The organism is Janthinobacterium sp. PSPC3-1 (assembly GCF_049896105.1).
Classification (GTDB): Bacteria; Pseudomonadota; Gammaproteobacteria; order Burkholderiales; family Burkholderiaceae_D; genus Janthinobacterium.
Genome location: NZ_JAFCTQ010000005.1, coordinates 167,174 through 251,106, shown reverse-complemented (window position 1 = coordinate 251,106; position 83,933 = coordinate 167,174). Strand labels below are relative to the sequence as shown.

76 protein-coding genes (1 of these 76 cut by a window edge) are annotated in these 83,933 nt (G+C 65.2%); 51 read left to right on the top strand and 25 right to left on the bottom strand.

The window, feature by feature from the left end; genetic code table 11:
- Window positions 1-73: 73 nt before the first annotated feature.
- The 7 genes from ACP7B7_RS08595 to ACP7B7_RS08565 form a co-directional block, all read right to left on the bottom strand.
- The gene (locus tag ACP7B7_RS08595; protein WP_426076387.1) at window positions 74-298 is read right to left on the bottom strand and encodes a hypothetical protein; all 225 of its coding nucleotides are present in this window, start codon (window positions 296-298) and stop codon (window positions 74-76) included.
- A gap of 302 nt (window positions 299-600) precedes the next feature.
- Entirely contained in the window at window positions 601-1,035 is a 435-nt protein-coding gene (locus tag ACP7B7_RS08590) for a helix-turn-helix domain-containing protein (protein WP_426076386.1), read from the bottom strand.
- A gap of 130 nt (window positions 1,036-1,165) precedes the next feature.
- Window positions 1,166-1,528: a type II toxin-antitoxin system HicB family antitoxin gene (locus tag ACP7B7_RS08585; RefSeq protein ID WP_426076385.1), complete on the bottom strand. Its 363-nt coding sequence runs from the start codon at window positions 1,526-1,528 to the stop codon at window positions 1,166-1,168.
- Window positions 1,525-1,701 (bottom strand): type II toxin-antitoxin system HicA family toxin, encoded by a 177-nt coding sequence (locus ACP7B7_RS08580; protein ID WP_426076384.1) that lies wholly within the window; start codon window positions 1,699-1,701, stop codon window positions 1,525-1,527. Before ACP7B7_RS08580 ends, ACP7B7_RS08585 begins: the two co-directional genes overlap by 4 nt.
- 144 nt (window positions 1,702-1,845) lie before the next feature.
- Window positions 1,846-2,784, bottom strand: coding sequence for a transglutaminase family protein (locus ACP7B7_RS08575; protein ID WP_426076383.1), 939 nt, complete (start codon window positions 2,782-2,784; stop codon window positions 1,846-1,848).
- Window positions 2,781-5,369, bottom strand: a complete 2,589-nt coding sequence (locus tag ACP7B7_RS08570; RefSeq protein ID WP_426076382.1) for a circularly permuted type 2 ATP-grasp protein — start codon at window positions 5,367-5,369, stop codon at window positions 2,781-2,783. Before ACP7B7_RS08570 ends, ACP7B7_RS08575 begins: the two co-directional genes overlap by 4 nt.
- Window positions 5,370-5,420: 51 nt before the next feature.
- Window positions 5,421-8,765: a DUF2126 domain-containing protein gene (locus ACP7B7_RS08565; protein ID WP_426076381.1), complete on the bottom strand. Its 3,345-nt coding sequence runs from the start codon at window positions 8,763-8,765 to the stop codon at window positions 5,421-5,423.
- Window positions 8,766-8,770: 5 nt separating this feature from the next.
- Here ACP7B7_RS08565 and ACP7B7_RS08560 point away from each other — a divergent pair, with 5 nt between their 5' ends.
- Together ACP7B7_RS08560 and ACP7B7_RS08555 are read left to right on the top strand one after the other, a co-directional pair.
- Window positions 8,771-9,058 (top strand): hypothetical protein, encoded by a 288-nt coding sequence (locus ACP7B7_RS08560; protein ID WP_308920660.1) that lies wholly within the window; start codon window positions 8,771-8,773, stop codon window positions 9,056-9,058.
- A complete protein-coding gene (locus tag ACP7B7_RS08555; protein ID WP_426076380.1) occupies window positions 9,018-9,812 on the top strand; it encodes a transglutaminase-like domain-containing protein in 795 nt (264 codons plus the stop codon). Before ACP7B7_RS08560 ends, ACP7B7_RS08555 begins: the two co-directional genes overlap by 41 nt.
- Here the strand turns inward: ACP7B7_RS08555 and ACP7B7_RS08550 are convergent.
- On the bottom strand, window positions 9,739-10,878 hold the full coding sequence (locus ACP7B7_RS08550) for a zinc-binding metallopeptidase family protein (RefSeq protein WP_426076379.1): 1,140 nt from the start codon (window positions 10,876-10,878) through the stop codon (window positions 9,739-9,741). The genes ACP7B7_RS08555 and ACP7B7_RS08550 overlap by 74 nt on opposite strands.
- A gap of 284 nt (window positions 10,879-11,162) precedes the next feature.
- Between ACP7B7_RS08550 and ACP7B7_RS08545 the strand changes: the two genes are divergently transcribed.
- The 8 genes from ACP7B7_RS08545 to ACP7B7_RS08510 are packed head-to-tail and all read left to right on the top strand — an operon-like array spanning window position 11,163 to window position 19,992.
- The gene (locus ACP7B7_RS08545; RefSeq protein WP_426076378.1) at window positions 11,163-12,410 is read left to right on the top strand and encodes an efflux RND transporter periplasmic adaptor subunit; all 1,248 of its coding nucleotides are present in this window, start codon (window positions 11,163-11,165) and stop codon (window positions 12,408-12,410) included.
- A gap of 22 nt (window positions 12,411-12,432) precedes the next feature.
- A complete protein-coding gene (locus ACP7B7_RS08540) occupies window positions 12,433-13,095 on the top strand; it encodes an ABC transporter ATP-binding protein (protein ID WP_308920664.1) in 663 nt (220 codons plus the stop codon).
- Between the two features lie 11 nt (window positions 13,096-13,106).
- Complete coding sequence (locus tag ACP7B7_RS08535; RefSeq protein ID WP_426076377.1) at window positions 13,107-14,345, top strand: ABC transporter permease; 1,239 nt, start codon at window positions 13,107-13,109, stop codon at window positions 14,343-14,345.
- A complete protein-coding gene (locus ACP7B7_RS08530; RefSeq protein ID WP_308920666.1) occupies window positions 14,345-15,541 on the top strand; it encodes an ABC transporter permease in 1,197 nt (398 codons plus the stop codon). Before ACP7B7_RS08535 ends, ACP7B7_RS08530 begins: the two co-directional genes overlap by 1 nt.
- Window positions 15,542-15,555: 14 nt before the next feature.
- Window positions 15,556-16,959 (top strand): sigma-54-dependent transcriptional regulator, encoded by a 1,404-nt coding sequence (locus ACP7B7_RS08525; RefSeq protein ID WP_426076376.1) that lies wholly within the window; start codon window positions 15,556-15,558, stop codon window positions 16,957-16,959.
- Window positions 16,956-18,299, top strand: a complete 1,344-nt coding sequence (locus ACP7B7_RS08520; RefSeq protein WP_426076375.1) for a sensor histidine kinase — start codon at window positions 16,956-16,958, stop codon at window positions 18,297-18,299. The genes ACP7B7_RS08525 and ACP7B7_RS08520 overlap by 4 nt, the downstream gene beginning before the upstream one ends.
- 32 nt (window positions 18,300-18,331) lie before the next feature.
- Window positions 18,332-19,459 carry a catalase family peroxidase gene (locus tag ACP7B7_RS08515; protein WP_426076374.1) on the top strand — a complete coding sequence of 376 codons (1,128 nt, stop codon included), beginning with the start codon at window positions 18,332-18,334 and terminating at the stop codon, window positions 19,457-19,459.
- On the top strand, window positions 19,456-19,992 hold the full coding sequence (locus ACP7B7_RS08510; RefSeq protein WP_426076373.1) for a cytochrome b: 537 nt from the start codon (window positions 19,456-19,458) through the stop codon (window positions 19,990-19,992). The genes ACP7B7_RS08515 and ACP7B7_RS08510 overlap by 4 nt, the downstream gene beginning before the upstream one ends.
- A 4-nt stretch (window positions 19,993-19,996) precedes the next feature.
- Here the strand turns inward: ACP7B7_RS08510 and ACP7B7_RS08505 are convergent, their stop codons facing one another.
- Window positions 19,997-20,599, bottom strand: coding sequence for a hypothetical protein (locus tag ACP7B7_RS08505; protein WP_426076372.1), 603 nt, complete (start codon window positions 20,597-20,599; stop codon window positions 19,997-19,999).
- 89 nt (window positions 20,600-20,688) lie between these two features.
- On the bottom strand, window positions 20,689-22,083 hold the full coding sequence (locus ACP7B7_RS08500; protein ID WP_426076371.1) for a PLP-dependent aminotransferase family protein: 1,395 nt from the start codon (window positions 22,081-22,083) through the stop codon (window positions 20,689-20,691).
- A 445-nt stretch (window positions 22,084-22,528) separates the two neighbouring features.
- On the opposite strand from ACP7B7_RS08500, the gene ACP7B7_RS08495 reads away from it, so the two are divergent.
- The 7 genes from ACP7B7_RS08495 to ACP7B7_RS08465 are packed head-to-tail and all read left to right on the top strand — an operon-like array spanning window position 22,529 to window position 28,243.
- On the top strand, window positions 22,529-23,011 hold the full coding sequence (locus ACP7B7_RS08495) for an MSMEG_0572/Sll0783 family nitrogen starvation response protein (protein WP_308920679.1): 483 nt from the start codon (window positions 22,529-22,531) through the stop codon (window positions 23,009-23,011).
- A 15-nt stretch (window positions 23,012-23,026) separates the two neighbouring features.
- Window positions 23,027-24,007: a Nit6803 family nitrilase gene (locus ACP7B7_RS08490; protein ID WP_426076370.1), complete on the top strand. Its 981-nt coding sequence runs from the start codon at window positions 23,027-23,029 to the stop codon at window positions 24,005-24,007.
- Window positions 24,004-25,122 carry an MSMEG_0568 family radical SAM protein gene (locus ACP7B7_RS08485; protein ID WP_426076369.1) on the top strand — a complete coding sequence of 373 codons (1,119 nt, stop codon included), beginning with the start codon at window positions 24,004-24,006 and terminating at the stop codon, window positions 25,120-25,122. Before ACP7B7_RS08490 ends, ACP7B7_RS08485 begins: the two co-directional genes overlap by 4 nt.
- On the top strand, window positions 25,119-25,646 hold the full coding sequence (locus tag ACP7B7_RS08480) for an MSMEG_0567/Sll0786 family nitrogen starvation N-acetyltransferase (RefSeq protein WP_426076368.1): 528 nt from the start codon (window positions 25,119-25,121) through the stop codon (window positions 25,644-25,646). The genes ACP7B7_RS08485 and ACP7B7_RS08480 overlap by 4 nt, the downstream gene beginning before the upstream one ends.
- Window positions 25,643-26,671, top strand: coding sequence for a sll0787 family AIR synthase-like protein (locus ACP7B7_RS08475; RefSeq protein WP_426076367.1), 1,029 nt, complete (start codon window positions 25,643-25,645; stop codon window positions 26,669-26,671). Before ACP7B7_RS08480 ends, ACP7B7_RS08475 begins: the two co-directional genes overlap by 4 nt.
- The gene (locus ACP7B7_RS08470; RefSeq protein WP_426076366.1) at window positions 26,664-26,951 is read left to right on the top strand and encodes an MSMEG_0570 family nitrogen starvation response protein; all 288 of its coding nucleotides are present in this window, start codon (window positions 26,664-26,666) and stop codon (window positions 26,949-26,951) included. Before ACP7B7_RS08475 ends, ACP7B7_RS08470 begins: the two co-directional genes overlap by 8 nt.
- Before the next feature lie 20 nt (window positions 26,952-26,971).
- Window positions 26,972-28,243 carry an MSMEG_0569 family flavin-dependent oxidoreductase gene (locus ACP7B7_RS08465; protein ID WP_426076365.1) on the top strand — a complete coding sequence of 424 codons (1,272 nt, stop codon included), beginning with the start codon at window positions 26,972-26,974 and terminating at the stop codon, window positions 28,241-28,243.
- Window positions 28,244-28,279: 36 nt separating this feature from the next.
- On the opposite strand, the gene ACP7B7_RS08460 is transcribed toward ACP7B7_RS08465, so the two are convergent.
- Together ACP7B7_RS08460 and ACP7B7_RS08455 are read right to left on the bottom strand one after the other, a co-directional pair.
- Window positions 28,280-28,765 (bottom strand): hypothetical protein, encoded by a 486-nt coding sequence (locus ACP7B7_RS08460; protein ID WP_426076364.1) that lies wholly within the window; start codon window positions 28,763-28,765, stop codon window positions 28,280-28,282.
- A 108-nt stretch (window positions 28,766-28,873) separates the two neighbouring features.
- On the bottom strand, window positions 28,874-29,458 hold the full coding sequence (locus ACP7B7_RS08455) for a TetR/AcrR family transcriptional regulator (protein WP_426076363.1): 585 nt from the start codon (window positions 29,456-29,458) through the stop codon (window positions 28,874-28,876).
- Between the two features lie 409 nt (window positions 29,459-29,867).
- Between ACP7B7_RS08455 and ACP7B7_RS08450 the strand changes: the two genes are divergently transcribed.
- A complete protein-coding gene (locus ACP7B7_RS08450; protein WP_426076362.1) occupies window positions 29,868-30,857 on the top strand; it encodes a GlxA family transcriptional regulator in 990 nt (329 codons plus the stop codon).
- 13 nt (window positions 30,858-30,870) lie between these two features.
- Here the strand turns inward: ACP7B7_RS08450 and ACP7B7_RS08445 are convergent, their stop codons facing one another.
- The 3 genes from ACP7B7_RS08445 to ACP7B7_RS08435 form a co-directional block, all read right to left on the bottom strand.
- Window positions 30,871-31,623: an SDR family oxidoreductase gene (locus ACP7B7_RS08445; protein ID WP_426076361.1), complete on the bottom strand. Its 753-nt coding sequence runs from the start codon at window positions 31,621-31,623 to the stop codon at window positions 30,871-30,873.
- 47 nt (window positions 31,624-31,670) lie between these two features.
- Entirely contained in the window at window positions 31,671-32,150 is a 480-nt protein-coding gene (locus ACP7B7_RS08440) for a carboxymuconolactone decarboxylase family protein (protein ID WP_426076360.1), read from the bottom strand.
- A gap of 202 nt (window positions 32,151-32,352) precedes the next feature.
- Window positions 32,353-33,369, bottom strand: coding sequence for a LysR family transcriptional regulator (locus tag ACP7B7_RS08435; RefSeq protein WP_426076359.1), 1,017 nt, complete (start codon window positions 33,367-33,369; stop codon window positions 32,353-32,355).
- A 290-nt stretch (window positions 33,370-33,659) separates the two neighbouring features.
- On the opposite strand from ACP7B7_RS08435, the gene ACP7B7_RS08430 reads away from it, so the two are divergent.
- Window positions 33,660-34,082 carry a cupin domain-containing protein gene (locus ACP7B7_RS08430; RefSeq protein ID WP_308920692.1) on the top strand — a complete coding sequence of 141 codons (423 nt, stop codon included), beginning with the start codon at window positions 33,660-33,662 and terminating at the stop codon, window positions 34,080-34,082.
- A 78-nt stretch (window positions 34,083-34,160) separates the two neighbouring features.
- Here the strand turns inward: ACP7B7_RS08430 and ACP7B7_RS08425 are convergent, their stop codons facing one another.
- Both ACP7B7_RS08425 and ACP7B7_RS08420 read right to left on the bottom strand, forming a co-directional pair.
- A complete protein-coding gene (locus tag ACP7B7_RS08425; RefSeq protein ID WP_426076358.1) occupies window positions 34,161-35,525 on the bottom strand; it encodes a UDP-glucose dehydrogenase family protein in 1,365 nt (454 codons plus the stop codon).
- Between the two features lie 59 nt (window positions 35,526-35,584).
- On the bottom strand, window positions 35,585-36,139 hold the full coding sequence (locus tag ACP7B7_RS08420; protein ID WP_426076357.1) for a helix-turn-helix domain-containing protein: 555 nt from the start codon (window positions 36,137-36,139) through the stop codon (window positions 35,585-35,587).
- A 51-nt stretch (window positions 36,140-36,190) separates the two neighbouring features.
- Between ACP7B7_RS08420 and ACP7B7_RS08415 the strand changes: the two genes are divergently transcribed.
- From ACP7B7_RS08415 to ACP7B7_RS08405, 3 genes are all read left to right on the top strand, one after another.
- Window positions 36,191-37,102, top strand: coding sequence for a DMT family transporter (locus ACP7B7_RS08415; protein WP_308920695.1), 912 nt, complete (start codon window positions 36,191-36,193; stop codon window positions 37,100-37,102).
- Window positions 37,103-37,184: 82 nt separating this feature from the next.
- Complete coding sequence (locus ACP7B7_RS08410) at window positions 37,185-37,736, top strand: flavodoxin family protein (protein WP_308920696.1); 552 nt, start codon at window positions 37,185-37,187, stop codon at window positions 37,734-37,736.
- Between the two features lie 620 nt (window positions 37,737-38,356).
- Entirely contained in the window at window positions 38,357-38,818 is a 462-nt protein-coding gene (locus tag ACP7B7_RS08405; RefSeq protein ID WP_426076356.1) for a hypothetical protein, read from the top strand.
- A gap of 165 nt (window positions 38,819-38,983) precedes the next feature.
- Here ACP7B7_RS08405 and ACP7B7_RS08400 read toward each other — a convergent pair whose 3' ends face one another.
- Window positions 38,984-39,874 (bottom strand): LysR family transcriptional regulator, encoded by an 891-nt coding sequence (locus ACP7B7_RS08400; protein ID WP_426076355.1) that lies wholly within the window; start codon window positions 39,872-39,874, stop codon window positions 38,984-38,986.
- Between the two features lie 116 nt (window positions 39,875-39,990).
- Between ACP7B7_RS08400 and ACP7B7_RS08395 the strand changes: the two genes are divergently transcribed.
- Entirely contained in the window at window positions 39,991-40,437 is a 447-nt protein-coding gene (locus ACP7B7_RS08395; protein WP_426076354.1) for an ester cyclase, read from the top strand.
- 32 nt (window positions 40,438-40,469) lie between these two features.
- Here ACP7B7_RS08395 and ACP7B7_RS08390 read toward each other — a convergent pair whose 3' ends face one another.
- The 3 genes from ACP7B7_RS08390 to ACP7B7_RS08380 are packed head-to-tail and all read right to left on the bottom strand — an operon-like array spanning window position 40,470 to window position 43,640.
- Window positions 40,470-41,840: a Dyp-type peroxidase gene (locus ACP7B7_RS08390; RefSeq protein ID WP_426076353.1), complete on the bottom strand. Its 1,371-nt coding sequence runs from the start codon at window positions 41,838-41,840 to the stop codon at window positions 40,470-40,472.
- Window positions 41,840-42,538 carry a hypothetical protein gene (locus ACP7B7_RS08385; protein ID WP_308920702.1) on the bottom strand — a complete coding sequence of 233 codons (699 nt, stop codon included), beginning with the start codon at window positions 42,536-42,538 and terminating at the stop codon, window positions 41,840-41,842. Before ACP7B7_RS08385 ends, ACP7B7_RS08390 begins: the two co-directional genes overlap by 1 nt.
- Window positions 42,539-42,554: 16 nt before the next feature.
- Window positions 42,555-43,640, bottom strand: coding sequence for a catalase family protein (locus ACP7B7_RS08380; RefSeq protein WP_426076352.1), 1,086 nt, complete (start codon window positions 43,638-43,640; stop codon window positions 42,555-42,557).
- A gap of 291 nt (window positions 43,641-43,931) precedes the next feature.
- Here ACP7B7_RS08380 and ACP7B7_RS08375 point away from each other — a divergent pair, with 291 nt between their 5' ends.
- Window positions 43,932-45,803: an AI-2E family transporter gene (locus ACP7B7_RS08375; protein ID WP_426076351.1), complete on the top strand. Its 1,872-nt coding sequence runs from the start codon at window positions 43,932-43,934 to the stop codon at window positions 45,801-45,803.
- 12 nt (window positions 45,804-45,815) lie between these two features.
- Here the strand turns inward: ACP7B7_RS08375 and ACP7B7_RS08370 are convergent, their stop codons facing one another.
- Window positions 45,816-46,790 (bottom strand): LysR substrate-binding domain-containing protein, encoded by a 975-nt coding sequence (locus ACP7B7_RS08370; RefSeq protein ID WP_426076350.1) that lies wholly within the window; start codon window positions 46,788-46,790, stop codon window positions 45,816-45,818.
- Window positions 46,791-47,048: 258 nt separating this feature from the next.
- On the opposite strand from ACP7B7_RS08370, the gene ACP7B7_RS08365 reads away from it, so the two are divergent.
- The 6 genes from ACP7B7_RS08365 to ACP7B7_RS08340 all read left to right on the top strand — a co-directional run bounded on the left by ACP7B7_RS08365 (window position 47,049) and on the right by ACP7B7_RS08340 (window position 54,364).
- Window positions 47,049-48,368: an NAD(P)/FAD-dependent oxidoreductase gene (locus tag ACP7B7_RS08365; protein WP_426076349.1), complete on the top strand. Its 1,320-nt coding sequence runs from the start codon at window positions 47,049-47,051 to the stop codon at window positions 48,366-48,368.
- Between the two features lie 197 nt (window positions 48,369-48,565).
- Entirely contained in the window at window positions 48,566-49,840 is a 1,275-nt protein-coding gene (locus tag ACP7B7_RS08360) for an MFS transporter (protein ID WP_308920707.1), read from the top strand.
- 43 nt (window positions 49,841-49,883) lie between these two features.
- Window positions 49,884-50,792 (top strand): dihydrodipicolinate synthase family protein, encoded by a 909-nt coding sequence (locus ACP7B7_RS08355; protein ID WP_426076348.1) that lies wholly within the window; start codon window positions 49,884-49,886, stop codon window positions 50,790-50,792.
- The gene (locus tag ACP7B7_RS08350) at window positions 50,792-52,288 is read left to right on the top strand and encodes an aldehyde dehydrogenase (protein WP_426076347.1); all 1,497 of its coding nucleotides are present in this window, start codon (window positions 50,792-50,794) and stop codon (window positions 52,286-52,288) included. Before ACP7B7_RS08355 ends, ACP7B7_RS08350 begins: the two co-directional genes overlap by 1 nt.
- Before the next feature lie 64 nt (window positions 52,289-52,352).
- Window positions 52,353-53,264 carry an aromatic amino acid DMT transporter YddG gene (gene yddG / locus ACP7B7_RS08345; protein ID WP_426076346.1) on the top strand — a complete coding sequence of 304 codons (912 nt, stop codon included), beginning with the start codon at window positions 52,353-52,355 and terminating at the stop codon, window positions 53,262-53,264.
- Between the two features lie 113 nt (window positions 53,265-53,377).
- A complete protein-coding gene (locus tag ACP7B7_RS08340; protein WP_426076345.1) occupies window positions 53,378-54,364 on the top strand; it encodes a porin in 987 nt (328 codons plus the stop codon).
- A 15-nt stretch (window positions 54,365-54,379) separates the two neighbouring features.
- On the opposite strand, the gene ACP7B7_RS08335 is transcribed toward ACP7B7_RS08340, so the two are convergent.
- Window positions 54,380-57,001 carry a sugar-binding domain-containing protein gene (locus tag ACP7B7_RS08335; RefSeq protein WP_426076344.1) on the bottom strand — a complete coding sequence of 874 codons (2,622 nt, stop codon included), beginning with the start codon at window positions 56,999-57,001 and terminating at the stop codon, window positions 54,380-54,382.
- A gap of 228 nt (window positions 57,002-57,229) precedes the next feature.
- Here ACP7B7_RS08335 and ACP7B7_RS08330 point away from each other — a divergent pair, with 228 nt between their 5' ends.
- The 3 genes from ACP7B7_RS08330 (at window position 57,230) to ACP7B7_RS08320 (ending at window position 62,210) form a co-directional block, all read left to right on the top strand.
- Window positions 57,230-58,273, top strand: a complete 1,044-nt coding sequence (locus ACP7B7_RS08330) for a helix-turn-helix transcriptional regulator (protein ID WP_308920719.1) — start codon at window positions 57,230-57,232, stop codon at window positions 58,271-58,273.
- Between the two features lie 152 nt (window positions 58,274-58,425).
- Window positions 58,426-61,017, top strand: a complete 2,592-nt coding sequence (locus ACP7B7_RS08325) for a bifunctional aconitate hydratase 2/2-methylisocitrate dehydratase (RefSeq protein ID WP_308920720.1) — start codon at window positions 58,426-58,428, stop codon at window positions 61,015-61,017.
- A 128-nt stretch (window positions 61,018-61,145) separates the two neighbouring features.
- Window positions 61,146-62,210 (top strand): hypothetical protein, encoded by a 1,065-nt coding sequence (locus ACP7B7_RS08320; protein ID WP_426076343.1) that lies wholly within the window; start codon window positions 61,146-61,148, stop codon window positions 62,208-62,210.
- 17 nt (window positions 62,211-62,227) lie between these two features.
- Here the strand turns inward: ACP7B7_RS08320 and ACP7B7_RS08315 are convergent, their stop codons facing one another.
- Complete coding sequence (locus ACP7B7_RS08315) at window positions 62,228-63,760, bottom strand: CoA-transferase (protein ID WP_426076342.1); 1,533 nt, start codon at window positions 63,758-63,760, stop codon at window positions 62,228-62,230.
- A 135-nt stretch (window positions 63,761-63,895) separates the two neighbouring features.
- On the opposite strand from ACP7B7_RS08315, the gene ACP7B7_RS08310 reads away from it, so the two are divergent.
- The 17 genes from ACP7B7_RS08310 to ACP7B7_RS08230 all read left to right on the top strand — a co-directional run bounded on the left by ACP7B7_RS08310 (window position 63,896) and on the right by ACP7B7_RS08230 (window position 82,058).
- The gene (locus ACP7B7_RS08310; protein WP_426076341.1) at window positions 63,896-65,029 is read left to right on the top strand and encodes an acyl-CoA dehydrogenase family protein; all 1,134 of its coding nucleotides are present in this window, start codon (window positions 63,896-63,898) and stop codon (window positions 65,027-65,029) included.
- Between the two features lie 2 nt (window positions 65,030-65,031).
- Entirely contained in the window at window positions 65,032-65,802 is a 771-nt protein-coding gene (locus ACP7B7_RS08305) for a 3-ketoacyl-ACP reductase (protein WP_426076340.1), read from the top strand.
- A gap of 9 nt (window positions 65,803-65,811) precedes the next feature.
- Window positions 65,812-66,651: a sugar phosphate isomerase/epimerase family protein gene (locus ACP7B7_RS08300; RefSeq protein WP_426076339.1), complete on the top strand. Its 840-nt coding sequence runs from the start codon at window positions 65,812-65,814 to the stop codon at window positions 66,649-66,651.
- 97 nt (window positions 66,652-66,748) lie between these two features.
- The gene (locus tag ACP7B7_RS08295; protein WP_426076395.1) at window positions 66,749-67,903 is read left to right on the top strand and encodes a dihydrodipicolinate synthase family protein; all 1,155 of its coding nucleotides are present in this window, start codon (window positions 66,749-66,751) and stop codon (window positions 67,901-67,903) included.
- A gap of 7 nt (window positions 67,904-67,910) precedes the next feature.
- The gene (locus ACP7B7_RS08290; RefSeq protein ID WP_426076338.1) at window positions 67,911-68,666 is read left to right on the top strand and encodes an enoyl-CoA hydratase/isomerase family protein; all 756 of its coding nucleotides are present in this window, start codon (window positions 67,911-67,913) and stop codon (window positions 68,664-68,666) included.
- A 34-nt stretch (window positions 68,667-68,700) separates the two neighbouring features.
- Window positions 68,701-70,188: an aldehyde dehydrogenase family protein gene (locus ACP7B7_RS08285; protein ID WP_426076337.1), complete on the top strand. Its 1,488-nt coding sequence runs from the start codon at window positions 68,701-68,703 to the stop codon at window positions 70,186-70,188.
- Window positions 70,189-70,198: 10 nt separating this feature from the next.
- Window positions 70,199-71,824 carry a GMC family oxidoreductase gene (locus ACP7B7_RS08280; RefSeq protein WP_426076336.1) on the top strand — a complete coding sequence of 542 codons (1,626 nt, stop codon included), beginning with the start codon at window positions 70,199-70,201 and terminating at the stop codon, window positions 71,822-71,824.
- Window positions 71,821-72,906 (top strand): zinc-dependent alcohol dehydrogenase, encoded by a 1,086-nt coding sequence (locus tag ACP7B7_RS08275; protein ID WP_426076335.1) that lies wholly within the window; start codon window positions 71,821-71,823, stop codon window positions 72,904-72,906. The genes ACP7B7_RS08280 and ACP7B7_RS08275 overlap by 4 nt, the downstream gene beginning before the upstream one ends.
- On the top strand, window positions 72,903-73,721 hold the full coding sequence (locus tag ACP7B7_RS08270) for an aldo/keto reductase (protein ID WP_426076334.1): 819 nt from the start codon (window positions 72,903-72,905) through the stop codon (window positions 73,719-73,721). The genes ACP7B7_RS08275 and ACP7B7_RS08270 overlap by 4 nt, the downstream gene beginning before the upstream one ends.
- 25 nt (window positions 73,722-73,746) lie before the next feature.
- Window positions 73,747-74,763, top strand: a complete 1,017-nt coding sequence (locus tag ACP7B7_RS08265; RefSeq protein ID WP_426076333.1) for an aldo/keto reductase — start codon at window positions 73,747-73,749, stop codon at window positions 74,761-74,763.
- A gap of 180 nt (window positions 74,764-74,943) precedes the next feature.
- A complete protein-coding gene (locus tag ACP7B7_RS08260) occupies window positions 74,944-76,062 on the top strand; it encodes a sugar ABC transporter substrate-binding protein (protein WP_426076332.1) in 1,119 nt (372 codons plus the stop codon).
- 92 nt (window positions 76,063-76,154) lie between these two features.
- The gene (locus ACP7B7_RS08255; protein ID WP_426076331.1) at window positions 76,155-77,126 is read left to right on the top strand and encodes an ABC transporter permease; all 972 of its coding nucleotides are present in this window, start codon (window positions 76,155-76,157) and stop codon (window positions 77,124-77,126) included.
- Window positions 77,127-77,131: 5 nt separating this feature from the next.
- Window positions 77,132-78,634: a sugar ABC transporter ATP-binding protein gene (locus ACP7B7_RS08250; RefSeq protein ID WP_426076330.1), complete on the top strand. Its 1,503-nt coding sequence runs from the start codon at window positions 77,132-77,134 to the stop codon at window positions 78,632-78,634.
- Window positions 78,635-78,671: 37 nt separating this feature from the next.
- Window positions 78,672-79,613, top strand: coding sequence for an ABC transporter permease (locus ACP7B7_RS08245; RefSeq protein ID WP_426076329.1), 942 nt, complete (start codon window positions 78,672-78,674; stop codon window positions 79,611-79,613).
- A 29-nt stretch (window positions 79,614-79,642) separates the two neighbouring features.
- A complete protein-coding gene (locus tag ACP7B7_RS08240; protein ID WP_308920739.1) occupies window positions 79,643-80,401 on the top strand; it encodes an electron transfer flavoprotein subunit beta/FixA family protein in 759 nt (252 codons plus the stop codon).
- Window positions 80,401-81,333 (top strand): electron transfer flavoprotein subunit alpha/FixB family protein, encoded by a 933-nt coding sequence (locus ACP7B7_RS08235; protein WP_308920740.1) that lies wholly within the window; start codon window positions 80,401-80,403, stop codon window positions 81,331-81,333. Before ACP7B7_RS08240 ends, ACP7B7_RS08235 begins: the two co-directional genes overlap by 1 nt.
- Before the next feature lie 80 nt (window positions 81,334-81,413).
- Entirely contained in the window at window positions 81,414-82,058 is a 645-nt protein-coding gene (locus ACP7B7_RS08230; RefSeq protein ID WP_308920741.1) for a TetR/AcrR family transcriptional regulator, read from the top strand.
- On the opposite strand, the gene ACP7B7_RS08225 is transcribed toward ACP7B7_RS08230, so the two are convergent.
- Window positions 82,055-83,089 carry a LacI family DNA-binding transcriptional regulator gene (locus tag ACP7B7_RS08225; RefSeq protein WP_308920742.1) on the bottom strand — a complete coding sequence of 345 codons (1,035 nt, stop codon included), beginning with the start codon at window positions 83,087-83,089 and terminating at the stop codon, window positions 82,055-82,057. The two genes, ACP7B7_RS08230 and ACP7B7_RS08225, sit on opposite strands and share 4 nt — an antisense overlap.
- 120 nt (window positions 83,090-83,209) lie before the next feature.
- Between ACP7B7_RS08225 and ACP7B7_RS08220 the strand changes: the two genes are divergently transcribed.
- A protein-coding gene (locus tag ACP7B7_RS08220; RefSeq protein ID WP_426076328.1) for a Gfo/Idh/MocA family protein crosses the window boundary here: on the top strand, window positions 83,210-83,933 show its 5' portion. The gene runs 293 nt beyond the window's last position; only the first 724 of its 1,017 coding nucleotides appear in the window; its start codon is at window positions 83,210-83,212; its stop codon lies beyond the right edge, outside the window.

Sequence of the window (83,933 nt, the reverse complement as noted above, 5' to 3'; positions counted from 1 at the left end):
GCTCCCGTTCAAATTGAAACGGCAAGCATGCGGAAATCGGGATTACGCCACAAGGCTGTGGTTTATGGAGCGCTTACAGCACATCCCACTTGCGGCCCAGCAGTGCATCGGTCAGTTCGCCGGTCAGCTCATTGGCCCGGACGTACAGCCATGCCGAGCCGAGCGTGATGGCCAGCCACAGCGCCACCAGCAGCCAGGCACGCCAGCGCCGGCGCGTGCCCCAGTAAGGCGCGAACAGGTGCAGCAGGCCGGGCCGGCCGGCCGCGTCGATCGGGGAATGTCCAGGCGAGTCTCTCATGGCGGAGGTGCTTGAGAAGTGCGGCCCGCAGGTGGGCATAGCAAATGTAAAGGGGATGGCGGTGCCATGATATGCGCCTGTAAAAGTAATCTGGGTGCATGAATTATCGGCTGCTGCACTGCATCATAACGTCAATATGGAAATGTTTGCAAAGCAACAGTACAACCGTGCGCGGCGATAGAGTGCCCATGTGGCGTGAGCGTTCGCAACGCAACGATGCGGTAAAGCGATGCCACCGCAGTGCAGCATCAAGTTGCACCACCGCCAACCGTGAAGGTCTTTTCAGCAGGGCAGTGAGACGGCTATTTCTCGCTCTTGCTCACGCATTCGGCGCAAGCCGAGGCTTTTGTGGTGGCTTCGAGGCCCAGTTGCACAAGCTTCAGCAGCTCTGTTTCTATGGTGCTGCCATTTTGCAGCGACAGCAGCTTCACGGCGGAGGCCAGCGCGGGGGGAAGTTCCAGAAAATTCAGGATGAGCCCGCTTCCGGTTGGCACCGGCGGGGCGATTTGTGTCCCTCTGGCGATGGGCAACGTTCCATGAACAAGCCAGTCGGTGCTGACGTCGAGGGCCAAGGCAATCTTCTCTGCCACGTCCAGACGAAGATTGGCTTTGCCTGATTCGTAGCGATACAGTTGCGTGGGATTGATGCCCGCCAGTTCGGCCAGCTGCACTTGTGAGTGACCAAGGTTCTCGCGGCAGCTTTTAATCCGTTCAGAAACAGGGGTGTTGCCAGACATACATATTGCCTTTCAATCTACAGCGTTGGTGAATGACCGGCTGTGAGGCACCCGTCGCCGGGCTGGGAAGCACGTCCAGTCCGGCCAGCACATCGCGCGGCAAAGCCGCAAGGACGTCCGTCAAGCTTGATCAAGCTCCAAGCGCGCAAGAATTGTCACTAGCGGCCAGCGACATTTCAAGCATGTCGGCAGCCCATTGGTTCAAGCTCTTCCCGTTGGCTGCGGCAGCAAGCGCAGCTGCTTCATGGATTGCAGGATCGACACGAAGAACAAATTTCCCTGAGAAATTTTTTAGAGGTTCAATGCCTTTTTCTGCGCATGTTTTCAAAAAAACAGCTAATGAAATCGCCCCTTCACGCTGTAGACCAGCCACATCCGACGCATAGAAATCGGCGCCGCCATTGAGGCCTATGAACTCTCCCCGGAACAGTTCAATTTCAGGATCAAACGCAATGACAGCCTGATGTCCGTTGATTTTCATGACGTTGTTCATGGTGTTACTCCGTTTTCCTCAAGCCACTTGCGGATGGATGCCACCGCACCTTTGTCCATGTCTGGCGAAGGATGGGGGCGGTGCATTACCTTCACTTGTTCAAAAAGAGAGACCGTTACACGAGAGCCCTCGGCCTCGGTAATTTCCGCTCCCAGGGCTTCGAACAATGCCACTGCATCGAGCTACTTGACCCCGGCGGGCGTTGGCCTGGAAAAAATCAGTTGCAGGGTTTTTGCGTGCCTGGCTTTCATGTATTGATAGTACTAAATTTTAGTACTTCGCTCAACTATCACGTGTGGCTTTTTGTAACAAATACTTCAGCTATGCTGGTGCACAAGCGGCAGCACCGGCAACGGCGTCACCGTCACCTGCACATCGAGATCCTGGCGCCCGCCACCGAGCACGATGCCGCGCATCGGCGTGACGTCGCTGAAATCGCGGCCCCAGCCCAGGGTGATGTGTTCGTGCTGCACCAGGCAGCGGTTGGTCGGGTCGAAATCGACCCAGCCCAGGGCAGGGCAGTACACCGAGACCCAGGCGTGCGAGGCGTCGGCGCCGACCAGGCGCGGCTTGCCTTCGGGTGGGTGGGTCAGGATGTAGCCGCTGATGTAGCGCGCCGGCAGGCCGATGCTGCGCAGGCAGCCGATCATCAGCTGGGCGAAATCCTGGCACACGCCGCGCCGGCCGCGCAGCACCTGTTCCAGCGGCGTCGAAATCTCGGTGGCCTTGCTGTCGAATTCGAAGTCGTCGAAAATCCGCTGCGTCAGCTCGAGCGCCGCATCGAGCTGGGGCCGGCCCGGCGTATAGCTTTTGCGCGCGTAGGCTTCCAGTTCCGGGAACCAGTGAACGTGGGGCGACGCATACAGATAGCGGCAGGCTTCCAGGGTGGCGGCGCTTTTTTCCTTGCCCATCATGTCGCGCACGCTCTCCCATGGCAAGGTGGCGGCGATTTGCGCCAGGCTGGGGCGCGCATGCAGCAGCACCGTCGATTCGGCATGCACCAGCAGGCTGTCGTGCGGCACGGTGAGCGCCACGTGGCGGATGTGGTTGCCGAAGTAATCAAGGCCGTCCTTGCCTTCGCTGACGACCGGGTCGAGCCAGATCAGGTGCGATTCGGTCTGCTGCCAGGCAAACGAGCGCGGCGTCATGTGCAGGTATTGCTGCGACAGGGTGACCGTGCTCTGATACTGGTAGCGCGTTTCATGCACCACGCGGTAGCGGGCGCAGATGGCGGCGCCGCTCAAGCTATCGCTCATGATGTGCGCTTTCTTTGTTGGCCATTGTCGGTGTAGCTGAAAAATTGCACGCTGATGTGCTCGGACAGGGTGGCGCTGACCAGCTGGATACGGTTCAGCAGTTCGCTCAAGGTGGCGTTACCGTAGTTCAAATCGGTGCCCGGCGCCAGCGCGGTCAATTCCTCCTTCAGCGGCGCCAGCAGGTGCTCGCCGCAGGCGCCGTGGGTTTGCGCGATTTTCTCCAGCGTGCCCTGGATGCCGTCGATCTGGAACAGGATCGAGCGCGGATTGCTCTCGTCGCGCAGCAGCAGGTCCAGCACCGGCAGCCACTCGGGCTGTGCGCGGTAGCGGGCGCGGTAGGTGATGATGCTGTCGGACAGTTCGAGCAGCCATTCCAGGTTGCCGTTGCGGTCCATCGCCAGTGCGCGCTGCAGCACCTCGCACTGGAATTGCAGCCGTTCGAGGCGGCGGCCGATCGACATGAAGCGCCAGCCCAGGTCACGCGTCATGCCGTCGAGCGCAAAGCCGGCCAGCATCATCAGCGAGGCGGCGGCGTCGTCGAGGATGGTCATCGCCGCCGACTGCGACGGCCGCTCGCCGGGGTGGACCGCCGGCTGCACCATGCGGTTCAGGGCGCGCCAGTTATCGACCGAAAAACGTTCGTGCAACTGTCCCGCAACCTGGTGCAGCTGGCGCTGCTGCCGGGCCAGCCCCGGCACGGCCGGCGACACCACCGCCAGCAGCAGCGCCGATTCGATTTCGGCGTCGCTGAAGATGGCCGCCGGCGGCGCGCTGGTTTGCACCTGAGTCAGTCCGCCCATGCTCTGCGACTGGATTTGTACCGAAACCGGCGTCGGCTTCTTGGCGGCATCGAGCAGCTGGAAGTGGATGCACAAGGCTTCCACCGTGGGCCACTCGGCGCCGCGCTGGTCGAAGCGGACATTGAACAGGAAATGCAGGGCCACCCGCAGCAGGCGGCCGATATTGTCGCAGCGTTCGGCGTGGCGGCCGTACCACAGCAGGTTTTCCGCCACCCGGCTCGACAGGTTGGTGTCTTCGCGCACCAGGTTGTCGCTGGTGATGCTGCGGTGCTGCGGGCGGTGCACTTCCACCTTGGCGCGGGCCTGGACCCAGGTATCCTTGCTGGCGCCGCCCATTTGCATGGTCAGCACGCGCGCATCGGGCCCGGTGGCCACGCGGGTCAGGCCGCCCGGCATCACCACATAGCCATTCGGCGTGGCGCAGGCGAACACGCGCAGGCCGATGGCGCGCGCCTGCAAACCTGGCGTGGCGCCGCCCTTCCACACGGGCGCCTGCGACAGCCGCACCACTTCCTGGGCGATGAATTTGTCCGGACTGGCGCGCAGCCTGGCGACAAAGGCCGCGCGCGCCGCGCCGTCGAGGTCCTGGCCAAACACCGCCGATTGCGGGCGCTGTGAAAAACTGGGCTTGATCACCAGCCGGTCGAGTTTCTCGATCACGGCTTCGAGCGCCGCCGGTTCGCCGCACCACCAGGTGGCCACCGACGGCATCTTCAATGGTTCGCCCAGCAGGCGGCGCGACAGGGCCGGCAGGAAGCCGAGCAGGGCGCCCGATTCCAGCAGGCTGGAACCGAGGCTGTTGGCGACCAGCACATTGCCGCGCCTTGCCGCCTGCGTCAGGCCCGCCACGCCCAGCATCGAGCCATCCAGTTCGAGCGGATCGCAGGCTTCGTCGTCGACCCGGCGCATGATGACATGCACGCGCTGCAGGCCGGCCAGGGTTTTCAGGTAGACCACGCCGTCGCGCACGGTGAGGTCGCCGCCTTCGACCAGCGGCATGCCGAGATAGCGCGCCAGGTAGGCTTGTTCGTAATAGCTGGCGGTGCGCGGGCCGGCCGTCAGCAGCACGATCAGCGGCATGTCGCCGTCGCGCAGCGGCGCCGGCGCGTCGCCGCCGGCTGCGCACAGCCGTCCCCAGTGCACCAGGCTGTCGTGCATGGTGCGGAAGAACCGCGACAGCGGCTGCACCTTCAGCTCGCGCAGCAGGTCGGGGAAGGTGGGCGAGATGATGGCGCGGTTTTCCAGCGCATAGCCGGCGCCCGACGGCGCCTGGGTGCGGTCGGCCATCACCCACCACTTGCCATCGGGTGCGCGCGCCAGGTCCACCGCATAAAAATGCAGGGCCACGTCGTCGTGATGGGCGATATCGTGGCAAGGGCGCAGGAAGCCCGCGTGGCCGTGGATCAGCGCCGGCGGCAGCAGCCCTTCGCGCAGCATCCGCTGCTGGCCGTAGACGTCGCCGAGGATCTGGTTGAGCAGGGTGGCGCGCTGGATCACCGCCGCCTCGATGACGCTCCATTCCTCGGGCGGCAGGATCAGCGGCAGCGCGTTCAGGTCCCACGGCCGCTGGCGGCCGTCGCGGTCGGCCGGCACATTGTAGGTGACGCCGTTTTCGCGTACCTGGCGCTGCACCATCTCGTTGCGCTGGCGCATCATGCCCGGCGCTTCGAGCTCCAGGTTGGCCAGCATCGCGCGCCAGTGCGCGCGCGGCACCTTGGCCGCATCCAGCATTTCATCGTAGCTGTCGGGCGCGGCCAGGTAATGGGCAAGAAGAGAAGAGGGCATGGGCGCGCGTGATGAATGGAGGATGCGGGATTGCAGGAACGAGACAATAAGTTAATCTGCCTGCCAGCGCAAGTCCAGGGTCATCGGGAAGCTCGGATTGTGTGCCTCTTTGTGCACAGTCATCGGGCCCGGTGTGTGGCCGTGCGGCCAGAAGCGCGCAAACCGGCGTGCCTCGGCGGCGTTGGCGTTGACCGGCGAGCCCACTTCGCTGCGCCCGCCCGGATGCACCACGTGATAGGTGCAGCCACCGATCGCGCGTCCGCTCCAGGTGTCGACCAGGTCGAACGTCAGCGGTGCCTGCACGCGGATGCTCGGGTGCAGCGCCGACCATGGGCTCCACGCGCGGAAGCGCACGCCGGCCACGTATTCGCCGGGCACGCCGGTCGGATGCAGCGGCAGCATGCGGCCATTGCAGGCCACCACGTGGCGCCCGTCCGTCAGGCCGCGCACCAGCAGCTGCATGCGCTCCACCGACGAATCGACATAGCGCGCCGTGCCGCCGGCGGACACTTCCTCGCCCAGCACATTCCATGGCTCGATGGCCTGGCGCAGCTCCATTTCGACGCCCTCGTAGACGACGGTACCGAAGCGTGGGAAGCGGAACTCGATGAAGGGCTCGAACCAGTGGTCCTCGAACTGGTAGCCGGCTTCGCGCAGGTCGCGCGCGACGTCGCGGATATCCTGCGCAACAAAATGCGGCAGCATCCAGCGGTCGTGCAGCGCCGTGCCCCAGTGCACCAGCTTGGCCTGGAAGGGCTGGCGCCAGAAGCGGGCGACGAGGGCCCGCAACAGCAGCATTTGCAGCAGGCTCATGCGCTCGTGCGGCGGCATCTCGAAGGCGCGGAACTCCACCAGGCCCAGGCGGCCGGTGGGGCCGTCCGGCGAATACAGCTTGTCGATCGAGAATTCCGAACGGTGCGTATTGCCGGTCAAATCCACCAGCATATTACGCAGCAGGCGGTCGACCATCCACGGCTTGTCGCCCGGGTGCATGGTCGGCAGCACCTGGTCCATCTGCTGGAAGGCGATCGCCAGCTCGTACAGATTGTCGTCGCGCGCTTCATCGACGCGCGGCGCCTGGCTGGTCGGCCCGATAAAGGTGCCCGAGAACAGGTACGAGAGCGCCGGGTGCACCTGCCAGTAGGTGATCAGGCTTTTCAGCAGGTCGGGCCGGCGCAGCATCGGGCTGTCTTCGGCGGTAGCGCCGCCCAGGGTGGCGTGGTTGCCGCCTCCGGTGCCGGTATGGCGGCCGTCGAGCATGAATTTTTCGGTGCCCAGCCGGGTCAGGCGCGCCTCCTGGTAGAGGGTCGACATGTTGTACACCAGCTCATTCCAGCTGGCCGCCGGATGGATGTTCACTTCGATCACGCCAGGGTCGGGCGTGACGCTGAGCAGCTTGATGCGCGGATCGCGCGGCGGCGGATAGCCCTCGATCCACAGCTTCATTTTCAGCTTCGAGGCGGTGTTTTCCACCGCGGTGACCAGCGCCAGGTAATCCTCGATGCGCTTCAACGGCGGCATGAAGATATGCAGGCGGCCGGCGCGCACCTCGATGCACAGCGCGGTATGGATCACCTCGCGGGCGGCGGGGTCCCGTGGCGTGCGTGCCTTGGCGGTACTCTCGGACTTGCCTGCGGCCAGGCCCAGCACGGGACGCTTGTCTTTTTTTGCCGCCGGCAGCGCGCCGCGCGGGGCGAACGGGTCGACATCGAACTCCATGTCCGCCTCGCGTTCTTCCGGAAGCACCCAGGGCAGGGTGGCCAGCGGCAGGCGCAGGCCCATCGGCGAGTCGCCTTCGATCAGGTACAGATGCTCGCGGCGCAGCGGCCAGGCCGAGGTGCGCCAGTTGGTGCCCAGCATGATGGCCGGATCATGGTCGGCCGCCTTCAAGGGCAGCACGTAGCCGGCCACCTGGCCCAGGCCGCGTTCCAGCAGCCGCGCCAGGCGGCGCCGCTCTTCGGGCGCTTTCAGGTCGGCCTGCAAGGGGTCGAGGTTGCGCGGCAGCGCCTGTTCGCGCTGGGCCTGCAGCAGCACGTCCTCGTAGGCGGCGATGGCGCTGTTGGCGGGCAGCCGCAGCGTCTTGCTCAGTTCGGCGGCGAAGCTGGCCGCCTCGTCGCTGCCATAGCCGTCGTCGACGTGTTCATCGGAGAACAAGGTGGCGTCGAGCCACATCGGCTGACCGTCGACGCGCCAGAAGATATTGAGCGCCCAGCGCGGCAGCGGCTCGCCCGGATACCATTTGCCCTGGCCGTAGTGCAGCATGCCGCCCGGCGCAAAGTGGTTTTTCAGGCGGTGCATCAGGTTGCCGGCCAGCTCGCGCTTGTCGTCGCCGTGGGCCAGGGTGTTCCATTGCGCGCCATCCATGTCGTCGATCGACACAAACGTCGGCTCGCCGCCCTGGGTCAGGCGTACGTCCTGGCGTTTCAGGTCGGCGTCGACCTGCTGGCCCAGCTGGTCGATCTTTTGCCAGTCCGCTTCCGAATACGGTTTCGTCACGCGCGGGTCTTCGTGGATGCGAGTGACTGTCATCTCATGGTAGAACGTGACTTCGGCCTGGTCGGTATAGCCGCTGACCGGCGCCGCCGACGACGGCATGGCGGTGCAGGCGAGTGGAATATGGCCTTCGCTGGCCAGCATGCCGGAAGTGGGGTCCAGCCCGATCCAGCCGGCGCCGGGGATATACACTTCGGTCCAGGCATGCAGGTCGGTAAAATCCTCGGCCGCGCCGCTGGGGCCGTCCAGCGCCTCCTGGTCGGCGCGCAATTGAATCAGGTAGCCGGACACGAAACGCGCCGCCAGCCCCAGTTCGCGCAGGATCTGCACCAGCAGCCAGCCGGTGTCGCGGCACGAACCCGAGCGCTTTTCCAGCGTGTCTTCCGGCGCCTGCACGCCCGGCTCCATGCGCAGCAGATAGGCGATGTCCTGCTGCAGGCGCTGGTTGATGGCGACCAGGAAGTCGTTGGTCAGCATCGGCTGCGCCAGCAGGGCGGCGCGGGCCGCCGCCACCCATTCGGTCTGCAGCGGCCCCGCCGGCTCCGTGACCAGGTAGGGGCTCAGTTCCGCCGTCAGTTGCTCCGGGTAGGCAAACGGGAATTTTTCGGCATATTTTTCAACGAAGAAATCGAAGGGGTTGATGACCGTCATGTCGGCCACCAGGTCGACCGTGAAGTCGAGCACGTCGGTTTTTTCCTGGAACACGAAACGGCCGATGTAATTGCCGTATGGGTCTTGCTGCCAGTTGATGAAATGGTCCTGCGGCTGCACCGTCAGCGAGTACGACAGGATCGGTGTGCGCGCATGGGGGGCCGGGCGCAAACGTACTTCGTGCGGCGACAGGTTGACCAGACGGTCGTAGCGGTAACTGGTCTTGTGGTGCAGCGCGATACGGATAGCCATGCGGAGTGCCTTTCGATGTGGGCGCGGCCGAAGCCGGCGCGATACGCTGGAGTAAGCAGGATTCATACCTGATATTCCAGCGTAACACGCCGCACACCGCAGGCACGTTTCTTGATAAGTTTCTTGATAATACTGTCGGTGCTAAGATGCTTTGTCCTTTCGACACTCTTGCAACGCACCAAGCCGACCTGATGCATCCCGCACGGCGCACCATGATGGTGCAACCTGATCAAATAGTGAAAGCGATTCGCCATGTGGCTGCGTACTGCCTGCAAGCTGGAGTTCACCCTTGACGCTCCGACCCCGTTCATTCTGATGTTGCGTGCGCGCAGCGGCGCCCGGCAATGGGTGGCGCGCGAGGTCTACACGCTTGTGCCCAGCGTGCCGGTGGTGGAATTTACCGATATGTATGGCAATCTGTGCCAGCGCCTGGTGGCGCCGGCCGGCGAATTTGCCATCGAGACCTCGGCCGATGTGCTGACCGCCGAAGCCATCGATGTGGCGCCCGGCGCGCCGTTCGATGCCGTGCAACTGCTGCCCGACGCGGTGCTGGCCTTCCTGCTGCCCAGCCGGTATTGCGAATCAGAGCAGTTCGCCACCATGGCGGGCGAGATCGTCGCCGGCGTGGCGCCGGGATACGACCAGGTGGCCGCCATCTGCGACTGGATACGGCGCGAGGTGCGCTTCGACCCGGGCACCCTCTACGGCCATATGACGGCCACCGAGGTCAACTTGCGGCGCGAGGGCGTATGCCGCGACCTGGCCCACCTGGGCATCGCCCTGTGCCGCAGCCTGTGCATCCCGGCGCGCATGGTGGTGGGTTACCTGCATGAGCTGGCGCCGATGGACCTGCATGCCTGGTTCGAGGCCTGGGTGGGTGGCCGCTGGTATACCTTCGACCCGACGCAAGCGATTGCGCGCGGCGGCCGCGTCACGCTGGGCTTTGGACGCGACGCCGCCGACGTGGCGATCTTCAACCAGTTTGGACCGGCGTTGCCGCCGCACCGGATGCAGGTAACGGTGCAGCTGCTTGAGGACCCTGTTTGATGCCGGTCTTCTTGTACGACGTCACCACCTTGTGCACGAACGTCAACTTCTCCAGCACCGGCGTACTGAGCTTGAACGGATACGAGTCCGGCATGCCGATGCTGCGATTGAGACTGTTGAGCACGTAAGTCAGCGCGAACCAGTCGGACAGCGTATCGTCAAACGTGTCTATCTTCGTGGGCAGGGTCACGCCGTCCAGTGACGGCTCGTCGGCCTTGGCGGGCTTTAGCGACAGGCCGCAGGCGTGCGCCGTTTCCAGCGTGTCGAGCATGTGCAGGTAATGGGCCCAGGTTTCGGCCCAGTCTTCCCACGGGTGGGAACTGGCATAGCTGCTGACGAAATGCTCTTCCCAGTCGATGACCGGACCTTCGTTGTAGTGACGCTGCAGCGCTTCGCCGTAATCGGCGCGCTCGTCGCCAAACAGCGCGCGGAAGCCGTCGATCCACTGGCTGTCGACTACCAGCCGGTCGAAATAATAATGCCCGCTTTCGTGGCGGAAGTGTCCCAGCAGGGTACGGTAGCGCTCATGCATCTGTTCGCGCGTGCGTTCGCGCTCGGCCGGATCGGCTTCGGCGATATTGAGCGTGATCAGCCCGTCGTCATGGCCCGTCATCACGCACTGATCCGTCACGCCATCCTCCAGGAACTGGAAGGCCAGGCCGGTATCCGGCGCATCCTCTTTCGAGTCCGGCGTCAGGTTCAGCGCGGCCAGTGAAAACAGCAGCCGGCGCTTGGCCGTTTCCAGGCGCGACCACAGGACGAGGTTCTTCTCCGACGACAGCGCCGGAATCACCGTCGTGAACTGGCACGATTCGCACAGTTCATGCGGATCGTCGGCGGGGATCATCCAGTTGCACACATTGTGTTCCACATAATTGCTGCACTGCTTGTACAGCTTGCCCGCGTCCCGGGTGTTCAGGCTGCGCCACAGGCCATTCTCGGCCGGCTCGTAGCTGTTAATGGTGCGCAAAGCGGGCTCGTAGCCCAGCATGCTGTCGCAGTTGGAGCAGTGGGTATTTTCAAAAAAGACCTGTTGTGAACACTTGTCGCAATGAAACGTTTTCATGGGGCACCGGTTGAGAAGGGTTGAGGATGGCGTGGGCATGACAATCTAACAGCAAAGTCGTGGCTGCGATGGGTGTGTAGGACAATCGCCCGCAATCGTGCGCGGGGTGGTCTGCACACTGTCTGTTTCCGGACACCCGTGCCCGGAGCCGGGCAAATCAAGGCCCTTGAGCGGCTGCCGCTTGCGGCGCCAACTGGTTGATTTGATTGATTTTTCCCAGCGTCGCAAGCTATGGCATGAAGATTGCAAAAGAGCCTGCATACTCCACTCGCCCACGCCTCTACATGGATCTCGCCCTCGACCCCGGCATCATCAAACGCCGCCAGCGCCACAAGGCGCTGGCCATCGCCGCGCTGCTGGGCATGCTGTGCCTGGCCGCGTGGGGCATCAACCGGGTGGTCGGTCCCAGCGTGGATGTGGCTGGCCTGATGCTGGCGCAGGTGCGGGTCGGCGATATTGCCAATACCATCAATGCGTCCGGCATCGTGATTCCGGTGCACGAGGAACTGGTGTCGAGTCCGATCCAGACCCATGTGGCCAAGGTGCATGCCAAGCTGGGCCAGCAGGTGCGGGCCGGCGAGTTGCTGCTGGAGCTCGACGAGCGCGCCGTGGCGCTGGTCATCGACAGCATCCGGGAGCAGCTGGCGCAGCAGGAAAACCGCATCGCCGCGCTGACGCTGGAGCTGTCGCAGAAGCGCAAGCAGACGGCCAGCGCGATCGAACTGCTGCAGCTCGACCTGGAGGCGGCGCTCGTGCGGCTGGCCCGCTCGCAGACCCTGCGCAAGGCGGGCGGCGTGTCGGCCGAGGATTTGCTGACGGCCGAGCTGAACGTGCGGCGCATCGAGATCCTGCTGCGCCAGCAGCGCGAACAGATCGACGACAACCAGCGCGTCACCTCGATCAATATCGAAGGCGCGCGGCTGCAAAAGAACATCCTGCAAAAGCAGCTGGCGCAGCAGCAGCAGCTGTTCGAGCAGACCCGCGTGCGCGCGCCGTTTGCCGGCATGCTGACGCAGCTGATGGCCGAGGAGGGCGCCAGCGTCGGCAACGGCCAGCTGGTGGCCAAGGTGTCCGAATTGAACAATTACAAGGTCGAGGCCTCGCTGTCCGATTATCATGCGCGCGCGCTCGGCGCCGGCCAGGCGGTGCTGGTGGAGCAGGGCGGCGTCAAGCTGGCCGGCCGGGTGCAAACCATCTTGCCGGAGATCCAGAACGGCACCGTCAAGCTGCTGGTCACGCTGGCCGAGCCGAACCATCCCATGCTGCGCAACAAGCTGCGGGTCGAGGTCAACATCGTCACCGAGCAAAAGAGCCATGCCTTGCTGGCCGATGCCGGCCCGGCGTTCAATGGCCGTGGACCGCAAGACATCTTCGTGGTGCGCGACGGCGTGGCCCGCAAGACGACGCTCAATATCGGCGCCAGCGACGGCAAGAGCGTCGAGATACTGTCCGGCGCGCGCGCCGGCGAGCGTCTCATCATTTCAGATACCAGCCGCTACAAGGACCGCGACAGCGTCCGCGTGGCCGAATAACCGTTAAAAAGAAAGGTGTAACATGATCCGCCTGGAAAAAGTCAGCAAGACCTACCGGACCGACAAGGTCGAAACCCTGGCACTGAAAGACATCGACCTGCATGTGGCGAAAGCCGAGTTCGTCTGCATCATGGGGCCCAGCGGCTGTGGCAAGAGCACGCTGCTCAATCTGATCGGCCTGCTCGACCATCCGGGCAGCGGCGCGATCACGGTGGGCGGTGCGCCGGTGGCCTCGTACAAGGACAAATATGTGGCCAGGCTGCGCAACAACACCTTCGGCTTCATCTTCCAGAGCTTTCATCTGATTAATGATTTGCGCGTGATCGACAATGTCGAGCTGCCGCTGCTGTACCGTGACATGTCGGCCAAGAAGCGCCAGCGGCTGGCGCGCGAGGCGCTGGAAAAAGTCGGCCTGGGCGCGCGCATGGACCATTACCCGAACCAGTTGTCGGGTGGCCAGCAGCAGCGGGTGGCGATCGCCCGCGCCATCGTCGGTCAGCCGCAGGTCTTGCTGGCCGACGAACCGACCGGCAACCTCGACAGCAAGATGGGCCAGGAGGTGATGGACATCCTGCTCAAGCTGAACAGCGAGGGCACTACCGTCGTGATGGTCACCCACAACGAGCAGGAAGCGCGGCTGGCCGGGCGCGTGGTGCGCGTGTTCGACGGCCAACTGGTCGCCTGAGGAGAGACGGCATGTTCAGGAATTATATGCTGACGGCGTGGAAGGTTTTTCTGCGCCGCAAAATGTTCACCGCCATCAACCTGCTGTGCATCGTGCTCACGCTGGTGGTGCTGATGGTGGTCGCGGCGCTGCTGCAAAACACGTTTTGTCCGACCGGCGTGGAAGGCAAGAGCGCGCGTTTCGTACAGATGGTGATGGTGGAATCGAGCCATACCGACAAGGGCGCTCGCCGCCGCGGCACGCTGGGCTACAAGATGATCGCGCAATACCTGAAACCACTCAAGGGCGTCGAAGCCGTGTCGGTGTTCAGCTTTCCGCAAGCGGTGTCGGTGTACCAGGCCGATCGCGTCAGCGACCGCCAGATGCGCCTGACCGACGCCGAATACTGGAAGATCCTCGATTTCGCGCTGGTGTCGGGCCGCACCATCAATGCCGACGATGTCGAGCAGGGCCGCATGGTGGCGGTGATCAACCAATCGACGGCGCGCCAGCTGTTTCCGGGCCAGACCTGGCTGGGCCAGAAATTCAACGCCAACGGACAGATCTTCAGCGTGGTCGGCGTGGTGCGGGACGAGATGCACATCAACGCCTATTCCGACATCTGGGTGCCGCTGACCAGCGCGCCGTCGAGCGACTACAAGGACAAGCTGTTCGGCATGTTCAGCACCATGATCCTGGCCTACCGGGCCGAGGATCTGCCAGCCATCAAGCACCAGATCGTCGAGGTGGCAAAAACCGTGCAGTATCCCGACCCCAACCAGTTCAACACCACGCGCTTCTGGGGCGATTCCAAACTGCAGCTGTTCGCCCGTACCTTGCTCGCCGACCAGACCGAGGAGGGTGGCGCCGGCAAGCTGCTGGCCATCATCGTCACCCTGATGGTGCTGTTCATGATGCTGCCGGCGCTGAACCTGGTCAACCTGAACGTGGGCCGCATCATGGAGCGCAGCAGCGAAATCGGCGTGCGCAAGGCGTTTGGCGCCACCAGCGCCCAACTGGTGGCGCAACTGGTGCTGGAAAACGTGTTGCTGTGCCTGGTTGGCGGTGCCATCGGCCTGGTCTGCGCGGCCGGCGCGCTGTGGTGGCTGGAAAGCTCGGGCCTGATTCCGTATCTGAAAGTTCACCTGAACTTCGCCGTGTTTGGCTACGGCCTGTTGATCACGCTGGTGTTCGGCGTGCTGTCGGGCCTGATCCCGGCCTTGAAAATGGCCCGCCTCGACCCGGTCCACGCCCTGAAAGGAACTGCCTGATGTTGCGCCATCTGTTGAAGCTGATCTGGAAACGAAAATCCCGCAACCTGATGCTGAGCCTGGAAATCCTGCTGGCCTTTCTGGTGGTGTTCGCCATCGCCGCCTTCGGCCTGCGCCACTACCAGCTATACCAGTTGCCAACCGGGCACGAATGGCGCAATCAGTGGTCGGTGAGCATGCGCGCGGCCAAGGAGTTGCCGAATGACGCCGCCATCTTCGACAACCTCCGGCGCAGCCTGCTCGATTTGCCCGAGGTGGAGTCGGTCGCCTTCAGCTGGTTCGGCACGTACGAGATGTCGCGCTGGACCGAGGAGTACACGCTGCCGGATGGCAGCAGCCAGATCACGATCGATGGCCTGGGCGTGTCCGACGATTATTTCAGGACCATGGACATGAAGCTGGCCGCCGGGCGCTGGTTTTCCAGGGCGGACGACGGCGCCGACGCCACGCCGGTCGTCATCAACCAGCTTGTGGCCGACAAACTGTTTCCGGGCAAGAATCCGATTGGCCAGCTGTACATCACGAAACAGGAAGGCAAGGAAGCCCCGAAGCGCTACCGCGTGACCGGCGTGGTGGCGCAGTTCCGCCCCCAGGGCGAACTGCAGGAGCCGGTCTACCTGATGCTGCCGCGCTGGATACCGGGCGTGGGCAAGGACACGGTCAACAACATCATGCTCAAGCTGCGCCCGGGCACGCCGCGTACGTTTGAAACCCGGCTCAATGCGCGTCTGAAGCAGGTGCGCGGCGACTGGAACTATATCGTCACGCCGCTGCCCGATGGCCGCAAGTCGATGCTCGGCACGCAGATGATACCGTTGACGATACTGTCGGTGATCGCCGCCTTTCTGCTGGTGATGGTGGCCTTCGGCCTGTTCGGCGTGCTGTGGCAAAACACCACGCAGCGCATTCCGGAGATCGGCCTGCGCCGTGCGCTGGGCGCCAGTGCCGGCGATGTCTACCGCCAGATCATCGCCGAGCAGATGCTGCTCAGTTCGGGCGCGATGGCCGTGGCGCTGTTGCTGCTGGTGCAACTGCCGCTGACCGGCGTATTCGGCGAGAACCTCGACTGGACGGTATTTTTCATGGCCAGTGCGCTATCGGCAGGCGTGATCTATCTGCTATCCTTGCTCTGTTCGCTATACCCGGGCTGGCGCGCCGCGCGCCTGAGCCCGACCCAGGCGCTGCACTATGAATAAGGCGGTTTGAATCGATGGAACTATCGCGTAAGGAGCGTCCGCGCATCCTCGTCGTCGACGACGACACGGCGGTGCAGGTCTCGCTGGCGCTGCTGCTCAAGCAGTCCGGCTACGATGCCGTGTGCTGCGACGAGCCGGCCCAGGCGCTGGCGCTGGTGGCGCGGCAGGCGCCGGACCTGGTGTTGCAGGACATGAATTTTTCGCTGCACACCAGCGGCGAGGAGGGGCTGGCGCTGCTGACCGCCATCAAGCAGTGCCGGCCCGATCTGCCGGTGCTGCTGATGACGGCCTGGGGTTCGATCGCGCTGGCGGTGCGCGGCGTGCAGGCCGGCGCCGCCAATTTCTTCACCAAGCCGTGGGACAATACCCAGCTCGCCGAACTGATCCGCGCCACGCTGGAGACCAGCGGGCCGGCGCCCCTGGCCAACCCGTCGCGCCAGGCGCTCGACGCGCAGTGCGATTTCAGCGCTATCGTCGGCGAACATCCGCGCCTGCTCAAAGTGCTGGCCACCATCGCCCAGGTGGCCGCCACCAGGGCGCCGGTGCTGATCCTGGGCGAAAGCGGCAGCGGCAAGGAGCTGATCGCCGACGCCATCCACCGCAACAGCCCGCGCGCCGGCCAGCCCATCGTCAAGATCAACATGGGCGCCATCACGCCGTCGCTGTTCGAGAGCGAAATGTTCGGCCACGTGCGCGGCGCCTTCACCGACGCCAAAACCGACCGCAAGGGCCATGTCGCCAGCGCGCACGGCGGCACCTTGTTCCTCGACGAGATCGGCGAATTGCACCGCGCCGACCAGGTCAAGCTGCTGCGCGTGCTGCAGGACCAGACCTACCAGGCGGTCGGCGCCAGCCGCACCGAGCAGGCCGATATCCGCGTGGTGTCGGCCACCAACCGCGAGCTGGCCGAACTGGTGGCCGGCGGCGACTTCCGCGAAGACCTGTTTTATCGCCTGAACCTGATTACCATACGGCTGCCGCCGCTGCGCGAGCGGCGCAGCGACATCCCCTTGCTGGCACGCCATATCATCGCCGAGGTGGCGCGTGGCTACGGACTGGGCACGGCCACCATCGCGCCAGCCGCGCTCGACTGGCTGAGCGCGCAGCCATGGCCCGGCAATATCCGCCAGCTCAAGCAAACGCTGGAACGCACGCTGCTGCTGGTCGGACGCAGCGAACTGCGCCAGACCGATTTTGTCGACGCCGAGCAGCATGAGCATGGCGGCGCGTCCGGCAGGCGCCTGGGCGTCGACGGCATGACGCTGGAACAGGTCGAGCGCCACATGATCGGTCACGCGCTCGACCAGCACCAGGGCAATATCACGCGCGTGGCCAAGTCGCTGGGCTTGAGCCGCACGGCGCTGTACCGGCGCCTGGAACGCCATGGCCTCGGCGGCACCGACGGCGACGCCGCATGAGCTTGCGCTGGCGCCTGTACACCTATCTGTTCGCGGCGCACCTGCTGTTCGTGGCGCTGAGCGTGTTCCTGTTGCGCGCCACGCCGCTGCCGATGCTGGCCGTGGAGGCGCTGTTGCTGCTCAGCCTGGCACTGGGCGTGCGCCTGGTCGGCCGCGCGCTCGAACCGCTCGGCTACACGCGCCACTTCCACGACCTGCTGCAAGACCAGCATTACGCGGCGCGGCTGCAGGCCAGCGGCGATGGCGAGCTCAATGAACTGGTGCAGCTGTTCAACACCATGCTGGGCGCGCTATACCAGGAGCGCTTGCAGATCGGCGAACAGCAGGGTTTTCTCGACCGCCTGCTCGAAGCGACCCCCGGCGCGGTGGTGGTGTTCGACTTCGACGGCCGTATCAGCCTGCTGAACGCCAGCGCCCAGGCGTTGCTGGGACTGGGGCCGGAAGCGAAGGGGCGGGCGCTGACGGCTGGCGCGCGGCAGGGCAGGCATGCATTGCTGGCACAGCTCGACGCGCTGCCGCTCGGCGACAGCCAGTTGCTGAGCGACGCCGACGGGCGCCGCTACCGCAGCCAGCGCGGCCGGTTTTACGACCGTGGTTTCGCGCGGCACTTTTTGCTGGTCGAGGAACTGACCCAGGAACTGGAAAGTTCCGAGAAGGCCACGTACGACAAGCTGATCCGCGTGCTGGCGCACGAGGTCAACAACACCGTGGCGGCCACCGGCTCGGTGCTCGATTCGCTGCTGTATTACCGTGGCCAGCTCACCGAGCGCGACGGCGACGACTTCGGCACGGCGATTGCCGCCGTCAAGCGCCGCAATACCAGCCTGGGCGAATTCATCGAACGCTTCACGCGCGTGGTCAAGATGCCGGCACCGGAGCCCAGGCCGGTCGCGGTGCGCGAGATCATGGACGACATTCTGTACCTGTACCGCGAACCTTGCCGCAGCCGCGGCATCACGATCGGCTGGCGGCGTTGCGACGCGGTGCCAGCCATCGCACTGGACCGCCATCTGATGGAGCAGGCGCTGCTGAACGTCGTCAAGAACGCGATGGAGGCGGTCGAGCAGGCCGGCCCGGCGGCCGCTTTCATCTGGTTCGAGCTGGCGGCCGAGGCCCATGGGGTGCGCCTGTCGATCATCGACTCCGGCAACCTGCCGGGCGATTTGCCGGCGCGGCAGTTGTTCATGCCGTTTTTCACCACCAAGAAAGGCGGCCAGGGCATCGGCCTGCTGTTCGTGCGCGAGGTGCTGACGCGCCATGGCTTTGCGTATCGGCTGGCCGCCACCGGCCAGGGCACGACCAGTTTCGATATCTGGCTGCAGGGCGCCGGCAGGGTTTGACTGTCAAATCGCACGGTTTTGCCGGACGCGCTATGATCGCTGTCACCAGCCATCGAACCCACGAAAGCCAGACCGACATGCCCAACCCGACTTCACGCCGCGGCTCCCTGCTGCTGCTGTTACCGATCGCCCTGATCCTGCTGGCCCTCGCCGCGCTGTTCGCGTGGGTCGGCGGCTGGTTCGGCAACCACCGGCTGACGCCGCAAAAAATGATGGACTTGGCCCAGTCGTCTGGCCAGCAACAGCCGGGTTTCCGGCGTGCGCACAGCAAGGGCGTCTGCTTTGCCGGCACCTTTGCGCCGACGCCGGAAGCGGCGGGCCTGTCCAAGGCGCGCGCGTTCTCGCAGCCGTCGATTGCCGTCATCGGCCGCTTTTCCGCACCCTCGAATAATCCTTATGCGCCCGACAGCGCTTCGCCGGTGCGCGGCATGGCGATGCAGCTGAAGACCGACGACGGCCAGGAATGGCGCATCGCCATGAACAGTTTTCCCTTCTTTGCCGCCGCCACGCCGCAGGCATTCCAGGCGATGAACGAGGCCGGCAAGCCCGATCCGGCGACCGGCAAGCCCGACCCGGACAAGATGAAAGCCGTGCTGGCCGCGCATCCCGAGATCGCCGCGTTCCAGGCGTGGGCGAAAACCGCGCCCCGGTCCGACAGCCTGGGCAGCACCCGTTTCAATGGCGTCAACGCGTTTCGCCTGACGGACGCAAACGGTGTCGACCGCATGGTGCGCTGGTCAATGCGCCCGCGCACCGCCTTCGTGGCGATGAGCCCCGAGCAGCTGAAGGCGGCCGATGCGAATTTCCTGATAGCCGACCTGGACCAGCGCCTGGCCGCCGGCCCGCTGGTGTGGGACATGGTGGTGCAAATCGCCGAACCTGGCGATCCGGTCACCGATCCTTCGAAGGCCTGGCCCGACACGCGCAAGGAGGCCACCATCGGCACCTTGACGTTGGCGCATGCCGAGCCGCAGGCGAGCGGTCCTTGCCGCGACCTCAATTTCGACCCCTTGATACTGCCGGTGGGCATCGCCGGCAGCGACGATCCCATCCTGCAGGCCCGCTCGGCCGCGTACTCGGTGTCGTTCAACCGCCGCGAGCGCGAAATCAGTGCCGGCAAGTCCGCCTATCCTGCAGTCCAGAACGGGAGCGCCAAATGAATCGTCCACGCCACTTCAATCTGCTGGCCCGCGTGCTGCACTGGGCCATGGCGCTGGCCATTCTCGCCATGCTGTTTGTCGGCGCCGGCATGGTCGTCTCGCTGCAGTACCGCGCCCAGCTGCTGGACCTGCATCGTCCGCTCGGCATTGCGATCCTGCTGCTGGCCGTCGTGCGACTGGTCAACCGCCTGACCCGCCCGACGCCGGCGCTGCCGGCCGACCTGCCGGCGATCCAGAAATTCGCCGCGCACGCGTCGCACTGGCTGTTGTATGGCCTGATGCTGGCGATGCCGCTGATCGGCTGGGCCATGCTGTCGGCCGGCGGCTATCCGATCCCGCTGTTCGGCGGCGTCCACCTGCCGGCCATCGTGCCGCACAGCCCCGAGGTGTACGGCATGCTGCGCCCCCTGCATGGCGTGCTGGCGTATGTGCTGTTCGCCACCATTCTGGGTCACCTGGGCGCGGCGCTGTTTCACGCCTGGGTGCGGCGCGACGAGGTATTCGGCCAGATGGCCAGGGGCGAGCAAGAATAAATGTTCAGTCGTCGAAGCCGCCACCACCGTGGCACCATTCCGCCGGCAGCTTCTCGTTCGAGAGGGCGGCGCTGATGGCATCGATATGCTTGGCCACCACCTCGATATCGCCGTCCTTGAGCAGCTTTTCCGCCAGCTTCACCGCGAATGCCCCGGCCCGGTCGAGGAAGCTGGTATAGGATTTCAGGCGTGTGCAAACCACCCGCATCTCCTCGGCATCTTTTGACTTCGCGATATTTTCCTTGAGCTTGCAGAAGTCTTCCGCCGCCACCGCCTGCCCCGATTCGCCGGCCAGTTTGGCAATCGCCACGTAAGCCCATGCCCGCAGCGTGATATGCATGCGGATATCAAAGGCGACAAAGGCTTTCATGTCCTTGTAGCCGGCATCCTGCACCGCCTTTTCCAGGCGTGCCAGGCAAGGCCCGCACGTCAGCAGCGACATCGCCTGGTCGTCGCTCTTGAGCTTTTCCAGTTCCGGCGCCGCGGCGGCAAAATGATCGTAGGCCTTGATATAGCGCGCCACGTCTTCGTCGGTCAGGGCGCTGGAAAAAGCACCGCAGGCGGCCAGCAGCAGTGGCAGGCAAATCAGGAGGAGGAGTTTTTTCATTTCTTTATAATAACAAAGTGGCGGGCAGCTTGCGCAAATGCCATCCTGTCAGCCATATCGTCTCATGCCGATCTGTTTGAAGCGCCCGGCTACAGCACCGCCGGCTGCGCCAAGGGCGGGTGCTTCAACGCGTCGGCGATGCGCTGCAGCGCCTGGCCGATTTCCTGCTGGCTGGCGATGCCGCCGATGCACACCCGGATCGCCTGCGGCGCCGCGCCGTCCACGGCGAAGGCGTCGCTGGGCACCACGCCGATGCCGGTGGCCCGCAGATGCGCGGTCAGCGCCAGGCGGTCCCACTGCGGCGGCAAGTTGATCCACAGATGAAAACCCTCGGGGTGAGCCAGGTAGCTGCCTGGGGGCAGGATGCGCGCCGCCAGCCGTTGCCGGGCCATCGATTCCTTGCGGATCGCGTTGAGCGCGAGGTCGGCGATGCCGTCCCTGATCCAGCGCGTGGCCAGCGCCGCCGTGAATGGCGCGGCCATCACGGCGGTGGCGCGCAGGGCGGCGGCCACCCGCGCCGCGCTCACGTCGTCCGGCGCGGCCACGTACGCCAGGCGCAGGCCGGCGCCCACGCACTTGGCCAGCCCCGCCACATGATAGGTGATGTCAGGGCCGCTGGCGGCCAGCGGCGGCGGCCCGTTGCGCGGCAGGAAACCATAGGCGTCGTCCTCGATGATCGGCACGCCGTAATTGCGGGCCACCTGCACCAGCGCCTGGCGCCGCTGCGCCGACATGGTGGCCGTGGTCGGATTGAGCAGGGTGGGATTGCAATACAGCGCGCGCGGGGCATACTGCGCGCAGGCCGCCGCAAACGCCAGTGCATCGATGCCTTCGCCGTCCATCGGCAGGCCCACCAGCCGCAGGTTCATCAGGCCGGCCAGCGCGCGCAGGCCGGGGTAGGTGAGCGCCTCGCAGCACACCACCGAACCCGGCGGCGCGATGGTGCTCAGTATCGCCAGCAGCGCCGCCTGCGCGCCGGGCACCACCAGCAGGCGTTCCGGCGCGATCGCCAGGCCGCGCCGCCGCAGCCACAGCGCGCCGGCCTCGCGGTCCGCCACCGAGCCGCCAAAATCCTGGTAGCGCAGCAGGCCGGGCATGTCGGCGCCGATGTCGGCCAGGCTGGTGCGCATCAGCGCCAGCAGCTCCGGCGTAAACGGTTCCGGCGGCATGTTCATCGACAGGTCGACCTGCGGCCGCGCCGCCACCGCGCGCGGGATCGCCAGCGCGCGCTTGCCGCAGACAAACGTGCCGCGGCCGACGGTGGAGTCGACCAGCCCGCGCTTGTGCGCCTCGGCGTAGGCGCGCGCGACGGTGGTGAAGTCGATGCCCAGCGCCTCGGCCAGCGTGCGCTGGGCCGGCAGGCGCTGTTCCGCCACCAGGCGGCCGATGGCGATGTCGGCGCCGATGGCGTCGGCGATCAGCAGGTAGACGGGGCCTTGGCCCTTTTTCAGCTTGGGCAGCCAGGCGGCGGCGTTTTTCGGCACGATAAATCCAGTCAATATCCAGGTGGGGTAGACGATTGTATGCAGATTCCATGCCGGGTCCGGCCGCTCCACATACGGGCGCCAGCACTGGCAAACGCGGCTGCGCGCCCGTTCGCCGTGCCGCGCCGCGCACCAGCGTGAGGCGGCCGGCGCGCGGCACGCCCGCTTTTGATGCGCACCTGTTCTGCAGGGAGAAATCGGCCGCCGGCGATTGACTGCATGGTTTGAATGGAGCCGGTGTTTCGGCGTGAAAGAGGGCGCCGCGGCGGTGCCGGAACGGCCCTGTGGCGTGGCGCCGAAAATCCCCGATTGACTGGATTTCGATCCAGTCAAACAGCGGGTCAGCAGCCCCGCCATGGCATGGCGCATGCATGCAATCCGGGGGCAACGCGACGCCGCCGGCGCCGCGCCAGCGCCCCCTCAACCAACCAGAAGAGAGATCACCATGCCAGCCATCGACCACAAGCCACACGCCAAGGGCGACTATTTTGTTGACTACGAAGAGAAGGTCTTCGAAGACGTGAAAGCCCTGCCCGGAGAGAAGGCGCTGGTCACCTTCCACACCGTGGCCTTCGAAGGATCGATCGGTTTCGTCAATCTGCTGCAGGCCACGCGCCTGCTGCGCAAGGGCTACGAAACGTCGGTGCTGCTATACGGTCCCGGCGTCACGCTGGGCCTGCAGCGCGGCTTTCCCACCCTGGGCGACGAAGCGTTCCCCGGTCATATGAACCACAACAACCAGCTGGTGAAGTTCATGGCCGAAGGCGGCAAGGTGTATGCCTGCCGCTTCGCGCTGCAGGCGCTGTACGGCCATGGCGAGCCGTCGCTGATCGAGGGCATCCGCGCCATCGCGCCGCAGGACGTGCTGGACATCAAGCTGCTGCACCTGCGCGCCAACGCGGTCATCATCGACACCTGGACCGTGTAAGCGGAGCGGGCGGCCATGACGACGACCAAGAAGATGGTAAGGGCGGCGGCGGTGCAGATCGCGCCGGACCTCGAGAGCGCCGACGGCACGCTGGCCAAGGTGCTGCAGGCGATTGCCGACGCGGCGCGCCAAGGCGCCGAACTGGTGGTGTTCCCCGAGACGTTCGTGCCCTACTACCCGTACTTTTCGTTCGTGCGGCCGCCCTTCCAGGCCGGCGCCGAACACCTGCTGCTGTATGAGCGCGCGCCGACCGTGCCGGGGCCGGTCACCGACGCGGTGGCGGGGGCCGCGCGCGAACATGGCGTGGTGGTGGTGCTCGGCGTGAACGAGCGCGATCATGGCAGCCTGTATAACACCCAGCTGGTGTTCGACGCCAACGGCGAGCTGGTGCTCAAGCGCCGCAAGATCACGCCGACCTATCACGAGCGCATGATCTGGGGGCAGGGCGACGCCAGCGGCTTGAAGGTGGTCGATACCGCCGTCGGCCGGCTGGGGGCGCTGGCCTGCTGGGAGCACTACAACCCGCTGGCGCGCTACGCCTTGATGGCGCAGCACGAGCAGATCCACTGCGCGCAGTTCCCCGGTTCCATGGTCGGCCAGATTTTCGCCGACCAGATGGAGGTGACGATACGCCACCATGCGCTCGAATCGGCCTGCTTCGTGGTCAACGCCACCGGCTGGCTGACCGACCAGCAGATCGCGGCCATCACGCCGGAACCGGCCGTGCAAAAAGCGCTGCGCGGCGGCTGCTGCACCACCATCGTCTCGCCGGAAGGCGTGCTGCTGGCCGAACCGCTGCGTGCCGGCGAGGGCATCGTGATCGCCGACCTCGACATGGCGCTGATCACCAAGCGCAAGCGGATGATGGACTCGGTCGGCCATTACGCGCGTCCTGAATTACTGAGCCTGATGATGGACGGCCGCGCCGCCACTCCGGTGCATGCCGCCGCCGATCACGTCGTATATCCAACCACACCGAGGGAGCCATCCGCATGAATACCTTCAATGCCGATCTGCCGGCGCAGCAGCTGATCACCGAACTGCAGTCGCTGGGCATGCGCCTGGCGGACCCCGGCCAGGGCGCGCCCAGCCGGCGCGGCGGTGCCGGCCCGTCCGACCACAAGGCGGTGATCGTCGACGGCACCACCGTCATGATCCCGGTGCATACCGGCAGCGCCTTCAATTCGCCCTACCTGGCGGCCGCGCCCGGCGCCGACGGCCGCAGCGCCATCCTGCGCGATGGCCGCACGGTGGGCATCATCGCGTTTCCGCGCCAGCCGCGCTTTTACAAGATGCAGACGCTCGACGGCGTGCCGTATTCGCATATCGCCACGCTGCACGGCAAGGACGTGCTGGCCACCACGGTGCTGCAAAGCTGCATCCGCTACGAGAGCCGGCGCAAGTCGTGCCAGTTCTGCTCGATCGGGCAGTCGCTGGCGGCCGGCCGCACCATCCTGCGCAAGACGCCGGAGCAACTGGCCGAGGTGGCCCGCGCGGCCGTGCTGCTGGACAACGTGAAGCACATGGTGATGACCACCGGCACGCCCAACGCCACCGACCGTGGCGCCGCCATCCTGTGCGAGAGTGCGTTCGCCGTCAAGTCGGCGGTGGCCTTGCCGATCCAGGGCCAGTGCGAGCCACCGGACGACGACGCCTGGTTCGCGCGCATGCGCGACGCCGGCATCGACGCGCTGGGCATGCACCTGGAAGCGGTCACGCCGGCCGTGCGGGCCCGCATCATGCCGGGCAAGGCCAGCGTGCCGCTCGAGCGCTACTTCGACGCGTTCGCGCGCGCGGTGGAGGTGTTCGGCCGGGGCCAGGTCAGCACCTACATCCTGGCCGGCCTGGGCGACACGCCCGAGGCGATCCTGCGCTGCTGCGAGCGGCTGATCGCCGCCGGCGTGTACCCGTTCGTGGTGCCGTTCGTGCCGATCGCCGGCACGCCGCTGGAAGACCATCCCGCGCCGTCCGCCGCCATGATGCGCGCGCTGCTGGCGCCGCTGGGGGACATGCTGGGCGCGGCCGGCATGCATTCGGGCGAGATCAAGGCCGGTTGCGGGCGTTGCGGCGCGTGCTCGTCGCTGTCCACGTTTGAAAGGAAACCATCATGAGCACGTTCGCCTTGCCGGAAGCGCCAACGCTGGCGGCGCGCATCAAGCTGGCCACCCTGCCCGCCGAACAGGCGGCCGCGCGCGCCTTGCGGCGGCAGGTGTTCTGCCTTGAACAGGGGCTGTTCGACGGCGACGACACGGACGCCATCGACGGCACCGCCATCACGCTGGTGGCCGTGGATGCCGACCACGCGGTGATCGGCACGGTGCGCATCCACCATGCCGGCGACGGTGTGTGGTGGGGCTCGCGCCTGGCCGTGGCCAGGGTGGCGCGGCGCCAGGCGGCGGTCGGCAGCGGCTTGATCAGGCTGGCCGTGGGCGCCGCCCGGTCGTTCGGCTGCACCAGCTTCCTGGCTCACGTGCAGCAGCAGAACGTGGCCATGTTCCGCCAGCTGCACTGGCAGGAACTGGCCGACGTGGTGCTGCACGGCCGGGCGCACAGCCTGATGCGCGCCGGCCTGGCGGCATATCCGGCGATCCATGACGGCGAAACGGGCTTTATCTGCACGCGGGGTGGCGCATGAATGCCGAACTGGCAAGGCTGACGGCCCTGCTGCGGGCGGCGCCCGGCGTCAAGCACAAGCGCGATATCGCCCGCGTGGTGCGCACCCTGGCTGGTGGCGATGACACTGCAGTCGCCCGGGGCGGCGCCTGGGCGGCGCCGGTCGGCGACGACTGCGCCGCCATCCCCGACGGCGACGGCTACCTGCTGCTGGCGATCGAAGGCTTCGTCAACGAATTCGTCGCCAGGGAGCCCTGGTTCGCCGGCTACTGCGGCGTGATGGTGAACGTGAGCGACATCTATGCCATGGGTGGCCGGCCGCTGGCCATCGTCGACGCCCTGTGGAGCCGCGACGGCGACGCCGCCCAGCCGCTGCTCGACGGCCTGGCCTGCGCCGCCGCCGTGTACGACGTGCCTATCGTCGGTGGCCACAGCAACCGCCGCAGCGACCGCGAACAGTTGTCGGTGGCGATCACGGGCCGGGCCAGCCGCCTGCTGACCAGCTTTGACGCCCGCCCCGGCGAAAACCTGGTAGTGGCCTGTGACCTGCGCGGCCGCTACCAGGAACCCTGGGACTACTGGAACGCCAGCCTGGGCGCGCCGGCCGAACGGCTGCGCGCCGACCTCGAACTGCTGCCGATGATTGCGGAAGACGGCTTGTGCCGCGCCGCCAAGGACATCAGCATGGCCGGCGTGGTGGGCACCGCGCTGATGCTGCTCGAGTGTTCCGGCATCGGCGCCACCATCGACCTGGCGGCCATCCCGCGCCCTCCCGGCGTGGCGCTGGAGCGCTGGCTGGCCACCTTCCCCAGCTACGGTTTTATCCTCAGCGTGGCCGACGCCGACCTGGCGCCGGTGCTGGCGCGCTTTGCCTGCCGTGAGCTGGCGTGCGCCGTGATCGGCCGCACCGACAGCGGGCGACGCGTCCACCTGCGCCACGGCAGTGCGCCCGGCAGCGCGCTGCTGTGGGACTTTGCCGAAGAAGACCTGACCGGCTGCGCGCCGGCGGTGCTGCGGCCATCATCGAAGGAGCAGCAGCATGCCTGAAGTGCGCTTTACCGTGCGCTGGCCCGACGCCAGCGTCAGCGACTGCTATTCGCCATCGACCGTGATCCACGAATTTCTCGCCGCCGGCGCCAGCTACCCGGTGGCCGATTTCATGCAGCGCTGCCGTACCGCGCTGCAGCTGGCCAGCGACCGTGTGCGCCTGAAATACGGCTACGCCTGTTCCTCGGCGCTGGACCAGCTCGAGCGCCTGGAGGCGCGCGCCGCCGTCCTGCCACTTGATCCCACCGCCATCGTGACCATCGTCGCGATGCGGCCTTGACCCCCAACCGGAGCTTTGCCATGCCACGCGAACCACACCACCAACACGTCGAAGTGCTCATCATCGGCGGCGGCCAGGCCGGCCTGTCGCTGAGCTACCTGCTCAAGCAGCAGGGGCTGTCGCACCTGATCCTGGAAAAGAACCGGCTGGGCCACGCCTGGCGCAGCGAGCGCTGGGACAGCTTCTGCCTGGTCACGCCCAACTGGCAATGCACGCTGCCCGGCTTTCCCTACCAGGGCGACGATCCCGACTGCTTCATGGTCAAGGACCAGATCGTCGACTATATCGACGCCTATATCGCCGCGTTCGGGCCGCCGGCGCTTGAAGGCGTGGCGGTGACCGGCGTGCGCCGCGACGCCGCTGGCGGCTGGCTGGTGCAGACCGGCGCCGGCGCGTATCACGCGGCGCAGGTGGTGATCGCCGTCGGCGGCTATCACACGCCGATCGTGCCGGCCGATGCCGCGCGGCTGCCGGCCGGCGTACTGCAGCTGCATTCGTCCGACTACGTCAACCCCGAGCAACTGCCGCCGGGCGAGGTGCTGGTGGTGGGCACCGGCCAGTCGGGCTGCCAGATCGCCGAGGACCTGCACCTGGCCGGGCGCCGCGTGCACCTGTGCGTGGGCGACGCCCCGCGCGTGGCGCGCCGCTACCGGGGGCAGGACGTGGTCAAGTGGCTCGACGAGATGGCCTATTACGATTTGCCGGTGGACCAACACCCGCTGGGCGCCGGCGTGCGCGACAAGACCAACCATTATGTGACCGGGCGCGACGGCGGGCGCGACATCGACCTGCGCAAGTTCGCGCTGGAAGGCATGCAGCTGTATGGCCGCTACCTGTCGCTGGACGATGGCGTGGCCCGCTTCGGCGACGACCTGGTGCGCAACCTGGACGGCGCCGACGCCGTGTACCGCAAGATCAACGCCAGCATCGACCAGCATATCGCCGCCCACGCCATCGATGCCCCGCTCGAGGCACCGTATGCGCCGCTGTGGCAACCCGGGCGGGACGCGCCCGCCACGCTCGATATGGGCACCGTCAGCGCCGTGGTGTGGTGCATCGGTTTTCGCACCGACTTCAGCTGGGTCGACGCGCCGATCTTCGACCAGCGCGGCTATCCCGGCCATGACCGCGGCGTGACGGCCGAACCGGGACTGTATTTCCTCGGCCTGCCGTGGCAATACACCTGGGGCTCGGGCCGGTTCTCGGGCATTGCCCGCGACGCCGCGCATCTGCTCGAACATATCGTGCGCCACGCGCAGGCGTCGTCTCAGGTGGAGGCCGCATCGCGCTAGGCTAGCGCTCCGGCATGACCGGCAGGCGCATTTTTCTCAGTGGCCTGGTTTTCCCCGTCTGCGCAAGGCGATGAGTTGAACCGTCAGCCCGACCAGCAGCATGACAGCCAGGCTGGCCAGCGATCCGAGCAGGAGCGGAGACTTTGGGTCCGTGACAAACGGATGGCCGTCCGGCACCCGGCGCAGCGTTTCGCTGACGCTGGGCACCATCAGCAGGAACACGGTAAGACTCAGGCAGACCGTTTCGATATAGCTGCTCGCGCGCCCCGCGAAAGAGCGATACGCCATGGCGTAGCCAGTCAGCAATAGCAGGATGGTGGCGATAGCAATGCCATGGCTGGCGGCTTGGTGCGCGACAAGAAATACCGTGACCGCGCCGATCAGCATCGAGATAAAGTAAGCGATACCTGCGCCATTGCGCGGCGTGATGCGGCCATGCCGTACCAGCATGTACAGGGCCAGCGGGATGGCAGGCAGGCTGCCCAGGGTGTGTATCCAGCCCAGCGGTGAGATTCCAAACATGATGCTTCCTTTCGGTGAGTGCAGGCTCCCATTGCGCCCAAGGGCTGGCGGGAGCTGTTAAACAACCCTACTAGTTGGTAGGGAGTTGGATAAAAAAAACGCCGTCGATCAGCGTTTTGCCGCCATGCGTTCGAGTTGCGGCTGCATGATGGTGACAAACATCTGCGCGTCACCGTAGGCGCGGGCGGACAGCATCGCGCCATGCACCGTGGCCATGAAGGCCTCCGCTTCGACCTGCACGGTGTAGCGCAGGGAAATGACACCCTGCTGCAGGCCGCGTTCCAGTATCGACGCTATCTGGCCGGACAGGAAGCGGAAATGCGCCCGCACCGCCAGCGCCACTTCGCCCGGCAAGGCGGGCAGTTCGCTGGCCAGCAGGGCGCAAACACAGAAGGGCGCGCTCGCATCGCTCAGGCACGTGCTCCAATATTGTATGTAGGCACGCAACTGGTCGAGTGGATCGGCGATGGCCGATTGCAGGCCCTCGAAGCCGGCTTCGGCTTCCTGGCGATACCGCGCCAGCAATGCTGTCACCAGATCGACCTTGGTCGGAAAATGGTGATGGATGCTGGGCTTGCGTATGCCGACCACGCTGGCGATATCGGCATAGCTGAAGCCGTTATAGCCGCCGCCAACAATCAGTTTGCGCGTGCATGCCAGGATCAGGTCAGCAGTATCGGAAAGTTTGTTCATGTGTGGTAGCCTACCTTCTAGTAGGTCTGATGTCAAGCGCTTCTGACCGCCGTCTGATCATGAGCCTTTTCAATCTCGGCGCCATTGGTGCCGCGAAGCCACCATGCTGAAGCCCTGGGCGGGGCTACCGCCCGGCGTGCGCCTTGCCTGGACTGGGATCGAGCGGCGACTGTCGTCACCATCCACCCAGGGAGCGGGGCATGAGCACCGTCGTCGTCGGGTCCATGGTCGATAACGATGGAGACATGCAATGAAGCGTGCCCTAGGCTGCACCAGCAGCGGCTGCGCGCGGGCATGGCCATCTCCACCGTGCTGGCGTAAGGCGGGTATCGGGGGGCGGACGGCCCGCCTTGATATATACTGCGTGCCAAGTAACAATGTTGCATTCTTCCTGCCGGCGCCGCCACCCATGCCCACTTCCCGTTTGCCTCCGCTGGTCCTGTTCGTCGCTTTTTCGCGCATGGGGCTGCTTGACCTGACCGGGCCGCAGACCGTGTTCTGGGCCGCGGCCAAACGCATGCCCGAGCGCGGGCTGCTGGCGTACGAACGCCAGACCGTCAGCCTGCATGGCGGCCCCGTTGAAACGGTGGAGGGCGTGATCATCCACACGCTGCCATTTTCCGCTTTCGCCGGACGCGCCATCGATACCATCGTGGTGCCGGGCGCGCCCGAGATCGTGCTGGTGCTGGAGGAATCCGCCGAGACGGTGGCGTGGGTGCACCAGGCGTCCGCGCTGGCGCGCCGCACGGCCTCGGTGTGCACCGGCGCCTTCGTGCTGGCCCAGGCCGGCCTGCTGCAGGGGCGCCGCGTGGCCACGCACTGGGCCATGACCGACCTGCTGGAAACGCGCTATCCGGAACTCGATGTCGACCGGGAAGCGATCTTCGTGCGCCAGCCGCCGATCTGGACCTCGGCCGGCGTCACCGCCGGCATCGACCTGGCGCTGGCGCTGGTGGAAGAGGATTGCGGACGCCATGTCGCGATGGAGGTGGCGCGCGAACTGGTGGTGTTCATGAAGCGCCCGGCCGGCCAGGCGCAGCACAGCGAATTGCTGCAGGCGCAAAGCAAGGATGGCGCGGCGTTCGACGACCTGCATGCCTGGCTGTCGGACAATCTGCACGACAGCGACATCAGCGTCGACTCGCTGGCCGGACGGGCCAGCATGAGTCCGCGCAATTTCTCGCGGGTCTACAAGGAAAAGACCGGCCAAGCGCCGGCCAAGGCGGTGGAACTGTTCCGCGTCGAGGCGGCGCGGCGCCTGCTGGAACACTCCGAAAACAACCTGGACCAGGTTGCCCGGCAGTGCGGCTTCGGCGATGAAGCGCGCATGCGCGTCACCTTCATGCGCAACCTGGGCGTCACGCCTTCCGACTACCGCAAGCGGTTTATTGCGCCCTGACGGGCCGTCCTCCTTATCTGGCGGCCTGTGCCTGCAGCCAGGTGTCGACCTTGACCGTGCCCAGGCGGGCATCTGCGCCGGGGATCAGGGTGTCGTCCTGCAATTGCGCGCCGAAGTAGGGCGCCTGCCTGTCGGCGACGACCGTGCGCGTATCCTGCTTGAACGTCAGATAATGCTGGACCAGGTCCGACAGGCGCGTCTTTTCCGGGCCGGCGATTTCCACCACGCCGTTGACCGGCTGGCCCAGCGTGTAGTCGGCCATCGCCGCCGCCACGTCGTCCGATGAAATCGCCTGGATATACGCTGGCGACAGCGCGATCGTGTCGCCGGCGCCCGCCGAGGCCGCAATGCCGCCCAAAAATTCGAAGAACTGCGTCGAGTGCACGATGGTGTACGGCAGGCCCGACTCGCGGATCAGTTTTTCCTGCGCGATCTTGCCGCGGAAATAGCCGCTTTCGGCCAGGCGGTCGGTGCCGACCACCGACAGCGCCACATGATGCTTGACGCCGGCCCTGGCGGCGGCGCCCAGCAGCTTGTGCCCGGACGTGGTAAAGAAGTCGAGCACGGCGTCGTCGGCGAAGGACGGCGAATTGGCCACATCCACCACGATGTCGGTGCCGGCCAGCGCGGCGTCCAGGCCTTCGCCGGTCAGCGTGTTGACGCCCGAATTGGGCGAAGCGGCAATCGCTTCGTGGCCGCGCTCGCGCAGGATGTTGACCAGCTTGCTACCGATCAGGCCGGTGCCGCCGATAATGACTATTTTCATGATGTGCTTTCGTGTGGTGGATGGGGAGGCGGGTGGACCGGTGAAACTCAGGCCAGGTTGGCCTTGTCGAGGCCGAAGGCTTTGTCGTAGGAACCGGGCACCACCTTGAAGGCGATGTTGACGCGGTTCCACGCGTTGATCGTCATGATCTCGAACGTCAGGTCGGACACTTCTTTCTCCGACAGCTGGGTGCGGACACGTTCGTACAGCTCGTCCGGCACGCCCAGCGGCGCCAGCGTGGTCAGCGCCTCGGTCCAGGCCAGCGCCGCCCGTTCACGCGGGATGAACAGGGTCGATTCGCGCCAGGCGGCCAGGTGATGCAGGCGCAGCGGGCGCTCGCCGTGGATGGTGGCCTGCTTGATGTGCATGTCCACGCAGAAGCCGCAGCCGTTGATCTGCGAGGCGCGGATCGCCACCAGGTCGAGGATGCTGGCCTCGATCGCACCGTCATGGATCAGGCCATTGAATTCGACCAGTTTCTTGAACAGGGCAGGGGATTGTTGCATGTAGTCGAGGCGCATGGTCATGGTAATACTCCGTCAGTCGGGCGGGGCCCGTTCCCAGTACGGCTGGGTCCGATTGCGAATATCGCGTCACGCAAAACAGTGTAGGAGCTGGGCCTCGCTGGCGGTAGAGCTGCGCCGGGACGCAGCATGGTGCCTCACATGCACCAATCAGCGCGCCAGGCGCACCCCGGCCAGCACCAGGACAAGGCCGGCGCCAGCCTGTTCATGCGGCGCTCCGCAGTTGCGCGCCCGGCACGGCCGACAGGCAGTGCAGGTCGAGCTGGCGCACGTGCTGCGTCATGTAGTCGACAAACACGCGGATGCGCAGCGGCAGATGGTGGCGGCTCAGGTAGCAAAGGTAGTGGCCGCGGTCGTCCGGCGCGTAGTGCGCCAGGCACGGCACCAGGCGCCCGGCCCGCAGGTGCTCGCAGATCTGGTAGCCGGCCATTTGCGCGATGCCTTCGCCATCGAGCACCGACTGCAGCACCAGGTCGGCATCGTTGAAGCAGTGCGCGCCTTTAGGTTGCACCTTGCGGATGGCGCCATCGACCTTGAATTCCCACTTGAAAACGCGGCCCGAGGCGAAACGGAAATTGATGCAGGCATGTCCGGCCAGCGCGTCGATGCTGTCCGGCAGGCCGTGCGTACGCGCGTATTCGGGCGAGGCGCACAGCAGCATCTGCATCGGAATCAGCTGTTTGGCGACCACCTGGCTGTCGTCCATGCGGCCATTGCGAAATGCCACGTCGATGCGGTCGGAAATGAAATCGGTGGCGCGGTCGTCGAGCACCAGGTCGAGCCCGATGTCGGGAAATTGCGCGTGAAAGCCGCGCAGCAGCGGCGCGACCACCTTGCGGCCGAAGCCGACGGTGGCTGAAATGCGCAGCTGGCCGCGCGGCGTGCCGCTGCGCAGTTCGCGCATCTCTTCCACCGACTGCACGATGCGGTCGACGCCGGGCCGGCAGTTTTCATAAAACAGTTCGCCCTCGGCGGTCAGGGTGGTGCTGCGCGTGGTGCGCAGGAACAGCCGCGTATCGAGCTGGGTTTCAAGCTTTTGCACGCTGCGGCTGACGGCGGAGCGGCCGATGCCCAGCCGCTCCGCCGCCTTGGCAAAACTGCCTTCATGGACCACCGCGATAAAGGCCACCACGCCGGCGTAGGTGGTGGCAAAGCTCGATGCGAGGGCGTCGTTGCGGTCGCGGGCGAGGCTGGCCAGGCTCATGCTGCGGGCGTGGGACATACATTCCTTTCAGTGCAGAAGCAGACTGAATGGTAGTGATGCCCACGGCGTGCGGCAATGACAAATAAGCCGCTTTTTAGGCCAAGGCGCGGCCGGCCCGCCAGGTGAACCTGCGGGAGTGATCAGCGCCGGTACAGACCATGCCACGCCCGCGCGCCGGCGATTGGTGTTTTGACGGCAACAGCATGCGGCCCGCCGGGGGCATGGCGCCGGCGCCGGGCGCTGCCTAGACTGGGTGAGTTGCGCTTGCCGCGCTGTTTATCCCCAAATGTCCCCCGAAGGAGATTGCCATGTTCCGTCTTGCCCCACTATCCCGCGCCCTCGGCGTCCTCGTTGTTGCCGCCGGCTGCATGCAGGCGCCTGCCCACGCCGGCGCCACCGACCCGGTCGTCAAGGAATTGATGACCAAGGCCATGTCCGACCTGCCGGGCAAGGAAGTGCTGATGATCACGGTCGACTACCCGCCGGGCGGTTTTGACCCGGTCCATCGCCACGACGCGCACGGGTTCATCTATGTGCTCGAAGGGTCTATCGTGATGGGCGTGAAGGGCGGCAAGGAGCAAACGCTGCTGCCAGGCCAGACTTTTTATGAAGGCCCGCAAGACCTGCATACGGTCGGCCGCAACGCGAGCAAGACCAAACCCGCCAAGTTCCTGGTGTTCCTGGTCAAGGAGAAAAACAAGCCGGCCGTGATCCCGGTCGGGCAGCACTGAAGCGCCAGCCCGCCAGCTGGACCAGCGCGGTCGACTTCTTTTGCCGCAGCCCAGCGCAGCACGACGACCAGCTGGATATTAGCGGGTCAGCACCGAGCGGCCGATGCCGTGGTATTCGATGCCATACAGGGCCATGCTGTCCGGTTCGTAGAGGTTGCGGCCGTCAAAGATCACCGGCTGCTTCAAGCGCTTTTTGATCAGTTCGAAGTCGGGGCTGCGGAACGCTTTCCACTCGGTCACGATCACCAGTGCGTCGGCATCGACCAGGGCGTCGGACGGGCTGTCGGCATAGCGGACGTTCGCCAGTTGCGCCGGCGCCAGGTCCAGCGTCAGCACGCGCTGCGCCTCCGCCATCGCCACCGGGTCATACACGGCCACCGAGGCGCCGCGCGACAACAAATCGGCCAGCAGCACGCGTGCCGACGCTTCGCGCATGTCGTCCGTGTTCGGCTTGAAGGCCAGGCCCCAGATGGCGAAGTGGCGCCCGGCCAGGTCATTGCCGAAGCGTGTGATCACCTTGCCGCCCAGAATGTGTTTTTGCCTGTCGTTCACGGCTTCGACGGCGCGCAATATCAGCAGTTCCTGGCCGTGGCCGCGCGCCGTGCGTTCCAGCGCCTGCACGTCTTTCGGGAAGCACGAACCGCCATAGCCGCAGCCGGCGTACAAAAAGCTGTAGCCGATGCGCGGATCGGAACCGACGCCACGGCGCACCGCTTCGATATCGACGCCGACCTTGTCGGCCAGGTTGGCCAGTTCATTCATGAACGAAATGCGCGTGGCCAGCATGGCGTTGGCGGCGTATTTGGTGAACTCGGCCGAGCGCACGTCCATCCAGTAGGTACGTTCGCGGTTGCGGTTGAACGGCGCATACAGGCGGCGCAGCAGGTCGCGCGCGCGCTCGCCTTCCGGTGTCGTATCGACACCGATCACGATGCGGTCGGGCCGCATGAAGTCTTCGACGGCCGCGCCTTCTTTCAAAAATTCCGGGTTCGAGGCCACCGAGAAGGTGGCATAGGTGGCGCGCAGGTCCAGTTCGGCCTGGATGGCGGCGCGCACTTTTTCGGCCGTGCCGACCGGCACCGTCGACTTGTCGACGATGACCTTGTATTCGTTCATGTACTTGCCGATGCCGCGCGCGGCGGCCAGCACGTATTGCAGGTCGGCCGAGCCGTCCTCGTCGGGCGGTGTGCCGACGGCGATAAACTGCAGCACGCCGTGATGGGCGGCCGCTTCCACGTCGGTGGAAAAGGTCAGGCGGCCGGCGACGCGGTTGCGCGACACGACCTCTTCCAGGCCAGGTTCATGGATGGGGATGCCGCCGTTGTTGAGCAGTTCGACTTTTTTCGCGTCGAGATCGAGGCAAAAGACGTCATTGCCCAGCTCAGCCAGGCAGGCGCCCGTGACGAGGCCGACATAGCCGGTGCCGATAATGGTGATTTTCATAGTTATGCCACAAAAGTGTTTCGCTCATGCTAGCGAACAAAGATGAAGCAGGAATGAAGTCAGCTGATCACGTTGCGCACGAAGTGCAGCGGCTGCGTGCCCAGGTTGACATAGGCATAGGCCTGGGCGCTGCCGAATACCACGAAGTCGCCGGCGCCGATGGTGCGGGGGATTTCCGTCTCCAGCGTCAGTTCGCCGCTCACCACCCAGATCATTTCGCTGAAGCCGGACCCGTCGGGGAGGGCGTCGTAGCGCTCGCCCGGCGCCAGCGTCCAGCGCCACAGTTCCACCTGCCGGCTGGCCGGGGCCGCGCCCAGCAGTACCGCGCTGCTGGCGCCGCTGTCGCTGGTCCAGATCAGCGTCTGCAGGCGCTCGTCGGCTGACTGCGGCGGACGCACCAGATCGACAAAGGTGACGCCCAGCGCGGCCGCCACATGGTCGAGGTTGGACAGGCTGATATTGGTCTGGCCCGATTCGACGCCATTGATCATGCGGCGGCTGAGTCCGGCAAGCCGGGCCAGCGCCTCCTGGCTCAGGCCCGCCTGCCCGCGCAGGCGGCGCAGATTGAGGGCGACATGTTCGAGGACGTTGCCGGTGGCAGGTTGACTGTGCAATATATTGCGCATATGATGATGGGAAGTATTTTGCTCATAGCTTACCTTCTCATGTCCATGCACACAAGCTCCTTACCTGTTAGCGCGACTGGCCGCGGCTTTGGCCGTGCCGAACTGGCGCTGATCGCCGTCACCGTGATCTGGGGCGCCACCTTCCTGGTGGTGCACAATGCCGTGGCCGTCAGCGGCCCGTTCGCCTTTGTCGGCACGCGTTTCGCGATTGCCGCCCTGATCGGCGCCTGCCTGTGCCATCGCCAGCTGCGCGGCCTGACGCGCGCCGAATTGCTGGCCGGCGCCATCATCGGCGCCACCATCTATGCCGGCTACTCGCTGCAGACCTCCGGGCTGGTATATGTCAACAGCAGCAAGTCGGCCTTTATCACCGCCTTCTACGTGCCGCTGGTGCCGCTGTTCCAGTGGCTGTTCCTGCGCAAGCGCCAGCATCCGATGGCGTGGCTGGCGGTGGCGGTGGCGTTTCTCGGACTGCTCCTGCTGGCCGGTCCCGAAGGCGTGGCCGGCGGCGTGGGCAGGGGCGAGGTGCTGACGGCGCTCGGCGCGGTGGCGATTGCCGGCGAGATCATCGTCATCAGCCGCGTGGCGCCGCAGCTGAGCACGGCGCGCGTCACCATCGTGCAGCTGGCCGTGGCCTCGCTGTGCGCGCTGGCGACCATGCCGCTGGTGGGCGAGCACTGGCCGGCGTTTTCCTGGGTATTCGTGCTGAGCGCGCTGGCGATGGGCGCGGCCAGCACCTTGATCCAGTATGTGATGAACTGGGCGCAAAAGCGCATTTCCGCCACCAAGGCGACCCTGATCTACGCGGGCGAGCCGGTATGGGCGGGCCTGGTGGGCCGGCTGGCGGGCGAGCAGCTGCCCGTGCTGGCGCTGCTGGGCGCCGTGCTGATCGTGGCCGCCAGCATCCTCGGCGAATGGCGGCCGGGGCGCAAGGCGGCTGGAGCAGGGTGATGGGGTACTTACCTTTTGGTGCGTACTTATCAAGCGGCCTGGCATCCTCTACACTGGGGTTCCTCTTTACAGCGAGAATCTCATGACGAAAACCGTGGTTGTCTATCATTCCGGCTATGGCCATACCAAACGCGTTGCCGAATACGTCAGCGAAGGCGCGGCAGGCGAATTGCTGGCCATCGATGCGGAAGGCAATTTGCCCGAGGGTGGCTGGGAAAAACTCGAAGCAGCCGACGCCATCATCTTCGGCGCGCCGACCTACATGGGCAGCCCGAGCTGGCAGTTCAAGAAATTTGCCGACGCCACCTCCAAGGCCTGGTTCACCCGCGCCTGGCAGGACAAGGTGTTCGGCGGCTTTACCAATAGCGCCAGCTTCAATGGCGACAAGGCCGTTTCCCTGATTTCGATGCAGACCCTGGCGTCGCAGCATGGCGGCATCTGGGTCAGCCTGGGCCTGTCGCCATCGAACAGCAAGGCGGCGCAACGCACTGACCTGAACAACCTGGGCGGCTCGGTTGGCCTGCTGGTGCAATCGCCCTCGGACGCCAGCGTCGAAGAAATCCCGCAGGGCGACCTCGATACGGCCAAGTCCTACGGCCAGCGCGTGGCGCGGGTGGCGGCGCGGCTGGGGTAAGTTACGACTGTGCTGTCGCAAGCACTTTTCTCAGTGGACTGATTTTTCCCTTCTGCCGATACAGCCATGAAAATGGTGGCCAGCAGCAAGCTGTCACAGCAAAGTCGATGACGATAGTTTTTTGAGCGCCATGCGTTTCAACAGAAGTTATTGTAATTCGCGATCCGGATCAAACGCGGGCCGTGGATTGAGGTATCACGATGCTGTGTCGGCATGGCTGGCGGTAGAAATTTGGGCTGGTTGGCCGGGTTCGGCCAAGAGCGGACATTTTCTATAACAGTTTTTAAGGTGCAAATGAGTGCAAGGTATGCGGACGGAGTAGGGTATCTGGCGATGTACCCCGAGCTAAGGCGCTGGATAAATACGTGCGTCTGCTGCCAGTTTAGCGGCTACAAGCCTGAGATGCCGCCAAACGATGCCCCTCTTTTCAAAGGGCAGAATTTGAGACGTTACTTTTCGCCACTTCATGTCAGCTCTGAAGGCCTATGCACTCAATGTAGCGCAGCGCTAAGCCTATAGTTTTCTTTCCATGTGTGAACGTCTGCTTCGGGGCCAGAAGCCGGCATTCTTTCCAGCGGCAGCTGTTACGCCGAACACCCCAAATATGAAATTGCATTTATATGACTAAACACCTGTCGTCGGCGCTTGAAAAATTGCAGCGATACCCTACGCGAGCAGCCGAAAGGTATCTTTCCGAACGATTCGGGCTAAGTTGGGATGACACCATGCAGGATTGGGAAATAACTAGTGCTAATGCGGATTTGTTGCCTGGATTTCTAACTGCACTTTCAGAGCCATCGTTGTCTGATGATGAAAGATTTACGTTAATGTCTTTAACAATCGCCTCAGTGGATGAAGCGCTCCAGCTCGGTCTAGATGAGAAAAATATCGAGGAGTATCTGTCTTCGCTGGAATATTTACTTCTTCAGCACCCTCATCTTTACGTCTCGGTGGTTTTTTATTGGGCAGAGTCAGCGCTCCTTGAGCGGGGTAATGATGAGCAATTTTTAATTTCCAAGAATATGGCACTTTATTGGCCTCGAATTCTGGAAAAACTGAATGCGAATAACTTTAGCCAGTAAATTTTCATCCGAGCGGAAATGATCGAACGATACTCATATATTGCTGCGTGAACTTCCGCATCAGGGCAGAAACGGTCGCTGTAGCACGTGTGGAAAATCGTGCGGCTTGTGTCAAACCTTATTGTTCTTGCACACGTTGATATCGCGCCGCTGCCAACCGCCACGTCACAAATCCACGGCCTGTTCTGCAATAAACTCCCTGAACCACCGCTGCGCCGGGTGGCTGTCGCTGCGCCGGTGCCATATCAGGTGAAACACGATTTCCGGCAGCGCCAGCGGTGGCGCAAACAGCATCAGGCCATGGCTCGCCTGCGCCTGCAGCGCCACGCGCTTGAGGATGGTGGCCGCCATGTTGGTGCGCGCGACAACCGCCGGTACGGCGAATAGTTGCGGCAAGGTCAAGGCGAGCTTGCGCTTCAAACCCTGTTGCGCGAGCGCCTGGTCGACCAGGCCGTGCAACTGTCCTTCGGGTGACACAAGAACGTGCTGCAAGTCCAGGTAGCTTGCCAGATCCATCGCGCGTCTGGCTGCCAATGGATCGGTTGAGACGATGGTGACAAATTCATCGCGCAGCAGCGGGCGCGTCAGGATGCGGCCATCCGTATTTCCCGGCAGCACACCGATGGCCACATCGATCATGCCCGCATCGAGCAGGTCGACCGCCGCGTCGCGGTCGTTGAAGGCCAGCACATTCAGCGATACGCCCGGAATGCTCTTTTCCAGCGCTTCCAATAATGCCGGCAGCAGGACCAGCGTCGGGTAATCCTGCAGCCCCAGCCTGAACGTCAGCGACGCAGTTTCCGGTTGAAATGCGGGTTGCCGGACCATCGCCGCTTCGATCTGTTGCAAGGCCTGCGCGATGGGCGCCGCCAGGTCCCGCGCGCGCGCCGTCGGCAGCAAGCCGTCAGCGCTGCGCTGGAACAAGGGGTCCCCGAGCAGGGTGCGCAGCCGCGACAGGGCGGCGCTCATCGCCGGCTGGCTGACACCCACCTGTATCGCGGCGCGCGTGACATTGCGCTCGCTCATCAGGGCATCGAAAGCCACCAGCAGATTCAAATCTATGCCATGAAAATCCATAAAACGAATAATTATATATACAGGTTATTTGTTGGACTGATTGTACACGCGCGCCCACACTGATGCTTCTTCCATCAACGCAAGGATGCAACGCCATGAATACCCCAAGCCCGGATCTTTCCCAACAACTGCGCGCCGAACGCATCGCCGTCGAAACGCTGTACCGCGCATTCAGCGAACAAAACCCGGATCTGGTGGACGCCGTACTCGCGCCAGGCTGGGACGACATTCCGCTGGCGCCAGGCCAGGCCTCAGGTCCGGCCGGCATCAAGCCCATCATTCGCAGTATGGCCGCCGCCTTCCCGGACGTGCACATCACCATCCACGACATGGTCCAGGAGCCAGGCAAGATTGCCGTGCGTGCCGAGATCAGCGGTACCCACCTGGGCGAGCTGTTCGGCATTGCGCCAACCGGCAAGAAGGTGAGCTTTCGTCTGCACGAGTTTCACACGGTGGCCAACGGCCTGGTCACCACCACCTGGCATATGGAAGACTGGTTCGGCTTGTTCCTGCAACTGGGTCAGTTCCCGCCACAAGCCTGAATGTGTCCGGTACGACCGGCCACCGTGCAGCATCAGCTCCAGGCTGCCAAGCCTATCCACCTCAACGCCCCCAGCGACGGCATGAACAGGTATTCCCCGCCGCGCAACTGGTTGAAGGTCGTCACGCCATCGACCCGCTTGCGCACCGGCACTTGCGGCATCGTGAAGGTGCCCGGCGGCTCCTGCAGGCCCACCACCGGATCGCGTTCTTCCGCCAGGTCGATGAAGTTGCCGCGGTTGATCCATTCCTGCTGGAAGAATTCGATGGTGTCGTAGGCGCGCGCGCTGATAAAGATAAAGAAGATGCCGCGCTCGCCAGTGTCGTCACTTGCTGTCAGCTCGCGCCGCCATTTCGGGCCGAAGGTCGACGAGCGGCGGATGATGCGGTGGATATGGACGTCGGTCATGATCGTCAGCTGGCTGTCGCGCGGGTTCAAGCGGCGCATATGGGCGGCGTGCGGGCACATCAGGCCGCGCGGGTCTTTCGAGAAATCGAAGCCGTTGTTGCGTGACGGATCGGCGCCCAGTTCCGTGTCATCGCGCTCGGGCGCCAGAGTCAATGGCGCGCCGCTGCGCCAGCGGCCCACCATCTTGGCGGCCAACAGTTCTTCGGCCGCCTCATCCTGCGCCTGGCTGCGGATATAGTCGTTAAAGGCGCCCACGCGGCTCTCGTATTTGCGCAGCACCACGAAGGAGCCATTGCGGCCCAGTTCGGGCGGCTCGGGCATGGCCACCGGTTTGCCGGTTTCGCTGTTTTCGCCGAGGATAAATTCACCGGCGGCAATCGGGCGTTCCTGGCCGGGCAAGGGCGCCACGCCGCTGCCGGCGACGAAGGGTTGCGAAATCGAATCGCGAAAGCCGAACGGGTTTTTCGCGTCCGCGTCGGCGCCAAACGCGTGCTGGCCCACCAGCGTCACGCCATGTGACCGCTCCAGTTCGCCCATCGCCTGGTCCAGCGCGACCTTGAGGGCCACTTCGTCGCGGGCGTAGATCGTCAGCGCGATATGGCAGGTGCCGGGCTGGAACGCTTCGTCCCAATGTTCGGGCGCATTGCCGCCCACGTCGCGCAATTGCTCCGCGCGTCCGGCCATGCCTTGCTGGAACGGCAGCGGGAAGCTGGCCAGCGAGCTTTGCGGCACGCCCAGCGCCTTGAGACCTTCGAAACTGATCGCCACGCCCATCCAGGCGTCGCGGTCGTCGGTCCAGCCGGCGGCCGACGGAATGTGTTCCGCCATGCGCAGCAGCAGCGCGCGTCCGCCTTCGGCTTCGTCGACATGCAGCATGGCGTGGACGCCCACATACGGTTCGGGGCGCGAGCGCAAGATCAACGCCTGGATATCGTCCAGCGCCAGGGTCACATGGTCGCGCGTAAAGCGCGCCTTCAGGTCGGTCAGGAAGGTCATCAGTAATCCACTCCTTCCGGCTGCGCCAGGGCCTGGCTCAAGGTGTCGAGCGCCTGGCGCGTGGCCTCGTCCTGCGGCGGGTGGGCGGCCATCTGGTCGAGGAAGACGGTCAGCGCCTTGTCCATGCGCTGGAAGCGGCGCGTATCGACCACCGTCACCTGCGGATTGGCGACAAACCAGCCGGCCGCGTCGATCTGGTGGCCGGCAATAAAATCCTTGACGGCAGGGCTGTCGATGCCGGGCCAGCCTTCGATATTGGCAAACAGCAGGTCCATCAGCTCGGGAATCTTGGTGGCGAAATCGTTGATGTAGCTGTCCCAGTCGCCATCGTAGGTGGTGGCAAACAGGATGCGCGTGTCGTCGTCGAAAAAGACGAAGCGCATGTCGTGCAGGGTGGAGACGCGCTGCGCGCCATCCATATTGCCGTTGGTGAGATCGAAAATGCGGCGCAAGCGCTCGGCGCCGCCCGCTTTCAACGGTGCGATCGCCGTCAGTTCCGATACATTGCCGGACTGCTTGCCGACCCTGCCAGCCGAATTGGCCGTGCCTTTCAGGTCGGGATTGTGCTTGCGCACCATCGCCTCCAGGGCGATTTTGGCAAGGTGGGGCGCATCGTGCGCGACGGCGTCGACCTGGCGGCGGATTTTTTCCAGCATGGTTTCGTCCGCCAGGCGCGGGTCGGGATTGTGCTCGGTCATGGTGTGTTCCTTTGATTTAATCGGGGATATCGGTGGCTTGCGATGGTTCGACACGCTGCTGCGCGTTCATGGCGTGGCGAAAGGCGGTCGAGCGTTCATACGCGGCGCGCCGGATGCGCATGATGCCGCCCAGCGGCCGGTGGGCAGCGACCCCGTTCCACGGATTGAACGACAGCACATCGTCGCCATACACCTGCCGCGCCGGGTTGGCGGTGGCCTGTGGCGCGAAGCGCAAGGTGGCGATCGGCCTGTGCGGCGACAGCGCCTCCGGCCAGGCGATGGCGGCGTCCTCCACCGGCATCTGGTGCAGGTCCGTGCACAGCTGGGCGCACAAGGTGTACTCGGCGCCATGTTCGGCAAAATGCGCCGTGACGACGTCGCGCATGCTCGCATACTGCACATCGTCGATTGCCTGGCCGCTCAGGCTGGTCACGCTGGCCGAGCTTGGCTGCAGCGACAGCTTGGCGATGTAGTTGCCAAAACGAATGGCCGCCTGCGTATGGTAGGTCTCGCCCAAAGGATGGTGGTTGTCGCGCGCCAGGCCGTCGAGCGTCGCGCCCGGCGTGCCGCCCAGGCTTTCCAGCACCTGCTTGGCGCCATGCGCGGTGCCGGCCAGCAGGCGCTGGAAGGTGTCGGGCGCGTGCGAGTTCGCTTCCAGCAGCGCCAGCATGCGCTTGTATCTGGCGATGGTGCCGAACGCGAGGGCGGGAAAGTTCACCATCAGGAAATCCTGGTTGTGGCCTTCGATGTCGGGCGACAGGCGTTCGCCGTCGACACCGATGATTTTGAACGCAAAGCCGCGCGCGGCAGGGATCTTGTCGGAGTGGATATCGCTGGGCGCGGACGACAGGCGGGCGACCACCTGATAGCTGCGCGGTTCGGCAAACACGCCCTGGCGCAATTCCTCGGGCAGGTCCGGATGGATGGTCAGCTGGCCCTTGAGCAAGCCGTTCGACTTGGCGTGCGCATCGCGGATCGCATGGCGGTGGCGCTCGAAGGCGCAGCGCGACGAGGCGGCCATGGTGTCGACGATGTCGTTGGTGAGCGCGGCTTCATCGTCTGTGATGACTTCGCTATCGGGGGTATAGGGTATGGGCTTCAAATGGTCCTCAATAGGGCAGATGGTTGATATAAAAAGAACGATAGTGCTTTTATATATTTAACAAAATATCATTTTTCTGTCGATCTCCCCGCACGATTGCGGCACGGCAACTTCTCGGTCAGGCAGCAGGGCGTGGTTTTCCGGAACTTTTTCGATTTTGCTGTCACGGCCCTTCATGAATTGCATCGCCGACCTGTAAAGTGGCGGGTGGACCTGGCCATGCGGAAATCGGCCTGCGTCTTGTCGCCGGCTGGCCGGCTGTCTCGGGAAGAAAAAAGGGAAGTAGTTGACATGGCATTAAAAAACACCGTGCTGTCACGGCCCGCGATGAGTTCCGCAGTGACCATCACCTGCGCGCTGGGCCTGCTGTATTTCGGCCGCCCGGTGCTCGAACCGCTGGTGCTGGCCTTGATTTTGAGCCTGGTGATCTCGCCGCTGATCCGCGTCTTCAATCGCTGGGGGCTGGGCTTTTTCACCTCGACCGTGGTGTCGCTGCTGCTGGTGGGGGCGTCCGTGGCGGCGGTGGGCGCGGTGCTGGCGCTGCAGCTGGTGTCGGTCACGAAAGAACTGCCGCACTACCGTTCCGCCATCCACACCAAGATCGAGCGGATACAGGAGCTGACCGAACGCCCGTTCGTGCGCCTGGCCGCCGAATTGAATGCCGTGTCGCCGCTGGCCAAGAGTACCGGCCACACGGCGGCCGCCGGCCTGCCGCGCAATGCGATGCAGCCGATCCCGGTGGAGATCCGCACGCCGGTGCCGGCCGCGCGCGATACGGTGGCGCGTTTCGTTTCCGTCATTTCAGGTCCGGTCGGCGAAGCGGGGCTGGTGTTCGTCCTGCTGGTGTTTATCCTGCTGGAACACGAGTCGCTGCGCGAGCGCGCGGTGCGCCTGGCGGGGCAGGGCGACGTCAGCCGCACCATGCGTACTTTGGTGCACGCGGCCGAAGGCGTGTCGCGGTTTTTCTTTTCTCAACTTATCGTCAACATCATCTTTGCGCTGACCGTCTCGCTGGGGCTGTGGCTGCTGCAGGTGCCGCATGCCCTGCTGTGGGGTTCATTGAGCGGCCTGCTGCGCTTTGTGCCGTATGTGGGCGCGCTGGTGGCCGGCTTGGCCATCACTGTGTTCGTGGCGGCCATCGATCCGGGCTGGACCCTGGCGCTGTCGTGCATGGCGCTGTTTGCCGCGCTGGAAGTTGTGGTTGCCAATATCGTCGAACCGAAGGTGTATGGCCACAGTTCCGGCCTGTCGCCGCTGGCGGTGATCGTCTCGGCCCTGTTCTGGGGCACCATGTGGGGACCTGCCGGCCTGCTCATTTCCACGCCGCTGACCTTGTGCCTGGTGGTGGCCGGCCGCCATATCCGCGCGCTTGAAGCGATCACCATCCTGTTTGCCGACACGCCGGGCGTGAGCGAAGCGGAGCGCTTCTATCACCGCGTGCTGGCCGGCAGTTCCACCGCCATCATCGAGCATGCCCAGGCCTATTTGCGCAGGAACAGCTTTGCCCGTTACTGCGACCATGTGCTGCTGCCGGGCCTGGACCTGGCCATGCGCGACCGCGCGCTGGGCCTGATCGACCAGGCCCAGCAGGATCGTATCCGCGGCACCGTGATTGCCCTGGCCGATACGCTGGCGCAGGCCGCCAGCGGCAGCCGCTACGGCGCCTGGCGCCGCCGCAAGGTGTCGCTGGCGGAAGCCAATATCGGCGCCCACCTGCGCCATGCGAGGGAAGCGCGGCTGGGCACTTTCCAGGGCTCGCTCGACGTGCCGCTGCACTCGGTGATCCTGTGCGCCAGCCTGGCCAACGATCGTGACGAGTTTCGCACCGAACTGCTGGTGCTGGCGCTGCGCGAAGTGTGCGGCGACGTGCGCAGCATCGTGCTGGGCCAGCCGCAACCGGAACCGGTGACCGAAAAGGGCGGGCTGGTCGGCACCGCCTTCATTATCTATCCGGACGAAGCGGCGCTCGACGAATGGCGCGTGCTGGCCGGCGAGCTGCGCGAGTATCTGCCCGACGCCACCCTGGTCACCATCCGCCACCGCACCGGCGTGTCGCCATCGCATCAGTCCGCGGTGGAGCAGTCGGTCGATATCGTGCTGCGCTCGTTCGAGGAAGGGCTGGCGTTCGTGACGCCGGAAAAATCCAGCGCGGCCAAGCGCTGATTTTTTGTCTGGCTAGGCCGGCGCCGCCGCGCCGCCCTGCGCGAAAAACCAGCTGCGGAAGCGCTGCAGGGCGCTGTCATCCGCCTTGTCTTCCCGGTACGCCAGGTAGTGATGAGTGTCTTCCAGCACCAGCTCCTGCGCGAGCGGCCTGGTCAGCTGCCCCTGCGCGATCAACGGGCTTACCAGATGGTCGAAACCGAGCGCCACGCCCTGGTTGTTGAGCGTCATCTGTATCAGCAGGTTGTAGTCATTCGCATTGAAATAATGCGCCCCATGCTGCAAGCCGTCGGCCATGTCCAGGCGGTGCACGGCCAGCCACACGCTCCAGTCCACATGCTCGGCCACCTGCGACCGTCCGTAAGGGCTCAGGTTCAGCAGCACGCCATTCCTCAGGCCCTCCAGGCTGCCGATCTCGGGATGCTCTTCCAGGTAGCGTGGCGTGCACACCGGATAGATGCGGTCGTGGAACAGCGCCACGCTGACATAGCCGTCGCGCACGCGCGACATCTTGGTGATGAACACGTCCGGATGCATGCCCGGTTCGAGCGACAAAAAGTTCTGCGTGGTGACCAGGTCGAGGTCGATATCGGGATTAGCGCTGAAAAAGCTGGGCAGCCGGTGCGCCATCCACAAGGCGGAAAAAGCGGGCGTGCAGCAGACCGTCACCGTGTGCCTGGCGTGCTTGCCGTGATCCTTGCGCACGCGCGCCGCCGCCTGGGCAATATTGAGGAATGATAGCTGGGCCGCCTCGAAGAAGATCGCGCCGGCCGGCGTCAGCCTGACCGAGCGGCCGACCCGGTCGAACAGGCTGGCGCCCAGATGTTCTTCGAGCTCCTTGATCTGGCGGCTGATCGCCGCCTGCGTCACGCACAGGCTTTCGGCCGCCCGGGTAAAGCTCTGGTAGCGCGCCGCGGCAACAAAGGAACGTACCGCCCGCAGCGATGGCATCTTGAGCAACAGCTGGTCGGTGGAGGGATGCTGATTCATAACGCCTTGTTATCAATTTTATGCACGAAAAGTCGTTTGTGCCCGGCTCGCGGAATATCTAGACTCTGTCATCAGATAAAAACATTATATCGGCATCAAACCACAATCACCAATCATTCATATTTCCCTGAATCGTGATTGATGGCGCAGTGACCGGCATAAAAAAACAAGCCTACGTTGAATTGCTTTTGGTGCGCCATTGATTATTTATAAATATAAATAATCGATCATGGATCAAAAGCGGCACAGGAGACAAACATGAATAAAATAAACGTCACGCCCAAAGACGATGCGCTGTGCGGCTGGTTTCTTACCGCCCCCGCGCGCCAGGCCAAACCGGCGCACAGCGGCGAAAAAAAGGCTCGCTGGGCCGTGGTCGGCGCCGGCTTCACCGGCCTGGCGGCCGCGCGGCAACTGGCCTTGAATTTTCCCGGCGACGAAGTGGTGTTGATCGATGCACAGGAAGTCGGCTTCGGCACCTCGGGCCGCAACGCCGGCTTTGCCATCGACCTGCCACACGACATCGGCGCCGACGACTATATCGGCGACATCGCCATCGCCAGGACCACCCTCAAGCTCAACCGGATGGGCCAGTCCATCCTGCAGTCGCAGGTGGAGGCGCATGGCATCGATTGCCATCTGCGCGCCAGCGGCAAGTACCAGGCGGCGGTCGAGGATCGCGGTATTGCCGTGCTGGCAGCCTACCGGCGCGGCCTGGACAAGCTGGGCGAGGCCTACGAGGTGATACCGGGCAAGGACTTGCCGGACGATATCGGCACCAGCTTCTATCGCCAGGCATTATTTACGCCCGGCACCATGCTGGTACAGCCGGCGGCCCTGGTCAAGGGGCTGGCCGACAGCCTGCCGGCCAATGTCACCCTGTATGAAAACACGGCGATCACCGGCGTCGAGTACGGCGCGCAGGTGGTGCTGACGCACGGCCAGGGCCGCATCATCGCCGACCAGCTGGTGCTGGCCAACAACGCCTTTGGCGCGCGCTTCGGTTTCCTGAAACACACCGTGCTGCCCATGTATCTGTACGCCAGCCTGTCGCGCCCGCTCACGGACGCCGAGCAGGCGCAGCTGGGCGGCAAGCCGTTCTGGGGCGTGATTCCCGCCGACCCGTTCGGCAGCACGGTACGCCGCACGCATGACAACCGCATCCTGATGCGCAACAGCTTCAGCTTCAATCCGGGCCAGCAGTCCAAGCCGCACTGCCTGCGGCGCTTCCAGGAAAATCATCGCCTATCCTTCCAGCGGCGCTTTCCCATGCTGCCCGATGTCGGCTTCGACTACACCTGGAGCGGTTCGCTGGCGCTGACGCAGAACCACCGGGGCTTTTTCGGCCAGCTGGCGCCGAACGTCCATGGCGCGCTGTTCTGCAATGGCCTGGGCGTCACGCGCGGCACCGTCACCGGCACCTTGCTGGCGGACATGATCGCCGGCAAGCGCCATGAACTGCTTGATTTCCTGCTGGCCACCTCCGGCCCGAATACCTTGCCGCCAGAACCTTTCCTGTCGGTCGGGGTCAACGCCCGTCTGTGGTGGGGCCAGCGCCAGGCCGGCATGGAAAGCTGATTCATTCACACCAGCAATAAACCAGGGAACTCAAACTGACTGATATTTTCTGAATCGAGAGATTCAGCAGGGTTGCATACGCGCAGAATTAATAAAACCACAGGAGATAATCTGCAATGAATAACAATTATAAAACCGATAAAGATGGATCGCTCACCTCCATCGAAGATGTGCCATTAAATGGATTCCACCAGTTAATGACATTGCGTTCAGGCGGCGGCTGGATATTGGACGGATATGTCCTGAGTATTATTGGCGTCGCCATCGTGCAATTTTCCGATTATCTGCAATTGGATACATTCTGGCAGGGCATGGTCGCCGCTTCGGCCATGCTGGGCACGTTTTGCAGCGGCTTCCTCGGCGGCTGGCTGACCGACAGGGTAGGGCGCCGGCGCCTGTTTTTTGTCGGCCCCGTGCTGTTTATCGTGGGTTCCATCGGCTCATTGTGGGTCGAATCGGGCATCGCTCTGTTCGTGCTGCGCTTCCTGGTCGGCATCGGCGTCGGCCTCGAATACCCGGTGGCCGGTTCCCTGCTGACCGAGTTCCTGCCGCAAAAGAACCGCGGGCCGCGCCTGGCGGGGCTGACCATCCTGTGGTTTATCGGCGCGGCGCTGTCGTATATCGCCGGCAACTTCATTCTGGCGCACAGCGGCGCCGATGGCTGGCGCTGGGTGTTGGCCAGCTCCGCCGTGCTCGGTGCGCTGCTGTTCCTGGTGCGCCTGGGTACGCCTGAATCGCCGCGCTGGCTGGTCAGCAAGGGCCGCCTCGACGAGGCCGACCGGGTCATCAAACAAGTCTATGGCGCATCGTTTTCGGTGGCTAACATGCCTGCGCAGAGCACGGAAAAGAAAGTCTCGCTGGGCGACCTGCTGCATTCGGGCTACGGCAAGCGCATGCTGTTCGTGATCGTCTTCTGGACCGCCGCCGTGGTGCCGATGTTCGCCGTATATTCGTTCGCTCCCGTGGTATTGCAGGCGCTGAAACTCAAGGGCGACTGGGCCGCCTATGGCTCCGTGCTGATCACCCTGCTGTTCGTGGTCGGCTGCGTGGTTGCCACCCGCCTGATCGACAGCATGGGCCGCCGCCCGCTGATCATCCACAGCTTCCTGTGGTCCAGCCTGGCGCTGCTGGGGCTGGGCGCCTTTGCCGACAGCGGCGAAATCCTGGTGCTGCTGATGTTCGGCGCCTATGCGCTGTTTATCGGCGGCGCCCAGGTACTGGAACTGGTCTACCCGAACGAGCTGTTCCCCACCGAGATACGCGCCTTTGCCGTCGGCATAGGCTCGTCCATGACCCGCGTCGGCGCCGCTGTCGGCACCTGGCTGGTACCGATGTCGCTGCACAGCATCGGCATCGGCAACACCATGTATGTGGCCGCGGCCGTGTCGCTGGTCGGGCTGCTGGTGTCGGTCTGGCTGGCGCCCGAGACGCGCGGCATGAGCCTGGAGCAGGCCGCGTCGCTGCGTCGCTGATTCCGCAATTTTCCACCCAATTACTTCACCGAAAGAGATCATCATGACATTCGAAGGCATCTACACCCCCGCGATCACGCCCCTGGCGGCCGACGGCAGCATCGACAACACGGCGTTTGCCGAAGTGCTGGAATACCTGGTCGCCGAAGGCATCCACGGCATCATCATCGCTGGTTCCACCGGCGAATACTATGCGCACTCGACCGAGGAGCGCGTGGCGCTGGCCAGGCTGGCCAAGGACGTGATCGGCAACCGCGCGCAACTGATTATCGGTACCGGCGCCATCCGCACCGAGGAATCCGTCGAGTACGCCAAGCTGGCGAAAGCGATCCAGGCCGATGCCATCCTGGTCGGCACGCCGCCATACGCCTTGCCGACCGAACAGGAAAACGCGGCCCACGCGCTGGCCATCGATGCGGCCGCCGGCCTGCCCATCATGCTGTACAACTACCCTGGCCGCATGGGCATGTCCATGGGCCGCGAGTTTTTCAAGACCGTCACGCAGGCGTCGAAGAACTTCGTGGCGATCAAGGAAAGTTCGGGCCAGGCCAACCAATTGCATATGCTGGCGCGCGACTTTCCTGACATCGGCCTGTCGTGCGGCTGGGACGACCAGGCGCTGGAATTCTTTGCCTGGGGCGCGCGCAGCTGGGTCTGCGCCGGCTCGAACTTTTTGCCGAAAGAACATATCGCGCTGTACCACGCCTGCGCCGTCGAGAAGGATTTCGACAAGGGCCGCCGCATCATGTCGGCCATGCTGCCGCTGATGGACTACCTGGAAGGCGGCAAGTTCGTGCAGGCCATCAAGCACGGCAGCACCCTGGTGGGCCTGCGCGCCGGCGGCGTGCGCGCGCCGCTGCAAGGCCTGACGCAGGACGAGCAGCAAGCCCTGCAGGCGGTTGTCACCCGCTTGAAAAGCGACGTGGCCGCCATCACCGGCGCAGCTGCCTGATGGCCGCCGAACTGCTGTCCGCCGCACAATACGCGGCCCTGGCCGAAACCGTCACACTGCCGACCGAGGCCTTTGTCGATGGCGGCTTTCGCCCGGCGCTGTCGGGACTGACCTTCGAGACCAGCAACCCGGCCACCGGCAAATTGCTGGCCCGTATCGCCGCCTGCGGCACCGAGGATGTCGATGTGGCCGTCGCCAATGCCAAGGCGGCGTTCGAAGACGGCCGCTGGAGCCGCCTGTCGCCCACCGAACGCAAGCACGTGCTGCTGCGCTTTGCCGGCTTGCTGGAACAGCATGCGCATGAGCTGGCCGTGATGGAAAGCCTGGACAGCGGCAAGCCGATCCGCGAATGCCAGAACACGGATATTCCCGAAGCCATCCACACGATACGCTGGCACGCCGAGCTGATCGACAAGATCTACGACCATACGGCGCCGGTCGGCTCGAACGCGCTGGCGCTGGTGGTGCGCGAGGCGATCGGCGTGGTCGGCCTGGTGCTGCCGTGGAATTTCCCGCTGCTGATGCTGGCCTGGAAGATCGGCCCCTCGCTGGCGGCCGGCTGCTCCATCGTCGTCAAGCCGGCCAAGGAAACCACGCTGACCGCCTTGCGCGTGGCCGAACTGGCGCACCAGGCCGGCGTGCCGGCCGGCGTTTTCAATGTGCTACCCGGTGGCGGGCGCGAAGTGGGCGAGCCGCTGGGCCGCCACCGCGATGTCAGCATGGTCAGTTTCACGGGCTCGACCGACACGGGCCGCTTGTTCCTGCATTACGCGGCCGAATCCAACCTGAAGCGCGTGGTGCTCGAATGCGGCGGCAAGAATCCCGCCGTGGTGCTGAAGGACGTGGCGGACCTCGACACCGTGGCTCGGTACCTGGTCAACGGCGCGTTCTGGAACATGGGCGAAAACTGCTCGGCCTCGTCGCGCCTGATCGTGCATGCGGACATCAAGCAGTCTTTGCTGGAGCGCATGGGTGTTGCCATGAGAGAATGGCAGATGGGCGATCCGCTCGACCCGGAGAATCGCCTGGGTGCCATGGTCAGCCGCGCGCATTTCGACAAGGTGCGCTCCTACCTGGAGGTGGCCGCCGAGGAAAAGCTGAAGGTGGTGTTTGGCGGCGAAACCGAGCAGGGCGTCTACGTGCAGCCGACCGTGGTCGATGGCGTGGGTCCGGACAGCCGCTTGTTCCACGAAGAAATTTTCGGCCCCGTGCTGTCGGTCACCACCTTTGCCACGGTGGACGAGGCGATTGCGCTGGCCAACGACTCGGTGTACGGCCTGGCCGCCTCGGTCTACACGGACGATCTGCGCAACGCCATCAAGGTGGCGCGCGCCATCCAGGCCGGCGTGGTGACGGTGAACTGCTTTGGCGAAGGCGACGTCAGCACGCCGTTCGGCGGCTACAAGGAGTCGGGCTTTGGCGGCCGCGACAAGTCCCAGTGGGCGCACGACCAGTACACCGAGATCAAGACCATCTGGATCGACGCGCCGGCATAGGCAATACCTTGCGCCCGGTGGCGGTCACCGGGCGCGGCAATGCAAGAACTGACTGGATAGAATAATGAAGAACACGAACAAGGCGACCATGATCGGCCTGGTCGCCATCTTGCTGTGGAGCTCGATTGTCGGCCTGATCCGCAGCGTCAGCGAACTGCTCGGTCCCACGGGCGGCGCCGCCATGATGTACAGCGTGGCGTCGGTGTTCCTGCTGCTGTCGGTGGGCTGGGTACGGCTCAGCGAGTTTCCGCGCCGCTACCTGGTGTGGGGCAGCATCCTGTTCGTCACGTACGAGCTGTGCCTGTCGCTGTCGATCGGCTATGCCAATACGGCGCAACAGGCGATCGAAGTGGGCATGGTCAATTATCTGTGGCCCACGTTTACCATCGTTGCCGCCATCCTGTTCAACGGCCAGAAGACCAATGTGCTGATCGTGCCCGGATTTTTGCTGTCGGTGGCCGGCATCTGCTGGGTGCTGGGTGGCGAGCAGGGTTTCGATCTGGCCGGCATGCTGCACAATGTGCGCGACAATCCGCTCAGCTACGGCCTGGCGTTTGCCGGCGCGCTGATCTGGGCCGCGTATTGCACGGTGACGGCGCGCATTGCGGCCGGCAAGAACGGCGTGACGCTGTTCTTTATCCTGGTCTCGATCAGCCTGTGGGGCAAGTACCTGCTCGGCGGTGGCGGCCACATGGCATTTACGGGCGAGGCCATCGTCTATCTGCTGCTGGCGGCCGCCGCCATGGGCTTCGGCTATGGCGCGTGGAACGTGGGCATCCTGCACGGCAATGTCACGGTGCTGGCCGGCGCTTCGTACTTTATCCCCGTGCTGTCGGCGGCGCTGTCAACCTTGCTGCTGCGCGCGCCGCTCTCCATCGCCTTCTGGCAAGGCTCGGCCATGGTGTGTGGCGGCGCCATCCTGTGCTGGGTCGCCACACGCGCGCGGCGCACCAGCGGCAAACCTGTCATCGACTGAGTTTTATCTTCCCTTTGGTTCCATCCTGACCCCGGCCACGCGCCGGGCAGGGGGAGCTTTTACCTGTTGAAAAGACGCCGCAGAGCGTTTTTCCCATCAAGGAGACCATCATCATGCATTACAAACAAGCTCTGGTGCTTGCCGGCGCCACCCTGGGTGCATTTGCCGCGTCCATGCCGGCCCGGGCGCAATCGTCGCTTACGCTCAATGGCATGCTGGACCTCGGCGTGTTCCGCGATTTCGACGGCGCCAGCAAGGTCGGCACCATCCAGCGCAGCAATCTGGCCATCGTCGGCACGGAAGACCTGGGCGGCGGCGTCAAAGCTGTGCTGCGCCTCGCCACCCGCGCCGAACTCGATACCGGCGCCAGCGAAGGCGCAGGCTACAAACCGTTCTGGCACGATGAAGCGACCATCGGCCTGCAGGGCGGCTGGGGCACGGTGCGCGCCGGGCGGGCCATGACGGCGATGTGGGCCAACGACTGGAAATTCGATCCCTGGGCCAACTTCAACCGCATCGCCTCGCCGGCCTGGCAGCACTGGCATTATCTGACGCCCAGCGACCCCTTCGGCAACAACGGCACGGCGGAATATGGCCGCCTGAACAACGGCATTTTCTACGACTCGCCCACGGTGCGGGGCGTGACCTTGCGCCTGAGCGGCTCGCCCGAGCGCCAGCGCGAGCAGGGCGCGACGCGGCGGCCCGTGTCGGTGGTACTGGAATATGGGCAGGGGGCGGTGGCGGCCATGGCGGCCTTCGAGCGCAACAGCATCGGCGACCGCGACACGTTTGTCGCCGGTAAATACACCTTGGGTGTTGTGGCCATCATGGCTGCGTATGACGACAGCCGCGCACGGGCGACTGGCGGCAGGTCGCGCGCCACCACTGTATCCGCGACATATCAGCTGGCCCAGGCCGTGATGCTGAAGATGGGCTACAGCCGCCAGCGGCTGGACGCGAGCACCAGCCACTACGCTTCAGTGGGTGCGGACTACGCCTTGTCACGCCGCACCACCTTGTATGCCAGCCTGGGCCGCCATCGCAATGCGCCGCAGTATCCGGGCACGGCGTTCGGCTTCGGCGTGGCGCATCTGTATTGATCAGGCTGTGATGCGTCAAGCCACCGTCAGCTCCAGCTGCGCCGATCCCAGCCCGTCCGCCGTGGCGGTGACGGTGATCTTCCCTGGCGTTTTCCCGGGCCGCACATACGCCATCGCCTTGCCCTGGTAGCTATGGCGGCGGCCGCGCCGGAAGCTGTCGGCGTTGTGCGGGTTGCCGCTGCCGACGGCCGCCAGTTCGCCGCCCGTGACGGCAAAGCGGATGCGCACCACGGCGTCGGGCACCAGCCGGCCCTGGCGGTCGACCACTTTCGCCAGCACATGGGCGAGGGCGTCGCGGCTGGCCGCCAGGCTGGTCTTGTCGGCCGTCAGCAGCAACGCCGCCGGCGCGCCCGCCGTGGCGAGTTCCTTCCTGCCGATTTCGGCGCCGTTGCGGTAGGCCACGGCGCGCAGGGTACCCGCCTGATAAGCGACCCAGAACGAGGCGATGCGCTTGTGCGCGGCGGTGAGCGGCTGCGTGGCCAGCAGCGCATCGTTCAGGTACAGCTCGACCTTGTCGGCGCCCGTGTAGACATGCACGCGTAGCTGGGTAGCGGCGGCCACGTCCCAGCTCCAGCTTTCCAGTTCGTCGAACCAGCCGAAGGCGAATGCCTGCTGCTGGCGGTTGCCGGACACGGGGCGGGCCACGGCCATCTCGATCGGGCTGATGTCCCACACGGCGCGCCGGTACAGATGCTGCGGTGCGACCTGGCCGATCAGGTCGAAGTCGCCGCAGCCGGCGGCAAACCAGGGGTAGGGGCCCCACAGGCCGCTGGCCTGCTTGCCCAGGTCGCGCGACTGGCCCTGGAACGAGGTATCGGTATCGCTGTCTTTGGCGATCAGCTGCGGCACGTTCATGCCCGTCTCGCCCATGTAATCCCAGGCCGACCAGACGAAGTCGCCGATCACGAAGGGGTTGTCGGTGACCAGCTTCCAGTGGTCGTAGGCCGAGCTGGCGAAACTCTCCGACTGCATCCAGGCCTTGTTGGGCATGGCCTGGCGCGCGGCCGCAAACGACAGCTGGTAGTGGATGTCGCCCAAGTCGGTATAGGCGGCCGTGGTGGGCGCGTTGAAGGCGCCGAAGATGCCCTGCGCCGCGCCCTGCATGATGGGGCGGCTGGCGTCGATGGCGCGGGCCCGGGCGAACAGCTCCTTGCCGCGCGGCTCGGCGGCTTTTGAATCGAAGATCTCGTTGGCGATCGACCAGATGCAGACGGCGGGGCTGTTACGCGACGACAGCATCCAGCTTTCCAGGTCGCGCTGCCACCACTGCGCGAAATACAGATGATAGTCGTCCGGCGTCTTGGCCACATCCCACATGTCGACGAATTCGTTGATCAGGATGAGCCCCAGGCGGTCGGCCGCCTGCAGGAACTCCTGGCTGGGCGGATTGTGGGCGATGCGGATGGCGTTGTAGCCGCCCTGTTTCAGGATCGCCAGGCGCCAGTATTCCTGGTCGTACAGGCTGACGGCGCCCAGCGGGCCGTGATCGTGATGGACATTGCCGCCACGCAGTTTCAACGGCGCGCCGTTGAGCAGGAAGCCTTGGCCGCCGTCGACCGACACGGTGCGGATGCCGAAGGTCTCGATCATCTGGTCTGCCACGGCGCCATTGACGATCACCTGCACCACCGCCTGGTACAGCTGCGGCGTGTCCGGCGTCCAGGCCTGCGGGCTGGCCACCTTCAAGGTCAGCATGGCGTCCTTTCTTTCGCCGTCGGCCATGCCGTGCGCGTCGATATCGGTCGCCGCGACCTGCTTGCCCTGTGCGTCGAACAGCATCACCCGCAATGCCGGCGAGGCCAGGCCCCCGGAGGCATTGTGCACGGTGACCTGCGCCACGATGCTCGCCTCCGACGTGCTCAACTCGCGCGTGGTCAAGCCCACGCCGAAGCGCGGGATGCGCACGCCGCCGGTGACGGTCAGGTGGGTGTGGCGGTAGATGCCGGAGCCGGAATACCAGCGGCTGTTGTCGCCCAGATTGCGCACGCGCACGGCGACGATATTCTCGCCGGCCACCAGGTGCGGCGTCAGGTCATGGCCGAAGGCGGTGTAGCCATACGGATGAAAGCCCAGGTGCCGGCCATTGATCCACACATCGGCGTTCTGGTAGACGCCGTCGAAGGCCAGTTCCACGCGCTGGCCGGGGTTGGCCGCCACGGTGAAATGCTTGCGGTACCAGCCTTCGCCGCCGACAAAGCGGCCGGTGGCGCGGCCGCCGCCACTGAGTTGGCTGTCGAAGGGGCCGATGCGCGGCGGCGCGCGCTCGGCCAGCGCGGGGTCTTCAAAGTAGAACAGGTGCGAGGGCTGGGCGGTGGCGGCGCCGTCGTCGCTGCCACCTAGCAGGTCCTCGATGCTCCAGTCGTGCGGCAGGTCGAGCGCGCGCCAGCCCTGGTCCGCAAAGCCGGGCAGGGCGGCGGCGTCGCCGGTTTGCGCGCCGGCGGCAAACAGCCAGCCTTCGTCGAAGGAGCGCGTGCGCTGCCCCGAAAACTGCTGCGCCTCGCCCAGCGACGGCGCCGCAAAGCCGTCATCGCCGCTGCCGCAGGCGGTCAGCAAAGGCACGGCCGCCGCCGCGGCGGCCATTTGCAGGATGCGCCGCCGGTGTGGCGAGGGCAAGGGTGTGGCTGGTGGTTTTTGCATGGTCTTGTCTCCGTTTTTTATGGGTCGCAGCAGCTGGCCTGCGCCGTGTTGGGGAAAAAATCATAGCAGCGGCCACGCCCTGCCGATTGGCCGATGGTCGCGCCGCTTTGCCCTGTGGCGCGTCCTGGAAATTGTTTTTGCGGCAAGCGAAATCGTTTGACTGCGCGCGATGGGCGGCGCTATCGTGTGAGACGATATCAACGCCTGCATAACCATAAAAGAGACGACATGGCTGATAAAACGGTGTCCGCCGAGCTGGTGCGGCGTGGCATGGCGTTGGCGCTGCGCGCCGGCATCGGCGCTGAACAATTCCAGCACCTGACGGGCATCGCGCAGCACAGCGTGGTACAAACGGATGGCCGTATCGCGGGCAGCCGGTACACGGCGATGCTCAATCTGCTCGACCGCCTGCCCGAACCGGGCGACCTGGTGGTGCCCGAGGGCGATATCTGCTGGAGCGAGCCGTTCGTGACGAAAATCGCCATCGTCTCGAATGCGCCCGATCTGCTGGCGGCGTTCGAGCACTGCATCGCCTACCGGCCGCTGATCGGCGAGGTCGACGCCATGTCGTTCAAGCGGGCCGGCGACGACTTCGAGTTTGCATTCCATCTCGATGGCGAGGCGCGCACCGCGCTGATGGCCTTGAACAGCCTGAAAGGCATCGTCCAGCTGGCGCAGGTGTATAGTGGCGCCGGCCTGGCCCATCCATCGATCGAGCTGACGGGCGCCGAGCCGCCGGCCTGGCGCCGGCTGCTGCGCGGCGTGCCGTGCCCGGTGCGCTTCGGCCAGGCCCGCAACCGCCTGCGTTTCAGCGCGCCGCGCGCACAGCAACCCTTCGAGCAGCACAACCCCATGCTGTACCGGCTGTTTCGCGACAAGGCGGATGCGGACATGCGCGCGCTGCGCCGGCGCGATTCGTTTTGCGCCAGGGTCGAGGATTTCCTCGGCCAGCTGCTGCTGCGCGAGCAGCAGGGCGTCGACGCCAGCCCATGGGCGGCCCCAAGCCAGGTGTTGCTGGCAACCTGTGACCAGTTCGGCCTGTCGCGCTCGGCCCTGCACCGGCGCCTGCAGAAGGAGGGCAGCCATTTCCAGGCCATTTACACCCGCGTGCGGCTGGCCGAGGCAAAGCGGCTGCTGATGCTCGATCAGGCCTGCCTGTTTGAAATCAGCGACATGCTGGGATTTTCATCGGCCTCGGTATTGACGCGCTTCTTTTCGCAGCAGACCGGCATGACGCCCTCGCATTTCAAGGCGCGGCACTGCCCGTTTTGATGCTGGCGACCGGCGCCAGTGTGGCGATTTGGCCATTGGGTAATTTTGCTCTCATGTTATATGTCTTATATAAGACTGGTTGAGATATAATAGCGGTCGAGACCGGCGGCCAGGCGGCCGTCCCTGCAATCAACCTTGACCGAGAGTATTTCATGCTAGCTGCTTATCGCAATCACGTCGCCGAACGCGCCGCCCTTGGTATTCCTCCACTGCCGCTGTCGGCAGCCCAGACCACGGACCTGATCGAACTGCTGTTGAACCCGCCAGCCGGGGAAGAGCAGTTCCTGGTCGACCTGATCACCCACCGCGTGCCGGCCGGCGTCGATGATGCGGCCAAGGTCAAATGCGCTTTCCTGGCCAGCGTTGCCAAGGGCACGGAAACGTCGCCGCTGGTGTCGCGCGAACTGGCGACCCAGCTGCTGGGCACCATGCTGGGCGGCTTCAATATCAAGCCGATGATCGACCTGCTGGACGACCCGGTGGTGGGCGCGGTGGCGGCCGAAGGCCTGAAGAAAACCCTGCTGATGTTCGACTACTTCCATGACGTCAAGGAACTGGCCGACAAGGGCAGCGCGCGCGCCGCCGAAGTGGTGCAGTCGTGGGCCGACGCCGAGTGGTTCACCTCGCGTCCGGAAGTGCCGCAAAGCCTGACCATCACCGTGTTCAAGGTCACCGGCGAAACCAATACCGACGACCTGTCGCCGGCGCCCGACGCCACCACGCGCCCGGACATTCCGCTGCACGCGCTGGCCATGCTGAAAAACCCGCGTCCCGGCATCAATCCGGAAGAGCCGGGCAAGATCGGCCCCCTGAAGCAGCTCGAAGCCTTGAAAGCCAAGGGCCACCTGGTCGCCTACGTGGGCGACGTGGTCGGCACCGGTTCCTCGCGCAAATCGGCCACCAACTCCGTGTTGTGGTTCACCGGCGAAGACATTCCGTTCATTCCGAACAAGCGCTTCGGCGGCGTGTGCCTGGGCACCAAGATCGCCCCGATCTTCTACAACACCATGGAAGACGCCGGCGCACTGCCGATCGAACTCGATGTCACGCAAATGGAAATGGGCGACGTGGTCGAACTGCGTCCCTACGACGGCAAGGCCCTGAAAAACGGTGAGGTCATCGCCGAATTCACGGTCAAGTCCGACGTGCTGTTCGACGAGGTGCGAGCCGGTGGCCGCATTCCGCTGATCATCGGCCGCGGCCTGACCGCCAAGGCGCGCGAATCGCTGGGCCTGGGCACATCGACGCTGTTCCGCCTGCCGCAAAACCCGGCCGACAGCGGCCGTGGCTACTCGCTGGCGCAAAAAATGGTCGGCCGCGCCTGCGGCCTGCCGGAAGGCACCGGCATCCGTCCGGGCACCTACTGCGAACCGAAGATGACCACCGTCGGCTCGCAGGACACGACCGGCCCGATGACCCGCGACGAGCTGAAAGACCTGGCCTGCCTGGGCTTCTCGGCCGACCTGGTGATGCAGTCGTTCTGCCACACCGCCGCCTACCCGAAAGTGGTGGACGTCAAGATGCACCGCGAACTGCCGACCTTTATCGAAAACCGTGGCGGCGTGGCCCTGCGTCCGGGCGACGGCGTGATCCACTCGTGGCTGAACCGCCTGCTGATGCCGGATACCGTCGGCACCGGTGGCGATTCGCACACCCGTTTCCCGATCGGCATCTCGTTCCCGGCCGGTTCCGGCCTGGTGGCGTTTGCCGCCGCCACCGGCGTGATGCCGCTCGATATGCCTGAATCGGTGCTGGTGCGCTTCAAGGGCACCATGCAGCCTGGCGTGACCCTGCGCGACCTGGTCAACGCGATTCCGCTGTACGCGATCCGCCAGGGCATGCTGACGGTCGATAAAAAGGGCAAGAAGAACATCTTCTCCGGCCGCATCCTGGAAATCGAAGGCCTGCCCGACCTGAAGGTCGAACAGGCGTTCGAACTGTCCGACGCCTCGGCGGAACGCTCGGCCGCCGGCTGCACCGTGCACCTGGACAAAGCGCCGATCATCGAATACATGACCTCGAACATCACCCTGATGAAGTGGATGATCGCCAACGGCTACCTCGACCAGCGCACGCTGGAGCGCCGCATCAAGGCGATGGAAGCCTGGCTGGCCAACCCGGAACTGCTGGCGCCGGACGCCGATGCCGAATACGCCGCCGTGATCGAGATCGACCTGGCCGACATCCATGAGCCTATCGTGGCCTGCCCGAACGACCCGGACGACGTGAAAACCCTGGCCGAAGTGGCCGGTGCCAAGATCGACGACGTGTTTGTCGGTTCGTGCATGACCAATATCGGTCACTTCCGCGCCGCTTCTAAAGTGTTGGAAAACAAGACCGACATTCCGGTACGCCTGTGGATCGCGCCACCGACCAAGATGGACCAGCAGGTGCTGACGTCCGAAGGCCACTACGGCAGCCTGGGCCGCACCGGTGCGCGCATGGAAATGCCGGGCTGTTCGCTGTGCATGGGTAACCAGGCGCAGATCCGCAAGGGCGCCACGGTGATGTCGACCTCGACCCGCAACTTCCCGAACCGCCTCGGCATCGAGACCAATGTCTACCTCGGCTCGGCCGAGCTGGCCGCCGTGTGTTCCCTGCTGGGCCGCATTCCGACCCGCGCGGAATACATGTCGCATATCGGCGTGATCGCCGAGAATGCCGACGAGATCTACCGCTACATGAACTTCGACAAGATCGAAGAGTTCCGCTCGGTGGCGGACAAGGTGCAAGTCCCGGCCTAAGGCTGAGTGACTGAAGCGACCCCGGCAAGCTGGCAACGGCTTGCCGGGGTTTTTTTTGGCAACTATTCTGCGAGCAGGGCGGCGTTTTTGGGTACCATATAAAGACTGAAAAAAAGAAAGGATGACGCATGACTGTTTCGATTTCCGGCAGGCTGATTGAGCGCGCGGCCCAGCTGTCCGATCGCGCAAGAATGGTGCTGGGTCTGATCGATGGCGGCCAGCCATGGTTGGACTGGGCCTGCACCAGTCCGATGGCTCACTATCACTTTGTCGATGAACTCACGCTGCTGGCCGAGGTGCAGAAGGGTTTGCACTCCGCAAGCCTGGTATTTTTGCCGCGCGCTGGTTTGTCGATCAGTCCGCTCAAACTGATGAGCCTGGAAACAGACACGCTGCGCCTCCTGGCGCGGGGGGAATCGGGCGATACCATCGAACGGCATGCAGCAGAGCTGGGTCATGCGCTGCAAACGGATCAGCTGCTGACCAACGATCAGCTGGCCAGCACCAATGGCTTTCTTGAATCGCTGGGCGTCGGGCAGGCTTCGCTGTTCAAGCTGCAGGACCTGAATGACCGCCTTGCCTTGTTCACCTTGATGTCATCCCGCAGCGATGCCGTGGCCGGGTTGGCATTGCATGCCGAGGCTGCCGCTTTTGCCGTGCAACAGGCACGTACCGTGCCGCAGTTTTGCGACTATTATCAGTTTTTCCTGCTGACTGTTGGAACCAGTAAGGTTCCGGATGCCGAGCCGGCAGTGCGTGCGCAAATGGCCGAGGCGGCGCTGTATCGCTTGCTGCCCCTGATTTTTGGCCGGCTCGATGGCCTGCAACTGTCCGCGTCGCCGTTGCAGGACCGTGAGCTGATGTCCGCCATCTGGCAATGGCAGGCGGGCGGACGATCGGTCGGCTTTCCCAATGTGTCGCAAGCGGCCTTGCAGATGGTGGCGCATGGCGGCTATCGTGGCGAGGAAAGTCCCGCTGCGATTGTTCGCCTGGTCGACGCTTATCTGGGGCAGGCCAATGCCTTGCTGGTGAAAGGGCGCATTAGCGCGCAGAGCGTGGGACAGGATGGCGCGAGCCTGCGTTATACCGTTGAAGACGCGACACATCAGGCGCAGCTTGAAGTCAGCCCCGAGCGCATGGTGTACCTGCGCGGTTTCGCGCCTCTTCCGCCGGCAGCGCAGCCGGCGGACTGACCCGGCCGCGCCTGGCATCAGCTGGCCTGCTGCTCGCTGGCCAGCCGCTGCGCCATCGGCGCCGACAGCGTTACCGCAAACGGCATGCGCCGCAAAATATCGCGTTCGATCATGATGCCCTCGGGCGCGTCGACCAGCTGCAGGCCGTCCGGCATGAGCTGGAACACGGCGCGCTCGGTCACATACAGCACGGTCTGCCCGTCGGCGCGCGCGCGCCGGCCGCTGAAGGTGATGTGGCGCACCTGTGCTACCAGTTTCGGTATCGCGCCCGGCGTGACGATGCTGACCTTGCCGTCGTGCTGCGCCACCTGCAGTCCCTTTGCCTCGAAGGCGCCGCAGAACACCACTTTTTTTGCCCCTTGCGTGATGTCGACAAAGCCGCCCGGGCCGACGATGTCGGCGCCCAGCCACGAGGCGTTCACATTGCCCTGCGCGTCCATCTCTCCCATGCCCAGAAAGGCGATATCGATGCCGCCGCCGCTGAAAAAGTCGAACTGGTCGGTCGACTTGACGATGGCGCTGGCATGGCGGGTGGCGCCGAACAGATGGCCGGGCAGCAGCTCGCCGTTGTGTGGTCCCTGCTCGATGACGGTCCAGGCGATATCCGTGCCTTGCGCGGCGGCGATGGCGGGAATGCCGTCCGGGATGCCGAAGCCGAAATTGACGCAGGCGCCGGCCGTCAGTTCCTCGCTGGCGCGCCGCGCGATCAGATAGCGCAGGCCGTCGGGTAGCGTTTGCGCGGCGCGCTCTGGCGGCGCCGGCAACTGGCCGCTGATGGCCGGATCGTAGGGCGAGCCGGTGGTCTGGCATTGCTGCGGGTTGACGCAGATGCGGTCGACCAGGATGCCGGGAATGGCGACGTCGCGCGCCGGCGAGATCGGCGCGTCGAGCGCGTCGCGCACCTGGGCAAACACGCGCCCGCCGCTGTTGTGGGCAGCCATGGCGGCGGCAAACGCGTCCATGTCGGACGGTTCCTCGCGCTGAGTCAGGTTGCCCTGCGGGTCGGCGGCCGTGCCGCGTATCACGGCGAAATCGACCTTGAACGGTTTGTACCACAGCAGTTCCTTGCCGCCCAAAGTCACCACTTCGACGATGTCGTCGGCGGCGCGGCTGTTGCACTTGCCGCCGCCATGGCGCGGATCGGCAAAGGTGTCGAGGCCGATATGCGTCACCAGGCCATGGCGTCCGGCGCCGATCTCGCGCAGCAGGGTCTGGATCACGCCCGCCGGCAGGGTGTAGGCGGCGATCGCATTGTCGTGCGCCAGTTGCTGCATGCGCTTGGACCAGGTCCAGTGGCCGCCGATCACGCGGCTGACCATGCCCTCGTGGGCAAAGCGGTTGATGCCGGACGCGATGCCGTCACCGATGCCCAGCGCGTGCACCAGGGTCAGGTCGCGCGGATGGCCGGTGTCCAGGAAGCGCCGTTCGATCGCCGCGCAGATCATGTCCGCCTCGACCAAGCCGCCGCCCGAACCGCTCAATACCACCAGGGCGCCATCGAAAATGGCGTCGGCCATCGCCGCCGCCTCGCACCATGCTGCTGTCTTCATCTTGTCTGTCTCCTTGAATTAAACGTGTCGAGATCGCTTGCCAAATCCCGCAACTTGAAGAATAATGATATAACTAGTTAGTTATTTACGCAAGCAGCCAGAAACTCTGGCGAGTACAACAACAGGAGACCCAGCATGAATTTGTCCACCGAACACCAGCAAGTGGCTGACATGACGCGCCGCTTTGCCAATGAAGTGATACGCCCGCAGGCCGAACGGCTCGATCACGAAGAAGCGTTTGCCGGCGAAATCTACCGCGAAATGGGCGAGATCGGCCTGTTCGGCATCGCCGTGCCCGAGCAGTATGGCGGCGCCGGCCTCGACTGCCTGGCCTACAGCCTGGTGATGGAGGAACTGAGTCGCGGCTACGCCTCGGTGGCCGACCAGTGCGGCCTGGTCGAACTGCTGACCACCTTGCTCACGCAGCACGGCACGGAAGACCAGAAGCAGCGCTGGATCGTGCCGCTGGTGCGCGCGCAGCAGCGCGGCGCCTACTGCATCACGGAAGCGGGCGCCGGCTCCGATGTATCGGGCATCAAGACCACGGCCGTGCGCCACGGTGATGGCTGGCTGCTGAACGGCACCAAGCTGTGGATCCATAACGCGCCGGTGGCCGACGTGGCGCTGGTGCTGGCGCGCACCGACCCGGCTGCCGGCAAGCGCGGCATGAGCATCTTTATCGTCGACTGCCACAGCGCCGGCGTGGCGCGCGGGCCGAAGGAACACAAGCTGGGCCAGCGTTCGTCGCAGGTGGGCGAGCTGCACTTCAAGGATGTGGTGCTGCCGGCGGACGCGCTGCTGGGCACCGAGGGCCGGGGCTTTCACATGATGATGAGCGTGTTGGAAAAAGGCCGCATCGGCATCGCCGCGCTGGCCGTCGGCATCGTGCAGGCGGGCCTGGAAGCGTGCGTCGAACAGGTCAAGATACGCCAGCAGTTCGGCCAGGCCATCGCCGAATTCCAGGCCATCCAGTTCATGCTGGCCGACATGGCCAAGGACGCCGAGGCGGCGCGCCTGCTGGTGCGCTCGGCGGCGATGAAGATCGACGCCGGCCTGGACGCCACCGCCGCCTCGTCGATGGCCAAGTGCTACGCCAGCGACGCGGCCGTGGCGCAAAGCTCGAATGCGATCCAGATTTTTGGGGGCAGCGGCTATATCCGCGGCTATGAGGTGGAGCGCCTGTACCGCGACGCCAAGATCACGCAGATCTACGAGGGCACCAACCAGATCCAGCGCGTGATCATCGCGCGCAACTTGCTGAAGGCCTGACCATGACCAACAAGACCGCCATCGTCACCGGCGCCTCGCGCGGGATCGGTCGCGCCACGGCGCTGGGCCTGGCCGCCGACGGCTTCGATATCGCCGCCATCGCCTATAACGACGCCGAGGCGCTGGCAACGCTGCAGGCCGAGGTGGCGCAACTGGGCCGCCGCTGCCTGGTGTTCGACCACGATATCGCCGACCTGGCCGCGCTGCCGGCCGTGCTCGACGCCATCGAAGGGCAGCTGGGCGCCATCGACTGCCTGGTCAATAACGCGGGCGTGTCGGTGCTGCGGCGCGGCGACCTGCTGGACGTGGCCGAAGACAGCTACGACCGCTGCTTCGAGGTCAATACGCGCGCCACTTTCTTTCTGACGCAGGCCGTCGCAAAACGCATGCTGGCGTGCGCCGCCCGCGAAGAGGTCCACCGCAGCATCGTCTTTGTCACCTCGTCGAATGCGCAGGCGGCCAGCGTCGAGCGCGGCGAGTACTGCATGTCGAAGACGGCGCTGCACATGGCCGCGCGCCTGTTCGCGATCCGCCTGGCCGGCGAGGGCATCGGCGCCTACGAGGTGCAGCCGGGCCTGATTTTGACCGAGATGACGGCGCCGTCGAAGGCCAAGTATGACGCCCTGATCGCTCAGGGCATGACGGTGGCGCCGCGCTGGGGCATGCCGGCCGACGTGGCGCGCGTGATACGCACCATGGCCGGCGGCCTCTTGCCGTACACGGTGGCGCAGGAAGTGCGCGTCGACGGCGGCCTGCTGCTGCAGCGCTTCTAAGGAGAAGCCATGTCGCCGCTGAATATCAAGGACTGCTGCATCAATACCGCCACCCTGGGCTTTCGCGAACCGCTGGCGGTCAGCGCGCGGCGCATCGCCGATGCCGGTTTCGGCCATATCACGCCGTGGCGCCAGGAAGTCGACGAGCTTGACCCCGAGCGGGCCGCCGCCGCCATCCGCGCCGCCGGCCTGCAAACGGGCGCCTATTGCCGCACCATGTATTTCACGGCGCCCGATGCGGCGGGCCGGCAGGCCGCCATCGATTCGAACGCGCAGGCGCTGCGCACGGCCGCCGTGCTGGGCGCGCCCTACCTGGTGGCGGTGGTGGGCGGGCTGGCGGCGGGCAGCCGCGATATCGAAGACGCCCGCCGGCAGATACGCGACGGCCTGGCCGCGCTGCTGCCCGTGATGCGCGAGACGGGCGTGCGCATTGCGCTCGAACCGCTGCACCCGGTGTACGCGGCCGACCGCAGCGTGCTCAATACCATCGACCAGGCCGTGGACTGGTGCGAGGCGCTCGACCCGCAAGGGGAGGGCTGGTTCGGCGTGGCGGTCGACGCCTACCATGTGTGGTGGGACCCGCAGCTGTGCCCGGCGCTTGCGCGCGCCGGCAAGCGCATCATGGGGCTGCATGTCTGCGACTGGCGGCTGGACACGCGCGACCCCTTGCAGGACCGGGGCATGATGGGTGACGGCGTGATCGACCTGCGTGCCATGCGTGGCGCGGTGCGGCGCGCGGGCTATGCCGGCCCGGTGGAAGTGGAGATTTTTTCGCGGCTGGACTGGTGGCAGCGCCCCCCCGGCGAGGTGCTGGCCGCCTGCCGCGAGCGGCTGGAAAGCGTGTGCTGAAGACGCTTGCCAAATTGGCGCACTGCTGTAGAATTCAAGTAACTAACTAGATCGTTATATGGCGTCAGCCTGAAAACGCAAACCAGACACTGGAGACATTGTGGCAGAAATTCTCTTACCCGGCCCGGATGGCCGCCTGCAGTCCCATATATTGAGCGGCACGCCCTGGAGCGCGCCGGCCGCGCCCGCGCAACCGTTCAACCGCATCGTGCTGTCGGCCGCCCATATTGTCGCCGACCCGCTGGCCGATGGCGACGCCATCGACTGGGAGGCGACCCTCGCTTACCGCCACTACCTGGCCGGCATGGGCCTGGGTATCGCCGAAGCGATGGACACGGCCCAGCGCGGCATGGGCCTGGACTGGAGCACGGCGCTGGAACTGATACGCCGCACCCGCGCCAGTCTGGGCGACGACAGCGTACCGGTCTTCAACGGCTGCGGCACCGACCACCTGGACCCGGCCGCCACGCACACGCTGGACGACGTCATCGGCGCCTACAAGCAGCAGATCGACGCCATCGAACAGGCGGGCGGCCGCCTGATCCTGATGGCCAGCCGCGCGCTGGCACGGGTAGCGAAAACCCCGGACGATTATCTGCGGGTCTACCGCCAGGTGCTGGCGCATGCGGGCCAGCCGGTGGTGCTGCACTGGCTGGGCGACATGTTCGACCCGGAGCTGGACGGCTACTGGGGCACGAGCGAGCTGACGGCGGCGCGCGATATCGCGCTGGAAGTCATACGCGAGTCGGCCCCGAAAGTCGACGGCATCAAGATCTCGCTGCTCGACGCGCAGCGCGAGATCGACATGCGCCGGCTGTTGCCGGCCGGCGTGAAGATGTACACCGGCGACGACTTCAATTATCCCGAGCTGATCGCCGGCGACGAGCACGGCTACTCGCATGCGCTGCTCGGCATTTTCGACGCCATCGCGCCGGCGGCGGCCCATGCGCTGGCGGCGCTGGCCCAGGGCAATCGCGAACGCTTTCTTGACATTCTGGCGCCCACCGTGCCGCTGTCGCGCCATATTTTCAAGGCGCCCACGCGCTACTACAAGACGGGCGTGGTGTTCCTGGCCTACCTGAACGGCCATCAGCAGCACATGAAGATGCTGGCCGGCCACCAGGCCATGCGCGCCTTGCCGTATTTCGCCGACACCTTCCGCCTGGCCGATGCGGCCGGCCTGCTGCGCGATCCGGACGACGCGGTGGCGCGCATGCGGCGCTTTATGTCCTTCTATGGCGTTGGCGCCTGAGGCGGCCATGGGTACCGTGCATGCGCGGCGCGACGGCGCGCTGCTGACGCTGACCCTGGACCATCCGGGCAAGGCCAATGCGCTGGACTTTGCCATGCTGCGCGAGTTCGAGCGCCAGCTCGGCATCGTCGAGCAGGACCCCGGCGTGCGCGTGGTGCTGTTGCGCGGCACGCCAGGCGGCACCTTTTCCTCGGGCGCCGACGTGCGCGACTGGGGGCCGCTGCCGCCGCGGCAGTTCGCGCACGACTGGATCGATTTCGGCAACCGCCTGTTCGACCGTTTCGAGCGCCTGCGCTGCCCGACGGTGGCGGCCATTGAGGGCGTGTGTTTCGGCGGCGGCCTGGAACTGGCCCTGTGCGCCGACCTGCACGTGGCCAGCAGCGGCGCCACCTTCCGCTTTCCCGAAGTGGGCATCGGCGCGATTCCCGGCTGGCAGGGCGGCGTGCGGCTGGCGCGCCTGGCGGGCCGGGGCAGGGCGCTGGAAGCGGTGCTGAGCCTGTGCACTCTCGATGCCGCGCGGGCCGAGCGCTGGGGCCTGCTCAACGCCGTCTGGGACGGCGCCGCGTTCGAGCAGGAACTGGCCGCGCTGGCCGCGCGCCTGGCGGCGGTGTCGCCGCATGCGGCGGCGCTGGCCAAGGAGGCGATTTTGTGGAGCGCCGAGCCGGGCGAATTCCATGCGGCCGCCGGCGCCGAGATCAAGGGCAGCATTGATGCCGCCATCGGCCTGCAAGCTTTCCGCGACAAATGCAAGCCTGTATTCTAGTCAAAAAAAATAGTCAATAACAAGGAGCGAGACCATGAACAAACGAAGCCTGCCCACCGAGCCACGCCGGTTCCAGATGTATATCGACGGCCAGCCGGTCGATGCCGCCAGCGGCGAGACCATTACCCGCAACAGCCCCGCCCACGGCGTGCCGGTGGCCACTTGGCCGCGCGCCGGCAAGGACGACACCGAACGCGCGATCGCCGCCGCGCGCCGCGCCTTTGACCACGGCCCCTGGGCCGGCATGGGCGCCGCCGAGCGGGCCAAGGTGCTGTTCAAGGCGGCCGACCTGATCGAAGCACAGGCCGAAGAGCTGGGCCTGGTCGAATCGCTGGAAACGGGTAAACCAATCCTGCAGGCCATCGGCGAAATCCACGGCGCCGTCGACGTGTGGCGCTTTGCCGCGGGCGCGGCGCGCACCATGGCCGGCCAGGCCTACGACAATCTGGGCGAGCGCATCCTGGCGATGGTGCTGCGCCAGCCGCTGGGCGTGGTGGGTGTCATCACGCCGTGGAATTTCCCCTTCTTCATTCTCTCCGAGCGCCTGCCCTTTATTCTCGCCGCCGGCTGCACGACCGTGATCAAGCCGGCCGAAGCGACCAGCGGCACCACCGTCATGCTGGCCACGCTGCTGGAACAGGCGGGCCTGCCGGCCGGCGTGGTCAATGTGGTGACGGGGCGCGGCAGCGTGGCCGGCCAGGCCATCCTCGACAGCGAGCTGGTCGACATGGTGTCGTTTACCGGCTCGACCGCCACCGGTCAGAAGGCGATCGCCGCCTCGGCCGGCAATATCAAGAAGCTGGGGCTGGAACTGGGTGGCAAGAATCCGCACATCGTGTTCGCCAACGCCAACCTCGATGACGCGGCCGACGGCGTCGCCTTCGGCATGGCCTTCAATGCGGGCCAGTGCTGCGTGGGCGCCAGCCGCCTGCTGGTCGAGCGCAGCGTTGCCGCCGCGTTCACGGCAAAGCTGGCGGTCAAGATCGCCCGCATCCGCATCGGCGACCCGCTCGACGAATCCACTCAGGTGGGCGCCATGTTCGACGAAGGCCATATGCACAGCGTGCTGGCGTATATCGAGCAGGGTGTGAAGGCGGGCGCCACGGTGGTCTGCGGCGGCGGCCGCCTGGAAACCGAACGTGGTTATTTCGTGCAGCCGACCGTGCTGGCCGATGTGCCCAAGGGCACGCCGCTGCTGCGCGAAGAGATCTTCGGCCCGGTGCTGGCGGTCGTGCCCTTCGATACCTATGAAGAGGCGATCGCGCTGGCCAACGACAGCGAATTCGGCCTGTCGGCCTCGATCTGGACCCATGACCTGAACCAGGCGCTGCGCGCCTCGCGCGAGATCCAGGCCGGCCGCGTCTGGGTCAATACCACGCTCGACAACGGCCCGGAAACCCCGCTGGGCGGCATGAAGCAGTCGGGCCAGGGCCGCGAGGCCGGCCTGGCCGGCATCGAGGAGTACACGGAACTGAAAACCGTGCATATCAACCTGCAGCCGCGCCAGCACTGGATATCCTGAGGGGAGCGCCATGGACTACGACTACATCATCGCCGGCGGCGGCTCGGCCGGCTGCGCCCTGGCCGCGCGCCTGTCCGAATCGCCCGAGGTGCGCGTGCTGCTGCTCGAAGCGGGCAAGGCCGACAGCAATCCGTACATCCACCTGCCGGTGGGCTTCTACAAGATGACGGGCGGCCCGCTGACCTGGGGCCTCACCACGGTGCCGCAAAAGCATGCGCTGAACCGCGAGATCGCCTACACCCAGGCGCGCGTGCTGGGCGGCGGCAGTTCCATCAACGCCCAGGTGTACACGCGCGGCTGCGCCCGGGACTATGACGCCTGGGCCCTGGACCATGGCTGCACCGGCTGGAGCGGCGCCGAGGTGCTGCCGTATTTCGTGCGCGCCGAGGACAACGACAGCCTGGCCGGCCCGCGCCACGGCATCGGCGGCCCGCAGGGCGTCAGCACGCCCACGCCGCAGCCGATCACGCGCGCCTTCGTGCAGGCCTGCCAGCAGGTGGGCATGCCGTGCAACCCCGATTTCAATGGCGAGAAGCAGGACGGCGCCGGCGCCTACCAGACCATCACGCGCGGTGCGCGCCGCTGTTCGGCGGTGGTGGGCTATCTGCGCCCGGCCATGCAGCGGCCCAACCTGACCGTGCGCACCGGCGTGCTGATCGAACGCATCCTGGTCGAGCGCCAGCGCGCCGTCGGCGTGGAAATCATCGAGCACGGCAAGCGCGTGCAGCTTCGCGCCAGCGCCGAAGTGCTGCTGACGGCGGGCGCCATCGGCTCGCCCAAGCTGATGCTGTTGTCCGGCATGGGGCCGGCCGCCGAGCTGCGCGCCCTGGGCATCCCGGTGGTGGCCGACCTGCCCGAGGTGGGCCGCAATCTGCATGACCATTTCGGCATCGACGTGGTGTATGAACTCAATGGCCCGCACAGCCTCGACAAATACAACAAGACGCACTGGATGCTGTGGGCCGGCCTGGAATACCTGCTGTTCAAGAAGGGCCCGGTCGCCTCGACCATCGTCGAGGGCGGCGCCTTCTGGTATGCCGACCGCCAGGCCGCCACGCCGGACCTGCAGTTCCACTTCCTGGTCGGCGCCGGCGTCGAGGCGGGCGTGCCGAAGATCGCTTCCGGCTCGGGCGTGACCATGAATTCCTATACCTTGCGGCCGAAAGCGCGCGGTTCCGTCAACCTGCGTTCGGCCAGCGCGCGCGATGCGGCGCTGGTCGATCCGAATTTCCTCGGCCATGAATACGACCTGAAGACGTCGATCGAGGGCGTGCGCCTGAGCCGCGAGATCTTCGCCCAGTCGGCGCTGGGAAAATACGTGAAAAAAGAGCATTTCCCGGGCGGCGCCGTCAGCAGCCACGCGCAGCTGGAACAGTATGCGCGCCAGTATGGCCGCACCTCGTATCACCCGGTCGGCACCTGCCGCATGGGCGGCGACCCGGGTTCGGTGGTCGACCCCGAACTGCGCGTGCGCGGCATCGCCGGCCTGCGCATCTGCGACAGTTCCGTCATGCCGGCGCTGGTCAGCTCGAACACCAATGCGCCGTCGATCATGATCGCCGAAAAGGCGGCCGACATGATACGCGCGGCGCGCCTGGGCGCCAGTCTTGAAACCCGTGTGAAGGAGGCGGCATGAGCATGGCGCACGCTAGCCCCACCATCATCCCCGCCACCATGCGCGCCGCCGTGCTGGTCGCGCCGGGCCAGTTCGAGGTGCGCCAGGTACCGGTGCCGCAGCTGGGGCCCGCCGACGTGCTGGTCAGGGTCACGCGCTGTGGCCTGTGTGGCACCGACATGCATATCTACCACGGTACTTATTCGGCCGACCGCCTGCCCCTGATTCCCGGCCATGAATTCTCGGGCCATATCGCGGCCATGGGCGCCGAGGTCAGGGGCCTGGCGCTGGGGCAGGGCGTGACGGCCGATATCAATGTCGGTTGCGGCGCCTGCTTTTACTGCCGCAAGAACGAGATCATGAATTGCCCGGCCATGGTACAGATCGGCATCCATGTCGATGGCGGCCTGGCCGAATACGTGCGCGTGCCGGCCAGCCATATCGTGCCGGTGGCCGACAGCACGCCGATCGAACTGGCGGCGCTGACCGAACCCGTGTCGTGCATCGTGCGGGCCGTGAAGCGCAGCCGGCTGCGGCTGGGCGAGTCGGTGCTGATCCTGGGCGCCGGGCCGATCGGCAACCTGCACCTGCAGGTGGCGCGCCAGGCGGGCGCCGCCCCCATCATCGTCTCGGACCCGAATCCGGAACGCGCGGCATGGGCCAGGGCCAGCGGCGCCGATTACGTCGTCAGCGATCCGGCCATGCTGGCCGGCGTGGTGGCGCAGGCCACGCAGGGCAGGGGTGCCGACCTGGTGATCGAATCGGTGGGCCTGACGGCGCTGTATGAACAGGCCTTCGACCTGGTGCGCCCGGGCGGCCGGGTGCTGGCCTTCGGCTTGTGCGCACCGGACGCGCATGCGCATTACCTGCCGTTCAAGGTGGTGCTCAAGGAGCTGGGACTGCAAGGCAGCGTGGCCGGCATGGGCGACGACATGCACGAGGCAATGACCCTGATCGCCCATGACCGCCTGGCGCTGGACGCTTTTGTGGCCACCGTGTATCCGCTTGACCGCATCGGCGAGGCGATGGAGGCCTTTATCGGCGACAAGCGCATCAACAAGATCCAGATCGCCATCGGCGATGTTCCCGAGGAGACCGCATGAGCATTTATTTTCAGCCGGGGCTGGAACGCAGCTTCGGCACGTATCCGCTGCGGGGAGAGGAACTGGCGTCGGCCGTGCGGGCGGCGCTGGCCACCGGCTACCGCGCCTTCGACACGGCGCAAGGCTATGGCAACGAGGCCGACCTGGGGCTGGCCCTGCAGGACTGCGGCGTGCCGCGCGAGCAGCTGTGCATCACCTCCAAGGTCGCGCTGGAAAATTTTGCGCCCGAACGCTTTGTTGACTCGGTGCGCGAAAGCCTGGACAAGCTGAAACTGGCGCGCCTGGACGTGCTGCTGCTGCACTGGGCACCGGCCGATGGCGATATCGCGCCCTCGCTGGCGCTGCTGGAACAGGCGGCGGACCTGGGGCTGGCCACGCATATCGGCGTGAGCAACTACACGGCCGCCATGATGCGCCAGGCGGCGCGGCTGATGCGCCGGCCGCTGGTCACCAACCAGGTCGAGTTTCACCCGCTGCTCGACCAGGGCAAGCTGCTGGCGGCGGCCGGCGAAACCGGCATTCCCCTGTCGTCCTACTGCTCGGTGGCGCGCGGCGAGGTGTTCAAGTATCCGCTGTTCGCCGAGATCGGCGCGGCCGTCGGCAAGTCGGCGGCGCAGGTGGCGCTGCGCTGGATACTGCAAAAAGGCGTGGCGATCAATACCATGTCGACCAAGCCGGAAAATATCGCCGCCAACTTCGATATCATGGATTTCACGCTGTCGAGCGTGGACATGGCGCGCATCGACGCGCTGGGCGCCACCGACTACCGCGTCGTGACCAGTGCAAGAGTACCATACGCACCATGCTGGGATTGATTTCACACCAAGGAGGAGACCAAACATGCAGCCCACTGAACGACGCCAGATCGGCCAGACCGGCCTGGAAGTGACCGCCTTTGCCTTCGGCACCGCGCCGATCGGCAATATCTTCGAACCCGTCAGCGAGGCCGTGGCCAGCGAGATGATGGCCACCGCCTGGGACGCGGGCGTGCGCTTTTTCGACACGGCGCCCATGTACGGCCACGGCCTGGCCGAACTGCGCACGGGCCACAACCTGCGCGGCAAGAATCGCGACGACTTCGTGCTGGCCTCGAAGGTGGGCAGGGTCTTGACGCCGGCGCCGCGCGCCAGCATCGACTTCGGCCCCTGGGTCGACGCGGCGCCGTTTCGCAGCCGCTTCGACTACAGCTACGACGGCACCATGCGCGCCTTCGAGGATTCCCTGCAGCGCCTGGCGCTGGAACGCATGGATATCTGCTTTATCCACGATATCGACGTATATACGCAGGGTGCGGACCAGCCGCGCGTGTTCGAAGAAGCGATGGACGGCTGCTGGCGTGCGCTGGACCGGCTGCGCTCGGAGGGCCTGGTCAAAGCCATCGGCGTGGGCGTGAACGAGTGGGAGGTCTGTCACGAAGCGCTCAAGCGCCACGATTTCGACTGCTTTCTGCTGGCCGGGCGCTACACGCTGCTGGAACAGGCGGCGCTCGACGAATTTCTGCCCCTGTGCCAGCAGCGCGGCGCCACGGTGGTGGTGGGCGGCGGCTTCAATTCCGGCATCCTGGCCACCGGCGCGAAGCCGGGCGCCAAGTATAACTACGCACCGGCGCCGCCCGCCATCCTCGAACGGGTGGCGCGCATCGAGCAGGTCTGCCGCGAATTTAACGTGCCGCTGCCGGCGGCTGCGCTGCAGTTCGTCGTTGCCCATCCGGCGGTCGCGTCCTTTACGGCCGGCACCCGCACGGTGCAGCAGCTGCGGCAGAATCTGGAATGGTTTTCCACGCCGATACCGGCCGCGTTCTGGGAGGCCTTGCAGCGCCAGGGCTTATTGCGCGAGGATGCGCCGGTTCCCGCCTAAGCACGCGTAATCGAACGCTTTATCGGCACGGAATCGTCAGATTCCGATTGCAATCGCCGAATTTCAGGTTTATAGTAACTATCTAGGGAGTTACTTAAATGCTTCCGGATCGACCCCACCCCAGCCAGTTTGAAAATAACCTCCCCGCCACGACGGGGACACCACCAAACGGAGACAAAATTGGAAAAAGACACGTCCTTCATCAAGACCTTTATCGAACAGGAAACCGTCAGCCGCCGCAACTTCCTGCTGGCCGGCGCGGCCGGGATTGCCGGCCTGTCCGCCATGGGCATGGGCCTGCCCGCGATGGCAGCACCAGGCCAGCGCCTGCCGCTGGCCTGGAGCTACCGCGACCGCAGCAACCCGTACTGGAACGAGCTGGTGTCGGGCGGCGAAGCGTTTGTCGAAAGCCAGGGCTGGAAAAAATCCGACCTGGTCCATTTGATCAACAACGGCAGCAGCGAAAAGTCGCTGGCCGACATCAAGTCTTTCCTGGCCAAGACGGGCGGCAAATGCGCCATCGCCTGCGATCCGAACGACGCGCCCAATGCGCGCCCGGTGGTCGAATCGGTGGTCAAGGCGGGCGCTTTCGTGTCCACCATCTGGAACAAGACGGACGACCTGCACCCCTGGGATTTCGGCGACAACTGGGTCTCGCACATGACCTGGTCCGACGTCGAGCCGGCCGAAAAGACGGCCCGCATCCTCTTGACCGCCATGGGCGGCAAAGGCGCCATCGTCGGCATCGGCGGCATTCCCGCCAACGGCCCGGCGGTCGAACGGCGCAAGGGCCTGATGAACGCGCTCAAGGATTTCCCGAACGTCAAGCTGCTCGACTACCAGCCGGCCGACTGGAGCACGCAGAAAGCCAATGAAGTGATGCAGGGCTTCCTGACCCGCTTCGGCGAGCAGATCACGGGCGTCTTCAGCGCCAACGACTCGATGGCCTACGGCATCCTCGAAGCGCTGCGCGCCGAAGGGCGCAAGCTGCCGGTGGTGGCCTATGACGGCAACGCCCAGGCGGTCGACCTGGTGATGAAGGGCGAACTGCTGGCCACCTGCTTTACCAATCCGCCGTGGGCCGGCGGCATCTCGGTGGCGCTGGCCTACCACGCGGCGATCGGCACCTTCAAGCCGTCGAAAGAGCCGAAGGCGCACCGCGAGTTCTACGGCCCAACCATCCTGATCACGCAAAAAGACGCCCAGGCGTTCAAGAAGAAATACCTGTCGGGCAGCCTGCCCAAATACGACTGGAAAGACTTCTGGGGCCCGACCACCGGGCCGATCCGCGCCGCCTGATTCCACCGGCCCGCGGCACGGGGCGCGCCAGGACTGCTTCCTGGCGCGCCGCTGCGGGCGCACGTCCCTGCACTGTGATTGAAGGCTTTACCATGACATCCTCCGCAACACCGTACGACCTCGCCTGGCAATGGGCGCCCGCCATCGTGCTGGCCGCGCTGCTGGCCTTTTTCACGGCGGTCAATCCGAATTTTCTCAGCGTGGCGAATCTGGCCCGCATGTCGATTTCCGCCACGCCCGCGCTGCTGGTGGCGTTGGGCGTCACCTTCATCATCATCATGGGTTCGATCGACCTGTCGATGGAAGGCGTGGTGTCGACCACGGCCGTCGTCTTCGGCTGGCTGTTCCTGGCCCTGGGCGGCCACCTGGCCGAAGGCTGGGCCTGGGTCGCGCTGCCGGCCGCCATCGCCGCCGGCGCCGTGTTCGGCTATATCAATGGCCTGATCCATATCCGCCTGTCGATACCGTCTTTCATGTCCAGTCTGGCGATGGGCTTTGTCGGCACCGGCATCGCCATCCTGCTGACGGGCGGCGAGCAGATCCGCATCGAAGACGACGTCTTCCGCGCCTTGCTGCTCAAGCGCTGGTGGAATTTTCCGCTGATGGCCTATGTGGGCGTGGCCGCCGTACTGCTGGCCTGGTTTATCCAGCGCAAGACCGTCCTGGGCCGCAATTTCTATGCGGTGGGCGGCGGCGAACACCTGGCCCATGCGTCCGGCCTGAACGTGTACCGCGTGCGCCTGCTGGGCTTCATGCTGGCCGGCATGTTTTACGCGGCGGCCGCCTTGCTGGCCACGGCCCGCCTGGGCATGGCCGAGGCCAATACGGGCTCGAACTATATGTTCGTGTCGATAACCTCGGTGGTGGTGGGCGGCACCACCTTGCTCGGTGGTAGCGGCGGCGTGTGGAACACGGTGGCCGGCGTGCTGATCGTCAATGTGATCAGCAACGGCATGGTTGTGGCCGGCCTGCCGCGCTATCTGCAGGACGGCGTGCTGGGCCTGCTGGTGATTATCGCGGTGGTGCTGTCGACCGACCGTAAATCGATTTCTTTCGTGAAGTGACCGCCATGCTCGAATTTCGCAAAGTAGAAAAGAACTTCCCCAATGTGCGCGCCCTGAAGGGTGTCGATTTCAAGGTGGGCAACGGCGAGATCATCGGCCTGGTCGGCGAGAACGGCGCCGGCAAGTCGACCCTGATGAAGGTGCTGTACGGCAGCTACCAGCACGATGGCGGCGAGATCCTGATCGACGGCAAGCCGACCCGCTTCGCCAGCCCCCGTGCCGCCATGCAGGCCGGCATCGGCATGGTGTTCCAGGAACAGTCGCTGCTGCCCAACCTGAGCGTGATGGAAAACATCTTCCTCGGCTTCGAACAGCAGTTCTCGTCGTTCGGCGTGATTAACTGGAAGACGATGGCGGCCGCCGCCCGCCTGCAGCTGAACAAGGTGCACCTCGATATCGACCCGAAGACCATCACCTCGCGCCTGTCGTTCGCCCAGCGCCAGATGGTGGAACTGGCCAAGGTGCTGACCCTGGAAGAGCGGGTCGACGGCCAGCTGGTGATCCTGCTCGACGAGCCGACCTCGGTGCTGTCGAAAGAGGAAACCCAGCTGCTGTTCAAGCTGATCCGCGAACTGCGCTCGCGCGCCGCGTTCATTTTTGTGTCGCACCGGCTTGACGAGGTGATCGAGATTTCGGACCGCATCTATGTGATGAAGGACGGCGAGGTGGTCAGCGTGGTCGACAGCGCGCAGGCGCAGGTCGAGCAGATCCAGCAGCAGATGGTGGGGCGCGAGATCAGCGTCGAATACTACCGCGAAGACAAGCAGCTGCCGCATGGCGCCGAGGTGCTGGTGGAACTGGACGGCTTGTGCCGCAAGGGTCACTACCAGGACATCAGCCTGCGCCTGCACCGCGGCGAGGTGCTCAGCCTGGTGGGCGTGGAGGGCAGCGGCGGCGAAGCCATCCTGCGCACCCTGTTCGGCCTGGAGCAGCCGACCTCCGGCAGCCTGCGCCTCAAGGGGCAAGCCATCAAGGGCCAGAGCGCGGCCAGGGCGGTGGCGGGCGGCATGGGTTATATCCCGCGCGAACGCAAGATCGAGGGCATCGTCGACGGCATGTCGGTGTGCGAAAACATGACCTTGTCGCAGCTGGGCAATTACAGCCGGGCAGGGGTACTGCGCATGGCGGCCGAAAAGACCACCGCCGCGCAGTGGATGGCGCGACTGGCGATCAAGGCGCCGTCGGTGCACGCCAATGCGGGCAAGCTTTCGGGCGGCAACCAGCAGAAAGTGGTGATCGCCAAATGGCGCAGCGGCGGCTCGGACATCATCCTGCTCGACCACCCCACGCGCGGCGTCGATATCGGCGCCAAGGAGGGCATCTACGAGGTGATACGCGAAATGTGTGCGGACGGTTGCGGCGTGCTGCTGATGGCCGACACGCTGGAAGAGGCGATCGGCCTGTCGCACACCATCGTGGTGCTCAAGGACCAGCGCATCCGCCACCGCTTCGACTGCGTGCCGGGCGCCAAGCCGACGCCGTTCGACCTGGTGCACCACATGACCTGAGCCCTGCTCACTCCACTCCTGATACTGCGAGACCAAGATGAAGATAGAAAAACTGCGCGCCCACTTTCCGTGGCTGACGCTGGTGGTGCTGGCGCTGCTGGTCAGCCTGGCCCACCCCGAGTTCCTGCAGCCGGCCAACCTGCTGCAGATGGTCTCCGACGTTGCCGCCCTGTTCGTGATGGCGCTGGGGATCACGCTGGTGATCTATATCGGCGGCATCGACCTGTCGTCGCAATCGCTGGCCAATATGGCCACCGTGCTGGCCACCGTCGCGCTGCCGCTGGGCGGACCGTGGACGTCCCTGCTGGTGCTGCTGGCCGGCGCGCTGCTGGGCGGCGCTTCCGGCGTCGCCTCGACCAAGCTGAAGGTGCCGTCGTTTATCGCCACCCTGGCGCTGGGCGGCATCGCCCTGTCGCTGGGCGCGTATGTCTCGAAACAGCAGTCGGTGTCGATGGACGCCGAGCTGCGCACGCAGGGCTATGGCTGGATCTATGGCGCCACCCTGGCCATTCCGCACGAAGTGCTGATCGCGCTGGCCTTGCTGGCGGTGCTGCTGTTCCTGGAGCGTCGCACCACGTTCGGCCGCGTATTGAAGGCGATCGGCTGCGGCGAACTGGCGGCGCTGGCCTCGGGCATCCGCGTCGACCGCTACAAGATCGCCGCCTACGCCATTTCCGGCGCGCTGGCGGCGGCGGCCGGCCTGATCTTTGCCGCCCGCCTGGCCGGCGGCGGGCCGAACGTGGCCGAAGGCTTTCTGCTGCCGGCGATTGTCGCCGTGCTGGTGGGCGGCACCTCGCTGTCGGGCGGCGTCGGCGGCGTCCTGAACACCTTTGTCGGCACCCTGATCGTGGCGGTGATCCGCACCGGCATGGTCTACCTGGAAGTGCCGGCGCAGTCGCAGCAGTTCGTGTTCGGCCTGATGCTGATCGTCGCCATCGCGCTGACCATCGACCGCAGCAAGCTGCATATGGTCAAGTAACTCACTCAATTTCTCACGATGGAGCAACAATGAAGATACTCGTCCCCGTCAAGCGGGTAGTGGACTACAACGTCAAGGTGCGCGTCAAGATGGACGGCAGCGGCGTCGAGCTGGCCAATGTCAAGATGAGCATGAACCCCTTCGATGAAATCGCCGTCGAGCAGGCGGTGCGCCTGAAGGAAGCGGGCCTCGCCACCGAAATCGTCGCCGTGTCGTGCGGCGTGGCGGCCTGCCAGGACGTGCTGCGCAATGCGCTGGCGATCGGCGCCGACCGCGCCATCCTGGTCCACAGCGACGCCGAACTGCAGCCATTGGCCGTCGCCAGGCTGCTCAAAGCCGTCTGCGATCGTGAAACGCCGCAGCTGGTCCTGTGCGGCAAGCAGGCGGTCGACGACGACGCCAACCAGGTGGGGCAGATGCTGGCCGCGCTGGCCGGCTGGCCGCAGGCGACGTTCGCGTCCGCCATCACGCTGGACGGCAATGAAGCCACCGTCACGCGCGAAGTGGACGGCGGCCTGGAAACCCTGCAAGTGACCTTGCCGGCCGTGATCAGCGCCGACCTGCGCCTGAACGAGCCGCGCTACGTGACGCTGCCGAACATCATGAAGGCCAAGAAAAAGCCGCTGGCCACCGTCACGCCGGCCGAACTGGGCGTCGCTGCGGCCGCGCTTGAACCGCGCTACAGCATCGTGCGCGTCAGCGAACCGGCGCCGCGCGCCGCCGGCGTCAAGGTGGCCGATGTGGCCGAACTGATCTCGAAACTGACACTGGAAGCGAAGGTAATCTGATGACCACACTTGTTATTGCCGAACACGATCAACAACGCCTGCATGGCGCCACCCTCAATACCGTCGCCGCGGCGCTGCGGCTGGGTGGCGAGGTCCACGTGCTGGTGGCCGGCAGCGATTGCGCGGCGGTGGCCGCCCAGGCGGCGCGGCTGCAGGGCGTGACAAAAGTGCTGCTGGCCGACGCGCCCCATTATGCCGCGCAGACGGCGGAAAACCTGGCCGCGCTGGTGGTGGCCCATGCAGCGCCCTACAGCCATATCCTGGCGCCGGCCAGCACCTATGGCAAGAATGCCTTGCCGCGCGTGGCCGCGCTGCTGGACGTGGCGCAGATTTCCGAGATCAGCGCCATCGTGTCGCCCGATACCTTCGTGCGCCCCATCTATGCGGGCAATGTGCTGGCCACCGTCACCAGCATTGACGCCGTCAAGGTGGCAACCGTACGCACCACGGTCTTCGATCCTGTCGCCGAGGGTGGCGGCGATGCGGCGATCGAGGCGCTGGCGCCGGCCGCCGACACGGGCTTGTCGCGCCTGGTGTCGCGCGCCCTGGCCAGCTCGGAGCGGCCCGAGCTGGGCGCGGCGAAGATCATCGTCTCGGGCGGGCGCGGCCTGGGCAGCGGCGAGAACTATGCGCGCCTGCTCGAACCGCTGGCCGACAAGCTGGGCGCCGCCCTGGGCGCCTCGCGCGCGGCCGTCGACGCCGGTTACGTGCCGAACGACTACCAGATCGGCCAGACGGGCAGGGTGGTGGCGCCGCAGGTGTACATCGCGGTGGGCATCTCGGGCGCGATCCAGCACCTGGCCGGCATGAAGGACGCGAAAGTCATCGTCGCCATCAACAGCGATGCGGACGCGCCCATCTTCCAGGCGGCCGACTATGGCCTGGTGGCGGACCTGTTCGAGGCCGTGCCGGAACTGAGCAAGGCGCTCTAGCGGCGCGCCAGTTTTCGACATCGGACGGCTATAATGCGGGCAAGAAGATGCTGGACAATCAGCCAAGGAACAGGGCAATCATGGGAACAAAAATGGTATTTCGGGCGCGTAACGCCGATGCGACGCGCGACAGCATTTTGCAGGCGGCGCGCGCGGAGTTCGCCGCCTCCGGCCTCGGTGGCGCGCGCGTGGACGATATCGCGGAACGCTCGGGTTCGAACAAGCGCATGATCTACCATTATTTCGGCGGCAAGGATGACCTGTTCGCCGAAGTGATCGCGGCCGAATACGAAAAGATCCGCTCGCGCGAGATGGCGCTGAACCTGGAGGCGCTGCCGCCGATGGAGGCGATGAGCAAGCTGGTCGAGTTCACCTGGAATTACTATATCGAGAACCCGGAGTTCATCACCCTGGTCAACAGCGCCAACCTGCACAAGGGCCGCCACCTGGACGGCAAGAGCGGCCTGCGCGAAATGCAGGACAGCTATGTCGCCCTGGTCACCCGCATCCTCGACCGGGGCGTGGCGCTCAAGGTGTTCCGCGCCGGGGTCGACCCGGTGCAGCTGTGCATCACCCTGGCCGCCATTTCGTATTACTACCTGACCAACCAGTACACTGGCGAACACCTGTTCGGCTTCAATTTCACGCAGGACGCGGCCCTGAAGGCGCGCCTGCAATTCAATATCGACACGGTGCAGCGCATGCTGGCGGCGGCCGGCGGCTAGTCCTTGGCGATTTTCCTGGCGCCGATGCTCGATTCGCGCACGATCAGCCGCGGCGCCTCGAAATGCTGCACCGGCGGCGCCGCCGGCGTGGGGTTGCGCAGGCGTTCGAGCAGGGTCAGGCTGGCGATCGTGCCCAGCTTTTCGGCGCCGGCCGACAGTGTCGTCAGCGGCGGGTTGGTGTGTTCGGCGGCCACGATATTGTCGCAGCCGACCACCGCCAGCGCCTTGCCCGCGCGCTTGCCCATGGTGTCGAGCTGGTGCAGCACGCCGATCGCCACCTGGTCGTTATAGCAGACCACGGCGGTAGGGCGGGGCTTCATGTCGAAGAGGGCGCGCACGGCTTCGCGCCCGCCCTGCGGCGACAGTTCGACGTCGATCAGCCAGGCGTCGCTGACGGGCAGGCCGTGCTTGGCCATCGCCGCCTGGTAGCCGCCGATGCGCTGGGTCGCCACCGTGTAGCCCTTGCGGTTGCCGACAAAGGCGATGCGCGTGTGGCCCTGGGCGATCAGGTGTTCGGTGGCCAGCAGGAAGCCGTGATGGTTGTCGACGCCGACGGTGTCGACCTCGGCGTCCATCGGCCGCATCACCAGCACCAGCGGAATGCCCCAGGCCGCGATTTCGCCGGCCAGGGTGCCGGAGGTGCCCAGCGCGGGCGACATGATCAGACCGGCCACATTCTGTTCGCGCATCGACTGCAGCACCCGCGTCTGCGTCCCGGCGCTTTCGGCCGTGTGCGCCATCAGGGTGGTGTAGCCGGCCTCCATCAGCACGCGCTCGATGGCCACCAGCAGCTCCACAAAAAAGGGGTTGGTCAGGTCGTTGATGACCATGCCGATGGTGGTGCTGCGCCGGCCGCGCAGCATGGCCGCGCCCTGGTTGTAGACATAGCCGAGCTGCTGCGCCGCCGCACGCACCTTGGCGGCCGTATCGGGCTTGATGCGCGGGCTTTCCTGCAGCACCAGCGAGACGGTGGACTTCGATACGCCGGCCGCCTGGGCGATGTCCTGGATGGTGGGGGCAGATTTTTTCATGTTGCTATGCACAATTGGAACGTTCCAAAAAGGTTTGACATTGGCAGTATAAGGCACTACAGTTCAATCCAGCAGAAACACCATAACAAAAAATTGGAACGTTCCAATAAGGAGACTTTCATGCAGACACCAGTACATTGGGCGCTCGTGGGCGCCAGCACCATCGCCGACCAGTTCATGATCGCCGCCATCCGCGCCCAGGGCGGCGTGATCGCCGTGGTGGTCAGCGGCGACGCGCAGCGCGCCAGCGATTTTGCGCAGAAAAACGCCATCCCCCGCCATGCCATCGATCTGGACGCGGTGCTGGCCGATCCCGCCATCGACGCCGTCTATATCAGCAGCACCAATGAAAAGCATTTGCCGCAGGCGCTGGCCGCCGCCCGCGCCGGCAAGCACGTGCTGTGCGAAAAACCGCTGGCGCTGAGCGCCGAAGATGCGCAGCAGATGATAGCCGTCTGCGCCGAACAGGGCGTGGTGCTGGGCACCAACCACCACCTGCGCTGCGCCGCTACCCACCGCGCGCTGCGCGAGCAGCTGCGTGCCGGCGGCATCGGCAAGCCCTTGTTCGCACGCGTCTTCCACGCCGTCTCGCTGCCGCCGCAACTGCGCGGCTGGAGGGTGGAACAGCCCGAGGCGGGCGGCGGCGTGATCCTCGATATCTCGGTGCACGACGTGGACACCTTGCGCTATATCCTCGACGATGAGCCGGTGGAAGTGAGCGCCATGACGGCCGCCGGCAGCATGGGTTCGGCCGGCCTGGCCGACGGCGTGATGTCCATCATCCGTTTCCGCCAGGGCGTGCTGGCGCAGCTGCACGATGCCTTTACGGTGCCGTTCGCGCCGA

Excerpts from the sequence above, each read along its gene's own strand:
- ACP7B7_RS08285 (WP_426076337.1), top strand. The coding sequence starts at position 68,701 with ATGAACAAACGAAGCCTGCCCACCGAGCCACGCCGGTTCCAGATGTAT.
- ACP7B7_RS08230 (WP_308920741.1), top strand. The coding sequence starts at position 81,414 with ATGGGAACAAAAATGGTATTTCGGGCGCGTAACGCCGATGCGACGCGC.
- ACP7B7_RS08485 (WP_426076369.1), top strand. The coding sequence starts at position 24,004 with ATGAATACCTTCAATGCCGATCTGCCGGCGCAGCAGCTGATCACCGAA.
- ACP7B7_RS08535 (WP_426076377.1), top strand. The coding sequence starts at position 13,107 with ATGTTCAGGAATTATATGCTGACGGCGTGGAAGGTTTTTCTGCGCCGC.
- ACP7B7_RS08245 (WP_426076329.1), top strand. The coding sequence starts at position 78,672 with ATGAAGATAGAAAAACTGCGCGCCCACTTTCCGTGGCTGACGCTGGTG.
- ACP7B7_RS08475 (WP_426076367.1), top strand. The coding sequence starts at position 25,643 with ATGAATGCCGAACTGGCAAGGCTGACGGCCCTGCTGCGGGCGGCGCCC.
- ACP7B7_RS08300 (WP_426076339.1), top strand. The coding sequence starts at position 65,812 with ATGTCGCCGCTGAATATCAAGGACTGCTGCATCAATACCGCCACCCTG.
- ACP7B7_RS08495 (WP_308920679.1), top strand. The coding sequence starts at position 22,529 with ATGCCAGCCATCGACCACAAGCCACACGCCAAGGGCGACTATTTTGTT.
- ACP7B7_RS08575 (WP_426076383.1), bottom strand. The coding sequence starts at position 2,784 with ATGAGCGATAGCTTGAGCGGCGCCGCCATCTGCGCCCGCTACCGCGTG.
- ACP7B7_RS08490 (WP_426076370.1), top strand. The coding sequence starts at position 23,027 with ATGACGACGACCAAGAAGATGGTAAGGGCGGCGGCGGTGCAGATCGCG.
- ACP7B7_RS08465 (WP_426076365.1), top strand. The coding sequence starts at position 26,972 with ATGCCACGCGAACCACACCACCAACACGTCGAAGTGCTCATCATCGGC.
- ACP7B7_RS08305 (WP_426076340.1), top strand. The coding sequence starts at position 65,032 with ATGACCAACAAGACCGCCATCGTCACCGGCGCCTCGCGCGGGATCGGT.
- yddG (WP_426076346.1), top strand. The coding sequence starts at position 52,353 with ATGAAGAACACGAACAAGGCGACCATGATCGGCCTGGTCGCCATCTTG.
- ACP7B7_RS08385 (WP_308920702.1), bottom strand. The coding sequence starts at position 42,538 with ATGACCGAGCACAATCCCGACCCGCGCCTGGCGGACGAAACCATGCTG.
- ACP7B7_RS08320 (WP_426076343.1), top strand. The coding sequence starts at position 61,146 with ATGACTGTTTCGATTTCCGGCAGGCTGATTGAGCGCGCGGCCCAGCTG.
- ACP7B7_RS08545 (WP_426076378.1), top strand. The coding sequence starts at position 11,163 with ATGGATCTCGCCCTCGACCCCGGCATCATCAAACGCCGCCAGCGCCAC.
- ACP7B7_RS08445 (WP_426076361.1), bottom strand. The coding sequence starts at position 31,623 with ATGAAAATAGTCATTATCGGCGGCACCGGCCTGATCGGTAGCAAGCTG.
- ACP7B7_RS08570 (WP_426076382.1), bottom strand. The coding sequence starts at position 5,369 with ATGCCCTCTTCTCTTCTTGCCCATTACCTGGCCGCGCCCGACAGCTAC.
- ACP7B7_RS08595 (WP_426076387.1), bottom strand. The coding sequence starts at position 298 with ATGAGAGACTCGCCTGGACATTCCCCGATCGACGCGGCCGGCCGGCCC.
- ACP7B7_RS08390 (WP_426076353.1), bottom strand. The coding sequence starts at position 41,840 with ATGACCTTCCTGACCGACCTGAAGGCGCGCTTTACGCGCGACCATGTG.
- ACP7B7_RS08290 (WP_426076338.1), top strand. The coding sequence starts at position 67,911 with ATGGGTACCGTGCATGCGCGGCGCGACGGCGCGCTGCTGACGCTGACC.
- ACP7B7_RS08315 (WP_426076342.1), bottom strand. The coding sequence starts at position 63,760 with ATGAAGACAGCAGCATGGTGCGAGGCGGCGGCGATGGCCGACGCCATT.
- ACP7B7_RS08355 (WP_426076348.1), top strand. The coding sequence starts at position 49,884 with ATGACATTCGAAGGCATCTACACCCCCGCGATCACGCCCCTGGCGGCC.
- ACP7B7_RS08505 (WP_426076372.1), bottom strand. The coding sequence starts at position 20,599 with ATGAAAAAACTCCTCCTCCTGATTTGCCTGCCACTGCTGCTGGCCGCC.
- ACP7B7_RS08360 (WP_308920707.1), top strand. The coding sequence starts at position 48,566 with ATGACATTGCGTTCAGGCGGCGGCTGGATATTGGACGGATATGTCCTG.
- ACP7B7_RS08540 (WP_308920664.1), top strand. The coding sequence starts at position 12,433 with ATGATCCGCCTGGAAAAAGTCAGCAAGACCTACCGGACCGACAAGGTC.
- ACP7B7_RS08590 (WP_426076386.1), bottom strand. The coding sequence starts at position 1,035 with ATGTCTGGCAACACCCCTGTTTCTGAACGGATTAAAAGCTGCCGCGAG.
- ACP7B7_RS08515 (WP_426076374.1), top strand. The coding sequence starts at position 18,332 with ATGATCGCTGTCACCAGCCATCGAACCCACGAAAGCCAGACCGACATG.
- ACP7B7_RS08460 (WP_426076364.1), bottom strand. The coding sequence starts at position 28,765 with ATGTTTGGAATCTCACCGCTGGGCTGGATACACACCCTGGGCAGCCTG.
- ACP7B7_RS08585 (WP_426076385.1), bottom strand. The coding sequence starts at position 1,528 with ATGAACAACGTCATGAAAATCAACGGACATCAGGCTGTCATTGCGTTT.
- ACP7B7_RS08425 (WP_426076358.1), bottom strand. The coding sequence starts at position 35,525 with ATGAAAATCACCATTATCGGCACCGGCTATGTCGGCCTCGTCACGGGC.
- ACP7B7_RS08335 (WP_426076344.1), bottom strand. The coding sequence starts at position 57,001 with ATGCAAAAACCACCAGCCACACCCTTGCCCTCGCCACACCGGCGGCGC.
- ACP7B7_RS08340 (WP_426076345.1), top strand. The coding sequence starts at position 53,378 with ATGCATTACAAACAAGCTCTGGTGCTTGCCGGCGCCACCCTGGGTGCA.
- ACP7B7_RS08410 (WP_308920696.1), top strand. The coding sequence starts at position 37,185 with ATGACGAAAACCGTGGTTGTCTATCATTCCGGCTATGGCCATACCAAA.
- ACP7B7_RS08310 (WP_426076341.1), top strand. The coding sequence starts at position 63,896 with ATGAATTTGTCCACCGAACACCAGCAAGTGGCTGACATGACGCGCCGC.
- ACP7B7_RS08250 (WP_426076330.1), top strand. The coding sequence starts at position 77,132 with ATGCTCGAATTTCGCAAAGTAGAAAAGAACTTCCCCAATGTGCGCGCC.
- ACP7B7_RS08510 (WP_426076373.1), top strand. The coding sequence starts at position 19,456 with ATGAATCGTCCACGCCACTTCAATCTGCTGGCCCGCGTGCTGCACTGG.
- ACP7B7_RS08240 (WP_308920739.1), top strand. The coding sequence starts at position 79,643 with ATGAAGATACTCGTCCCCGTCAAGCGGGTAGTGGACTACAACGTCAAG.
- ACP7B7_RS08235 (WP_308920740.1), top strand. The coding sequence starts at position 80,401 with ATGACCACACTTGTTATTGCCGAACACGATCAACAACGCCTGCATGGC.
- ACP7B7_RS08255 (WP_426076331.1), top strand. The coding sequence starts at position 76,155 with ATGACATCCTCCGCAACACCGTACGACCTCGCCTGGCAATGGGCGCCC.
- ACP7B7_RS08525 (WP_426076376.1), top strand. The coding sequence starts at position 15,556 with ATGGAACTATCGCGTAAGGAGCGTCCGCGCATCCTCGTCGTCGACGAC.
- ACP7B7_RS08555 (WP_426076380.1), top strand. The coding sequence starts at position 9,018 with ATGTGGCTGCGTACTGCCTGCAAGCTGGAGTTCACCCTTGACGCTCCG.
- ACP7B7_RS08430 (WP_308920692.1), top strand. The coding sequence starts at position 33,660 with ATGTTCCGTCTTGCCCCACTATCCCGCGCCCTCGGCGTCCTCGTTGTT.
- ACP7B7_RS08405 (WP_426076356.1), top strand. The coding sequence starts at position 38,357 with ATGACTAAACACCTGTCGTCGGCGCTTGAAAAATTGCAGCGATACCCT.
- ACP7B7_RS08265 (WP_426076333.1), top strand. The coding sequence starts at position 73,747 with ATGCAGCCCACTGAACGACGCCAGATCGGCCAGACCGGCCTGGAAGTG.
- ACP7B7_RS08565 (WP_426076381.1), bottom strand. The coding sequence starts at position 8,765 with ATGGCTATCCGTATCGCGCTGCACCACAAGACCAGTTACCGCTACGAC.
- ACP7B7_RS08275 (WP_426076335.1), top strand. The coding sequence starts at position 71,821 with ATGAGCATGGCGCACGCTAGCCCCACCATCATCCCCGCCACCATGCGC.
- ACP7B7_RS08395 (WP_426076354.1), top strand. The coding sequence starts at position 39,991 with ATGAATACCCCAAGCCCGGATCTTTCCCAACAACTGCGCGCCGAACGC.
- ACP7B7_RS08365 (WP_426076349.1), top strand. The coding sequence starts at position 47,049 with ATGAATAAAATAAACGTCACGCCCAAAGACGATGCGCTGTGCGGCTGG.
- ACP7B7_RS08370 (WP_426076350.1), bottom strand. The coding sequence starts at position 46,790 with ATGAATCAGCATCCCTCCACCGACCAGCTGTTGCTCAAGATGCCATCG.
- ACP7B7_RS08450 (WP_426076362.1), top strand. The coding sequence starts at position 29,868 with ATGCCCACTTCCCGTTTGCCTCCGCTGGTCCTGTTCGTCGCTTTTTCG.
- ACP7B7_RS08225 (WP_308920742.1), bottom strand. The coding sequence starts at position 83,089 with ATGAAAAAATCTGCCCCCACCATCCAGGACATCGCCCAGGCGGCCGGC.
- ACP7B7_RS08330 (WP_308920719.1), top strand. The coding sequence starts at position 57,230 with ATGGCTGATAAAACGGTGTCCGCCGAGCTGGTGCGGCGTGGCATGGCG.
- ACP7B7_RS08455 (WP_426076363.1), bottom strand. The coding sequence starts at position 29,458 with ATGAACAAACTTTCCGATACTGCTGACCTGATCCTGGCATGCACGCGC.
- ACP7B7_RS08520 (WP_426076375.1), top strand. The coding sequence starts at position 16,956 with ATGAGCTTGCGCTGGCGCCTGTACACCTATCTGTTCGCGGCGCACCTG.
- ACP7B7_RS08280 (WP_426076336.1), top strand. The coding sequence starts at position 70,199 with ATGGACTACGACTACATCATCGCCGGCGGCGGCTCGGCCGGCTGCGCC.
- ACP7B7_RS08550 (WP_426076379.1), bottom strand. The coding sequence starts at position 10,878 with ATGAAAACGTTTCATTGCGACAAGTGTTCACAACAGGTCTTTTTTGAA.
- ACP7B7_RS08440 (WP_426076360.1), bottom strand. The coding sequence starts at position 32,150 with ATGACCATGCGCCTCGACTACATGCAACAATCCCCTGCCCTGTTCAAG.
- ACP7B7_RS08325 (WP_308920720.1), top strand. The coding sequence starts at position 58,426 with ATGCTAGCTGCTTATCGCAATCACGTCGCCGAACGCGCCGCCCTTGGT.
- ACP7B7_RS08415 (WP_308920695.1), top strand. The coding sequence starts at position 36,191 with ATGTCCATGCACACAAGCTCCTTACCTGTTAGCGCGACTGGCCGCGGC.
- ACP7B7_RS08270 (WP_426076334.1), top strand. The coding sequence starts at position 72,903 with ATGAGCATTTATTTTCAGCCGGGGCTGGAACGCAGCTTCGGCACGTAT.
- ACP7B7_RS08435 (WP_426076359.1), bottom strand. The coding sequence starts at position 33,369 with ATGTCCCACGCCCGCAGCATGAGCCTGGCCAGCCTCGCCCGCGACCGC.
- ACP7B7_RS08530 (WP_308920666.1), top strand. The coding sequence starts at position 14,345 with ATGTTGCGCCATCTGTTGAAGCTGATCTGGAAACGAAAATCCCGCAAC.
- ACP7B7_RS08375 (WP_426076351.1), top strand. The coding sequence starts at position 43,932 with ATGGCATTAAAAAACACCGTGCTGTCACGGCCCGCGATGAGTTCCGCA.
- ACP7B7_RS08350 (WP_426076347.1), top strand. The coding sequence starts at position 50,792 with ATGGCCGCCGAACTGCTGTCCGCCGCACAATACGCGGCCCTGGCCGAA.
- ACP7B7_RS08480 (WP_426076368.1), top strand. The coding sequence starts at position 25,119 with ATGAGCACGTTCGCCTTGCCGGAAGCGCCAACGCTGGCGGCGCGCATC.
- ACP7B7_RS08470 (WP_426076366.1), top strand. The coding sequence starts at position 26,664 with ATGCCTGAAGTGCGCTTTACCGTGCGCTGGCCCGACGCCAGCGTCAGC.